The organism is Stenotrophomonas sp. STEN018, assembly GCF_056760235.1.
Map to the genome: position 1 here is coordinate 1 of NZ_JBRREK010000019.1, position 80,942 is coordinate 80,942.

General features: G+C 63.7%; 66 protein-coding genes, 1 tRNA gene and 1 pseudogene. 40 read left to right on the top strand and 28 right to left on the bottom strand.

What is annotated here, in order from left to right; all coding sequences use genetic code 11:
• Positions 1-162: 162 nt before the first annotated feature.
• Positions 163-642 carry an FKBP-type peptidyl-prolyl cis-trans isomerase gene (locus ACVOMB_RS09200; RefSeq protein WP_481530891.1) on the bottom strand — a complete coding sequence of 160 codons (480 nt, stop codon included), beginning with the start codon at positions 640-642 and terminating at the stop codon, positions 163-165.
• Between the two features lie 46 nt (positions 643-688).
• Between ACVOMB_RS09200 and ACVOMB_RS09205 the strand changes: the two are divergent.
• The 3 genes and pseudogenes from ACVOMB_RS09205 to ACVOMB_RS09215 all read left to right on the top strand — a co-directional run bounded on the left by ACVOMB_RS09205 (position 689) and on the right by ACVOMB_RS09215 (position 3,665).
• Positions 689-1,286 (top strand): annotated as a pseudogene (locus ACVOMB_RS09205) (C40 family peptidase).
• Between the two features lie 106 nt (positions 1,287-1,392).
• A complete protein-coding gene (locus ACVOMB_RS09210) occupies positions 1,393-2,136 on the top strand; it encodes a C40 family peptidase (RefSeq protein WP_481530892.1) in 744 nt (247 codons plus the stop codon).
• Positions 2,137-2,333: 197 nt separating this feature from the next.
• A complete protein-coding gene (locus tag ACVOMB_RS09215; RefSeq protein WP_481530893.1) occupies positions 2,334-3,665 on the top strand; it encodes a sigma-54 interaction domain-containing protein in 1,332 nt (443 codons plus the stop codon).
• Between the two features lie 53 nt (positions 3,666-3,718).
• On the opposite strand, the gene ACVOMB_RS09220 is transcribed toward ACVOMB_RS09215, so the two are convergent.
• The 7 genes from ACVOMB_RS09220 to ACVOMB_RS09250 form a co-directional block, all read right to left on the bottom strand.
• The gene (locus tag ACVOMB_RS09220; RefSeq protein WP_481530894.1) at positions 3,719-5,041 is read right to left on the bottom strand and encodes a transporter; all 1,323 of its coding nucleotides are present in this window, start codon (positions 5,039-5,041) and stop codon (positions 3,719-3,721) included.
• Positions 5,042-5,091: 50 nt separating this feature from the next.
• On the bottom strand, positions 5,092-5,859 hold the full coding sequence (locus ACVOMB_RS09225) for a hypothetical protein (RefSeq protein ID WP_481530895.1): 768 nt from the start codon (positions 5,857-5,859) through the stop codon (positions 5,092-5,094).
• Positions 5,860-5,871: 12 nt separating this feature from the next.
• The gene (locus ACVOMB_RS09230) at positions 5,872-6,573 is read right to left on the bottom strand and encodes a C39 family peptidase (protein ID WP_481530896.1); all 702 of its coding nucleotides are present in this window, start codon (positions 6,571-6,573) and stop codon (positions 5,872-5,874) included.
• Between the two features lie 150 nt (positions 6,574-6,723).
• The gene (locus tag ACVOMB_RS09235) at positions 6,724-8,151 is read right to left on the bottom strand and encodes an adhesin (RefSeq protein WP_481530897.1); all 1,428 of its coding nucleotides are present in this window, start codon (positions 8,149-8,151) and stop codon (positions 6,724-6,726) included.
• A gap of 47 nt (positions 8,152-8,198) precedes the next feature.
• The gene (locus ACVOMB_RS09240; RefSeq protein ID WP_481530949.1) at positions 8,199-8,825 is read right to left on the bottom strand and encodes a hypothetical protein; all 627 of its coding nucleotides are present in this window, start codon (positions 8,823-8,825) and stop codon (positions 8,199-8,201) included.
• An 8-nt stretch (positions 8,826-8,833) separates the two neighbouring features.
• Positions 8,834-9,370: a hypothetical protein gene (locus ACVOMB_RS09245; RefSeq protein WP_481530898.1), complete on the bottom strand. Its 537-nt coding sequence runs from the start codon at positions 9,368-9,370 to the stop codon at positions 8,834-8,836.
• 308 nt (positions 9,371-9,678) lie between these two features.
• Positions 9,679-11,010: a dicarboxylate/amino acid:cation symporter gene (locus ACVOMB_RS09250; RefSeq protein ID WP_481530899.1), complete on the bottom strand. Its 1,332-nt coding sequence runs from the start codon at positions 11,008-11,010 to the stop codon at positions 9,679-9,681.
• Between the two features lie 151 nt (positions 11,011-11,161).
• Here ACVOMB_RS09250 and ACVOMB_RS09255 point away from each other — a divergent pair, with 151 nt between their 5' ends.
• The 5 genes from ACVOMB_RS09255 (at position 11,162) to ACVOMB_RS09275 (ending at position 16,257) form a co-directional block, all read left to right on the top strand.
• Entirely contained in the window at positions 11,162-12,862 is a 1,701-nt protein-coding gene (locus tag ACVOMB_RS09255; protein WP_481530900.1) for an alkaline phosphatase, read from the top strand.
• A complete protein-coding gene (locus ACVOMB_RS09260) occupies positions 12,859-13,386 on the top strand; it encodes a WG repeat-containing protein (protein ID WP_481530901.1) in 528 nt (175 codons plus the stop codon). Before ACVOMB_RS09255 ends, ACVOMB_RS09260 begins: the two co-directional genes overlap by 4 nt.
• Before the next feature lie 412 nt (positions 13,387-13,798).
• Positions 13,799-15,097 carry a tRNA lysidine(34) synthetase TilS gene (gene tilS / locus ACVOMB_RS09265; protein WP_481530902.1) on the top strand — a complete coding sequence of 433 codons (1,299 nt, stop codon included), beginning with the start codon at positions 13,799-13,801 and terminating at the stop codon, positions 15,095-15,097.
• Between the two features lie 31 nt (positions 15,098-15,128).
• Entirely contained in the window at positions 15,129-15,389 is a 261-nt protein-coding gene (locus ACVOMB_RS09270) for an exodeoxyribonuclease VII small subunit (protein ID WP_282269773.1), read from the top strand.
• Positions 15,379-16,257: a polyprenyl synthetase family protein gene (locus ACVOMB_RS09275; protein ID WP_481530903.1), complete on the top strand. Its 879-nt coding sequence runs from the start codon at positions 15,379-15,381 to the stop codon at positions 16,255-16,257. Before ACVOMB_RS09270 ends, ACVOMB_RS09275 begins: the two co-directional genes overlap by 11 nt.
• A 273-nt stretch (positions 16,258-16,530) precedes the next feature.
• Here ACVOMB_RS09275 and ACVOMB_RS09280 read toward each other — a convergent pair whose 3' ends face one another.
• Together ACVOMB_RS09280 and pmbA are read right to left on the bottom strand one after the other, a co-directional pair.
• Positions 16,531-16,914, bottom strand: a complete 384-nt coding sequence (locus tag ACVOMB_RS09280) for a DUF4870 domain-containing protein (protein ID WP_481530904.1) — start codon at positions 16,912-16,914, stop codon at positions 16,531-16,533.
• A gap of 104 nt (positions 16,915-17,018) precedes the next feature.
• Positions 17,019-18,386: a metalloprotease PmbA gene (pmbA, locus tag ACVOMB_RS09285; RefSeq protein WP_481530905.1), complete on the bottom strand. Its 1,368-nt coding sequence runs from the start codon at positions 18,384-18,386 to the stop codon at positions 17,019-17,021.
• Between the two features lie 135 nt (positions 18,387-18,521).
• Here pmbA and yjgA point away from each other — a divergent pair, with 135 nt between their 5' ends.
• Positions 18,522-19,115: a ribosome biogenesis factor YjgA gene (yjgA, locus tag ACVOMB_RS09290; RefSeq protein WP_481530906.1), complete on the top strand. Its 594-nt coding sequence runs from the start codon at positions 18,522-18,524 to the stop codon at positions 19,113-19,115.
• A gap of 219 nt (positions 19,116-19,334) precedes the next feature.
• Here yjgA and tldD read toward each other — a convergent pair whose 3' ends face one another.
• The 4 genes from tldD to ACVOMB_RS09310 are packed head-to-tail and all read right to left on the bottom strand — an operon-like array spanning position 19,335 to position 26,778.
• Complete coding sequence (gene tldD, locus ACVOMB_RS09295; protein WP_481508401.1) at positions 19,335-20,780, bottom strand: metalloprotease TldD; 1,446 nt, start codon at positions 20,778-20,780, stop codon at positions 19,335-19,337.
• A 47-nt stretch (positions 20,781-20,827) separates the two neighbouring features.
• Complete coding sequence (locus ACVOMB_RS09300) at positions 20,828-24,646, bottom strand: YhdP family protein (RefSeq protein WP_481530907.1); 3,819 nt, start codon at positions 24,644-24,646, stop codon at positions 20,828-20,830.
• A 39-nt stretch (positions 24,647-24,685) separates the two neighbouring features.
• Positions 24,686-26,176 carry a ribonuclease G gene (gene rng / locus ACVOMB_RS09305; protein WP_481530950.1) on the bottom strand — a complete coding sequence of 497 codons (1,491 nt, stop codon included), beginning with the start codon at positions 26,174-26,176 and terminating at the stop codon, positions 24,686-24,688.
• Between the two features lie 5 nt (positions 26,177-26,181).
• Positions 26,182-26,778, bottom strand: a complete 597-nt coding sequence (locus tag ACVOMB_RS09310; RefSeq protein WP_481530908.1) for a Maf family nucleotide pyrophosphatase — start codon at positions 26,776-26,778, stop codon at positions 26,182-26,184.
• 131 nt (positions 26,779-26,909) lie between these two features.
• On the opposite strand from ACVOMB_RS09310, the gene ACVOMB_RS09315 reads away from it, so the two are divergent.
• The 3 genes from ACVOMB_RS09315 (at position 26,910) to ACVOMB_RS09325 (ending at position 31,664) form a co-directional block, all read left to right on the top strand.
• Entirely contained in the window at positions 26,910-27,647 is a 738-nt protein-coding gene (locus ACVOMB_RS09315) for an SIMPL domain-containing protein (protein WP_481530909.1), read from the top strand.
• 357 nt (positions 27,648-28,004) lie between these two features.
• Positions 28,005-28,667 (top strand): energy transducer TonB, encoded by a 663-nt coding sequence (locus ACVOMB_RS09320; protein ID WP_481530910.1) that lies wholly within the window; start codon positions 28,005-28,007, stop codon positions 28,665-28,667.
• Between the two features lie 186 nt (positions 28,668-28,853).
• Positions 28,854-31,664: a TonB-dependent receptor gene (locus ACVOMB_RS09325; RefSeq protein ID WP_481530911.1), complete on the top strand. Its 2,811-nt coding sequence runs from the start codon at positions 28,854-28,856 to the stop codon at positions 31,662-31,664.
• 91 nt (positions 31,665-31,755) lie between these two features.
• Here ACVOMB_RS09325 and ACVOMB_RS09330 read toward each other — a convergent pair.
• The 11 genes from ACVOMB_RS09330 to ACVOMB_RS09380 form a co-directional block, all read right to left on the bottom strand.
• A tRNA-Asn gene (locus ACVOMB_RS09330) sits at positions 31,756-31,832 on the bottom strand.
• Positions 31,833-31,856: 24 nt separating this feature from the next.
• Positions 31,857-32,327, bottom strand: coding sequence for a 23S rRNA (pseudouridine(1915)-N(3))-methyltransferase RlmH (gene rlmH / locus ACVOMB_RS09335; RefSeq protein WP_282269795.1), 471 nt, complete (start codon positions 32,325-32,327; stop codon positions 31,857-31,859).
• Between the two features lie 75 nt (positions 32,328-32,402).
• Positions 32,403-32,828, bottom strand: coding sequence for a ribosome silencing factor (gene rsfS / locus ACVOMB_RS09340; RefSeq protein ID WP_481514113.1), 426 nt, complete (start codon positions 32,826-32,828; stop codon positions 32,403-32,405).
• 60 nt (positions 32,829-32,888) lie between these two features.
• On the bottom strand, positions 32,889-33,596 hold the full coding sequence (gene nadD, locus ACVOMB_RS09345) for a nicotinate-nucleotide adenylyltransferase (RefSeq protein WP_481530912.1): 708 nt from the start codon (positions 33,594-33,596) through the stop codon (positions 32,889-32,891).
• On the bottom strand, positions 33,597-34,640 hold the full coding sequence (gene holA, locus ACVOMB_RS09350; protein WP_481530913.1) for a DNA polymerase III subunit delta: 1,044 nt from the start codon (positions 34,638-34,640) through the stop codon (positions 33,597-33,599).
• Between the two features lie 43 nt (positions 34,641-34,683).
• Positions 34,684-35,259: an LPS-assembly lipoprotein LptE gene (locus ACVOMB_RS09355; RefSeq protein WP_481530914.1), complete on the bottom strand. Its 576-nt coding sequence runs from the start codon at positions 35,257-35,259 to the stop codon at positions 34,684-34,686.
• A gap of 91 nt (positions 35,260-35,350) precedes the next feature.
• Positions 35,351-37,993, bottom strand: coding sequence for a leucine--tRNA ligase (gene leuS / locus ACVOMB_RS09360; protein WP_481530915.1), 2,643 nt, complete (start codon positions 37,991-37,993; stop codon positions 35,351-35,353).
• 202 nt (positions 37,994-38,195) lie between these two features.
• Positions 38,196-38,798, bottom strand: a complete 603-nt coding sequence (locus ACVOMB_RS09365) for a DUF998 domain-containing protein (protein WP_481530916.1) — start codon at positions 38,796-38,798, stop codon at positions 38,196-38,198.
• Between the two features lie 112 nt (positions 38,799-38,910).
• The gene (locus tag ACVOMB_RS09370; protein ID WP_481530917.1) at positions 38,911-39,687 is read right to left on the bottom strand and encodes an OmpA family protein; all 777 of its coding nucleotides are present in this window, start codon (positions 39,685-39,687) and stop codon (positions 38,911-38,913) included.
• Positions 39,688-39,742: 55 nt separating this feature from the next.
• Positions 39,743-43,462: an ESPR-type extended signal peptide-containing protein gene (locus ACVOMB_RS09375; RefSeq protein ID WP_481530918.1), complete on the bottom strand. Its 3,720-nt coding sequence runs from the start codon at positions 43,460-43,462 to the stop codon at positions 39,743-39,745.
• 206 nt (positions 43,463-43,668) lie between these two features.
• A complete protein-coding gene (locus ACVOMB_RS09380) occupies positions 43,669-44,622 on the bottom strand; it encodes a helix-turn-helix domain-containing protein (RefSeq protein WP_481530919.1) in 954 nt (317 codons plus the stop codon).
• A 489-nt stretch (positions 44,623-45,111) separates the two neighbouring features.
• On the opposite strand from ACVOMB_RS09380, the gene ACVOMB_RS09385 reads away from it, so the two are divergent.
• The 27 genes from ACVOMB_RS09385 (at position 45,112) to rnfB (ending at position 76,283) form a co-directional block, all read left to right on the top strand.
• The gene (locus ACVOMB_RS09385; RefSeq protein ID WP_481530920.1) at positions 45,112-45,315 is read left to right on the top strand and encodes a Flp family type IVb pilin; all 204 of its coding nucleotides are present in this window, start codon (positions 45,112-45,114) and stop codon (positions 45,313-45,315) included.
• Positions 45,316-45,336: 21 nt separating this feature from the next.
• Entirely contained in the window at positions 45,337-45,870 is a 534-nt protein-coding gene (locus ACVOMB_RS09390) for an A24 family peptidase (protein ID WP_481530921.1), read from the top strand.
• A complete protein-coding gene (locus tag ACVOMB_RS09395; RefSeq protein WP_481530922.1) occupies positions 45,863-46,345 on the top strand; it encodes a TadE/TadG family type IV pilus assembly protein in 483 nt (160 codons plus the stop codon). The genes ACVOMB_RS09390 and ACVOMB_RS09395 overlap by 8 nt, the downstream gene beginning before the upstream one ends.
• 30 nt (positions 46,346-46,375) lie before the next feature.
• Positions 46,376-47,434: a Flp pilus assembly protein CpaB gene (cpaB, locus tag ACVOMB_RS09400; RefSeq protein WP_481530923.1), complete on the top strand. Its 1,059-nt coding sequence runs from the start codon at positions 46,376-46,378 to the stop codon at positions 47,432-47,434.
• Positions 47,435-47,517: 83 nt separating this feature from the next.
• Complete coding sequence (locus ACVOMB_RS09405) at positions 47,518-48,765, top strand: type II and III secretion system protein family protein (RefSeq protein WP_481530951.1); 1,248 nt, start codon at positions 47,518-47,520, stop codon at positions 48,763-48,765.
• A gap of 27 nt (positions 48,766-48,792) precedes the next feature.
• On the top strand, positions 48,793-50,043 hold the full coding sequence (locus tag ACVOMB_RS09410) for a CpaE/TadZ family protein (RefSeq protein WP_481530924.1): 1,251 nt from the start codon (positions 48,793-48,795) through the stop codon (positions 50,041-50,043).
• 2 nt (positions 50,044-50,045) lie between these two features.
• Entirely contained in the window at positions 50,046-51,401 is a 1,356-nt protein-coding gene (locus ACVOMB_RS09415; protein ID WP_481530925.1) for a TadA family conjugal transfer-associated ATPase, read from the top strand.
• Entirely contained in the window at positions 51,398-52,312 is a 915-nt protein-coding gene (locus tag ACVOMB_RS09420) for a type II secretion system F family protein (RefSeq protein WP_481530926.1), read from the top strand. Before ACVOMB_RS09415 ends, ACVOMB_RS09420 begins: the two co-directional genes overlap by 4 nt.
• A gap of 37 nt (positions 52,313-52,349) precedes the next feature.
• On the top strand, positions 52,350-53,282 hold the full coding sequence (locus ACVOMB_RS09425) for a type II secretion system F family protein (RefSeq protein WP_481530927.1): 933 nt from the start codon (positions 52,350-52,352) through the stop codon (positions 53,280-53,282).
• Positions 53,282-54,127, top strand: a complete 846-nt coding sequence (locus ACVOMB_RS09430) for a tetratricopeptide repeat protein (protein ID WP_481530928.1) — start codon at positions 53,282-53,284, stop codon at positions 54,125-54,127. Before ACVOMB_RS09425 ends, ACVOMB_RS09430 begins: the two co-directional genes overlap by 1 nt.
• Positions 54,124-54,540 (top strand): DUF3613 domain-containing protein, encoded by a 417-nt coding sequence (locus ACVOMB_RS09435; RefSeq protein ID WP_481530929.1) that lies wholly within the window; start codon positions 54,124-54,126, stop codon positions 54,538-54,540. The genes ACVOMB_RS09430 and ACVOMB_RS09435 overlap by 4 nt, the downstream gene beginning before the upstream one ends.
• A gap of 8 nt (positions 54,541-54,548) precedes the next feature.
• Complete coding sequence (locus ACVOMB_RS09440; protein WP_481530930.1) at positions 54,549-56,696, top strand: pilus assembly protein TadG-related protein; 2,148 nt, start codon at positions 54,549-54,551, stop codon at positions 56,694-56,696.
• A gap of 149 nt (positions 56,697-56,845) precedes the next feature.
• On the top strand, positions 56,846-57,565 hold the full coding sequence (locus ACVOMB_RS09445; protein WP_481530931.1) for a DUF2968 domain-containing protein: 720 nt from the start codon (positions 56,846-56,848) through the stop codon (positions 57,563-57,565).
• Positions 57,566-57,966: 401 nt separating this feature from the next.
• Positions 57,967-58,830, top strand: a complete 864-nt coding sequence (trxA, locus tag ACVOMB_RS09450) for a thioredoxin (protein ID WP_481530932.1) — start codon at positions 57,967-57,969, stop codon at positions 58,828-58,830.
• A gap of 163 nt (positions 58,831-58,993) precedes the next feature.
• Positions 58,994-60,646 (top strand): FecR family protein, encoded by a 1,653-nt coding sequence (locus ACVOMB_RS09455; RefSeq protein ID WP_481530933.1) that lies wholly within the window; start codon positions 58,994-58,996, stop codon positions 60,644-60,646.
• Positions 60,643-62,286, top strand: a complete 1,644-nt coding sequence (locus ACVOMB_RS09460; protein WP_481530934.1) for a CHASE2 domain-containing protein — start codon at positions 60,643-60,645, stop codon at positions 62,284-62,286. Before ACVOMB_RS09455 ends, ACVOMB_RS09460 begins: the two co-directional genes overlap by 4 nt.
• A gap of 58 nt (positions 62,287-62,344) precedes the next feature.
• On the top strand, positions 62,345-62,806 hold the full coding sequence (locus ACVOMB_RS09465; protein WP_481530935.1) for a DUF4442 domain-containing protein: 462 nt from the start codon (positions 62,345-62,347) through the stop codon (positions 62,804-62,806).
• A gap of 91 nt (positions 62,807-62,897) precedes the next feature.
• A complete protein-coding gene (locus ACVOMB_RS09470) occupies positions 62,898-63,575 on the top strand; it encodes a DUF502 domain-containing protein (RefSeq protein WP_481530936.1) in 678 nt (225 codons plus the stop codon).
• A gap of 146 nt (positions 63,576-63,721) precedes the next feature.
• On the top strand, positions 63,722-65,623 hold the full coding sequence (locus ACVOMB_RS09475) for a DUF885 domain-containing protein (RefSeq protein WP_481530937.1): 1,902 nt from the start codon (positions 63,722-63,724) through the stop codon (positions 65,621-65,623).
• Between the two features lie 20 nt (positions 65,624-65,643).
• The gene (locus ACVOMB_RS09480; protein ID WP_481530938.1) at positions 65,644-66,714 is read left to right on the top strand and encodes a serine hydrolase domain-containing protein; all 1,071 of its coding nucleotides are present in this window, start codon (positions 65,644-65,646) and stop codon (positions 66,712-66,714) included.
• Positions 66,711-67,106, top strand: a complete 396-nt coding sequence (gene gloA2, locus ACVOMB_RS09485; protein ID WP_481530939.1) for an SMU1112c/YaeR family gloxylase I-like metalloprotein — start codon at positions 66,711-66,713, stop codon at positions 67,104-67,106. The genes ACVOMB_RS09480 and gloA2 overlap by 4 nt, the downstream gene beginning before the upstream one ends.
• Positions 67,107-67,388: 282 nt before the next feature.
• On the top strand, positions 67,389-68,282 hold the full coding sequence (locus tag ACVOMB_RS09490) for an ABC transporter ATP-binding protein (RefSeq protein ID WP_481530940.1): 894 nt from the start codon (positions 67,389-67,391) through the stop codon (positions 68,280-68,282).
• A gap of 11 nt (positions 68,283-68,293) precedes the next feature.
• Positions 68,294-71,872 (top strand): ABC transporter permease/M1 family aminopeptidase, encoded by a 3,579-nt coding sequence (locus ACVOMB_RS09495; protein ID WP_481530941.1) that lies wholly within the window; start codon positions 68,294-68,296, stop codon positions 71,870-71,872.
• A gap of 398 nt (positions 71,873-72,270) precedes the next feature.
• Positions 72,271-72,717, top strand: a complete 447-nt coding sequence (locus ACVOMB_RS09500; RefSeq protein WP_481530942.1) for a DUF2147 domain-containing protein — start codon at positions 72,271-72,273, stop codon at positions 72,715-72,717.
• Between the two features lie 221 nt (positions 72,718-72,938).
• Positions 72,939-75,017, top strand: a complete 2,079-nt coding sequence (gene metG / locus ACVOMB_RS09505; RefSeq protein ID WP_481530943.1) for a methionine--tRNA ligase — start codon at positions 72,939-72,941, stop codon at positions 75,015-75,017.
• 143 nt (positions 75,018-75,160) lie between these two features.
• Positions 75,161-75,751: an HAD family hydrolase gene (locus ACVOMB_RS09510; protein ID WP_481530944.1), complete on the top strand. Its 591-nt coding sequence runs from the start codon at positions 75,161-75,163 to the stop codon at positions 75,749-75,751.
• Positions 75,752-75,806: 55 nt separating this feature from the next.
• Positions 75,807-76,283, top strand: a complete 477-nt coding sequence (gene rnfB, locus ACVOMB_RS09515) for an Rnf electron transport complex subunit RnfB (RefSeq protein ID WP_481530945.1) — start codon at positions 75,807-75,809, stop codon at positions 76,281-76,283.
• A gap of 155 nt (positions 76,284-76,438) precedes the next feature.
• Here the strand turns inward: rnfB and ACVOMB_RS09520 are convergent, their stop codons facing one another.
• The 3 genes from ACVOMB_RS09520 to ACVOMB_RS09530 form a co-directional block, all read right to left on the bottom strand.
• Complete coding sequence (locus ACVOMB_RS09520; RefSeq protein ID WP_481530946.1) at positions 76,439-76,969, bottom strand: hypothetical protein; 531 nt, start codon at positions 76,967-76,969, stop codon at positions 76,439-76,441.
• Positions 76,970-77,063: 94 nt separating this feature from the next.
• Positions 77,064-77,411 carry a RidA family protein gene (locus ACVOMB_RS09525; RefSeq protein ID WP_481516473.1) on the bottom strand — a complete coding sequence of 116 codons (348 nt, stop codon included), beginning with the start codon at positions 77,409-77,411 and terminating at the stop codon, positions 77,064-77,066.
• Positions 77,408-78,100: a DUF998 domain-containing protein gene (locus tag ACVOMB_RS09530; RefSeq protein ID WP_481530947.1), complete on the bottom strand. Its 693-nt coding sequence runs from the start codon at positions 78,098-78,100 to the stop codon at positions 77,408-77,410. The genes ACVOMB_RS09525 and ACVOMB_RS09530 overlap by 4 nt, the downstream gene beginning before the upstream one ends.
• A gap of 165 nt (positions 78,101-78,265) precedes the next feature.
• Here ACVOMB_RS09530 and mprF point away from each other — a divergent pair, with 165 nt between their 5' ends.
• Positions 78,266-80,818 carry a bifunctional lysylphosphatidylglycerol flippase/synthetase MprF gene (gene mprF, locus ACVOMB_RS09535; RefSeq protein ID WP_481530948.1) on the top strand — a complete coding sequence of 851 codons (2,553 nt, stop codon included), beginning with the start codon at positions 78,266-78,268 and terminating at the stop codon, positions 80,816-80,818.
• Positions 80,819-80,942: the final 124 nt, after the last annotated feature.

Consider the following 80,942-nt stretch of genomic DNA (forward strand, 5'->3'; position numbering starts at 1 on the left):
CCCCCCCCCCCCCCGCCCCCCCCCCCCCCCCCCCCCCCCCCCCCCCCGCCCCCCCCCCCCCCCCCCCCCCCCCCCCCCCCCACTACATGGGACCGGCGCTACAACGCAGAACGGCCCGCTTTCGCGGGCCGTTCCGGTGCTGCATTGCCTTACGGCAACCGCTTAGTGCTGGTGACCGCCGTCGCCGTGCACGTGGCCGTGCTGCACTTCTTCTTCGCTGGCTTCGCGCACTTCGATGATTTCCACGTCGAAATGCAGGTCCTTGCCGGCCATCGGGTGGTTCAGGTCAACGTCGACCACGGTCATCCCGACCTTCTCAACGGTGACCGCACGCGGGCCGAAGTTGGTCTGCAGGATCACCTGGGTGCCCGGGATCAACGGGGTCTTGCCGAAGTGCTTCTTCGGCACGCGCTGGGTCATGCCCTCGCGGCGCTCACCGTAGGCGTCGGTCGACTTCACGTCGACGCCGAAGCTCTCGCCGGCTTCCTTGTCCATCATCGCCGCTTCCAGGCCCGGGATGATGTTGCCGTGGCCGATCAGGATGGCCAACGGATCACGGTCCTTGGAGCTTTCGATCGGCTCCTGGCCAACTTCGGAGACGGTGTAGTGGAAACGGACGACGCGGTCTTTTTCGATCTTCATGCGCAACTCTGATAAATGGCTGCCCGCTGGCAGACGTTGGGGCGGCTTGTCGGCCGCCGAGGACGCCGCCATGATGACGGCCTTCTAAGGTGGCGCATTATCCGGGCTCCATGCACATCACGCCAGTTCTCCGCTTCCGCTCGTGGCGCCTGCCGGCCACGCTCCTGACCGCCGCGCTGCTGACCGCCTGCGGGCACAGCCCGCCAAAACGGGCTGCCGCGCCCAATCCGGCCCGCAATTACTCGCCGGTCGCCCCGGCCGACCCTGCGGCAGCGGCCTCGGTACTGATGCGGGCGTTGGGACTGGTTGGCACCCCGTACCGCTACGGCGGGAACACACCGGAGTCCGGCTTCGACTGCAGCGGTCTGGTCACCTATGTGTACCGGGACATGCTGGCATTGAACCTGCCGCGTACCTCGCGCGAGCTGGCCGCCATCCAGGGCCCGAAGATCGCCACCGACCGCTTGGCCGCCGGGGATCTGGTCTTTTTCGGCGACAAGGGCAACGTTTGGCACGTAGGCATCTATGTCGGCGAAGGCCGTTTTGTGCACGCGCCCAGCACCGGCGGAACCGTCCGCCTGGACCACTTGGATGGGGCCTACTGGCGTGATCATTACACCGGTGCGAAGCGGGTATTGCGGTAAAACGAGACTTTCAACACGAAAAATAACGATTTATTAACGAAAATTGTACCTATCCACACGTTTCACAAGGCATGATCCCCCATCGACTTTTCCTAGTGACTGCCGCGTGACGACTGACAACACGTCCCATCCGAGCCAGCCAAAGATTGTTTCGCTCACCCTCCGCCGCCTGATCTGCGCTGCGGCACTGGCTCTGGCCAGCCTGCCCGCCCTCGCTCAGAGCGCTGATACCGCCCCAGCTACCAAGCCAGCTGCGGCCAAAACCGAAGCACCGCGCAGCAAGGCTGACAGCGCTGCCACCGCCACACTCGCCGCGCTGCTGCCGCATCTGGCCGCCAGCGACACCATTCCACTGATGGACCGCTCGGCGATGTTTGCCGGCGATCTCAGCCGCCTGATTTCCGCCTACGACGCCTCCAAGGGTGTCTCCGCTGCCACCGAGGCAGCACTGGCCAACGATTCCGACGGCAAGGTGCAGTCCATCCTGCGCCGCGCCATGACCCTGCTGGGCACCCCCTATCGCTGGGGTGGCACCTCACCGGACGCCGGCTTTGATTGCAGCGGACTGGTCGGCTATGTGTTCCGCACCGCGCTGGGTGTCGAGCTGCCGCGCGTATCGCGCGAAATGGCCAGCCAGGCCAATTCCGAACTGATCAATGACCGCGCCGCACTGGCCGCCGGCGACCTGGTGTTCTTCGGCCGCAAGGGCCGCGTCGATCACGTCGGCATCTATGTCGGTGAAGGTCGCTTCCTGCATGCACCGAGCACCGGCAAGGATGTGCGCACTGACACCCTGCTCACCGGTTACTGGGGTGACAAGTTCATGCAGGCACGTCGCGTGGCGCTGTAAGCGCCCTGTCGGCAACTACCTGCCAAGCCGCAACCTTCGGGTTGCGGCTTTTTTATTGCCCGGCTTTTTGACATCACTTTCTTTGCACAAAAATTAATACGAACAAGGCTTCAGCCACCTCCAACAAAGTGCCAAATACGATTGCGCATGCGCGAAACACAGGTATATCGTGTCGCCGAATGGAGGAGTGACCAGGCATGGCCGCAACATCTGTGTCAAGTACACGTTGTGTGATCTGGTTTGGAAATCCGGGGGCAAGAGAGAAAGTGATGCTGGCTGCGGATGGCTGGCAGGTGCGAACGGTACTTCCCCAACAGCCCGCAGACATTGGCATGCGCGGCGGCGACATGGTGGTTGGCTTGATCGATTTCCGCACCAGCTCGGAGAGTGAGCTGGAGCGCATCGGCAAGCTCACCGCCGAGCACCACCATATGCCGCTGTTTGCCATCACCCCGGCTACCGACGGCGTCGAGCAATTGCCAAGCCACCCCTTGCTTGCCGCTTGTCGGCAGCAGTTTCCGCACCCTCCTGATCTGAAAGAACTGCTACGCGGGCTGCAGGGCCTGAGCAATGAAGTGCCACGATCAGCCAGTGAAGACGTGCTGGAAACCCTGCTCGGCGAGAGTGAGGTGATGCTGGTCATGCGCGCCACCCTGCGCAAGTACGCCCCGGTCGATCTACCGGTCCTGATCACCGGAGAAACCGGCACCGGCAAGGAAGTGGCCGCGCATGCGCTGCATCGCCTGTCGGCACGTAACGGCAAGCCCTTCCAGGCCATCAACTGTGGCGCCATTCCTTCCAGCTTGATCCAGTCGGAACTGTTCGGGCATGAGCGCGGCGCCTTCACCGGCGCCACCGGCCGGCGCCAAGGTCTGTTTGAAACCGCGCACACCGGCAGCGTATTCCTGGATGAAATCGGTGACCTACCATTGGATGCGCAGACCAGCCTGTTGCGGGTATTGCAGGAAGGCACCATCGAGCGGGTCGGCAGCAACCAGCCCATTCCGGTAGACGTACGCATCCTCGCCGCCACCCACGTGGATCTGGAATGCGCAGTAGAAGAAGGCCGTTTCCGCCGCGATCTTTACTACCGCCTCAACGTATTGCGCCTGGCGATGCCGCCGTTGCGCAAGCGCGACGGTGACATCGAGCTGCTTTCCCGGCAGTTCCTGCGCAACTTCCGCATGCGTCACCCCACCCGCGCACGCGGCTACACCACTGAAGCACGTCAGGCCATGAATCGTTTTTCATGGCCGGGCAATGTGCGTGAGCTGCTCAACCGGGTACAACGTGCAGCGATCACCGCCGAAGGCGAGTTGATCAGCTGCACCGATCTGGAGCTCAATCAGCCCGCCAACGGCGCCCAACTCAGCCAGGCGCGCAGCCATGCCGAACGCGAAACCCTGCTGTCCTGCCTGCAACAAAGCCAATACAACATCAGCGCCTGCGCCAGACTGATGAAAGTGTCGCGAGTCACCATTTACCGCATGTGCCGCAAGCACCAGCTGGAACTGGAAGCGCTGCGTTGAGCAACTGAACGCAGCGCCCCCTTCCCGTACCAATCGTCATCCCGCAAACATCCTTACAGCATGTAAGGCACTTTGAATGCCAAGGTGAAATCCGGCGCGTCCGGGGTCAAGCCGATTCCCAGCAAGGTGACAAAGGTGGCCTTGGACGTCAGCGCATACGTCACCCCAAGGTTGAGCGTACCGGCATTGCCATCACTGCCTATCACTTTCATCCACTTGCCGTCCTTGTAGCGCGTGCTTGCACGTGCGCTCATACGGTCACTGAAGGAAATGCTCAGGCTGGTGCGCTCGTTGAACGCAAATGCCACACCGGCACCGAAGTAATACGAGTTGCCAAGATTCACCTCGCCCGGATTGACCGTGTCCGGATTGGCATCGATGTCGCCGAAGCTGCGCTTGAACGAGCGTACAAAGCCGATGTTGCCGAACAGAATCGCAGGGTCCGCACTCTTCACCGCCGACAGCCCGATGTTGGCCTGCCAAAGCCCATTGCCGGTTGGCTGTTTGGACGGCACTGCGAAACGAATGAAGTTGTCATCATCGCGTTCGATCACCTTCCAATCCAGACCATAAGGTTCGCGCCCGGTCGGCGCGGTGACACCGCCGGTCAAGACGGTCTCCGGACGCCAGCCACGCTCACCAAACAACTTGTAATTTGCACTGACGGTAACATCACCAATGCCGGTGCCGTGGGTTTCCTCCTGCGCGATGGCTGCCGCCGAACCACCCGCACCGCCCTTCTGATAAATGGTCTTGCGGGCGATGTACGGCACATCCAGATTCAAAGTGAGCCGGGGATTGATGCCCCAGCGCGCCGCGAAATTGTAGGTAAGCGAATCGGATTCGACATTCTCGATGGCGATATTGCCCAGGAAGATCGCGTCCAGCGCCAGGAAGCCGTTGAGCGTGAGTTGCTTGCGGTCATAGCGCGCGTAAGTGACGCTGTTTTCCAGGGTCAGCCGTTGGTTGAACAGGGCCGACTGTTGTTGCTTCACGTCATCCACGCTGCGCCGCGCCGCCTCTTTGGCCTGCTGTGCTTCGGCTGCGCTGCTGGCATACCCCTCACCGGCAGGCGCTGCAGCTGCGGCGGGCGCCGCAGGAACAGGAACCGCAACAGCTTGGCCTGCAGGCAGCTGCGGATTCGGCAGCACCTGCGCGGTCTTGCCAGTAACCCGCGCCTGGATCGCCTGCACCTGCATGTCCAACTCGCGCAGACGCCGAACTTCCTGCGCATAGCTGGCCTTGAGCGCCTCCAGCTGTGCCACCAGTGCCCTTACGTCCTCTGCATCCTTACTGCCGGCTGTTGCCTCCTGCGCCATCACCCGTGGTGAAGCCACAGTCAGACTCACCAGCGCCGCCATCGCCAGTCGTTTCATTGTCTCGTTCCTCTACGTTGAACTCGCCAAAGCACGTGCCGCGCACCTGCTCACTGCCCGCCTATCCCGCCAATCCCCCGATTGAGCGTGATGGCCTGTGCCACGTTCTGGGCCAACGGCAGGTTCGCCGCCATCGACTCCCTCACCAGATCAATCTGCAGCCGATTGCTCACCAGTTGCCCATCGCTGGTCAGCTGGATGCCTTGGCCAACGCTGCCACTGCGCAGCCACTGCTGCACCGCGCCTTGGCCTTGGATGGTCAGCTGCAAGCGCGCCGCGTTGCCGTCGAAGCTGGCAACCGCGCTGGCATCGCCCGACTGTGCGGAGGCATTGCCCGCCACCGTTCCATCAGCACCCGGCACGATGCCGTCATTACGTACGTTCAGATGCATGACATTGCTGGCGCGGTTGCCGTCGCCGGCAATCTGTACGCTCTGACTGACACCTGCCACGTTGTCCAAACCACTGCCATCAATGCTGCGGCCGCTGGTATCAGGCAGCGGTGCATTGGCTGCGGTGATGCTGACGCTGGGCGTGAACGTCACTTTCGGTACGTTGCCACCCTTGCTGAAATCCATGCCCAGCCGCATCGTCCCCTGCAGGTTCTGGCCCGTGGTGGTCTGCCATGTCGAGATCATGGTCACCCCGAACCAGGCCACCGCATTGCCACCGACGGTATAGCGGCCGCGCATCAGATTGAGTTCCGGGTCGGGTATTTCATGCAGTCCTTTACCCGGCTTTTGTGGAGTTTCCGCGCCAAGCACTGGCAGCGCGACACTCAGCGCCAAGGCCAGCAGGGCGAACTTGATTGCGTTCATCACAACACTCCTTCAGAACAGGTCGGCATGGCTGAAACCAAAGTCGACCAGTTCCGCATCGGTAATCGGACTGGCCCCTTGGCGCGCGTACAGCGCGCGTGCACTAGGCCTCTCACTGGGTTGCAGCAGCACCGTATTGCGGTCGAAATCGCTGCCTATGACCACGAATACGGCGCGCGATGGCCAGGCTTCAAGAAACTCGGCCATCGGCACCACACGGTTACCGAGAATCGGATCAGCCACCTCGGCCATGCCATCACGTATCTGCTTGAGTACGACGAAGTGGCGGAAGCCACGTACATCCATCAACACCAGGCTGGGGACGCGCAGGTTCATCAGCCGCTCTTCATCGATCCGATAGCCGCGACCACGCATGCCCAACGATTCCACGTAACGCTTGATATCCAACAACGAGAACCCGCGTTGCTTTACCAACTCCGGATCAGCAACCCCCATCATTCCCTGGATCACCGTCGCCTCATCGGTATTGAGGTGATAGGCATGTTTGAGAATGGTCGCCAACGCCGCAGCGCCGCAGCTGTAGTCGGTCTGCTGCCGAACCAGATTACGGAAGCGCCGCTCCTTCATACTCTCGATCTTGCCGCTGTACAACGCGCCATTGGGCAACACACTGCTGAATGCCACCTCGCCCGCATGCAGCAGGCCCGGGGACAAGCTCAACGCACAAGCCAACAGCAGCGAGCGACAAAGCATGAGCGTAGTACCTCCAGAGCGCCGGAAGGTGGGAGCCCCCCTCCCGGGGGAGAGGAATGGGGGCTCCCGGAACCCGGTCATTGGCGGATGGCCGGGTTTGTTGCACGAAGCAGGCGCGTCATCCCACTGGATGACGCATCCGGTTGCCGCTTATTCACCACCGCCATTGGTCGGGGTGCCACCACCGGTTGACGGCTGTGCCACCGCCAGCGCGAGGCTGTTGGCCTGCAGATTGCCCGTGCCCGAGGACACGTTCACACCGATGTTGCCGGACGCGTTGGAGAACGCTGCGCCCGACAGACTGGCGGTGTTGGTCGCATTGACCGCCACCCAGTTCACGGTGCTTACCTGGCCACTGAGGCTGGCCGTCAGATCAGCCGTTCCCATCTCGCTGAACTTGCTGGTGCCCTTCTCATCGGTATCCCACGCCATGCCGCCCACGCCCGGACGGTTTGGATTGGCGACGGCACCTTGAGTCTGGTTGTCCCAATCAGAGTGACCGGTCTGGTCACCGGACGGATGCGTGTCGCCACTCCAGTTGTCCGGATAGAAGTTGGTCTTCTGGTAGGAGTTGCCGGTACCGGTGTATTCGCCGGTGCCGCTACCCCTGGTAGTACCCGTCACCTTGCCGCTCAGGTTTACATTGACGGTGCTGACCAGGCGGTCGTAGTAGCCATTGTTCTCGACCTTGTTGCCGCTCGAAGTCTGGTTCGAGCTGATGGTCGAGGTGGCATAGGCGCTGGTGGCGACCGAGGCAGCCAGAGCGTTCTTCTGCTCGTTGTTGTTGCCCGAGGTCACGTTGACACCGATGTTGCCGGCTGCGCCGGAGAACGCGTTGCCGCTGATGCCAGCATCATTGGTCACGCCATGGTTCCAGGTCATGTTGTTGGTGCCAGCCTGGTTCACAAACACTTCGGCGTCAGCCATGCCAAAGCTGAAGGACGCATCGGCAGCGGACAGTGCAGCAGCATTATCCTGTGTGTTGTTGTCGCCGGCGGCCACGTTGAAGCCCAGGTTGCCCGAGGCATTTGAACCCACGTCATCGCCGATCGATGCGGTGTTGTCCAGCAACCCATTGCGGGCCTGGTTGCCGGAGATCGACTGACGGTTGTCAATGATGGCAATCGCGGCCGAGTCCAGATCGATGTTGCCGGTAATGGTCGGGTCACCGGAGAAGTTCACATCCGAGCTCAGGCGGATATCCTTCTCGATGTTCACATCAACGCCGTGGTTGTTCTTTTCCTTGCGCTCATCGGCAGTGATGTTCGAGGTCTTCTGTACGTTCTCGGTTACATCACTGGACCAGGTATTGGTGGTCTCGGTGTTGGTCCGCGTATCCGTGTTGCTGCGCGTGTCGTTGTAGCGCAGGCGGGCTGCGGCATCCAACTTCAGATCGACATCGGTATCAACATTGGTGTTGATGTTGGTGTTCGTGTTGGTATTCGTGCGCGTCTCGGTCACGTTGTGTTTGTGATCGATGTTCGCGCTCGCGTTCTGGTCGTCCGCCGCATTGGCTGCCGCGCTGAGGGTCAGCGCGGAAACCGCCATGGCGAGTACATTCCATTTGATCGCTTTCATGGTGCCCTCTTCAGGTTTTCTGATGCATCGGGTGGATGGAGCTGTGCTCACGGGGTGCCCTGCACGGAGATGCTGAATCTGTTCTCCGTTGCATTGCCTGATCCCGCGATCTGATTGAGTTGCAGTACGCCATCAAATCCGCGCAAAGCGGATGCCTCCACGCCTACCCTTCGGGTCGCGCGTGGGTCGGTGACAGCGGACTGCCCCCCTGCCGACGCGAGCACCTCGGACGAAGCCATGGCCTCATCACTTGCCTCGCGTATGCCCTGTGCGGCCAGTGTTGCGGTGACGGAGTTCAACTCCGTGTTGCCGCCACCACTGGCCTGATTGATCGATGCGATGCCACTGGCACCTGCCAGCGCATTGCCGCCGATGGTGGCCGTGGCCTGCATCGGTGAATTGAAAAGATTGGACTGGCGCTGCTGCAGGCTGCGCACACTGGCCGATGCCTGTTCGCCATTGGCCATGCTGTGCAGGTTTGCCTGCAGATTTAGGTCGCCTGCGGCTTGGTTGACCTTGATCGAACCATTGGCGCCGGCCAGGGCCCCACCCTCGATCCGCGTGTCGGTGGAGAGATAGGACAGCATCCCGCTGTAGCTGTCAGTGCCCGATTGCGCGTGCGCATTGCCCGCTACGGATATCACCACCAGCAAGGCACCTGTCATGCGGGCGATGGAGGCACTCACTTGCCACCCGGCCCGGCCGGCTGGCCCAGGGGGAACTGCGCCAAGGCACCGCGCACCTGGTCACCAATCCCGCGTGTCGCACCGCCTACAGCGCCCATGGGACCACCAATGGCACCTGACAGCTGGCCACCGGACAACATTCCGTCACCACCAACAACCCGCCCCAAGGTACCGCCAACAACACCGGTGGTTACCCGCTCGACCGTGGTCTGTCCATGATGTCCGGCCAACTGGCTACCGGCTACGCCCGAGCCCATCGCCGCATAGTCGTCATCACTGAGCTCACTCATGCCACCGGTGCCCAGGGCAGAGTTCAGCTCCTTGCGCGGTGAGGGGTCGGCAATCAAGGCCATGCCCGGCGGCGCCATGCGGTAGGCAGGTCGCGTGGATACATCACGCAACAACACAATCTCGCCCGGCTGTGCCTTTACGCCCTGGCGTGCACCGGAAGCCAGGGCGGCCTCACTGGCGCTAGCACTGATCAGCAACAGTCCGATCAGGGCGGCATAACGATGTAGGGTCCAGCTGTCCATTGCGTCGTCCACTCGTACCAACGCGAGTGATAGAGCAGCATCCGTGCCAAACCTCTATTACCAGTAAAAACAATTAGTTAATAAATAAAACCGGCAACTGCAAGTGTATCAATGTCACAGCAGTGCGGATCTCTAAGCCGGCACATGGCAGCCCCGACGGAACCTTGAAAGGCATGTGCGGCATGGCTTTCACGCCGCTGTATCAGCGTTGTTACAGACAGCTGTTACACCTGCTACAAACCACGACCGTTGGACATGAAAAAGGCCGGCAAAGCCGGCCTTTTTCTTACCCTGAAATAGCAGGACCGCTAGTCCAGGTGGCGACCATTGGCACCGGCACCCATCGCAGGTGTCCCAGCAGCGTCGTATACCTGCTGGTCGAGCAGCCCGGTCTCCTTGGCCACGATCACCGGCACCACCATCTGCCCGGTGACATTGGTCATGGTGCGCATCATGTCGAGGATACGGTCGATGGCGTACAGGTAACCAATCGCCTCAAGCGGCAGGTTGGCCGCGCTCAGCACCACCGTTGCCATCACCACCGCGGTACCTGGCACGCCAGCGGTGCCGAAGCTACCCAGCACCGAGGCGATCAGCACGATCACGTATTGCTCCGGGGTCAGTGGCACGCCTGTGTATTGGGCGATGAAAACCGCACACAAGGCCGGGTAGATCGCACCGCAGCCGTCCATCTTGATGCTGGCACCGAGCGGCACCGCGAATGAAGCGTAATCCTTGTTGACGCCAAGGTTGTCACTGATCGACCGCATCGCCACCGGCATCGCCGCAAAGCTCGACGAGGCTACAAACGCCACCTGCATGCCAGGCGCCGCGCCGCGGAAGAACTTCCACGGATTCAATCCATGCGCAAGCAGCAGGCTGCTGTAGACGACGACGATATGCAGCGCGCAGGCCACATACAACGCCAGCACGAAGTTACCCAGCGGCAGCAGCTTCTCGAAACCATAGCTGCCGACCAGGCCGGCGATCAGGCCGAAGGTACCCAGCGGCGTCATCTCCAGCACGAAGCGGGTCACCTGGATCATGATCTCGCTCATCTGCCCGACCAGCTTGCGCGCCTCATTGACCTTCTCGCCCAGCTTGACCATCGCGAAGCCAAGCAGGCCGGCGAAGAAGATCACCGGCAGGATCGAGCCGCGGCCAGCCGCCAGCACCTGTTCACCGGCTGCATTGGCCTTGGTGCCGATACCGGCCAGCGCGTAGAACACATTGGACGGCACCACATCCATCAGCACCTTGGCGATCGAGGGTACGTCTCGCGGGGTATATGCCGTGTCCACCGCCAGCTTCAGGCCACCGGTGCCGGGCTGCATCACCGTACCGACCAGCAGACCGATGCCCACCGCCAGCGCGGCAGTGATGACAAACCACAGGAAGGTGCGGCCACTGAGGGCAGCCACCGACTTCTGCCCATGCAGCGAGCCGATCGCATTGATCACCGCGAAGAACACCAACGGCACCGCGATCATCTTGATCAGGGTGACGTAGAGCTCGCCCAGCGGGCCAAAGAAGGTCTCGGCAGCCGGTCCCAGCGCCCAACCAGCCAGCGCACCCAGCACGAAGCCGCCAACCACCCGTTGCCAGAAGGGGATCCGCAGCCAGGCAGAAACCACATTCATATCGTCAATCCGGAAAACAAATCGAAGGTTGCCACGATAGCGCAAGGCCTCAGCCAGCACGATGCCCACACAGAAAAGCTGCGTGTCATATGCATGCCTTCCACGCTTGACCATAATGGCGGCCTGTATTCATCCAGCGGTAACAACCACGATGCACAAAGCCAGTTTTCTGTCCGCCGCCCTGTCCACCCTGCTGCTTGGCGCCTGCGCCAGCACCGGCCCGCAGTCCGGCCCGGCCAACGCCGTCAGCGTTGACGTCCCCCAGATCACCCGCCCGGACGGGGAAACGCCTCAGTGGTGGTACCGCGATGGCGCCGCCCGCGCCGCCGGTAATGGCGCCATGGCCGGCAAGGCCAAGAACGTGATCCTGTTCCTGGGTGACGGCATGAGTCTGACCACCGTGGCCGCCGCGCGCATCCTCGAAGGCCAGCGCAAGGGCCAGCCAGGTGAAGAGAACCTGCTGTCCTGGGAGCGCTTCCCGGCCACCGCGTTCAGCAAAACCTATAACACCGACTCGCAGACGCCCGATTCGGCCGGCACCATGACCGCCATCACCACCGGCGTGAAGACCCATATGGGTGCCATCGGCGTCAGCGCCGGCAGCCGCAACAACTGCGCCGACAGCCTGCCCAAGGGCCTGCTGACCTGGCTGCAGCTGGCCGACAGCGCCGGTCTGGCGACCGGCATCGTCTCAACGGCGCGCCTGACCCACGCCACCCCGGCAGCAACGTATGCGCATTCGCCCGAGCGCAACTGGGAAAACGATACCGACCTGCCGGAAGCGGCCAAGGCCGCAGGTTGCACGGATATCGCGCAGCAGCTGCTCTCCACTGCCCGCTATGGGCAAGGCCCCTTGGTGGCCCTCGGCGGCGGTCGTGGCCAGTTCACCACCGTCAACGAGCAGGACCCGGAATACGCCGACAAGGTCGGCCTGCGCCTGGACGGCCGCAACCTGGTCGCCGAATGGCAGGCCAAGCACCCGCAGGGTGCCTACGTCTGGAATGCGGCCCAGCTCAAGGCCGCCGCCAACGCGCCGGCACTGCTGGGCCTGTTCGAGCCGGACCACATGCAGTACGAGCAGGACCGCCCCAAGGACCCGGCCGGTGAGCCGTCGCTGGCCGAGCTGACCCGCGCCGCCATCACCACCCTGTCCAAGCAGCAGCAAGGCTTCGTACTGATGGTCGAAGGTGCACGCATCGACCACGCCAACCACAGCGGCAACGCGGCACGTGCACTGGGCGACACCATCGCCATGTCTGATGCGGTCAAGGCCGCCATGGACGCCACTTCGGCCGAAGACACCCTGATCATCGTCACCGCCGATCACTCGCACACGTTGAACTTCGTCGGCTACCCGGCGCGCGGCAATGCCATCCTCGGCAAGGTCAAGGACAAGGGCGGCGAAGACGGCATGGGCGCGCTGGATCTGGCCCGCGACGGCATGGGCATGCCTTACACCACCCTGAGCTATGCCAACGGCCCGGGTTATACCGGTGCCAGCAACCAGCAGCCGGCCGGCCCGAAGCGCTTCCCGCATGGCCCGAGCAGCTTCGAGGCAGCCAACGGCCGTCCCGACCTGACCCACGTCGACACCGAGCACCCGGACTACATGCAGGAAGCCTTGGTGCCGTCCAAGAGCGAATCGCACGGCGGCGAAGACGTCGGCATCTGGGCGCGTGGCCCGGGCAGCAAAGCGGTGCGTGGCACGATGGAACAGAACACCATCTACCATCTGATCGTGCAGTCCACCCCACGCCTGCGCGAGCGCCTGTGCGAACTGGGCACCTGCGACGCACATGGCGTGCCGGTGGAACTGCCGCAGCCGGCCAAGTTCGAACGCAAGGCGCAGTGAGCCGCAACCGGCGCACTGTTGCGGGGCCAGTGACAGCGTTGCTGTCACTGGCCTTGTTATCGCCAATCGCGCTGGCCGATGAGGCCTGCCATCGACTGGACACCGAGATGTTCAAGGTACTGGACGGCTGCAAACAGTCCAGCAACGGAAAGCTGGTCGTCTCCGAAACCGCACTGGCGCAGCTTGACTACGATGCCGATGGGCTGGCGGCAGTGATTGCCGGCAAACAGCACTACTACCTGCGCAGCGATGGCCGCCAGCTCGCGGTAATCACCTACGACAACGGTCCGGACTACTTCGAGGACGGCCTGACCCGGGCAATGCTCGACGGCCGGATCGGCTACTACGACCGTCAACTGCAACCAGCCTTCGCTGCCCGCTTCGATTGGGGCTGGCCGTTCAAGGATGGCGTTGCCGAGGTGTGCCAAGGCTGCGCGCCCGGCAAACCCGACCCCGGCGGCCACACCGCCATCGAAGGCGGCAAGCACTACCGCATCGACAGGGCGGGCAAACCTCTGCCCTGAGCTGGATTTTGTGTCGGCTTGTGGGAGCGACGTCAGCCGCGAAGCTGGTATCAACGAAGTCGCCAGCAAGCCTGCAACCTGAAGGGCTATCTGCTTCGCGGCTGACGCCGCCCCTACAAAATTGCAGGCGCGCTCCAATACGAAACCAGCGTGGTGCCGAGCCATGCTCGGCAGGGCCTCTACCGGCAATGCTCCCAGCGGAGCATGGCTCCGCTCTACAAGGGCGGCCAGCCCACGACCGCCGAGCTCCCCCCGGATTTGTAGGAGCGGCGTAAGCCGCGAAGCTGGTATCAATGGAATCAGCCAGCCTGCAATCGGATGGTCCATCTGCTTCGCGGCTGACGCCGCTCCCACAACATCTGGCAGCAACATTTGCAGCCATCGCCCCCTGCCGCCGATACTCGGCGCGGTGATGAACCCTCCTTCCTCTTCCTTGTTGCAGTCCGCAATCGACATCCCGGTGATGGTCGGCTTCAGCGGCGGTCTGGATTCCACCGTACTGCTGCATCTGCTTGCCCATGCCCCCGGCCGCCAACCTGGCAGCCTGCGCGCACTGCACGTGCATCACGGCCTGCAGACGGCTGCCGATGACTGGCAGCAGCACTGCAGCCACTTCTGTGCGCAATGGAACATCCCGTTACAGGTAGTGCACGTCGATGTTCCGCGCGATGCTGGCCGAGGTCTGGAAGCGGCCGCCCGCGATGCCCGCCATGCAGCATTCAAAGCACATCTGCACGAAGGCGAATGGCTGGCGCTGGCCCATCACCAGGACGATCAGGCAGAAACCTTCCTGCTGCGCGCACTGCGCGGCGCCGGTGTCGATGGCCTTGCCGCGATGCAGGCACAACGTAGCTTCGGGGCCAACACACTGTGGCGCCCACTACTGCAGCTGCCGCGCACCGCACTGGAAGCCTACGCCAGCCAGCATCAACTGCAGTGGATCGAGGACCCCAGCAACGACAGCACCGATTTCGACCGCAATTTCCTGCGTCTGCAGGTGCTGCCACTGCTGCGCCAGCGTTGGCCACACGCCTCAGCAGCGATGGCTCGCAGCGCCGAGCTCGCGGCGCAGGCAGCGGTGCTGTTGCACGAGAACGATGCTGCCTTGCTGCAGCACTGCCTGTGCGCAGAGAACGCGCTGCAGCTCACCGAGCTCAAGCAACTCACAGCCCCACAACAATCCCGCGTACTGCGCTTGTGGGTGAAGCAGCAAGGACTGCCTGCACTGCCCGCCAACGGCGTTCTGACGATCCAGCAACAGCTGCTGGTCGCCGGCAATGACCAGCAAGCCGAGTTCCGTTGGCAGCAGGCCCGTATCGTGCGCTGGCGTGACCAGCTGCATGCAGTGCCCTTGATCACGCCCTGGCCCGAGGGCTGGACACGCCAATGGGACGGCACCACTCCAGCAGAGCTACCCGATGGCGGCAAACTGCTGCTGCACGGCACGAACGCCTTTGATCAGCCGTTACAGTTGCGTCAACGCCATGGTGGTGAGCGCATCCAGCTGCCGGGGCGCAGCCACAGCCACCAACTCAAACACTGCCTGCAACAGGCGGACGTGCCGCCGTGGCTGCGCGCGCAGCTGCCGCTGCTATGTACTGGCGATACTGTGCTGGCGGCGGCAGACCGGGTCATTTCGGCCCCGCTGCAGACATGGCTGCAGGCCCACGGTGCGGCAATTGAATGGCAATCGCCAGATCCGGTGAATTGACCCTTTCCCGCTGGCCGCTCACACTTGCGTCATGGCAAAGAAGTCCCCCAATGAAACCTCACCGGTGGCCCACTTCGAGCAATCGCTTGAAGAGCTGGAACAGCTGGTAGAGAAGATGGAAGCCGGCGACCTGAGTCTGGATCAGTCGCTGACCGCTTACGAACGTGGCGTAGGTCTCTACCGCCAGTGCCAACAGGCGCTGGAACAGGCCGAACTGCGTGTGCGTCTGGTTACCGATCCGGCCCAGCCGGAGAAGTCCGAGCCCTTTGAAAGCAGCGGCAATGAAGACTGACGCCCTGCTCACCCGCTGGCTGGAACGCACCGAAGAACAGCTGCAAGACGCCCTGCCCGACCCGGAGCTTGCCCCGCAACGCCTGCATCAGGCCATGCGCTATGCAGCGCTGGGTGGCGGCAAGCGCATGCGGCCGATGCTGGTCTACGCCACCGGCTACCTGTTCGGCGCCGACGAAGCGCGCCTGGACGCGGCCGCGGTTGCAGTCGAATTCATCCACGCTTATTCGCTGGTACATGACGACTTGCCGGCGATGGACGACGACGCGCTGCGTCGCGGCCGCCCGACCACCCATATCGCCTTTGACGAGGCCACCGCCATCCTCGCCGGTGACGCCTTGCAGACCCGTGCCTTTGAAATCCTGGCGGGCGGGTGGATGCCGCCGACCCTGGCGCTGAACTGCGTGCAGACCCTTGCCAGCGCCTCCGGCGCTGCCGGCATGTGCGGCGGGCAGGCGCTGGACATCGACGCCACCGGCCAGCGGCAGACGCTGGACGATCTCAAGCGCATGCATGGGATGAAAACCGGCGCGCTGATCCGCGCCGCGGTACGCATGGGCGCACTGTGCGGTGAGGCCAGCGACGCTCAGCTTGCGCAGCTGGACAGCTTCGCCGACACCCTTGGCCTGGCCTTCCAGATCCGCGACGACATCCTTGATGTCGAGGCCAGCTCCGAGCAGCTGGGCAAGACCGCCGGCAAGGACCAGGCACAGGACAAGTCGACCTTCCCCTCATTGCTGGGCATGGACGGCGCCAAGGCCACCCTGGCCGAGCTGGCAACGGCTATGCAGGCGGCACTGATTCCGTTCGGTCAGCGCGCGGCGGCATTGTCGGCCTTGGCCGAGCTGACGGTACGTCGCTCGCATTGAGCGCAGCCCCGCTGCTGTTGTGGGAGCGGCGTAAGCCGCGAAGCTCACAAACCAACAGCGCGAAGCCAACCCCTCCCTTGCCTGCGGCAAAGGGGGGGAACGAAGTTACGGGGCTGGTTGTAGCGATCATCGGCGCTCTGCGGACTGCCGGACCATCGGCTTCGTGGCTGACGCCACTCCCACAAAATCACACATAGACCAAATCCGCGACGTCGCAGATAAACAAAAAGCCCGGGAATCCCCGGGCTTTTCGTCAAACAACCATCGCATCGATTACTTGATCAGACGCAGGGTCATTGGATAGCGATACGTCTCGCCCTTGTTGGCAGCCATCGCAGCCATGATGGTAAGCACCAGCCATGCGATGCCAACCACGGCCAGCAGCAGCAGGCCGATCAGAACCAGGGTCAGAATGCCCGACACCACCAGTGCAATGAACACGGTGATGTTGAAGTTAAGTGCTTCTTTGCCCTGATCAGACACAAACGGCATGGTGTCCTTCTTCACAAGCCAGACGATCAGCGGGCCCAGCAATGTGCCGAACGGGATGATGATGCCGCTCAGCGAAGCCAGATGGGCAAACATGCCCCACTGACGTTCTTCAGCATTCGGCGAGCCGGTCGGCGCCGGCGGCGGAGTGGTCTGGTAATCGCTCATTGTTTCCCCAAGATCCTTGTAAAGGGCGTATCCATAAAGGTAGACAGCTATAGGAAGCACATTAGCTTCCACGTAAGAATAGTCCGCTGTTTGGCAAGACTGCGTCAATCATTACCTGCCACGGTCATCTTCCCCACCAGGATCGAGCCGGTGGAAACATGCGAGCGCACGTCCACATCGCTACCCACCGCTTCAATGCCGGCAAACATCTGTTTGAGGTTGCCGGCAATGGTGATGCCGTCCACCGGGTAGGCGATCTGCCCGTTCTCCACCCAGAAACCACCGGCACCGCGCGAGTAATCGCCGGTGATGCCATTGACGCCCTGCCCCATCAGCTCAGTCACCAGCAGACCCGTGCCCATACCCGACAGCATGGATGCACGGTCACCGGCGTTGGCCTTCACTTTCAGGTTGTGCACGCCACCGGCGTTGGCCGTGGTCTGCAGGCCGAGCTTGCGTGCCGAGTAGCTGCCGAGGATGTAGCGCTGCAATACGCCACCGGTAATCAAGGCCGAGTTGCGGGTCGCAACACCTTCGCCGTCATAGGAACTGGAGCGCAGGCCGCGACGCAGCAGCGGCAGCTCGTCGATGGCAAACCAGTCCGGGAACAACTGGGTGTCCACACTGTCGAGCAGGAAGCTGGCACGGCGATACAGGGCGCCGCCGGAGACTGCGCTGAGCAGATGGCCAATCAAGGAACGCGCCATTTCCGCAGCAAACAAGACCTGCACCTCACCGGTCGGCAGCGAGCGCGGCTGCAGCCGGGCGACCGTGCGCTCGGCTGCGCGCAGGCCCACCGCCGCTGGATCGTCCAGGTCTTCGCGGGCAATCGCGCTGGTATACCAACCGTCACGCTGCATGCCGTCGCCCTGGCCGGCGATCAGCGCACAACCGATGGAATGGTGGCTGCTGCGGTCACGGCCGATGAAGCCATGCGAGTTGGCATACACGGACACGCTCTGCGCGGTGGAGGCCGAGGCGCCGTCGGAATTGCTGATGCGGCTGTCGCTGTCACGGCCTGCCGATTCGCAGGCCAACGCCAGGTCCAGCGCCTGCTCGGCGCTCAGCTCCCAAGGGTGCCAGCCGTCCAGATCTGGGAACTCGGTGGCCATCAGCGCCGGATCGGCCAGACCGGAGGCCGGATCGTCCTCGGTATGGCGGGCGATCGCGCAGGCCTGGGCCACGGTGGCCTCCAGGCTGGATTCCTGCAGGTCGGCGGTACTGGCACTGCCCTTGCGCTGGCCGAAGTACACGGTCACCGCGATACCGCGGTCGTGGGTGGCTTCGACCGTTTCCACCTCGCCCAGGCGCACATTCACATCCAGCCCGCGGTCCTCGCTGCAGCTGACCTCGGCCTGGCTGGCGCCCATGGCGCGAGCCCGTTCCAGCAGGCGCTGGGAGATGCCGGTGAGGCGTTCCAGGCGCTGCAGGCTGTCGTCGGCGGCAGGCTTATCGGTGTTAATGGCGTTCAATGCTTTATCCTTGGTGGCCGAATCCCTTCACATCTGCCCGGTCTTGCATGACTGGCGGCGGCGTGACGTGGATTTTTCGTGGAGCCCGGCGAGCGCCTGGCTTTCCTGTCATGAAGTTTAGTAGGTAGCAGTGCGATGCGCGGACGCGATCAAGAAACCGGTGAATTTTTGGGCGAAAGCCGTAGCCAGAACCGGCGCGAAGCGCTGGAAGTGCTGGCCCTGGGCGAAACCCTGGTGGAGCTGACCCCAGCCCAGCTGGCGCGCCTGCCGATCCCGGAAGGCATGCTGGAACACATCGAATACACCAAGCGGATCACTTCGCACGGTGCGCGCAAGCGTCAGCTGGCGTTCCTGGCCAAGCAGATGCGCCGCGAGGAAGACGAGACGCTGGAGGCGATCCGCAACGCACTGGACGCCAACAGCGAGACCTCGCGTCGTGAAGTGGCGATCATGCACCGCATGGAGCGCTGGCGTGAGCGGTTGCTGGCTGAGGGCGACGTCGCCCTGGGCGAACTGCTGGACGAACATCCGGAAGCCGACCGCCAAGCCCTGCGCACGCTGGTGCGCAATGCGCTGGCCGAGAAGGCCAAGAACAAGCCGCCGCGCGCCTACCGCGAGATCTACCAGGTGCTGCGCGAGCTGATGCTGGTGCCGGTATTGAGCGCGGCCGCTGAGTTTGCTGGCGATGACGATGCCGATGATGTGGATGGCGACGACGAGCAGGATTGATCTGGGTTGAGCGGGTTTGCTGCTGGTTTGGTTCTGTAGCGGAAAGCTTGCCCTCATCCGCCCCGTTGGGGCACCTTCTCCCGCCTGCGGGAGAAGGGATTGAATCACTGCTACCTGAGCGAATCTCGGGCCCCGCCCCAAATGCCAGCTGTCCCTTCTCCCGCAAGCGGGAGAAGGTGCCCCGAAGGGGCGGATGAGGGCGGCTCTTCAGCCTAACCCTCAAGCCTGCGTACCACCCACCGTCAGCCCATCAATCAGCAACGACGGCTGGCCGACACCGACCGGCACGCTCTGCCCGTCCTTGCCGCAGATACCCACACCTTCATCCAGTGCCAGATCGTTGCCGATCATGCGCACCTTCTGCATGGTCTCCGGACCGTTGCCGATCAAAGTTGCACCCTTCACCGGCGCAGTGATCTTGCCGTCTTCGATCAAGTAAGCCTCAGTCGCCGAGAACACGTACTTGCCGCTGGTGATGTCGACCTGGCCGCCGCCGAAGTTGACCGCGTACAAGCCCTTCTTCACCGAACGGATCATCTCCTCCGGATCATGGTTGCCTGCACGCATATACGTATTGGTCATGCGCGGCATGGTCATGTGCGCGAAGGATTCGCGACGGCCATTACCGGTCGGCGCAACGCCCATCAAACGCGCATTGAGCGTGTCCTGCATGTAGCCGACAAGGATGCCGTCCTCGATCAGCGTGGTGCACTGGGTCGGGGTGCCTTCATCGTCGATGTTCAAGGAGCCGCGGCGGCCTTCCAGGGTGCCGTCATCAACAATGGTCACGCCCGGCGAGGCCACGCGCTCGCCGATACGGCCGGCATACACGCTGGTGCCCTTGCGGTTGAAATCGCCCTCCAGGCCGTGGCCTACCGCTTCGTGCAACAGCACGCCGGGCCAACCCGGACCGAGCACCACCGGCATCACGCCGGCCGGGGCCGGAATGGCCTCCAGATTCACCAGCGCCTGCCGCAGCGCTTCGCGGGCGAAGGCTTCCGGGCGCTCACCGGCAAACAATTCTTCATAGCTGTAACGGCCACCGCCGCCGGCATAGCCGGATTCGCGGCGGCCGTTCTGCTCCACGATTACCTGCACGTTCAAGCGCACCAATGGGCGCACGTCAGCGGCCAGCACGCCGTCGCTGCGCGCGATCAGCACCGTATCGACGCCACCGGACAGGCTCACCATCACCTGCTGCACGCGGCTATCGGCTGCACGCAGATAGCGATCCAGGCGCTTGAGCACTTCCACCTTGGTTTCGTTGCCGATGCTGTCCACCGGGTCCAGCGCTGGGTACAGCGCGCGACCACTGCCGCGCACCAGCGAGCGTACATTCTGCTCACCGCCCTCGCGGGAGATGGCGCGTGCCGACTGCGCGGCTGCCAACAAAGCAGCCGGCTGGATATCGTCCGAGTAGGCAAAGCCGGTCTTTTCGCCGGCAATCGCGCGCACGCCAACACCCTGCTCGATCGAATGCGCACCATCCTTGACGATGCCGTCCTCCACGCTCCAGCTCTCACGGCGCGAATGCTGGAAGTACAGATCGCCAAAATCGATGCCCGGCCCCAGCAGGGTGCCAAAGGTGCGTTCCAGGCGATTGGCGTCCAGCCCGGCGGGCAGCAGCAGGCGGGTTTCGGCGAGCGTGAGAGCGTTTTCGGTCATGACTATCCAGATGGGGGCAGGCCCGCCTCATGCAAGCCTGCACTGATTCAGGGGGTGCTGGCCGCCCCGGGAGTAACTACCGGCGGCGGCAGACGGGCGGCGTCACGGTCCAGTACTTCGACCTTTGGGTCTTTCCATGGCCCGGTCACCTTATAGGTCTTGGCACCGATCTCGCCCAGTGGCTTGCCCAGCACCGCGTTGGCCGCGGCGCCTACTGCAGCGCCTACCGGACCACCGGCTACCGCACCCACAACCGTAAGCAGATTGCCCGAGCGCGGATTCACATCAATGGTCTGGTTGAACTGCTGACCTACCAGGTCAGCCTGGCCGCGGATAGTGATCTCCGCCGCCGACGACTCGATGGCGATCTTGTCGGTACTGGCCTGGCCGTTGCCAAAGCGCATCGCGCCCTCGACATGGTTGAACGCCAAGCCTTTGGAGAACAGGTCGCGGAAATCAAACAGCAGGCGCCGTGGCAGCTGCGCCACGCTGAGCAGGCCGAGTACGCGACCGGCGCCGGGGTCCACCTCAAGCAGCTGACCGTTGCGCAGGTTCATGTCCATGCCACCTTCCAGCGTAGCCATGTTGAACGCCATCGGGCCGCCTTGCCAGCCAGCCTGCAGATTCACCTTGCCCTGGCCGCCGCGCAGCTGCCCGGCATAACCCATACGCTGCAGCAGATCACCCAGATCCTCGCTCTGCATTGCCACTGTGGCTTGGGTACGCGCCTGCGCGCCAACCCCGCGCCACTGTCCCTGCACGTCGATGACCTGCTTGGGTGCGCGGATTGCCAGCTCCTGTACCTGCAGGCCGTCACTGGTCGGGCGCGTGCGCAGGCGGGTCTGGCCGAGCTTGATTGTGGCGAACTGCAGGTCGTCGATATCCAGTGCCAGCGGAGGGATATTGGCTGGATTGATCGGCTCTGCCGGGGTGTCGCTGGACTCGGCCGTCGTCGCCGTCGCCGCCTGCCAATAGACCCGCGACAGCTGCCCGCTGACCGTGCCGCCATCGGCGGTAGGTACGCGCAGGTTGCCCGCAAGTGCCGGCCCATCAAGCTGCACGGCAACCGCATCGGCGCCGGGCCGCAACTGCAGCCGGGTCTGCGCGAAGCGCCCGCCCACCATCAACAACTGGTCGGCCAATACGTCCACCTGTTTCAAGGCCACGCCGCCGTCGCTACCGTCACTCTGGCCACCGCGCGCCAAGGTGATCCATTCCAGTGCGTCCAGTGACGGAGTCCGGCCATTGACCACCAGGCCGTCGGCCGGCGGCTCGTGATCGACACGGTCGCTGCCCATCGTGACCTGCACGCCGGTCTTGCCGTTCTGGCTGCGCGCTGCCAAGGCCATCAGCTTACCGAAGGACACGTCTATGCGTCCGGCCCCCATCGGCAAGGCCGCCTGCACGGTCGTCGCCAAGGCATCGGCGGCCGGCTTGTTCAACGGGGCAGGCAATTGCAGACGCGTGCCCTGCAGATCCGAACGCAGGGTCAACAGGGTTGGCGGGCCAGTGCGCGCGCCGGCCTGTTCCTTGGGCAGGCTGACCCCGACCGTCCAAGCCGAGGTGCCATGCACGTAGGGCTTGAGCCAGCCCAGCTCCGGCGCACGGTCCAGCAGTTTGCCAGCATCCAGATCAGCGCTTAGTTCGGCCTCGAAGGCATGCGCAGCATCCTTGACCGGCTTACCGGCACGCAGCGCAAGTACGCCGTCGCGCTCCTGATGCCGCACCTGCAGGGCCGGCGCATCAAAGCCATCGCTGCTGTATTGGGCCTTGCCGCGCACACCCTCGAACTGCAGATCCCAACGTTTGTCGGCCATGCGCACGCCGCGCAGATCGACGTCGCCAAGCAGATGCCCACCGCCATCATGGTGCAACGGCAACAGCAGATCGAAATTGACCGCCGCCGCTCCGGCCACCGTCAGATTGTCCAAGGTGTCGCCATAGCTGGCCTGCAACGGGCTCTGCCGCAGCATCGCCAGCAGGCGCGCGCTTTCGTCAACGGTACTGGCCTGCACCACCAGTTTGGAGTCGGCAAAACTGGCGATACCTGCGCGCAGATGATCCACCTTCACCCCGGCCAACTCACCACGTCCATTCAGATCGAAACCGCCGCCGATGAAGTTGATGTCGGCATTGACGTGCTGCATCAGCGGCCAGTCCTGCTGGAAGCGGATTGAGCCATCGTCGATATGCCCGCCCGCCTCGAAGCGACCGTTGTTGCCGGTGAACGGCCAGTCGTCCAGATCACCGACCGCCAGACCGGTGCCGCCGCGCAGGGTGCCATCCACCAGTGCCGCATCCAGCCACTCGATCGCCGCATCGCTCATGCTCGAGCGCACCCAGAACTGCTTGGCCGCGGTCATCGGCACATCATCAATCTTGGCAGCCAGATTGATCCACGGCCGGGTACCGTCGCCCTGGAACCACAGGCCGCCGCGCACGTCGGCGGCATAGTTCCGGCCCTGCACCCGCAGCGCCGGCGTAGCAATCTGCCAGCCGGCACCCTCGCGCCAACCGACCAGGTCACCGGAAAGCTGCAGCTCATGCAGCACGCCAAAGCCGGTAGGCCAATCAAAACGCACCACGTGATCCGGCTTCAGAGCCAGCGAAAACGCCTGCGCGTCGCCTTCAAAATGCCCGCGCAGGCCATTGACGCCAGGACTGTCGCCCACCGGCGCAAAGCTGGCGTCCAACAGTTCGCCACTGGCACGCAAAGGGCCATCGGCAGTACCGAGCAGGCTGATATCGGCAAATTTCAACGACGGTTTGGAACGATGCAGCCAGTTCCGCAGGCTGGGCTCCAAGCGGTCACTGAGCGCAAGTACCTGCAGCAGCGGGCCCGCGTCGAGCTGCTTGCCCTGCACCGCATAATGCTTGCCGCCGGCCAGCAGCAAGCCGTCCAGTGACTGGGTAGTGCTGTCGGTGGCGATCCTCAGCGTGGGCGCGTCCAACCGCCAACCGCCATCAATCAGCTTCCAGCGCGCGCGCAGCTGCAGCTTGTTGAACGCAACGCCAGGCGCGGCAGCGCCCTGCAACGGCGCACCGGCAAGCTGCACATCGTCCAGTTCGCCCTCGGCGCTGACCGCCACCACGCGGTTGTCCCGCAGCTGCACCCAGCTCTGCAGTTCGCCCTTGCCCTGGCGCAGTTGCACCCCGGCAAACTTCAGTAATTCGGACCAAGCCCCCAGCTCGGCCGGATCGGCCGAGAACCAAGCCTGGCCATCACCGCGTTGGCGCTGGAAATCCAATACCGCGGTGACCGGCGCAGCCTTGGTATCGATCCAGCCTTTGGCGCCCACCCGCAGACGCTCACCGTCCACACGCAGGCGCAGATCGATGCGCGGAATGCGGGTCTGCAGGCCGATCGACGGCGCCTGTATCTGCAGCTGGCCACCGATCACCTGCAACTCGCCTAGCCTGCGCAGCGCGTCCAGTGGATCGCCGCCGGTTTTGGACTCGGGCAGACCTCGCACCGACCAACGGCCGTCATCAGCCCGCTGCAGGGTCAGCGCCAGCCCGCGCAGGCGCAGCTCGGTCAGCGGCGCACCGGGCAGCAAGCCCGAATACACCGCCACCAGTACTTCGGCCTGACCAATGCGTAAACCCTCGCCCTGCCCCACCCGCAAACCATCAAGCTGCAGGATCGGGCCGCGCCGGGTCCAGCGCGTGTCCAGGTGATCAAACGCCACCGGCTGCCCGGCACGTTCACTCAACCAGGCGGCGACCTTGTCTGGATGCGCCTCCACCATCGGCAGCAACTGGCTGACCGTGCCGACCAGCAAGGCCACGCACACCAACGCGATCGCCACTGCCATCAAGGCGTAGCGACGGAAGCGGCGTAGGCGGTGGCGCAACAGCGTGGTCATCAGCTCACTTCGCGCTTCCGTGCGGCGAGGTGAGCTGGCTCAGAGCAGAACCACATCGAACTGCTCCTGCAGGTATTGATCATCGGCCTGGAAGCGAATGCTCTTGCCAAGGAACTCCTCCAGCTCGGCCACCGCGGCCGACTCTTCGTCGGTGATGCGCGCGACCACCTTGCTCGATGCGATCACCAGCAAGCGCGCCGCCTCGAACTGGCGCACGGCGCGGGTGATCTCGCGGAAGATCTCGTAGGTCACGGTTTCGGCGGTCTTGATACTGCCACGGCCACTGCATTGCGGGCAGGTTTCCGACAGCTGCCGTTCCAGGCTTTCGACCGTGCGCTTGCGGGTCATTTCCACCAGACCCAGTGGCGAGAAGTCGTACACCGTGGTCTTGGCGTGGTCGCGCGCAAGTGCCTTTTCCAGCGTACGCAGTACCTGGCGGCGATGCTCGGCGTCATCCATGTCGATGAAGTCGATGATGATGATGCCGCCCAGATTGCGCAGCCGCAGCTGCCGCGCCACCGTCTGCGCCGCCTCCAGATTGGTGCGGAATACGGTTTCTTCCAGATTGCGCTGGCCGACGAAGGAACCGGTATTGACGTCGATGGTTGTCATTGCCTCGGTCTGGTCGATGACCAGATAGCCACCGGACTTGAGCGGCACCTGCTTGTTCAAGGCGCGTACGATTTCATCCTCGACCCCGAACATGTCGAAGATCGGGCGGTCGCCGGTATACAGCTCCAGCTTCTCGCCCAGCACCGGCATGTACTTGGCGACGAAGGCCTGCAGCTGGCCGAAGGTTTCCTTGGAATCGACCTTGACCTTGTCCACGTCCTTGCGGATCAGGTCGCGCACCGAACGCAACGGCAGGCTCAGGTCTTCATAGATGATGCTGCACGGCGGCGCTTCGCGCCCGCGCCGCTCCACCACCGTCCAGACCCGCGACAGGTAGGAGATGTCCTCGGCCAAGGCCTCGGCCGGCTGGCCTTCGGCATTGGTGCGCACGATGTAGCCGTAGCCGCCGTGTTGGGCCGAGATCTCGGTGACCAGCGACTTCAGACGGGCGCGCTCGCCCTCGTCCTCGATGCGGGCCGAAACCCCGACCATCTTGGACTGCGGCAGCAGCACCAGGTAACGCGAGGGAATGCTGATCTGCGTGGTCAGACGTGCACCCTTGGTGCTGATCGGATCCTTGACCACCTGCACCACCACGTCCTGGCCATCGCGCAGCAACTCCACGATCGGTACCGAGGACGGCAATGGCAGGCTGGGCGCGGTTTCGTCGGTGTCGGCTGCCACCGGCGCCGGACGCACCACGTCGTTGGCATGCAGGAACGCTGCGCGGTCCAGGCCGACCTCGACGAACGCGGCCTGCATGCCCGGCATCACCCGCTGCACCTTGCCCTTGTAGATGTTGCCGACCACACCGCGGCGCCAACCGCGCTCGATGTGCAGCTCCTGCAACATGCCGTTTTCAATCACTGCCACGCGGGTTTCGCGCGGGGTGACGTTGACCAGAATTTCTTCAGACACGTCCTTCATTCCCCCTTGTCCATGGAATCGTCGTCCGCGCCTGCGGCAAATGCCGCCAGCAGCGCGGCGGTCTGTTGCAACGGCAGCCCCATCACCCCGGAGTAGCTGCCGGCCAAATGACTGATGAAACGCTCCGCCCCACCCTGGATGGCATAGCCACCGGCCTTGCCCATCGGCTCGCCGGTGGCGACGTAGGCCTGGATCTGCGTCGCGCTCATCGCCGCGAACGTCACTTCCGATATCACCGTTTCCAGCGCATGCCGCCCAGCTGCGGCCAAGGCCACCACGGTGATCACACTATGCGTACGCCCCGCCAGCGAGGCCAGCATGGCCTCCGCATCGGCAGCGTCGGCCGGCTTGCCATAAACCCGGTCATCCAGCACCACCTCGGTATCGGAGCCCAGCACCACAGCCTGCGGGTCATCGGCGACCAGCGCCAGCCCCGCCTGGGCCTTGTCCAGCGCAACCCGGCGCACATAGGCCTCGGCCGCCTCACCCGGCGCACGCTGCTCCGGCACCTCCAGATCAAGGGCGCGGAAAGGCACATCAAGGCGGGACAGCAGTTCGTTGCGACGGGGAGAGCGGGAGGCGAGATAAAGCATCGTGAAAGCATAACCTGCGCCAGCAACCTGAATGATGAGCATTGCTGGCAAAGTGACGGTGACCCCATCATGGCTCACCACCCGTTCATCGCTCTGTGTTCATTTTCACGATCCAGCCAAGGAGGATCACCATGCGTCGTACTGCCCTCGCCCCACTGCTGTTGTCCCTGTCTCTCGCTCTTGGAGTCTCGATGACCGCCAATGCCCAAACCGTCCCGGCCGTGGTTGCCAGCGACGCGACCTTGTTGAACGTCTCGGCCCAGGCCGAGGCGCACCGCGTGCCGGATATCGCCACCCTGTCGGCCGGGGTGGTCACCCAGGCAGTCGATGGCAACACCGCCATGCGCGACAACGCCGTACAGATGGACAAGGTAATGGCTGCGATCAAGGCCGCCGGCATTGCCGAGCGCGACATCCAGACCAGCGGCATCAACCTCAGCCCGCAGTACCGCTACGCCGAGAACGAGCCGCCGAAGATCACCGGCTACCAGGCCAACAACACCGTCAGCCTGAAGGTGCGCGACATCAGCAAGCTGGGCAAGGTACTGGACAGCCTGGCTGCACAGGGTGCGAACCAGATCAACGGCCCCAGCTTCGAGATCGACCAGCCGGAACCGGTCTATGACGAAGCCCGCCTGGCCGCGCTGAAGAAGTCGCAGGCTCGCGCCGAAACCTACGCCAAGGCACTGGGCCTGCGCGTACGCCGCATCGTCAGCATCTCCGAAGGCAGCCAAGGCGGCTTCCGGCCGATGCCGATGATGGCCATGTCTGCCGGTCGTAGCGCCAAGGCTGAAATGGACACCGCGGTGTCGCCGGGCGAAACCACCGTCTCGGTCAACCTGGACGTGGTGTTCGAACTGGGCCGCTGAGCAACGCGGCAGCTGCAATCGGAACGGCGCCTGCGGGCGCCGTTTTTGTTTGGGTCGCTCGCCTTGGTGGCGAGGCTGGCATTTGTTTGTGGGAGCGGTGTAAGCCGCGAAGCTGGCGTTGCTGAAACCCTTGGCAACTGCGCCACCTGATGATGTGCCGGCTTCGCGGCTCACGCCGCTCCTACAAAAGCCAGTCGACGTGCCATCAAGCTGTCCGCCAGCTGACCAGAAACAACTACCCCGCTTGCCGAACGCCTGAATAACAGGCGCACTGCAGCCACGGGACGCAAATCAGCAACCCTGTCCCGTGTCATCACGCGTTGTTCTCTGTCACACGCCCACGCATGGAGGTGGAACATGGTCCGCACGCAACAACGCAGTCCGTCCCTGCACGTAGAACCCTCGCGCATCCTCGCCTACAGCACCGCCCTGGCCCTGCACGCCTTTGCCTTGGGCTTGCTGCTGATTCCGCTGTCACAGGTGCCCATCCAAAGGGAAGCAGAGCGCGAACGCTGGCAGGTTCCCGACGTCAAACCCGTCGTCCCCAACCCGCCCACACCGCCGGTTGATGTCCCGGTGACCCGCACGCCGTCACCGCCGCGGCAACCGGCACTGGCAGCACCGGTGGACAACGCACCGATGCCGATCTTCGCCACCGAGGCGGTCGTCACCGCGCCGGTGGACATTGCACCGACGATCGACAACAGCCCGGCCATCGATTCAATCGGCGCATCCACGCCACTGCAAGGCGTGCAGCTGCGTTACCTCAATGCGCCGGCACCAGGCTATCCGCGTGATGCCCTGCTGGCCGGTGCGCAGGGCACGGTGACGCTGCGGGTACTGGTGGATGTGGATGGCTCACCGCTGGAGGTCAGCGTCGAGCACAGCAGCGGCAACCGCAGCCTGGACAACGCCGCCCGCAGCCAGGTGCTGCGTCGCTGGAAGTTCCAACCCGCTACCGACGGCGGCCGTCCGGTACAGGCCTATGGCCTGATCCCGGTTGATTTCAAGCTTGGCTGAACAGGGCTGAGGCCCGCTTATGGCAGCGGTTTTTGGGAACGCTGCCATAAGCACTGCCAAGCTGTCTGTGGCCATTAATGATTATTTCACTACGCCTTCACCCATGGGAAACCTAGATTCGCGGCCGTCGATGTTCTTTGGCCGCGTGTTGGCGGCCTTCTTGCCGCTGTTCCCTGGAGAGAGACTGTGAAACATCCGACCTACCCGCGCAGCAACCGTCTTAGCGACGCAATCACCGGCAACCTCAGCCGCCTGCTTCTGGTTCCATTGACCTTGGCAGCGGCCGCACCGCTGGCCATGGCCCAGGACCAGAAGGCCACCAACCTGGACCGGATAACCGTCACCGGCTCCAACATCCCCCGCGCCACAACTGAAACCGCCTCACCAGTGCAGGTCATCACCCGGCAGGAAATCGACCGTACCGGCAAGGCCACCATCGCCGAATACCTGCAGACCCTGACCAGCGATGGCGCCGGCTCCATTCCCAAAAGCTTCGGCACCGGCTTTGCCGGCGGCGGCTCCGGTATCTCGCTGCGCGGCCTGGGTGCGGCGTCGACCCTGGTCCTGCTCAACGGTCGTCGCATGGCACCGTACGGCCTGGCCGATGACGGCCAGAAGGTCTTCACCGACCTGAGCGTCATCCCGATGGATGCGGTCGAGCGCGTCGAGGTATTGAAGGATGGCGCCTCAGCCATCTACGGCTCCGACGCCATCGCCGGCGTCGTCAACATCATCCTGCGCCGCGATTTCACCGGCGCCATGCTCAAGGCCTCCTACGGCACCTCCGGTGACAGCGATGGCAATGCGCGCAAGGCATCGCTGACCGCTGGCGTGGGCGATCTGGACACCGATGGCTTCAACGCCTTCGTCAGCATCGACCTCAGCAAGACCGATGACATCCGTATTTCAGACCGCCGCAACCGCAAGTGGATCGGCAACGGCGACCTGAGTCCGTATGGCTTTGATCGCGTAGCTGGTGGCCAGTTCTTCCCGCTCAACGGTGCCATCACCTCCAACGGCACCGTCGCCGGCAGCTCACCGGCAGGTAGCATCCGCGACCCGGCAACCGGTCGCTACCAGTCCCTGCCAGGCTGCTCGCAGTTCTCCAACATCAGTCCTCCCGACGTGGGCGGCGGCTGCCTGTGGCAGACCCAGGATTTCCGCAGCCTGAGCCCGAGCGAAGAGTTCGGCAATTTGTTCGCACGCGGCACCTTCGTGTTGTCGGACAACTTCGAGATGTATGGCGAGTTCGGCTACTCGAAGAAAAAGAACGTGTTCTACAACACCCCAAGCGGTGTTTCCGGCTCCTGGGGCTATCCGGGCGGCCCGGTCAACGCCAGCAGCGGCAGCGGTGCAACGGTGTTGGGCGCAGCTCACCCTGACAACCCATTGGGCGTGGACGCCCGCCTGCGCTACGCCGCGTTCGACGTAGGCCCACGCGTCACCCGAAACACCAACGAGTTCACCCGCTTCCTGGTTGGGGTGAAGGGCACCGCAGGCGAATGGGATATCGATACCGCCTACCTGCACTCGGCAACCCAGCTGGTCAACGAGCGCACCGGCTTCCTGCGTTACAGCCATGTGCGCACCGCCTTGACCGACCCGAACAGCCCGGTGGGCTGGTGGCATATCGGCGCCAATGCCGGGCAGAACTCGCAGGCGCTGTACGACTACATCTCCCCGACCATCCACGCCAACGCGTCCACCACGCTGGACATGATCGACTTCAAGGCCTCACGCAGCCTCGCCGATCTGGCCGGTGGTCCGCTCGGGCTCGCATTTGGCGCCGAGTACCGCCGCCAGAAGGCGAACCTGGATCCGCAGAGCTATACCGACCTGGGCGACATCATCGGCCTGGGCTATTCGGCCTATAAGGGCACCGAAGAAGTCGCCGTGGCCTATACGGAAGTGGTTGCCCCGGTACTGAAGTCGTTGGAGCTGTCCGGCGCCCTGCGCGTTGACAAGTACAAGGGCGGCGACACCGCGACCACGCCGAAAGTCGGCCTGAAATGGACCCCGGCCGAGTGGATCGCCCTGCGTGCCACCTATGCCGAAGGCTTCCGCGCACCCGGCCCGGCCGAAGCCGGTGACGGCGGCCTGGCCGCCTTCAGCACCGCGCGTGACCCGGTGCGCTGCCCGGGTGGCACCCCGGCACCTGGTGCCACCGCAGCGGACTGCGCCGTCAGCCTGGCCATCATCACCTCGGCCAACCCTGCACTGAAGCCGGAGAAGTCCAAGAGCTACACCGTCGGCCTGGTGCTGGACCCGACCTCGAGCACGACGCTGACCTTCGATGCCTGGCAGATCAAGCGCACCAACGAGATCAACCAGGGTGATACCGATCTGGCCCTGGCTGCTGGCCGCGGCATCCGCTCGGACAATGACCTTCCAGGCATTCCCAACAGCGGCAGCCTGCTTGCGGTCAGCGTTGACTACATCAACTCCGCATCCACCACCGTGCGCGGCTTTGACTTCGACATCCGCCAGCGCGTGGCATTGGGCAACTACGGCAAGCTGCTGATGGACATGCAATGGACCCGCATCAATTCGTTCGAGCGCGATGACGGCACCGGCTCCGTGTTCCAGTACGCCGGTACGCACGGCAATTGCGATGTCACCAATTGCATCGGCACCCCCAAGGATCGCCTGAACTTCGGCCTGACCTGGGACATGGACCGCTTCAGCATCAGCAGCATCGCCAACTACATCGGCAGCATGGACAACGTCGCCTACCGAGGTGACAGCTGTGCCAATCACTACGTCGATGGCTCCGATGCACCGCGCGGCTGCAAACTGCGCGCGTTCTACACCATCGACCTGTCCGGTCGCTGGCGCGCTACCGAAGCGTTCGAAATCTTCGGCTCGGTGCAGAACCTGACCGATCGCATCGCACCGCTGGATCCGTTGACCTACGGCGCGGTCAACTACAACCCGCTGCACTACAGCGGTGCGGTTGGCCGTTACTACACGCTGGGCGCCAAGTACACGTTCAAGTGATGTACCCGCCCCGGCGCCAAACGCGCCGGGGCGGCTTGAATGACAGACAAAAAAAACCCGCATCTCGCGATGCGGGTTTTCAATTAAAACTTGGCGCCCGAAGTTGGACTCGAACCAACGACCCCCTGATTAACAGTCAAGTGCTCTAACCGGCTGAGCTATTCGGGCGGGGAGGCGCATTCTATACGTTAATTACGCGCGATGGTAGGGGTGATTGGCCAACATCGCCGCTGCGCGATACAACTGCTCGGCTACAACCAGCCGAACCAGCATATGCGGCAAGGTCAGCGGGCCTATCGACCACTTCTCATCGGCCACTGCAGATACTTCCGCCGCGTGCCCTTCCGGGCCGCCAATCAGGAACGCCAGATCGCGCCCCTGCGTGCGCCAGTGCTCCAGCCGTTGCGCCAGCTGCTCGGAGCTGAGCTGCCTGCCTGGCACGTCCAACGCCACCACATAGGGATTCTTGGGCAGTGCAGCCAATACCCGCTTGCCCTCGTCCTCGATCGCGCGCTTGGGATCACGGCCCTTGCCGCGCAGGCCCGGCTCAATTTCAACCAACTCCAGCGGCAACCAATGCGACAGTCGCTTCTGGTACTCGGCAAACCCCTGCGCAACCCACGACGGCGCGCGTTCGCCGGTGGCGATCAATCTGGCTTTCATGCGCGGCCTCCTATCAACCTGCACAAACAAAGACGGCGCCCTGCGGCGCCGTCACAGAAGCTGCGGCCGTCAGGCTCAGCCAGCATCCTGCTCGTCTTCGCCTTCGTCGTCATAGGCAGAGCGCGGCTGGTCGCCAACGGTCCACAGACGCTCCAGCGCATACAACTCGCGCACGCGCGGCAGCATGACGTGGACGATGACGTCGCCCAGGTCGACCAGCACCCACTCGGCTTCGCGCTCACCTTCAACACCCAGCGGCATCACGCCCAGGTTCTTGGCAAAGCGCACTACTTCCTCACCGATGGACTTGACGTGACGGGTAGAGGTACCGGAGACCACCACCATGTAATCAGCCACACTGGACTTGCCACGCACATCGAGCTCGACGGCATCCCGGGCCTTGATCTCCTCAAGGGCGGAGTGAACGGACGCCAGCAGGGCCGGTACGGAGGGTGCCGGGCTGGGCATTTGGGTCTTGATGACTTGGGCTTCGGTGGTCAAAGCAGCAGAACTCGATGAATTAAGGGGGACGATTATAGAGAACATGGCCGCTGCCGGCATTCACGCCCGCGCGGCACTGCCATACAGGCCTTGCGCAAGGATGTACCCAGCCACCGCCGAAGGCAACAAATCACGCCATTGGCCGCCGTTGGCAATGGCCTCCCGCACCTCGGTCGCGGACTCGGCATGCAGCGGCTGGCGCAGCCGCCAGACCCGCCCGGCCGGGCTATCGATCAGACTTTCAGCCGAGCTGGCCCAAGCCCCGTCCAGCCGTCGCGCCAGTTGCGCTGGCAACTCACCGTCCAGGCCGCTGCCCGGTCGTTCAGCCACCACGATATGTGCCAGATCGAGCAGATGCTCCCATTCATGCCAGCTCGGCAGGCCAAGCAGGCTGTCGGCCCCCATCAGCATCGCCAGCGGGCGTTGCGAGCCGATCTGGGCGCGGATGTCACGCAGGGTGTCCACTGTCCACGATGGCACACCGGGCTTGCGCTCAGCGCGTTGCAGTTCGCGGGTATCCACCAGCAGGTTGGGCTCGTCCGCTACCGCCAGCGCCAGCATATGCGCACGCTGGGCGGCATCGGCACCGGGCGGTGCACGGTGCGGCGGGTCGGCGGCGGGCATCAGGTGCACCGGCACCTGCAGCTCGGCTGCAGCGCAGCGGGCAATGGCCAGATGGCCGTTGTGAACCGGATCGAAGGTGCCGCCGTACAGCAGCCACAGGCCGTCGTCTGCGGCAGCGCCTGCCGGCGACCGCCCAGTAGTCATTCAGCGCACGCCACGGACGAGCAGGCGCACCGCGCGGGCTTCGGCCAGCGCAACCAGCAGACGCTCCAAGGCAAGCCACGGGTCACCTTCGGCCCGCCCCTTGGCCATGCGGTCGACCTGCGAGGCCTCGGCGACAAAGCGTTCCCAGCGGCGTGGGTCGGGGTGACGCTGCAGGGCGCGTTTGAACGGCGCCTGGCGCGACTCCCAGATGCCCTTGGATTTCATTTCCGCAGCCAGATTGCCGCCATTGGCCTGCACCCGGGCCAACCCAGCGGTGATCAGCAATTCACGGATCAGGATCGGCATCAACGCGGCCACCGCCTCGCCCTCGGCGCGCAAGCCAGCCACCATCCGCAGCACGGCCTGTGCCTGCCCGGAGAATGCCGCTTCACTGAGCCTGAAAACGTCATAGCGCGCGGCATCGGCGACCAGCGACTCCATCTTGGCCACATCCAGCGGCTGGCCATCGGCCAGCAACGCCAGCTTGTCGATCTCCTGCGCGGCCGCCAGCAGATTGCCCTCAACCCGCTCGCTCAAGCGCTGCACAGCGCCCGGGTCAGCGCGCAAACCCTTGCTGCGCAGGCGCCGCTCGATCCAGTCACTCAATTCATGCGGCTTGATCGCCCAGGCCACCGACAGCACGCCAACCTTGTTGACCGCCTCGGCCCATTTGCCCTGGTGTGCCTTGCTCCATTCGCCAGCGGTGATCAGCAGCACCACGTCCGGCGCAGGCCGCGCGCAGAAGTCGCTGATGACCTCGGCGCCCTCCTTGCCCGGCTTGCCGTTGGGCAGGCGCACTTCGACCAGACGACGCGCACTGAACAGGCTGGGCGCGTTGAAACTGGAAGCCAACTGCCCCCAATCAAAATCGCGACCATCAGCATCAAATACTTCGCGCTCGCCAATGCCATCGGCGCGCGCCTTGGCACGCACCGCATCGGCGGCTTCAATCACCCGTAACAGCTCGGGGCCGGCAATCAGGTACACCGGCGCCAAAGCTTGGGAGCCTATCTGGCTGGCCAGTTGTTCCGGTCGCAGCTCCATTGTTCAGCCCCGAAGCGTCTGTGCAGCGCCGGAACCCACCAACTCAGTGCACCTCACCAGCTGCGTCCTCCGCAGGCTTGGGGGCTTGCAGGGCTTTCTCCACATCGGCGCGAACCACGCTGTCGATGCGACGCAGGATCGAGGCCGACATTTCTCGGCGCAGCTCATCGGCGAGGATTTCGCGCTCGGTGGTGGTACCGGTGGAATTCTGTGGCGGCGACACATAGTCACGCGACAGTTCCACAGCCTGCTCCGGCACGATCACGCTGCCGTCCGGGCGCAGGAACGAGAACACCACCGCGTAGCGCAGGCTGTATTCCTGGGCGCGGCCCTGGGCGTCGATGGCGATGGGCAGGTCACCCCAGCGCTCGGAACGGATCTGCAGACGGGCAACCCCTGGCGTCTTGCCAGCGACAGCGAGCGTGTCGCCGTCTTCCACCACGGTGGCGCCCGAGGAGCGCAGGCCACGGTTGAGGAACTTGACCAGCTCGCTGTAACGCACCGCTGAATCCACCTGCACCGCCGGCATATCGGCAGGCAGCGCGAGCTTGTTACGCAGATGGAAGCCGCAACCGGTGAGGGTGGCGGCGAGAATCAGGGCGGTCAGGTATCGAGTCATGCACACAGTCTGGATGAGCCGGCCGGGAGCGGCAACAGGCAGCAAGCCTGCCTGATGCCGCGTGAACTGCACTTGAGATGCCCGTTGCGGCTTACGCCGCAACGATGTTGACGATCTTGCCCGGCACGATGATGACCTTGCGGATCGTCAACCCGACCAGGAACTTGGCCGTGTTCGGCTCGTCCTTGGCCAGGGTTTCGATCAGCTCGCGCGAAGTATCGGCGGCCACATCGATGGTGCCACGCAGCTTGCCGTTGACCTGCACCGCCAAGGTCAGCGAGTCCTTGACCAGCGCAGCCGTGTCCACCTGCGGGAACGGCTGATCTTCGAGCAGGGTCTGCGCGTGGCCCAGCAGCTGCCACATCGCATGACAGGCATGCGGAGTGATCGGATTCAACAGCAGTACCGCCGACTGCAAGGCTTCCTGGCGCACCGCACGACCCTGCTCGCTGGCATCGTCGAACTTGGCCAGGGTGTTGAGCAGTTCCATCACCGCAGCGATGGCGGTATTGAAGGCGTGGCGGCGACCGTAGTCGTCACTGACCTTGCTGATGGTTTCGTGGGTCTTGCGACGGATCGCCTTCTGCTCGGCACTCAATGCAGCAACGTCCAGCGCCGGCGCAATGCCGTCGACGGTGTGCTTGTGCACCATCGCCCACAGTCGGCGCAGGAAGCGCGCCATGCCGTCAACGCCAGCCTCGTTCCACTCCAGCGACTGTTCCGGCGGCGCGGCGAACATCGAGAACAGGCGCACGGTGTCAGCGCCGTACTTGGCCACCATGGTCTGCGGGTCGACGCCGTTGTTCTTGGACTTGGACATCTTCTCGACGCCACCGATCACCACCGGCTGGCCGTCTTCGCGCAGGGTCGCGCCGGTGATGCGGCCGCGCTCGTCGCGCACCGTATCCACATCGGCCGGGTTGAACCAATCCTTGGAACCGTCGCTGTTCTGGCGGTAGAAGGTTTCGGCAATGACCATGCCCTGGCACAGCAGGTTCTGTGCCGGCTCGTTACTGTCCACCATGCGCGCATCGCGCATCAGCTTGTGGAAGAAACGGAAATACATCAGGTGCAGGATGGCGTGCTCGATGCCACCGATGTACTGGTCGACCGGCAGCCAATAGTTGCCACGCTTGTCCACCGCCTCGCGGGCACCCGGCGAGGTGTAGCGGGCGTAATACCAGCTCGACTCCATGAAGGTATCGAAGGTATCGGTTTCGCGCTCGGCCGCGCCGCCGCAGTCCGGGCAGGTGGTCTTGCGCCATTCCAGGTCGGCCTTGATCGGCGAACCCGTGCCATTGAGGGTCACGTCTTCCGGCAGGATCACCGGCAGCTGGTCTTCCGGCACCGGCACCGCGCCGCACTTGTCGCAGTAAATGACCGGGATCGGGCAACCCCAGTAGCGCTGGCGGCTCACGCCCCAGTCGCGCAGACGGTAGTTGATGCGGCGCTGGCCCTGGGCCTTGCGCTCGAATCGCTCAGCCAGTGCCTCGAACGCGCCCTGGAAATCCAGGCCGTCGAATTCAGCCGAATTGACCAGCTCGGTTTCGCGGCTCTTGTCGCCGTACCAGTCCTGCCAGCGGCTGTCGTCATAGCTGCGTTCGTCGTCATTCTTCGGCGACTTCAGCGCGATGACCTGCTTCTTGGCCAGGTTGTACTTGGTGGCAAATTCAAAATCACGCTGATCGTGACCCGGCACGGCCATGACTGCGCCGGTGCCGTAGCCCATCAACACGAAGTTGGCGACCCAGATCGGCACCTGCTCGCCACTGACCGGGTGGATGGCCTTCAGGCCGGTGTCCATGCCGCGCTTTTCCTGGGTTTCCAGTTCAGCCTCGGAGACACCGCCCTGCTTCAGCTCGGCCAGCAAGGCAGCCAGCTGCGGGTTGTTCTTGGCGGCGTGCATGGCCAGCGGGTGTTCGCCAGCAATGGAGACGAAGCTCACCCCCATCACCGTGTCCGGGCGGGTGGTGAACACGCGCAGCGGATCCAGTGCAGCGCCGTCCACGTCGCGCACGTCGAACTGGATTTCCAGGCCTTCGGAGCGGCCGATCCAGTTGCGCTGCATGGTCTTGACCGAATCCGGCCAGCCCGGCAGTTCATCCAGGCCGTCCAGCAATTCCTGGGCGTAATCGGTGATGCGCAGGAACCACTGCGGGATCTCGCGCTTCTCGACCAGTGCGCCGGAACGCCAGCCGCGGCCATCGATGACCTGCTCGTTGGCCAGCACGGTGTTATCGACCGGATCCCAGTTCACCACCGAGTTGCGGCGATAGGCCAAGCCCTTGCGCATCAGGCGGGTGAACATGCGCTGCTCGTGGACGTAGTAGTCCGGCGTGCAGGTAGCGAACTCGCGCGACCAGTCGATCGCATAGCCCAGCGACTTGAGCTGGCTGCGCATGTGGCCGATGTTGGCGTAAGTCCACTTGGCCGGCGCGGTCTTGTTCTTGATCGCTGCGTTTTCGGCGGGAAGGCCGAAGGCGTCCCAGCCCATCGGCTGCAGCACGTTATGGCCGGTCATGCGCTTGTAGCGGCTGATGACGTCGCCAATGGTGTAGTTGCGCACATGGCCCATGTGCAGCGCACCGGACGGGTACGGAAGCATCGACAAGCAGTAGAACTTGGGCTTGTCCGAGGTTTCGTTCACCTCGAATGCTTTCTCGGCCTCCCAGAATTTCTGGGCGGCGGCTTCAACCTGCTGGGGATCGTAAATATTCGGTTCGACGCTGGACATGTCAACGCTGGGCAACGGCAAAGCGGCAAAGGGTACCGCAGTGCATCATTGCACTCCAATCCGGGCGCAGACCAGCATCAAGCATGACCCGCAGGTCATTGAAATATAGAGCTTTTAAAAAAACAGAGGTTTCTCAGGGCCGCCCCAAGCGCGTTGCCTGCGCGTGCCCTGCCCCGTTATCGCGGTTATTGCGCCGCGCCGCTCAGCTGCGCGGCGGTGCCAGCCGGGCCGCGCCCAGCAGCCATACCAGCCAACCCAGGAAGGCCAAACGCTGCGCCATTGCCACCGGCATGGCGACCTGGAACAGGAACGCGCTGCAGATGATCCATAGCGCACAGACCACGGTCAGTGTCGACAAGGATCGCCAGCCAGCAGCCTTGCCCGCGCCAAAGCGCAGGGCAATGGCAGCAGCACTGAAGGCCAGCAGCCACAGCAACCAGGCGCTGGCGTGGAACTGGCTGGCGCGGTTCTCGATATCCTCCACATCCAGCGGAAACAGGCCCATCGCGGCAAATGCGATGGCAGCCAGCAGCAGCATCTGCCCGCCTACCCGCAGCGGGCGTGGTGCGCTGGACGGCATGCGCAGGATCAGGTCCAGCATCGCAATCGCCGCCAGCAGGCCTGGCAATACAAAGCCCAGCAGACTGAAACCCGCACCACCAGCAATGCCGCGTGCGCCCAGCAATGACACCGGATGCAGCATCTGGTCATAGCCTTGCAGCTGCGCTCCGAAACCCACCACCGCAGCGATGAAAGCCAGCGCCGCCAAGGGACCGGCCCAGGCCATTACATTGTTCCACTTCAACACAGCACACCTTGTCCAGCTCTGGCCGCAGCACGGCTGCCACGACTACCGGCCGCCATTGTGAGGGCTGCGACCGACAATGGCATCGGCCGCTTGCTTCGGCAATCAGGGCTCAGCCACCGGTCACGGCGATTTCCACCCTGCGGTTCGGCGCCAGACAGTCCAGTAATGCAGTACCAGCAGCGTCATCGCACTGCACCAGCGGCGCACTGTTGCCGCGCCCTTCGGCATGGATGGCGGCGGCAGGAATGCCTTGCTGCACCAGATAGTTGCGCACGCTCTGCGCTCGGCGGCGCGACAACTCCATGTTGTAGGCATCACTACCAATACGGTCGGTGTAACCGACGATGTTCAGCGTCTCCTGGGCGGCGCTGGCACGGAGGCCATGTAACAGTTCATCCAGTTTCGCCCGGCCCGTGGCCGACAGATTGGCACTGTCAAAGGCGAACAACGCGTCGGCCGATAGCCGCAGTGGTGCCACTACCGGGGGTGGCGGAGGCGGTGCCGGCGCGACCGGTGCAGGTGCAGGCTCCAGCAAGGCCGCGCAGCTACCCGGCTTCCACGCCTGCCCGCTGGCTACTCCTTTGGAATCGAACCTGACCTGGAACTGGCATTGAATCGGCTCGGCCCCAACCGAGCGGCGGAAATTGAAGACATAGTTCCACTCGCGCACACCCCACAAACCTTCGTTGAACTGTGGCGTACCCAGCAGCGTCTGGATCTGGCGCTTGTTCATGCCTGGCGCGTACTGGCGCAGGTTGTCCAGATTCACATAGGTGCCGCCTGCAGGATAGGCGCGTGCCGGGTCCGGGAACTCCTCGCGCACCTGGCCCTTGCCGCATGCAGTCAGCGTCGCCAGCAAAGCCAGCACGGTCCATTTCTTGTTCATAACGTCCTCGATGCATAGCCAGGTTTGTCTTATTGCGGGTCGTCGCTGCCAGCGATCACCACTGGAAACCGGCGCCCACGGTCACCCCGCCATCGCCGCGGGTATTGGCCGAACCACTGAGCTTGTAGATCCAGCGCCCGCCATCGGTGACACCCGACACGCCCACCGCCATGCTCGACTCGCCATGGAAGGTACTGGCCGCCATCGACGCCATGCGCCTGCCCGCCTCGGTGGGCTGCGGCAGACCCGCCATCGCCATCGCCGAGGCGACACCCGCGGAAGCACGGTCGTCGATACGCTTCATGTCGCGGCTTACATCATTGAAACGTTGATCGGTGTAGTTCTTCGACCAGTCCATGACATCCCCCATGCCCTTGTTGAGTTGAGCGACATTGACTGCATCGGTGGGCGCCACACCGGTGCCTACGTTGTGGATGACAGTACTGGTGCCCGGGCGCCCCATCGTCACGCTGCCATAGTTGGTGCTGCCGTCGGTGTTCTGGTCATAGCGCACCGTGCCCTGCTGCGATGCCTGCAACTGGCGTAGGTTCACCGCGTCCGTAGCCTCGCTGCCGTCGCCGACATTGGTGACCTGACGCAGGGCACCTGCGGCACCCACGGACACGGTATTGGCACGATTGGCCACCGAGCCTGCGCCCAACGCCACGCTGCCGGCTGCCGATGCGTTGGCACCATCACCGATGGCCACGGCCTGGTTGCCGCTGGCCGTTGCCTGCGGACCGGCGGCGACGCTGTCCTGGCCGGTGGCCGAGGCAGCCGCCTTGGTCGAATTGACCGCAAAGTACTGATTGCCGGCGCCGCCGTTCTGGATGTTGTCGATGCGCTTGTTGACGTTGACGATGGAGCCGTCCATCGCTGCCAGGGCGTCAGTGACATTGCCGAACGTCTGCTGGGTGGCGGCGCCCCCGCTGTTGATCGAGGTGATGTTGAAGCTGGCGGAGCTCCATTGCCCGGTGCCGCTGTTGTACTGCATCGTGCCACCAATCGCCGAGGCCACAGCATCGTTGGTAGCAGCCAGCTGCCCGCCGTTGATCGCATCCAGGCTGCCGCTGGTGATACTGCCCGCCGCCACGTTGCCCAGGGCAACTGCTGCGCCACTGCCATCACCGGTCAACCGTACCGCGTTGGTCGGATTGCCTGCGCCATCTGCGATGTATTTCACCGCCAATGGATCGCTACCGCCCGGAACACTACGCGGCACAAGATTGCTCAGGTTGAGCAGCGAATCGCTGATGGAGGTAAACGCGTTGCCGATGTTTGTGTACGACTGCAGTGAAGCCACGCCTAGCACACCGATGCTGTTGATCTGGTAGTTCGGTGCGCCGAGCACGCCACCGGTGAAGGTCGTACCGCCGCCCAGATAGGTTGCCAACGAGCTGCCCAGCCCAAACAGCTGTCCACCATTGACCGCCTCCTTGCTGCCCACTGCAACCGAGCCGGCCGCGAGATTTGCCAGCACGGTGCCATTGACGGCCTGGCCGTTGCCCAGCGTTACCTTGCCGTAGTTGACGACGCCATTGACGTCTTCGTCATAGACCACCGCCGCCAAGCCCAGGTCGTCAATCTGATCCAACGCGCCACGCAGCTGTTTGAGGTTGACCGCATCGGTATCCTGGCTGCCGGCGGCGACATGGGTGATCTGGCGCTCGCGCCCCGCCGAACCCACGGCCACTTCACCAATGGAGGTTTGCGTAGCGGTCAAACCGAATGCGGTGTAGTTGTCCTGGCCACCGCGCGCGGCATTGGACTTGAAGCCCAGCGCCACGCTGTTGGCCTTGTCCGAGGTTGCACCGGCTCCCAGCAACGTCTGTGCATTAGCGGTGCCCTTGGCGCTGTCACCGACCACCACCGAATGACCCTGGCGGGCATCATAGTCGGCAGTCGGGACACCGGTCTTGCCGCCCGCAGCATCGACGAACACCTGGTCCGCGGTCTGCGTTGCCAGTCGATGCTCGGCATTGCTGCCGATCACCACTTCCTTGGAGCCGTTGGCAAAGGCACCGTCACCGATCAGCACCTGGTAGTCCTGTGCCGCCGGCACTGCCCAGCACTTGGCGGTCACAGCACCCAACACATTCAAGCAGGTCGAGGCCCAGGCCGGCGCGCCATCTGGCAGCACCAAGCCAAGCAGACCGCCCGGATCACCGTTGTTGATGTTGGTGATGTAACTGTCGGAAGTGACACCGCCGATCAAGGTCAAGTGCGAGTCGCCACCCGTGGTCAAGTCGCCCAGACCATTCAGCAAGCCACCTACCGGACTCAGGTTCACGGTCGGCACACCCAACACCGCCACCTCGGAATAGGTCTGCATCACATTGCTGCTGTTGACCTTCAGGCTGCCGCTGTTGATATAGCCGCTACCGCCGAAAATGGAGGTAAACGACGAATCCACCAGCTGGTTGACCGAGCCCACCAGCCCTCCGTTGCCGACGATCACGCCTGACGGCCCGGGCGCTACCGGTGTAGCGCTGGGGATGACTGGTGCGCCAGTGAGACCACCGATCACGTTGGACAGCCCGCCAGTCACGCCACTCACAACGCCACTCAGCGCGCCGGTCACACCCGTCACCCCGGAGCCGGAGCCGGTGATGCCACCCAGGGTGCTGCCGGTGGCACCGAGCAGCGTGGTGGCCGTGTTGTCCACCGTACCCAGCAGATTCTGCACCGTGCCGGTGACATTGCCGTTGGCAAGCGCACCGGTGGTGTCCTTCAGTCCACCTGTCAACGTACCGACCGTATTGGCGACGCCCGTGCCCAGCGTGCCCGAGCCCGTCACGCCACCAACCACCGCCCCGAGCAGATCACCGACGCCATCCAGTACCGGCGCAGCGCCGTTGACCAGGCCATTCACCAATCCAGCCAGCCCTGTCCCCTTGGCGACACCGCCGGTCAATTCCTCCACTGCACCGACCGCACCGGTCACCACACCGCGCACGGGATTGCCGCCTTCTTCCTTACCTGGCAGCAACACGTTGCCAACGCCCGCGACACCGCTTCCAACATGTTGAGTGAGCGAAGCCACAGTCGTGCTTGCATGGGAGGTAAGCGTTTCCACCTCCGCCACCGGCTTGCCGGTGAGTACTTCGCCGGTCAACTCCTTGACTGCGCCCGCCGTTGAAGCCAGCGTGCCATGCAGGGGGCTACCGCCCTCCTCCTTGCCCGGCAGCAGGACATTGGCCAGGCCCAGCAGCCCCGAGCCACCGTGCGTCAGCGGCCCGACCGTCGCGGTCACTGCAGCATTGGCCGATGCCGCCACCGGTTTGACTGCGAGCGCGGCATCGGCCACCACCGACAATGCAGCTCCCGACGTTGCTGCAGGCACGTGTGGTCGCAGCAGTGGCAGGGCTGCGCGTACACCGGCCTGTGCGCGCACCAGCGTCTTTGGAGAGGCAAGCTGCGGTTTGACCGCCAATGCGGCCGATGCATCCACCTGCAGCACCGCAGGCAACGTCACCGATGCGTTAAGCCCCACGGCCGCGTTCAACGTTGGCAACGTGGTGGACACGATCTGCTGTGCGTCGGTAGTGCTGTACTTGGCGACCAGGTCCTGCAGATCGGCCAGCTTGGCGTCGGTAGCCGCCGCTGGCCCGGCCATGGCCATTGCGATAGCGCTGCCCAGACCAGCCAGGCTCCACGACACCGCCGGCGACAATCGAGCCGGACCCGAACGTTTCCCCTGTGCGCTGGCCAGCTCGGAACCTACAACGAAGGCATTGAGTGTGCGGTTCCAGACCAAGCGGTAAATGCGGTTCATGTGGAGCCTCCGGTTCGACCTGTCCGGGCGCGGACGGGTCTTGGTTCGTGAGGCCAGTACAACGTTTGTATGCGCGATGGTTTGCCCGCATCCGGCACATCCATAGGGCGATTTGGCAAAGTGATACCCGTTACCGGCACGCCAATGCACGGATTCGGCAATCACCGCTGTTAAGTGATGGGCGTCACGCAGTTGGCCGACACCGCTCAGGCCGGCGAATAAGTGCCCCGCATCAAGGTCTCGCTCGGCAATTCACCAAACACCTTGCGGTAGCTATCAGCAAAACGCGACAGGTCCCACAGACCGCAGCTCAGCGCGATCGACTTGACCGACTTGCGGCCCGCATCGGCACTGGACAGGCTGCGGCAAGCCTCGCACAGGCGCAGCATCGACAGATAGCGCACTGGTGAAATGCCCACCAGTTCCTCGAACGCATAGCGCAGCGCGCGCTCGCTCACACCCGCGGCGTCACACAGTTCATGCATATAGATATGGCGGCGCAGATTGGCATACATCATGTCTTCGGCACGGCGAAAAATCAGATAGCGTGCGCGGCGGCTGCGATTGCAGCCAGCGCGCTCGGGAGCGCCGTTGGCGATTACTTCCTTGACGTGCGCATCGAGCATGGCGTCGATCTCATCGCCGCCGACTTCACCTTGGCGTATGCGTTCGTGCAGCCCTTGGTAATAGGCCTGCAGCGGAACATGCGGGCGGTTGCTGAGCACCGGCACGCCCGCAGCCTCATCGATAAGACCACCTAGACGCTGCGCCGCCGCACGCTCCTGGAAGCGTTTAAGCGGAACCAGCACAAAGGTCACCCGACTGCCGGCACCCAAGGCAAACTCGGTGACACCTTCAGGCATTACCGACACGATATTGCCCGATACCAGTGGAACGCCATGGCACCAGCTGCTTACCGGGTCCACCGTCTGCAGGCATCCAAGCAGACACCAATCCAGCGGCAACATGAAGCGGCCGCGCGTACGTGCGCCGATCTCGAACGTGCACAACAAGGCCTGGTCGTGAACAAACGAGGTAATCGATGCCGTGGGTGGCTGATCATCAAGCAGCACCAATTCAACGTGGCATACGCGAAGCGTGCCGCTCAGCGACGCCAGATCAAATGACCTCAAACCGTTTCCGCCGACTACCGCATCCATGTGAACGCCTTTGCGCATCCGGGCTAGGGACGCGCTTCAGAAGCCCGACCATCCGTTGCAGGTAACTGAGCAAAACCTGCAATCCCCTGCCGTACAGCCTGAAATTCGCATTACGGAATTGTCCTGACGAAGGTATCGACCATCGCCCGGCGCCCTGAATACTGACAAAAAAAACAAGTCTTCACGCCGGCTCCGCCATCACCTATTCGCCAAGTCCATCACATATATGAAAAACAATTCATTCTTGCCGAATATGCGCATCCGCGTACGGGGCCGATTGCAATGATGTTTCCGGGCATGCGCTGCATGCCGACAGGGGACAGCGGAAGCAAAGGTAGGTAACTGCCGACACTACCCGGCAGCCTGAGCGACCGTCGGCACACTCTTGCCGGTGTCATGCGTATCCCAATGACCTCAATCGGGCAGCAATGCCCATCGCCCGGCTATCTGTCGGTGCAACACCGGCACCGGGTCATCAGGGAGAACATCATGAACGCACAGCTGCGCAGGTTTTTCCGGGAAGAAGACGGCGTCACCGCACTTGAGTACGGGCTGCTGGCCGCGGTGGTGGCCGGGCTTATCATTTTCTTCGCACGCGATGGCCTGAAGGCGGTTTTCACAACCGTGCTGGCAAAACTAACTGCACTGGTCGCCAGCACCGACACGGGCGGCGGCGCTGGCGGCATGGTCTGAGCCACGCACACGGCCACCACCATGACCTTCGCCTATCTGGTTGCGCTGTTGTTCGGGGCCCAGGTCGCCATCAGCGACCTATTGGCCAGGCGCGTATCCAACCGGGTGCTGCTGGCCGTGTTGGCTTGCACGGCAGCAATGCAGTTGTTGCAGATCGGCAGCCCGCCGTCGTTCGCCGATTGCCTGCTCGGCGGTGCGCTAGGACTGGCAGCGCTGCTGCCGTTCTACGCCATCGGCTGGATGGGTGCAGGCGATGTGAAATTTTTTGCAGTCATCGGGTTCCTGCTTGGCAGCAAGGTACTGCTGCCGGTCTGGGTCGTTGCCAGCTTGGCTGCCGGGGTCCACGCGCTCCTCGTCGTCGCGTGGCCTTCGGCAGCCCGGTGCGCGCCTCAACCGCTCTTACGTGCGGTGCACTCGGTCCAGGGCACCACGCTTTATCTCGACTGGCAGATGGACCTGCGCTCGGCGCGCCGCGGCCGCCGTGGCATTCCTTACGCCGCCTACATGGGCTTGGCGATGATTTGCGTCGTATTGCAGGGAGGTGCGCATGTCTAGGTGTCCGCTTCCAAACCGGCGCAGGACGCGTGGCGTGGTAACCATCGAATTCGCAATGATGATGATGTTTGGCGTACTGCCATTGCTTTTCATCACATTCACGGGAGTGATGATTTTTGCCGCCCAGCAATCTCTGGCCCTGGCCGCCGGTGAGGGCGCACGCGCATCGTTGCGCTATGGCAGCACCGCCGAACGGCGCAGCAACGCCTGCCAGGCCGCCGCACGCTCAATGCAATGGTTGTTGAACTACTCCAAGACTTCAGCCGCCTGCGACAGCGCCAGTGCCGCGCCGATAGCCGTCTCTCAACCTTATGCCTGCGCCGCCGATAGCACTGTCAAGTGCATCAAGGTGACCACCTCGTACGACCATGATGCGCATCCCTTCCTGCCGGGTACCGGTACGTTGATGGGCTGGACCATGGGCAAGTCACTGAGCAGTACCGCCGTTGTTCAACTGGATCTAGGCGACCGCTAACCGCGGACTCCAAGGTGGAGGAGCTTCACGATGCCAAAGGCAATACGCATAGCTGCAATCCTGCTGCTGGCCGTGGCAGCGCTGCTGATGGTGCTGGCCTTCGGGATAGGCCGGCGGGCAACGCCGACCGCCGAGGTTGCCAGCGCGGCGGCACCGGCCAATCTACCCAAGCGCATGATGGTGGTCGCCAGCAAGGAGCTACGCGCCGGCCAACCGATCACCGCAGCCGATCTCACCATCACCGAAATGGCCCTGCCGCCTGCCAACGGCTACACCGCCATCAGCGAGGTCGATGGACGCACGCCTGCGAGGGACATCGCGGCAGGGGCAATGATCACCAGAGAACAATTGCTGCAAGGCATCGCCATCGGCATCAAGCCCGGCGAACGTGCGATAGCCGTGCCGGTTGACGAGCTGGCCGGAGTCAGCAATCGGGTTACGCCAGGCGATTACGTCGATGTGTTCATGAGTCTGCAGGATCCATCGTCCGCGGGCAGCGGCCAGACCAATACCCAGGCACGGCTCCTGCTCTCACGCCTACAGGTACTGGGTTACGGCAACGCCGATGTAGGCCAGGCAACTGCCAGCGGCGACGAGCAGAGCAACCAGGTCGGCACTCTGCCGCCGGAGCCGGGCAGCCGCGCCGAAACCATCGCATCACGCGACGGTCGTAGCAGCGGCGCTACAAACGCTGATGCGGCACAGGCGCGCAGTGCGATCCTGGCCGTTCCGGTGCAGGATGCCGGTCGTCTGTTGCTCGCCGCACACAGTGGGAAGCTGTTTCTGGCGCTGCGCAATCCTGGCGATACCGGTTTGGCGGATGAATCCATCTTTACAGCACCCGCGCCGGTGCTGGCGCTGCGCGGCAATCTGGACGAAGCAGCCGCCGAAGCCGCCACCCGCCCCGAAAACCGCGCCTATGCCGGCATCGACCTGAACGCATTGGCCGGCGACAGCCACCGCCCGGCGGCTGCCGCGGCCACTGCTTCGGCCGCGCAGCAACGGCGCCGTGGCACACGCCCGGCCACCCGCCAAGGCATCGAGATCATCCGCGGCACGACCCCATCCAACCGTCAGTCTTCGCCATGACCGGGGGCATCCTTTTGCACCAGCGCTCATCCATCACCGCATCTGCGTTGTTTACCTTGGCGCTGTTGGGTGCCGGCGGTTTTATGCCGCCGTTGACCCAGACCGCGCAGGCACAGGCAAGCACTAACAGCGTTGTGCTCGAACTCAATGAGCAGCGCCCTTGGAATCTGCCTGCGGGTGTCGAACGGATCGCCATCGCCGATCCCTCAATCGCCGACATCACCCGCATCGGCCACAACAGCGAGGCCCTGCTGGTTGGCAAATCCGCCGGCAGCACCACCTTGCTGCTGTGGCTGCAGAAACAGGCCGCACCCACGCGCGTCCGTGTCGAGGTTCGCAATGCGGTACAGGGCGGGTTGCTTGATGGCAGCGGCAATCAACTCACTGTACAAGGCGGCCAAGCCCTGCTATCGGGCAATGCAAACTCCCTTCTTGAGCATGAAGCACGCCGCAAGGCCGCCGCCTCGGCCATCGGCGACAAGGGCATGATCAGCGACGCGGCCACCATCAGCAGTGGCGGCGTGGTGCAGGTCGAAGTCAAAGTGGTGGAGTTCAACAAGAGCGTGCTGCGCCAGGTGGGCATCAGCTTCAAGAACATCAATGGCGGTTTCAGCTACGGCGTCAGCTCGCCTAGCGGCAGCAATGACGGCGGCGCGCTTTCTTCGGCATTCAAACTGGTAGCCAAGTCCATCCCCGGCGCCTGGGATGCCAATATCGATCTGCTGCAGGCCAATGGCATGGCGCGGGTACTGGCCGAGCCGACGCTGGTCGCCTTGTCTGGGCAGAGCGCCAGCTTCCTTGCCGGCGGCGAACTGCCCATTTTGGAGCCGCAAGGGCTTGGCACCACCACGGTCACCTTCAAACCGTTCGGTATCGGCTTGACCGTCACCCCCACCGTGTTGTCGGCGGACCGCATCGCGCTGAAGGTGGCACCGGAAGCCAGCGACCTGGACTACACCCGCGGTATCAGCTTGGACGGCACCCAGATTCCGGCCATCTCCACCCGCCGTGCCGACACCACGGTTGAGCTGGGCGATGGCGAGAGCTTCGTCATCGGCGGGTTGGTCAGCAGCCAGCTGTCCTCCAACGTCAACAAAATCCCGCTGCTGGGCGACATCCCGGTGCTCGGCTCGTTCTTCCGCAACCTCAGCTACAAGCGCGAGGACAAGGAACTGGTGATCGTGGTGACGCCTCGTCTGGTCAAACCGTTGGCGCGCGGCACCGAAATCCCGCTGCCCGGCCAGCGCGAAGCACAACCCAAGCTGCCGGTCTGGGGCGCTTGGCTGTTGCACCCGGCCAGCCCAGACCAACTCCCTGGCTTCTCACGCTGAAGTGCGCCCATGCCCCCGGTGATGCCCTTGCCCCAGACCCAAAGCCATCCCGAATTGAATCTGCTGCTGTACGCACCGGATAACCGCCACATGGCGCGTCTGGGTGCGGTACTGGCGGGGCAGGCCAATCTGCGCTGGGTCGATAGTCGTGAAACCAACCCGCGTCAGTTGCTTGAAGCTGCTGCGGGCTCGGCATTCGTGCTGCTCGACTACTGCGGTGGTAATGCCGCCTACTCCACCGACGTTGCACGGCAGCTACACGCACTGCCCGGCTGTCCGGCGTTGATCGGGCTCGGCACTACCGGTCCGGAACAGGCGGCACACCTGCTGGCAGCAATGCGCGCCGGCGTCTGCGACTTTGTCGATATCGACAACAACACGGCGCAGATGCTGGAAGTATTTGAACGGGTAGCCATCACCCCCGGTCCTGCACGCGCCACCGCCGCACCGGAACTGCGCCCTGATGGTCGGTTGATCGTGCTGTTGGGAGTACGACCCGGCGTAGGCACCAGCACCTTGGCAACCCACCTAGGCGTGAGCTTGGCCGAACAGAATCCGGTCTCGCCCGATACAGCCGCCCTGCAAGGCTGGCTGCTGCTGATCGACCTGGGCCAACCCGCCGCCGATGCCGCGTTGTACCTGGGCATGGAGAGCCACTTCAGCTATGAGGAAGCGTTGCGCAGCGTCGAGCGCATGGATCGCACCTTCGCCGGCACCGCGTTTTCCCACCATGCCAGCGGCATGGCTCTGCTCGGCATCGCCAGCGGCAGCCTGCTGAAAAAGCATGAACCCATTTCGCTGCTCGACCGTCTGCGCAGTGTCTTTCCACTGAGCCTGTGCGATGTCGGTGGCCTGCCGGTGCAACTGCTGCCCACCACCCTGCTCAAGAGCGCTTCCGAGGTCTGGTTGGTCACCGATCAGGCGATCGGCTCGCTGGTATCGCTGGACCAGACCATGCGCGAGCTGGAAAGCCGTGGCCTGCGCGATGAGCGCCTGCAACTGATCGTCAACCGTTTCGACCCCAATGGCGGGCTGGCTGATACCCAGATCGCACAACGCTTCGACCTGCCGCTGCTGGCCACCATCCCGGACCGCTCGCGGGTGCTGCGCTCCAACGCAGGACTTGGCCGCCTACTGACCGACGCAGCACCACGCGACCCCTACCTCAAGGCCCTGCTGCCCTTGCTGCAACGCCTGGACCGGCGTCGCATCACCGCCCCCCTGACCACCGCACCGGCCTCACCGCTGGCGCGTCTCGCCAATCTGCTGGGTAGATAACAATGGAAGACAAAGTCACCCCCTTGTCCCCGCGCATCGCCGCAGCAGCACTATCGGTCGAGCCGACTCCCAGTGTGCCGTTCGAGCAGACCGAGCAGTTCCAGACCGTGCTGTCAGCCGCCCACGAATACCTGCTCAACCATGTCGAGGATCAGCGTGTCGATATCGACTCCTGGTCGCCGGAAACCATCGGCAAATTCGTGCGCACGCAGACCGCGGCCTTCGTCAAGGAATGGAAGATTCCGGTCAACGCATACGAGATGGAAGCGGTCGCCAGCGCCTTGCACAAGGAACTGACCGGCTTTGGTCCGCTGGATGACCTGCTGCACGACCCGGAGATCGAAGACATCCTGATCAACGGTTACAAGGACGTGCATGTCTCGGCCGGCGGCATGCTGCGCCGCTCGACCCAACGCTTCAGTGATGATCGCCATCTGCTGCGCATCCTGCGCCGCATCATCGCCCCGCTCGGCCGCCGTCTGGACGACTCCAATCCGATGGTCGATGCGCGGCTGCCCAATGGCGGTCGCCTCAATGCCATTATTTCGCCCTTGGCCGTTGATGGGCCGATGGTGTCGATCCGCAAGTTCCGCAAGGACCCCTTCACCCCGGACGAACTGCTCGGACGAGGCGCCTTCGACAAGCCCATGTACGCCCTGCTCAACGCGATGGTACGCGGCCGCTGCAATATCCTGATTTCTGGCGGCACCAGCTCAGGCAAGACCTCGCTGCTCAATGCGTTGGCAACCTTCATCCCCCATAACGAACGCGTCATCACCGTCGAAGACACCGCCGAGCTGGCACTGAACCATCCTCATGTGGTGCGACTCGAATCACGCATGGGTGGCTTCGACGGCAGCGGTGCGGTCAGCATCCGCGAGCTGGTACGCAACAGTCTACGCATGCGCCCGGACCGCATCGTGGTGGGTGAAGTACGTGGCGCCGAAGTGCTGGAAATGCTGCAGGCGATGAACACTGGCCATGACGGTTCAATGGCTACCGTGCATGCCAACAATGCCCGCGACTGCCTGTATCGACTGGAGATGCTGGCCGGCTTTGCCGGCTTCCAGGGTAGCGAGGACAGCCTGCGCCGGCAGATAGCCGGTGCCATCGACTTCATCGTGCAGATTTCGCGGCTGGGCAGTGGTCGCCGGGTGATCGTCTCCATCACCGAGATCACCGGCGTCAGCGACAACGTCATCACCAGTCAGGAACTGTTCAAGCACGAGGCCTGGTTCGACCAGGACAGTCGTGAGCGCGACCGCTGGGTGGGTCTGGGCTTCCACCCGCACTGCCACAAGCTCGAGCCGTTCCGGCAGGAGCTGCGCGAAGCCAATATGGGGAGCTTCCCCTCATGATGCTGCCGTTGCTGCTGGGGAGCTTTGCGGTGCTGCTGGTGGCCTTGGCCATGGGCCTGTGGTGGGGCCTGGCTACCCGTGTGCAACAACGCGCCGCCGCCAGCCACGCCGATACCCGGCTGTCGCAGCCCGATCCGCAGCGCGCCGCCGAGGAAGCACGCAACAGCCGCCCACCAAGCAGACGCTGGGCCGAACTACTGCGCCGCGCCGGGCTGAAGGACTCACCGCGCACCTTGGTCTTGATCGCGCTACCCGGCATCGCCGCCACCGTCGGCGCAGGCCTGCGCCTTGGCAGCGCCTGGTTTGCAGCCTTCGTACTGCTGCTGTACCTGCTGGGCGTGGCACTGTGGCTGTACCGGCGCATCGACAAGATCCAGCAGCGCTTGGTTTCACAGATGCCGGATTTCCTGGAAAACATGGTGCGCATGGCTGGCATCGGCAACAGCTTGTCAATGGCCTTCCAGAGCGCGACCCAGAATGTCGATCCGCCCCTGCGACCAATACTCGACAACGCACTGACCTATACCCGTGCCGGCATGGACCTGGACCGCGCCCTGCAACACGCCGCACAGGCCTATCGCCTGCGCCCCTTGGAAATGCTGGCGGTGATCCTGGGCACCAGCATCCGCATCGGCGGCCGCAGTGATCAGATCCTGCAGCGCATGAGTGACTTCATGCGCGATCTTGAAGAAGTGCAACGCGAACTGCAGGCAACTACGTCCGAGACCCGCATGTCCGCCTGGGTGCTGGCGTTGCTACCGGTGGGCGCGGCCTTGTCGATGGCACTGATGAGCCCTGACTTCTTCCAGCCCATGTTCCATGACCCGCTCGGCAAGAAGATCCTGTTGATCGCAGTGTTGCTTGAGCTGTTCGGCGGCTTCCTGCTGTATCGGCTGGCCAAATCGCTATGAAACCGTCCATCGCACCTCCCCTTTGCCGGAGAGCCGCATGAACCTGCTGTACGCCATCGCCATGATGCTGGTCGTGCTGGCCCTGGTACTGGCCGCGGCCGGTCTACTCTATCGGGGCCGCCGCAGCCAACAAGCCGGCGCGGCATTGCAGAGTGCGCTGGACACCGCCCAACACGTAGAACAGGACAGCGCACCGAAGACCGGCTGGTGGCGGCAGCGTCTGGCCGACCTCGCCGCCATCGGCCAGCATTTCGACGGTAGCCGAGTGCAAAAAGCGCTGTTGGCGCCGGAAGACAAACTACTGCTGGAGCAGGTGGGCTGGAACCACAACACCGGCGCCGCCGCTTTCCTGGCCACACGCCTGTTGCTTGCTTTGTTGATGCCGTTCATCGCCGTACTGCTGCTGCGGCCACATGGCGGCGACACGATGATCGTCCTGCTGGTCGGCTTTGCATTGGGCATTCTGCTGCCCAAACTACTGCTGCGCAGCTGGGCCGCCCGTCTGCGCAAAAAAGTGGACGACGAACTGCCGCTGCTGATCGACCTGCTGCGTCTGCTGCAAGGCGTTGGCTTCAGCATCGACCAGAGCCTGCAGATGGTCGGCGAAAAACTGCATATCGCCATCCCGGTACTTGGCCGTGAACTGCAGCTGGCAAATGCCGGTTACAGCCGCGGCCGCAGCCGCGCGCAATCACTGCGACGCCTGTCCGACTCCTTCGACAACGATGACCTGCGCAGCCTGATCCAGATGGTATTGCAGGTGCACCAGCACGGCGGCGCGGTCCAGGAACCACTCAAACAATTCGGCATGCGCCTGCGCGAACAACGCCGCATGAAGATGAAAGAGAAGGTCGGCAAGCTCTCGGTGAAGATGACCGTGGTGATGATGATCACCCTGCTGCCTGCGTTGATGCTGGTACTGGCCGGACCCGCGATCATTTCGCTGGCCGCCGCGATCAAGGGGATGTAATGAAAGCCGAACCGATGAAGACCAAGGCACTATTGCTGATCGTACTGACCCCTGCCCTGCTCGCCGGCTGTGGCGGCAATCGTGCGGCCTACAAACAGCCGCCGGTTGAACCTGCACTGGTGGAAGCCACACAGGATGATCGCGGCATGTATCTGGGGCTACTCAAGCAGATGCAGCAGCAGGGCGCCTACTACGCCTCACTGGCGCATATCGACGCCTTCCGGCAACGCTTCGGCGACAGCCCGGAGTTGCGCATTCTGCAAGCCAATGCATTGCGCGAAACTGGTGACGACGTGGCCGCAACGGCGATCTACCGCGGTTTGACCAAGGGCACGCAAGCCGCACCGGCCTGGCACGGACTTGGGCTGATCGCAGCCGCTGCACGTGACCACGAGGGCGCGCAACTGGCGTTGGACAATGCAGTGCGAGCCGACCCGCTCAACGTCGCCTACCTCGGTGATATGGGCTTTGCGTTGTTGCAGGCCGGCCAGGTCGAGCAGGCCAGGGCACCGCTGGCCAAGGCAGCCGAACTGGGGCCGGACAATATCCGCGCCATTTCCAATCTCGCGCTGTGGGCATTGCTATCGGGGCAGGCAGCAACGGCAGAAAGCATGATCCAGCGCGCGAACCTGCCACCGTCGACGCGGAGCGAAATCTACCGGCTCGCGCAGGCTCTGCGGCAGCCGGTAGCCGCCGCCATTCCTGCCGCAACGGCAGCAACCAATCCGCCCGCCGTGGCGGCGCTGCAGCCTGCTACCAGCGGTACGCAGGTACCGCGTCCTCCCGGCTCGATGCTTGATCGTTTCAGCCCCTCGTCGACCACTTCGCAGGAGGTAACGCCATGAACCGACCGGCATCCTTTGTCGCTGCATTGCTGCTGTGCGCACTCGGCCCCACTGCAACCGCGGTGGCCCAGCACGCGCCGTTGATCGAGCGCATGACCGATACCAATACAGCCGCTGGCACCACCGCCGCTACCGGGGGCAGCGCAACTACGATGGCCGGCCCTACCGCTGCGGCTACGACGACCGCATCGGCCAGCTCCTTCGCCGGCCTGCCCCGCTCGCAGGTCGGCGACACCACCCGCGCCCTGCTGCAGCTGCAGGCCGACAACAGCCGTCCCGGCACCACTCTGCCAATGCTCGGCGAAGCCGCCAGCCGCAGTTACCAGCGCTACCTCAACAGTTTTGATCACCCCATCCCTGAGTACTTCGAAGCTGCGCTACCCAACCCCAAGCAAGGCGGCGGCAGCCGCTGAGGCCCACCATGTACAGCCTGCGCCCGTCTTCACCTTCACTGTCACGCGCGCTACACGGTCTACCCCACAGCGTGCGCCAGCGCGGTGCCGCGGGTCTGACGATGCTGTTGCTGCTGCTCGGTCTGGTGGTGATACTCGGCCTGGTCGAGGTGGGCTATCTGTACTGGAGCAAGCGCGATGTACAGAAAACCGCCGATCTGGCTGCGTTGGCCGGCGCGCAACGGCTGGAGCTGTGCACCACCGATTACAAAGACAATCTGGCCGCGCGCAACAACGCAAAGACCGACAATCAGTTTGCCGGTCAGTTGGCAATCAACTGTGGTTACTGGGGTGCCGAACTGGCCCCCGGCGCGCGCTTTGTCGACGTAGCCGCCAACCGGCCGTTGAATGCGGTGCAGGTCACCGCCTCGCGGCAAGCGGTACCGCTGCTGGGCCAGCTCACCTCACTGCCACGTATCAGCGCCACCGCCGTGGCCAAGCGCACGGCCCCCCAAGCCGCTTTCAGCGTCGGCTCGCGACTGCTGAACACCAACAGCAACGCGCCGCTGCAGGGGATATTGCGGCTGGTCGGCGTCGACCTTACCCAGACCCAGATCGCCAGCTATCAGGGCTTGGCCAACGTAAAGATCACCCCGCGCGGCCTGCTGCAGGCATTGGGAATTCCCGTTGCCACCGACATCAATGTCGGCGAATTGAACAACCTGCTGGCCGCCAACCAGGTCTCGGTCGGCCAGCTGCTGGACGTCATGGCCACGCTGGCCAGCCAACAAGGGCTGGCCGCGGTTGACCTGCGCCTGCTGCAGCAGAAGCTGCTTGGCGCCGGCATCAGCAACGCACTGGTGCAACTGGGATCCACTGCCAGCAGCGGCGGTTTGTTCGCCAAGATTGCCGGCGGCAGCGAGGCGGCCAACGGCGCGCTGGATGTGGACCTCAACGCCTTGGACCTGCTCGGCACCAGCATCTCCATCGCCAATGCCAGACATGCCGTCGAAGTGCCACAACTGGATCTACTGGGTATGCTCAAGGCCAAGGCCAGCATTGTCGAGCCTGCCTCGATCGGGATAGGCCCGGTCGGCACCACTGCCTATAACAGTCAGGTGCGCCTGTTCCTGGATATCGACTCGCAACGGATTCCCGCGCTCGGCACGGTACTGAGCTGGTTGGGCACCCGCATCAAGCTCCCCACCTATATCGACGTGATTGACGGCTTCGGCCAGCTCACCGCAATCAATTGTTCCTCTCAGCCTGCTACGGCCACTGTCGACGTGACCAGCGCCATCGCCAATGTATGTATCGGCAAGGCCACCACGCCATGGGACTCCACCCGCGAGCTATGCCGCACGGGGCTGGGTAACGAGACCCTGGTCAGCCTGCTCGGCCGCGATGTGCTCAACAAGAAAATTTCTCTTGAAGCCCTGTCACAACGCGATCAGCTGACCTTGAGTCCAGGCCAGACCGGCACCGTCAAACCCAATGACCTGAAGGTAGGCACGCTGGTCTCGGACCTGGTCGACGCCCTGCTCGGCACCGTACAGTCACTGTTCGCACCACAGGGCAACAGCACCGACGCGGCCAAGGACCTGGCGGTGCAGTACCTGGAAGCCACCAAGAAAAATGGCCTGTACCAGCCCGCCGTCGTGGTTCAGGCCCTGACCAATGGCAACAGCGACGCCAACCTGCCGGCACTGGGCAGCTGGACCACCGAAATCCCAACCTGCGACAGCTGGCTTCTGGGCTGCACGCCGAAGAAGGTGCAAGGCGATGTCTGGCAGGGCTTTCTCTACGAAACCACGATCAGCAAGCCCAGCGTGCTCGGCGGCCTGCTCGACGTGCTCGGGTTGACCTCCTGCCAAGGCCTGATCGCCGGCCTTGCCTTCAATGACTGCGTCAGCAACTCGCTGGCCAAGTACCTGCAGACCAAGCCCGGTGGCCTCAGCGGCAGCGGCGGCTACAACCCGGTCACCGGCGGTGGCAGCTGTGGCAGCGTGCTGTGCCTGCTACTCAAACCGGTCATCGACAACACCTTGCGGCCCTTGCTCAATGGCGTCGGCAACCTGCTCTCGAAGTTGCTGTCGGACGTGCTGGGCCTGCAGCTGGGCCGTACCGACGTGCATATGCAGTCGATCCAATGCGGCCGCAGCCAGCTGGTCGAATGAACCCGGCCCCAGACAGTGCAGACGTCCACGCCGCAATGCTTTTCAGCGCCAAGTCGCGTGCTATGCTCAGGTACGAACAAGGCGCATTCATGAAATGCGATGGCCATCGCAATTCGGGGGAATTACGAGGACTTATGAGAAGGATCGAAATGCTTCCGAGCCGGTTTGGCTGTGCACTATTCCTGGTTGTTGGCCTGCTGACGGCACCTGCCGCGATGGCCGGCCGTTGGCAGCGCGGTGAAGCCGAGGTACCGGCCGCCCCCGCCAACAGCGAAGACAGCGCCGTGGGCAATACCGTGGCCGAGCTGCAACGGCTGATGGGCAACCATGAGCTAACCGAGCTGCGTACCACCTACAACGGCAACTATGGCGCCAGCCTGCTGTTCCACGCTGATTCGCTGAACTACTACGTGGCGCTGTTCCACGAGAAGGAGTTCTGGCGGGTGATCCGCACCGACTCGGTGGAGAGCGCCGAATCGCTCTACCTCACCTTCGCCGAGCAGACCAAGCAGCTGGCCCAGGTCTATCTGGACACCATCCGCCTGCAGGCCGGCAAGGGCTATAGCGAGAAGCTGGTGGCAATGAACGAGCGCCGCCTGCGCGGCCTGCAGCAGGAAGCGGAACAGCAACGCCAGCAGTCACTGCAGGTCAGCAACGCCCTGCAGGAGCGCAAGCAGCAAGCCGTGGCACTGAGCTCGGATCTGCGCGCCACCAACACCCAGCTGGAAGCCTTGAACCAGCAGATCAAGGCCTTGCAGGCGCAGCAGGTCAACCCCGAGTTGACCCTGCCAGCCACCCCCAGCGTCGCCCCGGCGACCGCCGCCACCCCGGTGATCCACACCACCCAGGAACCGGCCAGTCATCCCTGACGGCCCCAGCTTCAGGAAAAAAAGCGAACGCCGCCTTCCCCCAAGAAAGGCGGCGTTTTTGTAGTGCCGAGCCATGCTCGGCAAGGGCCTTCCCGGCAATGTCTCTGCCGAGAGCATGGCTCGGCACTACCTGGCACTGCCGGTAAAGCCCCTGCCGAGCATGGCTCGGCACTACCTGGCACTGCCGGTAAAGCCCCTGCCGAGCATGGCTCGGCACTACCCGCATTGCCGGTAGAGCCCCAGCCGAGTGTGGCTCGGCACTACCGCACTATCGCTACAGCCCATGGCTAGCGCCCTGCAAGCCTGTCTCGCCTGTTATTTACCTCACCAGTCCCCACAGAGGTTGAGAACCCGCCCCGCCGTCGCCATAAAGGACGTTCCTGACAGCAACGTAGCCAGCCATGAGCGATCTTCCCCACGTATTCGAGGCCACCACCGAGACCTTCGAGGCCGAAGTCCTGCAGAAATCCATGCAGACTCCGGTGCTGGTCGATTTCTGGGCCACCTGGTGTGGGCCGTGCAAGAGCCTGGGGCCGCTGCTGGAGAAGCTCGCCGGTGAATACAACGGCGCGTTCGAGCTGGCCAAGGTCGATGTCGACAAGGAACAACAGGTCGCTGCCGCCTTCCAGATCCGCTCGGTACCCACCGTCTTCCTGATCAAGGACGGGCAGATCGTCGATGGTTTCCCCGGCGCGATGCCCGAAGGCCAACTGCGTGAGTTCCTGACCCAACACGGTGTCATGCCGGCTGAGCCGGCTGCTGCCGTCGAAGAAGACATCCAGGCGTTGCCGTTGGACCCGCAGGCCGAAGTCGCCGCATTGCGCGACGCCATCGCTGCCGAGCCGGACAAGGCCGAGCTCAAGCTCGACCTGGCCTTGGCACTGCTCAAGACCGGCGCCACCACCGAAGCCGGGCAACTGCTGGACGGCCTGCCAGCCAACCTTGCCACCGACGACCGCGCCATCCGCGCACGCGCACGGCTGGACTTTGCCGCTGCTCTGCAGGACGCACCGGCCGCCAACATCCTGGCCGCACGCGTGCAGGCCGACAGCAATGACCTGGAAGCGCGTTACCTGCTAGGTATCCACCACCTGTTGGCGGGCGAAGATGAAGCCGCGCTGGAGCAGTTCATCGAGATGCTGCGCATCGATCGCAACTTCCGCGACAGCCTGCCGAAAAAAGCGTTGATCGATGCCTTCCGGGTGATCGAAGACGAAGACCTGGTCGGCCGCTACCGCCGCAAGATGTCTTCGCTACTGTTTTAACTTAAGGCCAGACAGTTCAATTTGCGTGTCAATTGCACGAAAATTGGCAACTGATCGTCGGATGATTCCGCCGTGGCCCTTGCCACGGCGCTTTGGATCGTAAGACGATGAAGTTACAGTCAGTACGATGTCAGCGTAACGGACACGCGTTTTTGGAGCCAAAGTGGCCGTGAGAAACATCGACGTTCGCCCATCCCTGTTGCAGCTGCTCGTAGCTGCGTTGTTGTTATGTTGGGCAACACTCGCCAGTGCCCAGGACTGGACCTACCGCGCACGCCCCGGCGACACCTTGTGGGATCTGGGTGCCCGCTACCTGAAGACCAGTGTGCAATGGCAGCAATTGCAGGCGCACAACAAGATTGCAGATCCATATCGGCTCGCACCCGGTCAGACCTTGCGCTTCCCGATCCTGTGGCTGCGCGTGCAACCGGCACCGGCACGAGTGGTCGCAATGCGCGGCCAGGCCCAGGTCAGCGACCCTATCAACGGTACCCGTCCCTTGCAGGCCAACATGCTGCTGCCTATCGGCAGTCAGTTGCAGACCGGCGACGATGCCAGCGTCACCCTCAGTTTTGCCGACGATTCCCGCCTGCAACTGCGTGAGAACTCGCTGTTGCTGCTGGACCAGCTCAGCAGCTATGGCGCCACCGGCATGGTGGACACCCGCATGCGCCTGCAACGTGGACGCAGCAGCAACCAGGTAACGCCAGCGCGCGGGCCGGCGTCGCGCTACATCATCACCGCCCCCACCGCGACCAGCAGCGTGCGCGGCACTTTGTTCCGGGTAAACGCCGGTGACCACGACAGCCCGGCAGCCACCGAAGTCATCGAAGGCCATGTCCAGGTTGGTAACCAGGCCGGCAAACGGATGATCGGCGGCGGCCATGCAACGCTGATCCGCGCACAGGGCGTTGCGCCAGCGCAGCCGCAGCCACTGCTGCCGGCCCCAGAGCTGGTGGAATCACAGTTGCGACTGCAACCTCTACCGCTGCTGGCTGCCTGGCAACCGATGTCTGCGGCAAAGCGTTACCGGGTGGAAGTGGTGCTTGCAGCAGCGCCGGACGTTGTGCTGTTCGCCCATGAGGTAACAGAACCGCAGATCCAGATCGACAGCTTGCCGCCGGGCCAGCTGCGTCTGCTGGTGCGTGCAATCAATGCCGATGAAGTTGAAGGGTTGGATGCCGAAACCGACTTTTCCGTGCCCGAAGGCCTGCCAGCACCACTGACCCTTGCCCCCCTGCATGGACAGACCGTGCATCAGCTGCAGCCGCGATTCCAATGGGCCAAGGTTGCCGGCGCCACTGGCAGCGTGCTGCAGATCGCCGACAGCGCCAACTTCCTGCAGCCACTGATCGAACAACAAACCAGCAACCAACAATTGCGCATTCGCAGTGCACTGCCGGCTGGCAGCTACTTCTGGCGACTGGCCTCACTTGATGGCGACAGCAACCCCGGCCGCTACGGCGAGGCATTGCCACTGCAGATCAGTGATGTGCCCGTTGCGGCGCCGCTGGAGTCAGGAGAGGATCGTAAGGGCCTGCTGACCCTGCGCTGGCCGGCCGACAGCGCCGCCCAGCACTATCGCGTACAGATCTCCCGCAAGGCAGACTTCTCCCAACTACTGCTGGACCAGCAAGTGGACACACCGGAGATCGCCTTCAAGCAGCCCTGGCGCGGCGGCAACCTGCACATCCGCGTGCAAGCCATTGAAGATGATGGCTATGCCGGCACGTTCTCGGCGCCACAGCAGATCCATCTGCGCTGCCGACTCTGCTATGGCGTCGGCGCAGGCGCCTTGCTGCTGCTCGCCTTATGAGGCCACTACGGCCGCGCTGGCAGGTCCGGCTATTGTTTGTACTCGGCTGCGCGCTGGTAGTCGGCTGGCTAAGCCACGCCAGGGTGTTCTGGCAGCAGGATGTTGCCAGCTACGACGTGCTGGTCGGCGACTGGCGATACCCACCTGACCCCCGCTTGGCGATCATCGCCATCGATGACCGCAGCCTGCAGCAGCTGGGCCAATGGCCGTGGCCACGCAGCACCCATGCTCAGTTGCTGGATCGCCTGCATCAAGCAGGCGTGGAGCGTGTCGCGCTGGACCTGATGCTGCCCGACGCCGACCGCAAGGACGCCAGCCAGGACAATGCTTTGGCGGCCGCAATCCGCCGCAACGGGCGGGTGGTGCTGCCGGTATTGGCCGCACCGGCCAGTGACGAAGCGGTGCCTGAGGAACTATTGCCCGTACCAGCCATTGCCAAAGCGGCAGCCACACTCGCACATACCGATATCGAAGTAGACGGTGACGGCGTTGCGCGCGGCGCCTATCTCAAGGCCGGCATTGGTTCACCGCACTGGCCTGCACTGGGTGCCGCGCTGGCCGGGATGAACGACCCGCTACCTGGCTTGGTCGATCCTGCGCCGCGCAGCAGTTCCCCCTATCAATGGCATCGCGACCACTATGTGCGGCTGCGCTATGCCGGGCCGCCCGGCAGCTTTCCGCAGATGTCCTATGTCGACGTGCTGGAGGGCCGGATACCCGCTGATCTGCTGAAGGGGCGCCTGGTGATTGTCGGCATGACCGCCAGCGGCATCGCCCCGCGCCTGCTCACCCCAACCTCGCGCGACAACTGGATGAGCGGCAGTGAGTATCAAGCCAATGTGGCCTCGATGTTGTTGGCCGGCAACGCCATCCGCCCCCTGTCACCGTTGTTGCAGACCGCAATCACCGTAGTGCTGGTGGCGCTGGGCGCGCTGGGCATAACCTCTGCCATCCGCCAACGCTGGTTGCTTGGCGCATTGGCCATCCCCGTTCCGGTGCTATTGAGTCTGGGCCTGCTGCATGGCGCCAATCTGTGGTTTGCGCCGGTTGCGGCAACCGCTGGTTTCATCGGCATGCTGTTGTTCTGGACGCTGTGGCAGATGCGCTACTGGCGCCGCCAGGCCAACCGTGACCCGCTCACCGGCCTGGCCAACCGCATGCGCTTTGAAGAGACGCTGCGGCGCGAGACCGACGCAGCCCGCCGTAGCGGCCGCCCGCTGACCCTGCTGCTGATCGATGTGGATCACTTCAAAAGCTGCAACGACACCCATGGACACTACGTCGGCGATCGCCTGCTGCGTTACCTGGGCCGCACCATCGAGGATATGGCGCGGCGCCCGCGCGACCTGGCCGCACGCTTCGGTGGCGACGAGTTCGCCCTGATCCTGCCCGATACGCCTCCAGCCGGCGCCGAGCAACTGGTACAGACCCTGATCAACCGGGTGCGCCAACTTGCCATCCCGATCGACAAGACCCATCACAGCAAGACTAGGACTACCGTCACCATCGGCCTGTGCACCGTTCTGCCCGGGCCCGACGACGGCCCCGCACGCCTGTTCGAAGCCGCCGACGCGGCCTTGTACCAGGCCAAGCAAGCCGGCCGCGATGGCTACCGCATCGCCCCGCCCTGGCCGCACTGAGTCTTTCCATACGCCTGCGAATGCTAGACTCCGACTCCCCTGTCCGTCTGCATCCGCAATGAAAGCCAGCCTGTTCCGTCGTGGCATCAACCTGTGGCCGCCGTTCCTGTTCGCCGGCATCCACGTCACCGACATCAGCGCCGACTACCGCTACGTGCGGGTCGAGCTGCGGCAGCGTCCGTGGAATGTGAACTACGTGCGCACCCATTTCGGCGGCAGCCTGTTCGCCATGACCGACCCGTTCTGGATGCTGTGCCTGCTGCAGAACATGGGTAGCCACTATTTTGTCTGGGACAAAGCAGGTGCCATCGAGTTCCTCAAGCCCGGCCGTGGTGTGGTGTGGACCGAGTTCCGGCTGGACGATGCCACCCTGGATGAGGTCAAGGCCGCCACCGCCAACGGCGACAAATACCTGCACTGGTTCGAGAACGACGTGCTCGACGCGCAAGGCGAAGTCGTCGCGCGGGTGCGCAAACAGGTCTATGTGCGGCTCAAGCCGGAGGCCCGCAAACCGGACTGAACCACTGCGGCAACACAGATTTCTCTGAACGCAGCTGTTCCGACCATCAGCCGCGTACATACGGGTGACACCCGAACGCTACAATTCGCGGATGTCGCCCGAAGCCGTTTCCCCCGCCCCCCGCCCCTCCCTGCAACGTCTTTTCCTCACCGGCCTGCTGACCCTGCTGCCGATCTGGTTGACCTGGGTGGTCGTCAAGTTCGTATTCGTCCTGCTCTCCGGCATCAGCAGCCCGCTGGTGGTGCCGCTGTCCGAGCGTATTGCCGCCTCCTTCCCGGATTATCTGGGCTGGATCAAGGTTGAATGGATGCAGGACATCACCGCCCTGCTGGCTACCCTGCTGGTGATCCTGCTGGTTGGCATCCTCAGCCGCCGGGTGATCGGCCAGCAGCTGCTGCGTTGGTTTGGCGCGGTGATCCGCCGTATTCCGCTGGCCAGCATCATCTATGACAGCGCCAAGAAGCTGCTGGACATCCTGCAGACCAAGCCCGGCAGCACGCAGCGAGTGGTCCTGATCGACTTCCCGCACCGTGACATGAAGTCCATCGGACTGGTCACCCGGGTCCTGAAGGAACAGGGCACCGGCCGCGAACTGGCCGCCGTCTATGTGCCTACCACCCCCAATCCGACCTCCGGCTATCTGGAAATCGTCCCGGTGGAGATGCTCACGCCCACCGACTGGACCGTGGACCAAGCCATGAGCTTCATCATTTCCGGCGGTGCCGTCGCCCCGGACAGCGTCCCATTCACCCGCTCGGTCGACCGGTAAGTTCCATCCCATGCCTTGCGGCCGCCGCCGCAGGGCATGGGGCATAACCCGAGCTGTATCACCGGCGCGTGTTCATCCGCGCCACGGCTGGTCGTCACCGCTGATATCGGGCAAGCTCCCGGGTCGATGTATTTGCGGAACACCCGATGCCTTACAGCCCGTTGCGCCTGCTTGCGCTTGCTATTGCCACGATCATGACGCTGTCCGTTGCGGCCCCGGCCGAGGCGGCAAAAAAGAAAACCCAGCGCCAGTCAGCGCCGCAGAGCCGCGCCGCCAAGCCCAAGCCGCGCAGCACCCCGCGCCCGGCACCGCGCCGGCCGGCAGCCGTGCCATTGCCGATCAAGCAGGACAACGCCGCCAAGCTCAACCGCATCTATGACGAATACTGGGATGCCTCGATGCGGCTGAACCCGCTGCAGGCCACCTTCCAGGGCGACCCGCGCTACAACGACCAGCTGCCCAACTTCCTGTCCTCGGCCTCGCGCCAGCAATCGCACGACTTCATGGTCGAGTGGCTGGGCAAGGTCCAAACCGTCGGCGCCACCGGCCTGCAGGGCCAGGACCTGCTGAGCTACGAAATCTTCGTGCGTGACGCCCAGGTCTCATTGGCCGGCGAGCAGTACCCGACCTGGATGTTGCCGATCAACCAGTACTACAACCTGTCCAGCATCATTGCGGTGCTGGGCTCGGGCGCCGGCGCGCAGCCGTTCCGCACGGTCAAGGATTACGAGAACTGGTCCAAGCGCTCGCTCGGCATTCCGCCACTGTTCGACCAGGCCATCGCCAACATGCGCGAAGGCAAGGCCGCCGGCGTGGTACAGCCGCGTGCACTGATGGAAAAAGTCCTGCCGCAGCTCGATGCGGTGATCAAACCCACGGCCGAAGAAAGCCTGTTCTGGGGCCCGATCCGCAATATGCCGGCGGAATTCTCTGCCGAGGACAAGGCCAGGCTCACTGCCGAATACAAGCGCATGATCGAGAACCGGATCATGCCGGCCTATCGCTCGCTGCGCGGCTTCATCGCCACCGAGTACATGGCCGCCGCGCGCAGTACCGATGGCATGGCAGCGCTGCCCAATGGCCGTGCCTGGTATGCACATAATGTTGCCAGCAGCACCTCGCCGGCACGCACACCGGCGGAGATCCACGCGCTGGGCGAGCAGGAGGTCAAGGACCTGCAGGCACGCATCGATGCGGTGATGAAGCAGGCCAAGATCCGCGGTTCGCAGCAGAAGGCCTTCACTGCGATGCGCAACGATCGCCAGTTCGTGTTCCGCGACGCCAATGCTTTGCTGGCCCGCTATGCCGAGACTGGCGTCCGGGTAAATGCCGCCGTGCCAGCGTTGTTCAACGAGCAACCCAAGGCCAGCCTGGAAATCAAGGCCGTCGAAGCCGAGCGCGCCGCCACTTCCAGCGCTGCCAGCTACCAGCCGGGCAGCGCAGATGGCCAGCAGCCGGGCGTGCTCTACGTCAACACCAGCGACCTGCCCTCACGCAAGCGTTGGGCTGTGACCATGCAATACCTGCACGAAGCCATTCCCGGCCACCACTACCAACTGGGCGCGCAGCAGGAACTGACCGCCTTGCCGCGCTTCCGCCGTCTTGGTGGCGATGTTGCCTATGTCGAAGGCTGGGGCCTGTACGCCGAGTCGTTGGGCCAGGAGCTGGGCCTGTACAACGACCCCTACGACCAGCTCGGCTATCTGCAGACCACCTTGCTGCGCACTGTGCGGCTGGTCGCCGACACCGGCCTCAATGCTGCTGGCTGGAGCCGTCAGCAGGCCACCGAGTACATGGTCAAGAACGCCGATATTCCCGCCGCCGACGCCGCCTCCGAGGTCGAGCGCTTCATGGCCTTGCCCGGCCAGACCCTGGCCTACCGCGTAGGCGAGATCAAAATTCGACTGTTGCGCGACAAGGCCAAGGCCGCGCTCGGCGATCGCTTCGACCCGCGCGAATTCCACCATGAGATTCTCAAGGACGGTTCCATGCCGCTGGACATCCTTGAAGCCAAGATCGACCGTTGGATCGCCAGCAAGAAAGCCTGATCACCTGCCAAGGAGCCACCATGCCGCGCTGGAAACCCCGACTTGCCCTGCTCTGCCTGTTCGCGTGCTCCAGCCTTGCCGGGGCAGTGACCTTGGCTCCGCCCGATCCGGGTATCGACGGCTTGATGCAGCGCTACGACGGCCAGGTGCCCGGCGCCTCGGTGCTGGTATTGAAAGACGGCCAGCCCGCGTTTCGGCGCAGCTACGGGCTGGCGGTTCTGGAAGACGGCACCGCCGTCACTCCGGCCAGCAACTTCCGCCTGGCCTCGGTCAGCAAGCAGTTCACCGCCGCGGCGATCCTGCTGCTGGCCGAGGACGGCAAGCTGGGCATCGACGATCCACTGAAGAAGTGGCTGCCCAGCCTGCCGGCAGTGGCCGATACGATGACCCTGCGTCAGCTGCTCAGCCACACCAGCGGCCTGCTCGACTACGAAGAGCTGATGGACCCGGCCGACACCCGTCAGGTCCACGACGCCGACGTGCTGCAGCTGCTGCAGAAAGAAAACCGCAGCTATTTCACGCCGGGCAGCGACTACCGCTACAGCAACAGCGGCTATGCGTTGCTGGCACTGGTGGTGAGCAAGGCCTCGGGCAGCGACTTCGCCAGCTTCCTGCGCCAGCGCATCTTCCTGCCGCTGGGCATGCGCAATACCTATGCGCATCAGGACGGCGTAGATGAGGTGCCCAATCGCGCCTACGGTTACAGCCAGATCGATGGCCGCTGGCAGCGCACCGATCAAAGCACCACCAGCGCAGTGCTTGGCGATGGCGGCATCTATTCCTCGATCGATGACCTGGCCAAGTGGGATGCGGCTTTGTACGACGAGCGCCTGTTGAAGGCCAGCTCGCTGCAGCGGGCCTTCAGTCCGGCGACAAAGACCAGCGAGCCGGACGTGCGGTTCTATGGCTTCGGCTGGCGCATCAATGGCGATGCGCTATGGCATAGCGGCGAGAGCATCGGTTTCCGCAACGTGATCGTGCGCTACCCCAAGCAGAAGCTGACGGTGATCGTGCTGAGCAACCGCAATGAACCCGAACCATATGCGCTGGCCATCGACATCGCCCGGCGCTGGCTGGATGCCGCACGATGAGCCTGCTTGGCATCCACCATGTCGCGGTAATTGCAGCGGACTACGCGCGCTCGCGGGACTTCTACGTGCGCATTCTCGGGCTTGAGGTCATTGCCGAGAACTACCGCGCCGAGCGTGACTCATGGAAGCTGGACCTGCGCCTGCCCGATGGCAGCCAGCTCGAGTTGTTTTCCTTCCTCAATCCTCCCGCTCGCCCCAGCCGCCCGGAAGCCCGCGGGCTACGCCACCTCGCCTTTCGGGTTGCAGCCATGGACGATGTAGTCGCCCACCTGCAGCGCGAAGGCGTGGCCTGCGAGCCGATCCGCGTGGACGAGTTCACCGGCCGCCGCTTCACCTTCTTCGGCGACCCCGACGACCTGCCGCTGGAACTCTACGAAACCCCAACCCCGTAGTGCCGAGCCATGCTCGGCAGAGGCTTTCCGAGCAATCCATCAGCGCTGCGGACTGTGGGAGCGGCGTAAGCCGCGAAGCTCGTACATCGCCAGATTGCCAGTTGCATCTTCCGCCAGCATCTCCAGCTTCGCGGCTTACGCCACTCCCACAACCGGTCCTTCCATAGCCAGTCACATCTGGCCCCTAACCACGTCCCTGGTCCTAATGACTTCCGGCGCATTGCCGTAAGCCCGGCCGTAGCTGAATGATGCGGTCATCATCCAAGGAGAGGTTCGGTCCCCATGCTGCAGATCCGTGGTTTGTCGAAAACCTACGCCAATGGCGTACACGCACTGAAAAATGTCGATCTCGACATCCCCCGCGGCATGTTCGGCCTGCTCGGCCCCAATGGCGCCGGCAAGTCCTCCTTGATGCGCACCCTGGCCACCTTGCAGGAGGCCGATGCCGGCAGCGCCACACTGACCACTGCCGATGGCGCCAGCATCGACATCCTGCGCGACAAGGACGCGCTGCGTCGCAAGCTCGGCTACCTGCCGCAGGATTTCGGCGTCTACCCGAAGGTCAGCGCACTGGACCTGCTCGACCACTTCGCCGTGCTCAAGGGCCTGACCGCGCGCAAGCAGCGCAAGGAAGTGGTCGAAGCCCTGCTGCAACAGGTCAATCTGTGGGATGCCCGCAAGCGCAAGCTCGGCACCTATTCCGGCGGCATGCGCCAGCGCTTCGGTATCGCCCAGGCCCTGCTCGGTAACCCGCAGCTGGTGATCGTCGATGAGCCCACCGCAGGCCTTGATCCGGAAGAACGCAACCGCTTCCTCAACCTGCTGGCCGAGATCGGCGAGAACGTGGCGGTGATCCTGTCCACCCACATCGTCGAAGACGTCACCGATCTGTGCCCGACCATGGCCATCATGAACAAGGGCGAGGTGTTGTTGACCGGACGCCCGGCCGAGGCGATCAACGCACTGCAGGCCCAGGTGTGGCGCAAGCAGGTAGCCAAGGCCGCACTGCCGGACTACGAAAGCCGTTTCACCGTGTTGTCGACGCGCCTGGTTGGCGGCCACCCGGTGATCCATGTATTTGCCGACAACTGCCCTGAAGCAGGCTTCGAACCGGTCGCGCCCGGCCTCGAGGACGTCTACTTCCAGCGCCTGCGCCTGCAGGCGCAGGCCGCCTGACGGAGACGACCATGACCTTCGCCTTCCTGCGCTTCGAGCTGCGTGAGCAGCTGCGTTCCCCCTTGCTGTGGCTGCTTGCGGTGCTGTTCGCCCTGATCGCCTTCGGCGCTGCCTCCAGCGATGCCATCCAGATCGGCGGCGGCATCGGCAATGTGTACCGCAATGCACCCTCGGTGATCGCCACCCTCATGACCTCCTTCACCCTGCTCGGGTTGTTGGTGGTCACCTTGTTCGTCAGCAACGCGCTGCTGCGTGACTTTGAACTGGGCACCGCCGAGCTGGTGTTCTCCAGCCCGATCAAACGCCGCGATTATTTATTGGGCCGCCTCGGCGCTGCCTTGCTGGCCAGCCTGATGATGTACGTGATCATCGCAGCGGGCCTGTTCATCGCCCAGTTCATGCCATGGATCGATGCAGCACGGCTTGGTCCGGTGTCTCTGCAGCCCTACCTGTGGTCGTTTGTTTTCATGGTGCTGCCGAACGTACTGTTCACCACCGCCTTGTTGGCGCTGCTCGCAGTCACCACCCGCAGCATCCTGTGGGTCTACATCGGCGTCATCGTGTTCTTCGTGCTGTACGGCGTCAGCCGTGCCTTGTTGGCCGATATCGACAATATGCGCATCGCAGCGCTGCTTGATCCGCTGGGCATGCGCGCGATGAGCCAGGCAATGCGCTACTGGTCGGCCGAAGAGCGCAACACCGGCCTGCCCGCGTTCACCGGTTATCTATTGGAGAACCGGGTGCTGTGGCTGGCCGTCACCGGTGCCCTGTTCGCAGCGACCTTCGCCCTGTTCCGCACCGAGCGTAGCGGCACCGGCCGCAAGCGTGGCAAGAAGGTGGCCAGCGTTGCTACCACCGACGGCAAGCGCAGCAATGTGATTGCCCCCAAGGTCACCCCAAACTTCAACGCGGCGACCGGCTGGCGGCAGTTGCTGCGTCAGGTCGGCTTCGATGCGCTGGGCGTGTTCCGCAGCGCACCGTTCCTGGTGTTGCTGGTACTGGGCATGGCCAATTTCATCCCCACCGCCCTGCACCGCCGCACCATGTACGGTACGCCCAGCTGGCCGGTGACCTCGCAGATGTTGGAAGCACTGCAGGGCAGCTTCAGCTTCCTGCTGATCATCATCGTGCTGTTCTACGCCGGCGAGCTGGTGTGGCGTGAACGCAGCGCGCGCATCGCCGGCATCAGCGATGCCATGCCGGTGCCGAACTGGGTGCCGCTGCTGGGCAAGTTCCTCACCCTGATCGCGGTGGTATTCGCGTTCCAGGCCGTGGGCGCACTTACCGCCATCATCATCCAGCTCAGCAAGGGTTACACCCAGATCGAGCCGCTGCTGTACGTCAAGACGCTGGCGCTGGACTCGGTGGTCTACATCCTGATGGGCGGCATGGCGCTGGTGCTGCAGGTACTGAGCAACAACAAGTTCATGGGTTATGCCCTGCTGATCCTGCTGCTGATCGGGCAGTCGGTGCTGGGCATGCTCGACTACACGCAGAACCTGTACAACTTCGGCAGCTGGCCGATCGCGCCGTATTCGGACATGAATGGCTACGGCCATTTCCTGACCGGGCAGCTGGCTTTCCAGGGCTACTGGATGCTGTTCCTGCTGGTGTTGCTGTTGCTGTGCGCTGCCTTGTGGGTACGCGGTGTGGATTCGGGTTGGCGGCAACGCCTGCGCTTGGCCAAGCAGCGCCTGCGTGGCCCGCTGGGTGCTGGGCTGGCCGCCGCCACGCTGGCCTTCGTCGCCTGCGGTGGCTGGCTGTACTGGAGCACCAACATCCGCAACGAGTTTGTCTCGCCGGACCAGCAGTTGGATCGTCAGGCCCGCTACGAGCGCGAATACCGCAAATACAAGGACCTGCCGCAGCCACGCATCGTCGCCATCGACAACAACGTCGACCTGCACCCGGAAACCCAATCGGTGCGCATCGATGGTGTCTACCGCGTGCGCAATACGCATTCGGCTGCCATTCCGGATATTCATGTCGCGATGGGCGATGACCGTACCCTTGCCAGCATCGAGATGGGCGGCGCCAAACTGACCGCCCACGATGAGGAGCTTGGCTACCGCATCTATCACCTGGATGCACCAATGGCGCCGGGCGAGGAGCGCGATATCCGCTTCAGCGTCGACATCCACCCCAACGGCATCACCGCCGACCAGGCGCAAAGTCAGATCGTCGACAACGGCAGCTTCTTCAACAGCCGGGTACTGCCGGCCTTCGGCTATGACAGCGGCGCGGAGATCAGCGATCGCAACGAGCGCCGCAAGCGTGAGCTGGGCGAACCAACGCGCATGCCCAAGCTGGAGGATGAGGCCGCACGTGCCAACACCTACATCTCCAACGATGCCGATTGGCTGGATTTCCGCAGCACCATCTGCACCGCACCGGACCAGATCGCCTTGGCACCGGGCTACCTGCAGAAGGAGTTCGAACGCGATGGCCGCCGCTGCTTCAGCTACGCCATGGATCGGCCGATGCTGAATTTCTACGCCTATCTGTCGGCACGCTGGCAGGTGAAGAAGGCCACGTACAAAGACATCCCGATCGAGATCTATTACGACGCCAAGCATCCGTACAACGTCGACCGGATGATCGAGGGTGTACAGAAGTCACTGGCCTATTACGAAGCCAACTTCAGCCCGTACCAGCACAAGCAGGTGCGCATCATCGAGTTCCCGGGCTACCAGTCGTTCGCGCAGAGTTTTGCCAACACCATCCCGTACTCGGAGTCGATCGGTTTCATCGCCGACCTGCGCGACAAGGATGATGTCGACTATGTGTTCTACGTCACCGCGCATGAAGTGGCGCACCAGTGGTGGGCACATCAGGTGATCGGTGCCAACGTGCAGGGTGCGACCGTGTTGTCCGAATCGCTGTCGCAGTACTCGGCATTGATGGTGATGGAGAAGGAGTACGGACGCGGCCATATGCGTCAGTTCTTGAAGGACGAGCTGGACAACTACCTGTCGGGCCGCGGCGGCGAAGATGTGGAAGAACTGCCGCTTTACCGCGTGGAGAACCAGCAGTACATCCATTACCGCAAAGGCTCGGTGGTGTTCTACCGCCTACGCGAGGAAATGGGCGAGGAAGCCCTGAACCGTGCACTTTCCCGCTTCATCCAGGCCAAGGCATTCCAACAGCCGCCTTACACCACTTCGGCCGAACTGCTGGAGTTCATCCGAGCTGAAGCCAAGCCCGAGCAGCAGACCTTGATCACCGACCTGTTCGAGAAGATCAGCTTCTACGACAACCGCGTGGTCGAGGCCAATGCCAAGAAACGCGCAGACGGCCGCTACGACCTGACCTTGCAGCTGCATGCCGACAAGCGCTACGCCGACGGCATGGGCAAGGAGACCGCAGGCACGCTGGACGACTGGATCGAGGTCGGCGTGTTCGCCAAGGGTGCCTCTGGCAAGGAACGCGATGAAAAGGTGCTGTACCTGCAGCGCCACCACATCACTGCCGCTGCGCCCAGCATCACGGTCACAGTGGACCAGATGCCCGATGAAGCCGGCTTCGACCCGTACAACAAGCTGATCGACCGGGTCTCGGCCGACAACCGCAAGCGGGTGACGGTGCAGTAAGCAAGATGCGAGCGATGCTCGGTTTGAGCCCCTCTCCCGCCTGCGGGGTGAGAGGAGCAGTTTGCGAACCATGGTTCGCTGCTCGTCGAACGACCTTGCGCCAGCGCAAGGGCCGGGGCGCGGAGCGGGGGTTGGGGTGAGGGCAGCTTTTGGGGCATTACCGGGAAAGCCTCTGCCGAGCATGGCTCGGCACTACAAGCCCCTCTCCCGCCTGCGGGAGAGGGGTTGGGGTGAGGGCGCTTTTGGGGCATTGCCGAGAAAGCCCCTGCCGAGCATGGCTCGGCACTACATGTCGAAAATCTGCTGCACTGCGGATTCCGTACGGGACCGAATGCGGTTACATTCGGCTCGTAACAGCGCCACCGGCCGCTGACCAAACCCACCCTGGGAGGGGATACATGCGTACTACTTTCAAGACCCTGTTGCTGGCCCTGCCGCTGTTGGCCGCCGGTTTCTCCGCCAGCGCCAGTGACAGCGCAGCCGGCCGCTGGCGCACCATCGATGACGAAACCGGCAAGGTGAAGTCGATCGTCGAGATCAGCCAGGCCGCCAATGGCACCCTCAGCGGCAAGGTATTGCAGGTCCTGCAGTCCGAGCATGGCCCGCACCCGGTCTGCAACAAATGCGATGGCGCCAACAAGGGCAAGCCGATCGAAGGCATGACCATCCTCTGGAACCTGCGCCCGGACGGCGCCAACAAGTGGGCCAACGGCACCATCCTGGACCCGGCCAAGGGCAAGACCTACAACTCCAAGGTGGCCCTGATCGAAAACGGCCGCAAGCTGGAAGTATCCGGCTGCGTGCTGTTCATCTGCCGCTCGCAGACCTGGCTGCGCGAGCAGTAAGCCGCTTGAAGCCCCTCTCCCTCCGGGAGAGGCGTTGGGGTGAGGGTAAGGCGACAAAGTCGCTATTCGTTCCGTCGGGTCGGCTTAGGGCCCCTTACCCTCATCCGCCCCTGCGGCGCACCTTCTCCCGCAGGGAGAAGGGAATCAGCAGCCCCGGTCTCCCGGGGCTGCTTCTTTTCAGCCATGCGATAATCTGCAGTCCCCTGCTGCAAACCATCACCATGACCCGCAACGCCCTAGTCACCAATGCCCTGCCCTACGCCAACGGCCCGCTGCATCTCGGCCACCTGGTGGGTTACATCCAAGCCGATATCTGGGTGCGTGCGCGGCGAATGATGGGCGAGAAGGTCTGGTACGTCTGCGCCGATGACACCCATGGCACGCCGATCATGCTGGCCGCCGAGAAGGCCGGGGTAAGCCCGGAAACCTTCATCGCCAACATCCAGGCCGGCCATGAGCGCGATTTCGCTGCCTTCGGCGTGGATTTCGATCACTACGACTCGACCAACTCAGCCACCAACCGCGAGTTGACCGAGGCGTTGTACGCCAAGCTCGACGCCGCCGGCCATATCAGCCGTCGCTCGGTGGCGCAGTTCTACGATCCGGCCAAGGGCATGTTCCTGCCCGACCGCTACATCAAGGGCACCTGCCCCAACTGCAAGTCGCCCGACCAGTACGGCGACAACTGTGAAGTCTGCGGTGCTACCTACGGCCCGACCGACCTGATCGAGCCGAAGTCGGTGGTGTCCGGCGCTACCCCGGAAATGCGCGATTCGGAGCACTACTTCTTCGAGGTCGGCCGCTTCCAGGACTTCCTGCGCGAATGGCTGGCCGGCGACGTCGCCCTGCCCGGCGTGAAGGCCAAGCTGGCCGAGTGGCTGGATGCCGAAGGCGGCCTGCGCGCGTGGGATATTTCGCGTGATGCGCCCTACTTCGGCTTCGAGATTCCGGGCGCACCAGGCAAGTACTTCTACGTGTGGCTGGATGCACCGATCGGCTACCTGTCCAGCTTCAAGAACCTGTGCGCCAAGACCGGTGACGACTTCGACGCCGTACTCGCCGCCGACAGCACTACCGAGCTGCATCACTTCCTCGGCAAGGACATCGTCAACTTCCACGGCCTGTTCTGGCCGGCGGTGCTGAAGGGCAGCGGCCTGCGCACGCCGACCAAGCTGCACGTCAACGGTTACCTGACCGTGGACGGCGCCAAGATGAGCAAGTCGCGCGGCACCTTCATCATGGCCCGCACCTATCTGGATGCTGGGCTGGCACCGGAAGCGCTGCGTTATTACTTCGCCGCCAAATCCTCCGGCGGCGTTGATGACCTGGATTTGAACCTGACCGACTTCACCGCCCGCGTGAACGCCGATCTGGTCGGCAAGTTCGTCAACCTGGCCAGCCGCTGCGCCGGTTTCATCGCCAAGCGCTTCGACGGCAAGCTGGCCGATGCACTGCCGGACCAGGCCCAGTACGACCGCTTTGTCGCCGCGCTGGCACCGGTTCGCGAGGCCTACGAGCGTAACGACGCAGCCGCCGCCATCCGCCTGACCATGGCGCTGGCCGACGAGGCCAACAAGTACATCGACGACACCAAACCGTGGGTCATCGCCAAGCAAGAAGGCGCCGACGCCGAACTGCAGGCGGTCTGCACGCAGGGCCTGAACCTGTTCCGCGTGCTGGTCACCGCCCTCAAGCCGGTGCTGCCGGCTACCGCGCTTCAGGCCGAAGGCTTCCTCAACGCCCCGTTGAATGGCTGGGACGACCTCGTCAAGCCGCTGACCGCACAGAGCATCGCCGCCTACGTGGCGCTGTTCACCCGTATCGACACCAAGATGATTGACGCAATGACCGACGCCTCCAAGGACACCCTCGCCGCCCAGCCCGCTGCCGAAGCCAAGCCGGTCAAGGCTGAAAAGCCCGCCAAGGTTGAAGTGAAGACTGAAGCCAAGGCCGAAGGTGAAGCCTCCGCGTACATCGGCATCGACGATTTCGCCAAGCTCGACCTGCGGATCGGCAAGGTGCTGGAATGTGGCTTCGTCGAAGGCTCGGACAAGCTGTTGCGCTTCCTGCTGGATGCCGGCGACCTCGGCCAGCGGCAGATCTTTTCCGGCATCCGCGGCAGCTATGCCGAGCCGGAAGCACTGGTCGGCCGCAACGTGGTGTTCATCGCCAACCTGGCCCCGCGCAAGATGCGCTTCGGCCTGAGCGAAGGCATGATCCTGTCGGCCGGCTTCGACGGTGGCGCGCTGGCGCTGCTGGATGCCGATAGCGGCGCATTGCCGGGCATGCCGGTTCGCTGAAGCCGGCGTTCGGTGGTGGGGATCGGGGAGTGGTTGCAGCCCTGATTCCGACATCGCGCAAGCAGCAGGGCTTCCGGATACATAAAAAACCGCGCCCGTTCTTGCGTTTGCGAACTCCCAATCTCGATTCCCACCTTGACCCCATGCAACTAGCCCTCTTCGACTTCGACCACACCATCACCGTCTGTGACACCTACAGTCGGTTTTTGCGTCGTGTGGCCACGCCGGAGCAGCGCGCGCAGGGTTGGTGGCGGGTGGGGCCGTGGCTGCTGGCCTACCGGCTGAAGCTGATCTCGGCCGAGCGTATCCGTCGTCGCGTCACCTCGCAGGTATTCAGCGGTCGTCATGCTGGTGAAGTCCGCCAGATGGCGCACGACTACGCACGCGAGCAGCTGCCTGGCATGGTGCGCCCGGAGATGCTGGAGCAGATCCAATGGCACAAGGCGCAAGGCCACACCGTGGCTGTGGTATCGGCCTCCATTGATCTGTACCTGCAGCACTGGTGCGATTCGCTGGGTTTGAAGATGATCTGCAACAAGCTGGAAGTGCAGGACAACCGCCTCACCGGGCGCTACGCCGAGCGCGACTGCGGCAGGCACAAAGTCGCGCTGGTGCGACGCATGTTCGACCTGGGTTCGTTCCAACGCATCCATGCCTACGGCGACAGCAGCGAAGACAAGCCCATGCTGGCGCTGGCACACGAGCGTTGGTATCGCGGCAAATGCATTTCCTGAGCCCCCCTGCCTTCGGCAGATGGGTTGGGGCGAGGGCGAACAGCAGGACTCTCCAATGAATACCCGACCCTCATCCGACGCTACGCGCCACCTTCTTCCGGAGGGAGAAGGAAGGGCTGCGCTGGTCGAACGTCTCGACCGTCTGCTGCCGCAGACCCAGTGTGGGCAGTGCGGTTACGACGGCTGCCGCCCGTATGCCGAAGCCATGGCCGCTGGCGACGCCGGTATTGACCACTGCCCGCCCGGTGGCGACGCGGGCGCGCGGGCGCTTGCCCATCTACTAGGTGTCGCCGCCCTGCCCTACGACCACAGCCGTGGTGAACACAAACCGGCACAGGTCGCGGTGATCGTTGAAGCCGACTGCATCGGCTGCACCAAGTGCATCCAGGCCTGCCCGGTCGATGCCATCGTCGGCGGCGCCAAGTACATGCACACCGTGCTGGCCGACCTGTGCACCGGCTGCGAGCTGTGCATCCCGCCCTGTCCGGTCGATTGCATCGATCTGGCTGTCAGGGCCGTAGGAGCGGCGTAAGCCGCGAAGCTCGTAGAAATCCAGCGAGCGGAGATTCCGATCCCGGCATCAAACCGAAAAAAGCAGCTGTCCCAGATCATGTTGAACGCTTCGATCCGAAGACTGTCGGCTTCGCGGCTTACGCCGCTCCTACAAACCAGCCACAGGGTGCTCCCTCAATACTCATCATCTTCGCCCTTCGGCGCCAGCGGCGGCACGGTGTACTGCCGTCCATGCGCCTGGCAATCCGCAATCACGGCCTCCGCATCGGCGCGCACTATCGCGCGCGTGCCCAGCGGATAGCGGTTGTCCTCGACCAGATCCGTGCGTAGATCAGTAACCGGCGAGAACGATGCGGACACCGCATGCCGTTCCTCCGAGGTGGCCAGCGCATCGCCGCCCCACCAGCGGATCAGCCATTGCGCGTTGTCCCAGATCAGCACCGTTTCCACCGTGCCACCGCCGAGCTGGTAGCCAATCGCGCAGAAATGGTTGGGCACGCGGCGATCGCCAAATCGACGCACGGTGTTGCGCAACTCGGCCTCGATCAGTTTGAACTGCGGGTAGTCCAATGGCTCGATGCGCTGCAAGGGCACTTGCGCGTAGATCATTTTCGACAGCGGCGCCTGCGCCGGTGGCGCGGCACATACGGCTGCACTGGCAGTAGCCAGCGCGCAACACACGCCGAACAACAGACTGCTTTTCATTCCCTTCCCCTTGCCTCCCTGCAAATACAGCAGTGCCTGATCTGCCAAGGACGCCGCAACGGCCAAGGCAGATCGACGATTTCACTCAGCCCGCTTACGGCACCGCAGCGGTGATCACGATCTCGATCTTCCACGCCGGGTTGGCCAGCTTGGCCTGCACGGTAGCGCGCGACGGCGTGGCACCCTGCGGCACCCACTTGTCCCAGGCTTGGTTCATGCCCGCGAAGTCAGCCAGGTCGGCCAGGAAAATCTCGGCGCGCAGGATCTTGGTCTTGTCGGTCGGTGCCAGACGCAGCAGATCGTCGATGGCCTGCAGTACCTGCTCGGTCTGGCCAACGATATCGGCGCTGGTATCTTCCGGCACCTGGCCGGCCAGATAGGCCACGCCATTGTGGATGGTCATTTCCGACATGCGCGGACCGGTATCGAAGCGCTGGATCATTGGGGTGACTCCGTGTTGTGGGTGTGCCTGCCATTGTGAGGGCAAGTGGAAGTTTCAGGCGTTTCTTTGCGTGAACGCCGCCATGCCGCCAAGGCCACCAGCAGCAACCAGCCCACCACCACGGCAATCACCAGCTTCTGCCCCAGTCCACGAGGGCTGTCACGCCACAGCACGTGCAGCCACAGCCCGGCGAAGGCCAGCCATGCCCATATCCATGCCAGCCGATGCAGGCCCTGCCACTGTGGGTCACGACCGAAGCACCAGGCCTGCAGCAGCATCGCCACGGTCACGCTCAGGAAGGCGGTCTGCGCAGCCAGGCCATGCAGCAAGGGGGCCAGCAGCGGCGCATGCTGCGGCAACCAGCTGTCACCTATCGCCACCCCGGCCAGACCAAGTCCGGCCACCGCAAACAAACTGGGCGGCAAGCCGCGTCGCGCACTTCCACGCGCCTGCCGGTACAGCATCACCCCAAGCGCGGCGATGGCCAAGGCCAGCAAGCAGTAGGCGCCGCGCAACAGGGCCCCGTATGGGCCGTGCAGATACAGGCTGAGGGTGGCGCGCACCCAGTCCAGGTCATCACGGGCAAACTGCAGGCCGATGGCAATAACCAAGAACAGCAACAACGCCAACACTACCGCCGATGCCGGTATGGCCGATTGCCACCCTGCCCGGTACTGACTTCCGCCCATGCCCACTCCCCCGCGTTTGAGCTGCCAAGTCTAGTCGCCTGCAACCACCACGCCGACTGAAGCCGGTGACAACGCCCCAGCGTGCGCATGCAGCCATCATCACGCGCTGACGCTAGTCTTATGTGCCCGCGCCACACCAGCGCATAGCCCCAAACAACTTCCCGCATGACTGCGTCGTCCACGACATCGGAATCTCCCGCGCCAGTTTGGCGCCGTATTGCCGCCATCCTCGTCACCCTGGCCATCATGGCGATGGCCTTGCACGCGCTGGCTGGCGAATTCAGCGACCACGGCTACCGCCAGATCCGCATGGCAATACGTGGGCTGTCGTGGTCGCAACTAGGTATAGCTACGTTGTTGGGCATGGCCAGCTATGCCTGCCTGATCGGCTTCGATGCGATCGGCCTGCGCCGCGCCAAGCATCCGCTACCCGCTGCCCGCATCGGCATCACCGCCTTCCTTGCCCATGCCGCCGGGCAGACGCTGGGTTTTGCCGCACTGACCGGCGGCGCCATCCGCGTGCGCAGTTACGGCCAGGCCGGGCTGAGCCTGGTCGAGATCGGCCAGGTGGTGCTGATGAGCACCTTGGGCTTCGTGTTCGGCGCCTGGCTGTTGCTGGGCCTGGCCTTGCTGCTGGAGCCCAATGCCGCTGCCCTGGCCTTGCCGATCTCGGCCACTGCGGTGCATGCGCTGGGCATCGCCATGCTGGTCGGCTTCGCCGCGATGCTGCTATTGGTCGGCCGCGACGGCCGCAGCGTCGGCTGGGGCCAGCATCGCATGTGGATTCCCGACCGCCGAACCGTGCTGGAAGTCACCGCACTGAGCGTAGTCGAGCTGGGCTTGGCTTCTGCGGCGTTCTACGTGTTGTTGCCGGCGCAGGCCGAGGTCAACTTCACCGGCTTCATCGGTCTGTATCTGGTCGCGGTGGTGGCCGGGCTGGTATCCACCGTACCGGCTGGGCTGGGCGTGTTCGAATGGAGCCTGCTCAAGCTGCTGCCACAGGTGGCACCCGCCGCCATCCTTGCTGCTGCCGTGGCCTATCGCGTCACCTACTACCTTCTGCCGCTGTTCCTGTCCGCACTGCTGGCCGCGCTGGCCAGCGTGCGCCGCCCACTGCGCAGCGGTGCTGGTACGGCCTGGTCAGTGATCCGGCCATGGCTGCCGCAATTGATCGCGCTGGCGGTGTTCGCAGCCGGTGCGCTGCTGGTGATCGACGGCACCCTGCCGGTGCCGCACCGCCGCGTACTGCCGGCGCCGCTGCCGATCGTGGAAACCTCGCATCTGCTCGGCAGCCTGGGTGGCGTGCTGCTGCTGCTGATCGGCCAAGGCCTGCAACGGCGCAGCCACGCGGCCTGGATGCTGGCACTGGCGTTGTGCGTCGCCCTGCCAGTGCCGGCTTGGCTGCGCGGCGGCCATCTGACGGTGGCCCTGACCTTGCCATTGGTGGCGGTGGCGCTATGGGCGGCGCGGCGCGAGTTCTATCGGGAAGGCGCACTGCTGGACGAGGCCTGGTCGTGGCCGTGGCTGCGCAACGTCGCCCTGGTGCTGGTAGCGACGGTATGGCTGCTGTTCTTCGTCTACAGCCATGTCGAATACCAGAACGAACTGTGGTGGCAGTTCGCTACTTCCGGCAACGCACCACGCGCCCTGCGCGCCCTGTTGCTGGTCTGCATCGCGCTGATCGTGTTTGGCCTGGCGCGGCTGCTGCACAGTACCCGCAACCCTCTGCCATTGCCGGACGCGGCCACGCTCGAGCAGCTGCGGCCAATATTGGCCTTGGCCCAGGACACACAGGCCTGCCTGGCGATGACCGGCGACAAGGCGATCCTGCGCAGCGAGGCCGGTGATGGGTTTGTGATGCTGCAACGCTACGGCGGTTCACTGGTGTCAATGGGTGACCCGGTCGGGCCCCCACAGGTTGCAGCCGCCTTGATCTGGAAGTTCCGCGAAGAAGCCGACCGGCTTGGCCTGCGCCCGGTGTTCTACCAGACCAGCGACAAGTACTGGCAGCACTATCTCGACCTGGGCCTGACCCTGGTCAAGCTGGGCGAAGAAGCGATGGTGCCACTGCAGGATTTCAGCCTTGCTGGCAGCGAACGCGCTGACCTGCGGCAGGCATGGAACAAGGGCAAGCGTCTGGGGCTCAGCTTCAGGCTGGCGCCTGCCAACGAGGTACCGGCCATGCTGGACGAATTGGCCGAGATCTCCGACGCCTGGCTGGACGAAAAGGCCGGCGAAGAGAAGGGGTTCTCGCTGGGCAGTTTCGAGCCCGACTATCTGGGCCGCTTCCCGGTAGCCGTGGTTGAGGCCGAAGGCCGCATCGTGGCATTTGCCAATATCTGGCAGGCCCCGGCCGGGCACGAGTTGTCAGTCGACCTGATGCGACACCGGCCGGATGCGCCCAAGGGCACGATGGATTTCCTGTTCATCGAACTGTTCCTGTGGGGGGCGGCCAATGGCTATACCCGCTTCTCACTGGGCATGGCACCACTGACTGGCTTGGCCCAACATCGCCTGGCCGGTCGCTGGAACCGCTTTGCCAATCTGGTCGCACGCCATGGTGAGCGCTTCTATGGCTTCAGCGGACTGCGGCGCTTCAAGTCCAAGTTCGCACCCGAATGGCGACCGCGCTATCTGGCCGCACCGGGCGGCGTGCATCTGCCGGCTGCGTTGTTGGATGTGACCCGGTTGATCTCGTTGGATCCGAGTAGGAAGTAGCTTTGCTGGTTTGTGGGAGCGGGCGGCCACACGGAACCCCCCCTCCGTAAAATAAACCGCGAAAAGCGGTAAGGCCCGACCAAAAAAAACAACAACCAATACCCCCCCCGCTGCGGAAAAAATA

Excerpts from the sequence above, each read along its gene's own strand:
- ACVOMB_RS09475 (WP_481530937.1), top strand. The coding sequence starts at position 63,722 with ATGCCTTACAGCCCGTTGCGCCTGCTTGCGCTTGCTATTGCCACGATC.
- ACVOMB_RS09380 (WP_481530919.1), bottom strand. The coding sequence starts at position 44,622 with ATGGATGCGGTAGTCGGCGGAAACGGTTTGAGGTCATTTGATCTGGCG.
- ACVOMB_RS09510 (WP_481530944.1), top strand. The coding sequence starts at position 75,161 with ATGCAACTAGCCCTCTTCGACTTCGACCACACCATCACCGTCTGTGAC.
- ACVOMB_RS09390 (WP_481530921.1), top strand. The coding sequence starts at position 45,337 with ATGACCTTCGCCTATCTGGTTGCGCTGTTGTTCGGGGCCCAGGTCGCC.
- ACVOMB_RS09495 (WP_481530941.1), top strand. The coding sequence starts at position 68,294 with ATGACCTTCGCCTTCCTGCGCTTCGAGCTGCGTGAGCAGCTGCGTTCC.
- tilS (WP_481530902.1), top strand. The coding sequence starts at position 13,799 with ATGAACCCTCCTTCCTCTTCCTTGTTGCAGTCCGCAATCGACATCCCG.
- ACVOMB_RS09245 (WP_481530898.1), bottom strand. The coding sequence starts at position 9,370 with ATGGACAGCTGGACCCTACATCGTTATGCCGCCCTGATCGGACTGTTG.
- ACVOMB_RS09460 (WP_481530934.1), top strand. The coding sequence starts at position 60,643 with ATGAGGCCACTACGGCCGCGCTGGCAGGTCCGGCTATTGTTTGTACTC.
- ACVOMB_RS09425 (WP_481530927.1), top strand. The coding sequence starts at position 52,350 with ATGAACCTGCTGTACGCCATCGCCATGATGCTGGTCGTGCTGGCCCTG.
- ACVOMB_RS09465 (WP_481530935.1), top strand. The coding sequence starts at position 62,345 with ATGAAAGCCAGCCTGTTCCGTCGTGGCATCAACCTGTGGCCGCCGTTC.
- ACVOMB_RS09395 (WP_481530922.1), top strand. The coding sequence starts at position 45,863 with ATGTCTAGGTGTCCGCTTCCAAACCGGCGCAGGACGCGTGGCGTGGTA.
- rnfB (WP_481530945.1), top strand. The coding sequence starts at position 75,807 with ATGAATACCCGACCCTCATCCGACGCTACGCGCCACCTTCTTCCGGAG.
- leuS (WP_481530915.1), bottom strand. The coding sequence starts at position 37,993 with ATGTCCAGCGTCGAACCGAATATTTACGATCCCCAGCAGGTTGAAGCC.
- gloA2 (WP_481530939.1), top strand. The coding sequence starts at position 66,711 with ATGAGCCTGCTTGGCATCCACCATGTCGCGGTAATTGCAGCGGACTAC.
- yjgA (WP_481530906.1), top strand. The coding sequence starts at position 18,522 with ATGCGCGGACGCGATCAAGAAACCGGTGAATTTTTGGGCGAAAGCCGT.
- ACVOMB_RS09370 (WP_481530917.1), bottom strand. The coding sequence starts at position 39,687 with ATGAACAAGAAATGGACCGTGCTGGCTTTGCTGGCGACGCTGACTGCA.
- ACVOMB_RS09470 (WP_481530936.1), top strand. The coding sequence starts at position 62,898 with ATGTCGCCCGAAGCCGTTTCCCCCGCCCCCCGCCCCTCCCTGCAACGT.
- ACVOMB_RS09230 (WP_481530896.1), bottom strand. The coding sequence starts at position 6,573 with ATGCTTTGTCGCTCGCTGCTGTTGGCTTGTGCGTTGAGCTTGTCCCCG.
- ACVOMB_RS09525 (WP_481516473.1), bottom strand. The coding sequence starts at position 77,411 with ATGATCCAGCGCTTCGATACCGGTCCGCGCATGTCGGAAATGACCATC.
- ACVOMB_RS09375 (WP_481530918.1), bottom strand. The coding sequence starts at position 43,462 with ATGAACCGCATTTACCGCTTGGTCTGGAACCGCACACTCAATGCCTTC.
- mprF (WP_481530948.1), top strand. The coding sequence starts at position 78,266 with ATGACTGCGTCGTCCACGACATCGGAATCTCCCGCGCCAGTTTGGCGC.
- ACVOMB_RS09385 (WP_481530920.1), top strand. The coding sequence starts at position 45,112 with ATGAACGCACAGCTGCGCAGGTTTTTCCGGGAAGAAGACGGCGTCACC.
- ACVOMB_RS09320 (WP_481530910.1), top strand. The coding sequence starts at position 28,005 with ATGGTCCGCACGCAACAACGCAGTCCGTCCCTGCACGTAGAACCCTCG.
- ACVOMB_RS09420 (WP_481530926.1), top strand. The coding sequence starts at position 51,398 with ATGATGCTGCCGTTGCTGCTGGGGAGCTTTGCGGTGCTGCTGGTGGCC.
- ACVOMB_RS09415 (WP_481530925.1), top strand. The coding sequence starts at position 50,046 with ATGGAAGACAAAGTCACCCCCTTGTCCCCGCGCATCGCCGCAGCAGCA.
- trxA (WP_481530932.1), top strand. The coding sequence starts at position 57,967 with ATGAGCGATCTTCCCCACGTATTCGAGGCCACCACCGAGACCTTCGAG.
- ACVOMB_RS09355 (WP_481530914.1), bottom strand. The coding sequence starts at position 35,259 with ATGACTCGATACCTGACCGCCCTGATTCTCGCCGCCACCCTCACCGGT.
- ACVOMB_RS09490 (WP_481530940.1), top strand. The coding sequence starts at position 67,389 with ATGCTGCAGATCCGTGGTTTGTCGAAAACCTACGCCAATGGCGTACAC.
- ACVOMB_RS09430 (WP_481530928.1), top strand. The coding sequence starts at position 53,282 with ATGAAAGCCGAACCGATGAAGACCAAGGCACTATTGCTGATCGTACTG.
- ACVOMB_RS09225 (WP_481530895.1), bottom strand. The coding sequence starts at position 5,859 with ATGAACGCAATCAAGTTCGCCCTGCTGGCCTTGGCGCTGAGTGTCGCG.
- ACVOMB_RS09300 (WP_481530907.1), bottom strand. The coding sequence starts at position 24,646 with ATGACCACGCTGTTGCGCCACCGCCTACGCCGCTTCCGTCGCTACGCC.
- ACVOMB_RS09520 (WP_481530946.1), bottom strand. The coding sequence starts at position 76,969 with ATGAAAAGCAGTCTGTTGTTCGGCGTGTGTTGCGCGCTGGCTACTGCC.
- ACVOMB_RS09480 (WP_481530938.1), top strand. The coding sequence starts at position 65,644 with ATGCCGCGCTGGAAACCCCGACTTGCCCTGCTCTGCCTGTTCGCGTGC.
- ACVOMB_RS09435 (WP_481530929.1), top strand. The coding sequence starts at position 54,124 with ATGAACCGACCGGCATCCTTTGTCGCTGCATTGCTGCTGTGCGCACTC.
- ACVOMB_RS09250 (WP_481530899.1), bottom strand. The coding sequence starts at position 11,010 with ATGAATGTGGTTTCTGCCTGGCTGCGGATCCCCTTCTGGCAACGGGTG.
- ACVOMB_RS09235 (WP_481530897.1), bottom strand. The coding sequence starts at position 8,151 with ATGAAAGCGATCAAATGGAATGTACTCGCCATGGCGGTTTCCGCGCTG.
- nadD (WP_481530912.1), bottom strand. The coding sequence starts at position 33,596 with ATGACTACTGGGCGGTCGCCGGCAGGCGCTGCCGCAGACGACGGCCTG.
- ACVOMB_RS09440 (WP_481530930.1), top strand. The coding sequence starts at position 54,549 with ATGTACAGCCTGCGCCCGTCTTCACCTTCACTGTCACGCGCGCTACAC.
- ACVOMB_RS09310 (WP_481530908.1), bottom strand. The coding sequence starts at position 26,778 with ATGCTTTATCTCGCCTCCCGCTCTCCCCGTCGCAACGAACTGCTGTCC.
- ACVOMB_RS09315 (WP_481530909.1), top strand. The coding sequence starts at position 26,910 with ATGCGTCGTACTGCCCTCGCCCCACTGCTGTTGTCCCTGTCTCTCGCT.
- ACVOMB_RS09270 (WP_282269773.1), top strand. The coding sequence starts at position 15,129 with ATGGCAAAGAAGTCCCCCAATGAAACCTCACCGGTGGCCCACTTCGAG.
- ACVOMB_RS09280 (WP_481530904.1), bottom strand. The coding sequence starts at position 16,914 with ATGAGCGATTACCAGACCACTCCGCCGCCGGCGCCGACCGGCTCGCCG.
- ACVOMB_RS09530 (WP_481530947.1), bottom strand. The coding sequence starts at position 78,100 with ATGGGCGGAAGTCAGTACCGGGCAGGGTGGCAATCGGCCATACCGGCA.
- ACVOMB_RS09275 (WP_481530903.1), top strand. The coding sequence starts at position 15,379 with ATGAAGACTGACGCCCTGCTCACCCGCTGGCTGGAACGCACCGAAGAA.
- holA (WP_481530913.1), bottom strand. The coding sequence starts at position 34,640 with ATGGAGCTGCGACCGGAACAACTGGCCAGCCAGATAGGCTCCCAAGCT.
- ACVOMB_RS09255 (WP_481530900.1), top strand. The coding sequence starts at position 11,162 with ATGCACAAAGCCAGTTTTCTGTCCGCCGCCCTGTCCACCCTGCTGCTT.
- metG (WP_481530943.1), top strand. The coding sequence starts at position 72,939 with ATGACCCGCAACGCCCTAGTCACCAATGCCCTGCCCTACGCCAACGGC.
- ACVOMB_RS09200 (WP_481530891.1), bottom strand. The coding sequence starts at position 642 with ATGAAGATCGAAAAAGACCGCGTCGTCCGTTTCCACTACACCGTCTCC.
- rlmH (WP_282269795.1), bottom strand. The coding sequence starts at position 32,327 with ATGAAAGCCAGATTGATCGCCACCGGCGAACGCGCGCCGTCGTGGGTT.
- ACVOMB_RS09220 (WP_481530894.1), bottom strand. The coding sequence starts at position 5,041 with ATGAAACGACTGGCGATGGCGGCGCTGGTGAGTCTGACTGTGGCTTCA.
- tldD (WP_481508401.1), bottom strand. The coding sequence starts at position 20,780 with ATGACCGAAAACGCTCTCACGCTCGCCGAAACCCGCCTGCTGCTGCCC.
- ACVOMB_RS09405 (WP_481530951.1), top strand. The coding sequence starts at position 47,518 with ATGCCGCCGTTGACCCAGACCGCGCAGGCACAGGCAAGCACTAACAGC.
- ACVOMB_RS09445 (WP_481530931.1), top strand. The coding sequence starts at position 56,846 with ATGCTTCCGAGCCGGTTTGGCTGTGCACTATTCCTGGTTGTTGGCCTG.
- ACVOMB_RS09500 (WP_481530942.1), top strand. The coding sequence starts at position 72,271 with ATGCGTACTACTTTCAAGACCCTGTTGCTGGCCCTGCCGCTGTTGGCC.
- cpaB (WP_481530923.1), top strand. The coding sequence starts at position 46,376 with ATGCCAAAGGCAATACGCATAGCTGCAATCCTGCTGCTGGCCGTGGCA.
- ACVOMB_RS09215 (WP_481530893.1), top strand. The coding sequence starts at position 2,334 with ATGGCCGCAACATCTGTGTCAAGTACACGTTGTGTGATCTGGTTTGGA.